Origin of the sequence: Nocardia otitidiscaviarum, assembly GCF_007362295.1 — a bacterium.
Taxonomy (GTDB): Bacteria; Actinomycetota; Actinomycetes; order Mycobacteriales; family Mycobacteriaceae; genus Nocardia; species Nocardia otitidiscaviarum.
The window spans coordinates 5,952,558-6,067,900 of record NZ_CP041695.1 but is presented as its reverse complement, the minus strand read 5'-3'; the positions used below and the strand labels follow the sequence as shown (position 1 = coordinate 6,067,900).

The window sequence follows — 115,343 nt, the reverse complement described above, 5'->3', positions numbered from 1 at the left end:
ATCCCCGGTCACCCGGGTGCGCCTGGAGGGCCACGGCCGCGAGGAGAGCGTGCTGCCGGGCGCGGACATCACGCGCACCGTCGGCTGGTTCACCACCGTCTACCCGGTCGCGCTCGACCTGTCGGGCGTCGACACCGCCGCCGCGCTCGAGGGCGGCTCGGTCACCGCCGCCGCGCTGCGGGCGGTGAAGGAACAGCTGATCGCCGTGCCCGACAAGGGCATCGGCTTCGGCCTGCTGCGTTACCTCGACCCCGAATCCGCCGCGGAGCTGGACGGGCGGCTGGCGCAGATCGGCTTCAACTACCTGGGCCGCGTCTCCGCCAGCGAGGTGCCCGAGGGCATGGCCGACGCCGCGTGGCTGCCCACCGACGCGCTGGGCGAGCTGAGCGTCGACCAGGATCCGACCATGCCCGCGGGCATGGTGGTGGACCTCAACGCCATCGTCACCGATGGCGAGGACGGCCCGCGCATGTCGGTGTCGGTGCAGTACGCCGCCGAGATTCTGGACGAGGCGGCCGTGCGGGAACTGGCCGAGGACTGGGTGCGCGCGCTCACCGCCGTCGCCCGCCACGTGCAGGACCCCGCCGCCGGTGGTCTGACGCCCTCGGATGTGCCGCTGGTGCGGGTCTCCCAGGTCGAACTCGACGGCTGGCGCTCGGCGTATCCGGGGCTCTCGGATGTGCTGCCGCTGTCGCCGCTGGGCGCGGGCCTGCTCTTCCACACCCAGCTCACCCAGGGCGCGGCCGACGACTACGTCACCCAGTTCGCCCTGGAACTGGCCGGTCAGGTCGATCTCGAACGGCTGCACCGGGCGTCGCAGGCCATCCTGGACCGCCACGCCGGACTGCGCGCGGCCTTCGTGACCGCCGCCGACGGCATCCCGGTGCAGGTCGTGGTGGACTCCCTCGAGGTGCCGTGGCGGTTGCTGGACGTGGCCGACGAGGACATTCCGGCGCTGCTCGAGGACGACCAGCGCACCCGTTTCGATCCGGCCGTCGCGCCGCTCATGCGCTTCACGGTGTACCGCACCGGCACCGGCCGCATCCACTTCGTGCTGACCACGCACCATCTGCTCTTCGACGGCTGGTCGCTGCCGCTGCTCATGAAGGATCTGCTGGTCCTCTATGCGACGCACGGTGATTCGTCGCCGCTGCCGCCGGTGCGGCCCTACCGCGACTACCTGGCGTGGCTGGCGCGGCAGGATCGCGCGGCGACCCTGGACAAGTGGCGCGACACCCTGGCCGGTGCGCGGCCCACCGCCGTCTCCGCCGTGCTGGAACGCCCGGAACAGGCGGAGATCGGTTACGGCGAAATCGAATTCGAGTTCTCCGAGGCCGAGACCCAGGCGGTGACCGCCTTCGCCGCCGATGCCGAGGTGACCGTCAATACGGTCGTGCAGGCCGCCTGGGCGCTGCTGCTGGCCACGCTCACCGATCGCGAGGACGTGGTCTTCGGCGCGGTCGTCTCCGGTCGTCCGCCGCAGCTGGACGGCGTGGACGACATGATCGGCCTGTTCGTCAACACCATTCCGGTGCGGGTGCGCTTCGACGCCGAGCAGTCCGTGCGGGACCTGCTGACCGCGGTGCAGTCCGAGCAGGCGGGCCTGCTCGAACACCACTATCTGGGACTGGCCGAGATCCAGAGCGCGGCCGGTACCGGTGCGGCGTTCGATTCGCTGGTGGCCTACGAGTCCTATCCGGTGGACGCCGAGGGCCTGCAGGCCGCCGGTGGCTCCATCGACGGCCTCGAGGTCGCGGGCGTGAAGTCGGTGACCTTCACCCACTACCCGGTGACCGTGGTGGTGGAATCCGGTGCGTGCCTGCGCTTCAAGATCTGGCACCGCCGCGACACCGTCGGCGATCCGGCGGCCCGGGCGCTGGCCGACCTGCTGCGCATGCTCATCGGCCGCTTCGTCGGCGCACCGCAGGACGCGCTCGCGGCGCGGGCGGACTGGTGGCGCGCGGGCGCGGTGCCCGGCCAGCTGGAACTGCCCGCCGACCGGCCGCGTCCGGCGACGCCCACGCGCCGCGGCGGGGAGCTGCGCTTCGACATCTCCGCCGACGTCGCCGCCGCACTGGCGGAGCTGGCGCGGCAGACGGATTCGACCCTGTTCACGGTCGTGCACGCCGCCTTCGCGGTGCTGCTGGCGCGGCTGTCCGGCGGCACCCGGGAGATCGCGGTCGGCGCGGTGTCCCCGGAACTCGGTGCGGTGCACCCGGGTTCGGCCGCGGTCGTGCTGCGTACCGAGATCGACCCGGGCCTCGCCTTCGCCGACCTGCTCGAGGCGGTGACCCGCGCCGACGCCGAGGTGTTCGGCCGCGCGGGCGGCGGCTCCGAGCGGCTGGCCGATGTGCTCGACGTGATCCGTTCCGCCGCCGGGCATCCGCCGTTCCAGGTGCTGCTCACCGCCGGGCAGACCGGGCGCGGCGAGCGCACCGCGCTGGTCGACCTCCAGCTGGATGTCACCGAGCGGACCGACACCCAGGGCATGGCGCTGACCTACACCTATGCCGTCGATCTGTTCGACCCGGCGACCGTACTGGACTTCGCCGACCGGCTCGGCCGCATTCTCGCGGCCGTGGCCGCCGACGCCCGCGCCGTGCTCGGCGATATCGCCGTCTACGCGCCGGGGGAGCGCGAACTCGTCCTGCACGAATGGAATACGCCCGGCGTGCCGGTGCCGGACGTGACCCTGGTGGACCTCATCACCGCGCAGGCCGCCGGTCGCCCCGACGCCCCAGCCGTCCGCTCCGGCGACACCACGCTGACCTTCGACGAGCTGTTGCGCCGCGCCAATGTGGTGGCACGGGCGCTCATCGCCTACGGCGCCGGGCCGGAAACGCTGGTGGCGGTCGCCGTTCCGCGCACCGAGGAGCTGCCCGTCGCGCTGCTGGCGGTGCTCATCTCCGGTGCGGGCTACCTGCCCGTAGACACCGCCTACCCGGCGCAGCGGCTGGAATTCATGCTGGCCGACTCCCAGCCCGCCTGCGTGTTGACCACGACCGGTGAGCGGGAGTCGGTGCCCGCCGGGGACTTCCCGGTGGTGCTGCTCGACGAGGTGGCGAGCTTCTCCGACGCGCCCGTCAGCGACGCCGAACGGCGCGCCCCGCTGCGCGCCGATCACCTGGCGTACGTGATCTACACCTCCGGATCCACCGGCGTGCCCAAGGGTGTGGGCGTGGCGCACCGCAATGTGGTGGAGCTGTTCGCGAACACCCAGGCGCACTTCGAATTCGACGAGAACGACGTGTGGACGCTATTCCACTCCTTCGCCTTCGACTTCTCGGTGTGGGAGCTGTGGTGCGCGCTGGCCAACGGCGGCGCGGTGGTGGTGGTCGACCACCTGACCTCGCGATCGCCGGAACAGTTCCGCGAGTTGCTGATTCGCGAGCGGGTGACGGTGCTGAACCAGACGCCGTCGGCGTTCTACCAGCTGGCCGAGGCCGACCGCGCCGCCGCGGCGCAGATCGGCGACTACGCGCTGCGCTATGTCGTATTCGGCGGTGAGGCACTGGATCTGCGGCAGCTGCGACGCTGGTACGACCGGCACGCGCCGGACGCGCCGACGCTGGTGAACATGTACGGCATCACCGAGACCACGGTGCACGTGTCGTTCCTGGCCCTGGACGAGGAATTGGCGCAGCAGCCGAGCAGCATCATCGGCCGGGCCCTGCCCGGCCTGGGCGCGCGCGTACTCGACCAGCGCCTGCACCCGGCTCCGGTCGGCGTCGCGGGCGAGATCTACGTGGACGGCGCGCAGCTCTCCCGCGGCTACCTGGGGCGTCCGGGCCTGACCGCGGCACGGTTCGTGGCCAACCCCTACGGCCCGCCCGGCTCGCGCATGTACCGCGCCGGTGACGTCGGCCGCTGGGCCGGATTCGGCGGCGAGGCCAACCTCGAGTACGCGGGCCGCAGCGACCAGCAGGTGCAGCTGCGCGGTTTCCGCATCGAACTCGGCGAGATCGAATCGGCGCTGCTGCGGGTTCCGGGCATCAGCCAGACCGTGGTGCTGGTGCGCGACGACAACGGCGTCGACCAGCTCGTCGGCTATGTGGTGCCCGAAGGCGATACCGCGCTCGACCCGGCCGAGATCAAGGCCGCGCTGGGCGAATTCCTCACCGCCTACATGGTTCCCGACGCCATCATGGCCCTGGACGTACTGCCGCTCACCCCGAACGGCAAGCTGGACCGCAAGGCGCTGCCCGCACCGGAATTCGGCGGCTCCGTCGAGTACCGGGCCCCGCGCACCGAGGTGGAACGCGTGGTGGCGGCCGAATTCGCCGCCCTGCTGGGCGCTACCGAGGTCGGCGTGGACGACGACTTCTTCGCCCTCGGCGGCAATTCGCTGCTGGCCACCCGCGCGGTGGCGCGCATCAACGAGGCGTTGGGCGCGAATCTCGCCGTGCGGGAGCTGTTCGAGGCGTCCAGCGTCGCCGCGCTGGCCGCCCGGGTGGTGACCGGCACCGCCGAGAACCGCCCGCCGCTGGTGCGCGCCGAGCGTCCCGCGCGGGTGCCGCTGTCGCTGGCGCAGCAGCGCATGTGGGTGATCAACCAGCTCGATCCGGACTCGCCCGCCTACAACATCCCACTGGCGCTGCGGCTTTCGGGCACGCTCGACATCGAGGCACTGCGCCTGGCGGTGCTGGACGTGCTGGAGCGGCACGAATCGCTGCGCACCCGCTATCCCGTGGACGCCGACGGCATCGCCTACCAGGACATCGTGTCCGTCGCGGAGGCGCTGCCGGGCGGACTGGCCGTGGAGCCGCTGGGCAATGCGCTGCACCGCATGAGCGAGGTGCTGTCCGCCGGATTCGACGTCACCGCACAGGTTCCCATCCGGGCGCTGCTGTGCACCGACGGCGACACCGGAACCGAGCACTACTTCGTGGTCGTGGTGCACCACATCACCGCGGACGGCGCGTCGCTGCCGCCGTTGGCCCGAGATCTCGTGACCGCGTATGTGTCGCGCTGCCAGGGCAATCCGCCCGCGTGGTCGCCACTTCCGGTGCAGTACGCCGACTTCGCGCTCTGGCAGCACCAGGTCATCGGCACCGACGACGACGAGAACTCGGTCGCCGCGGGGCAGTTGGCTTTCTGGCGGGATCGGCTCGACGGCGCGGTCGGTACCCTCGACCTGCCGCTGGACCGGCCGCGACCCGCGGTGCGCACGCTGCAGGGCGGCGCCACCACCTTCACGGTGCCCGCCGAGGTGCACGAGGGGTTGCAGCGGATCGCCCGCGAGCACAATGCCTCGCTGTTCATGGTGGTGCACGCCGCACTGGCGGTGCTGCTGTCGCGGCTGTCCGGCAGCGGCGACGTCACCATCGGCACGCCCATCGCGGGTCGCGGTGAGCGGGTGCTCGACGATGTGGTCGGCATGTTCGTCAACACGCTGGCGTTGCGCACCCCTGTGGACTCGGCGGCCAGCTTCGACGATCTGGTCGACAAGGCGCGGGAGACCGACCTCGCCGCCTACGGCAATGCCGACATCCCCTTCGAGCGCGTGGTCGAGGTGGTCGCGCCCGACCGGGCCAACGCCCAGGACCCGCTGTTCCAGGTGGTGCTGTCGTTCCAGAACACCGACCGCCCCGACCTCGAACTGCCGGGCCTGTCCATCAGCGCCCTCGACACCGGCGCGGTGTCGGCCAAGTTCGATCTCCAGGTCACCATCGACCCACGCCAGTGGGAGGACGGTGCGGTCGGCGAACTGGCCGGTGCGCTCACCTACGCCTCGGACATCTTCGACGAGGCCACCATCCACACCTTCGGTGAGCGCCTGCAGCGCGTGCTGGCGGCCGTGGCCGCCGATCCGCGCCAACGCGTGGGAGCCATCGAATTCGGTGGCGTACAGCAGCGTTCGCACAGCGCGGCTGCCGGGCTCTCCGACGCCGCGCCCGCGGTCACCCGCGGCACCCAGCTGCCGTTGCTGCTGACCGCCGCCGTGGAGGACGACCCGGACGGTCCGGCCCTGGTCTGGGGCGAGGACGCCCTGTCCTACGCCGAACTCGACGCCCGCTCCTCGCGGCTGGCGCGGGTGCTCATCGGCCGCGGCTGCGGTCCGGGCACCGGTGTCGCGCTGCGCCTGGACCGCGGTGTCGACGCCGTGGTCGCCACCTGGGCGGTCCTCAAGTCCGGTGCGGCCGTGGTCCCGGTCGCCGCCGCCGACGCCGAGCTGCCCACCGACCTGGTGGTCAAGGTCGGCCTCACCGCGAGCGCCGAGAACTCCGGCAACGGCGTGGACTGGCTGGTCCTGGCCGACCCCACCCTGGTCGCGGAGATCGCGGCGGCCTCACCCCGCCCGGTCACCTACGCCAACCGCACCCGTGCCCTGCAGGGCGGCGACCTCGCCTTCGTGCACGCCGACCGGGGACTGAGCTACGACGAGCTCGCGGAACTGGTGAACCGGATCAGCGGCCACACCGAGCTGACCTTCGAGTCGCGAACCTTCCGATTCGGCCGCCCCGATGCGCTGGCCGCCGTGGTCGAGGTGCTCGCCGCCGGCGCCAGCGGTGCGTCCGTGGTCGTCACCGCGGTGCCGCCGCACGGCGCGCTGGCCGAGGTGCTGGCCGACGAATGGGTATCGCATCTGTTCACCGATGGCGCGGGGCTCGCCGAACTCGGTGGTGAACCGCTGGAGGACCTGGGCGCCGTCGTCGTCGACGACGGGGCGGACCTGGACGCGGCGCGGCGCATTCCCTGGCTGCCCGCGGTCGTGCCGCTGGACTGAGTGCATTCCGTCCGTCATTCCGGCATGCTGTGGAGCCGGAATCCCCATACTCCGGCGGCCGTCCACCGCCGGGGTAACGGTCGATGCGCAGAGATTCGATGAAGCAGGATGTGCGCCCGCGCGGCGCGCAGACGTTGACGGCAAGAATGAGGCGGAGTTGATGGGTCGGGAAGACGGAAAGCAGCGCACGCTGACGGGGGAAGGGCCGCGGGCATGACCCGGCCGGTTCGTCAGCGGCCCACCCGCACCCGTCGACCCCGGGTCACCACGCTGCCGCAGCTCATGGCGTCGGCGGTGGAGGCCAATCCGAGCGGGGAGGCCATCGTCTACGCCGATGCCGCGGCCACACTGGGGACGCTCCGCTACGCCGAGCTGGACGCGCGGTCCACCCGGCTGGCGCGGCTGCTGATCGAGCGGGGGATCGGACCCGAGGATCTGGTGGCGGTCGGGATTCCGCGGTCGCTGGACTCCGTCGTCGCGGTGTGGGCGGTCGCCAAGACCGGCGCCGGATACGTTCCGGTCGACCCCAACTATCCGGCCGACCGGGTGACCCACATGGTCACCGACTCGCGGGCGGTGCTGGGACTGACCGTCGCCGCGGTGCGCGACGATCTGGCCGACGACGTCGAATGGCTGACCATCGACACCGCCGGATTCGAGCGGCAGGTGGCGTCGTATTCGGAGGAGGCCATCACCTCGGCGGACCGGGTGCGGCAGCTGCGCGCCGAACATCCGGCCTACGTCATCTACACCTCCGGTTCCACCGGCAAGCCCAAGGGCGTGGTGGTCACGCAGGCCGGTCTGTCCGGCTTCTGCGATGAGCAGCGTGAGCGCTACCGCACCGGAACCGAATCGCGCGCACTGCATTTCGCCTCCCCGTCCTTCGACGCCTCGGTGCTGGAGCTGCTGCTCGCCCTCGGCGGGGCGGGGACGCTGGTGGTCGCCTCGCCCGAGGTGCTCGGCGGTGACGAACTGGCCGCGCTGCTGCGGCGGGAACGGGTGACGCACGCGTTCATCACCCCGGCCGCGCTGGCATCGGTGGATCCGACCGGGCTCGACGAGCTGCGCGTGGTGGTCGCCGGTGGCGAAGCCTGCCCGCCGGATCTGGTGCGGCGCTGGGTACTTCCCATCGCCGGCGGCGGCACCCGGGAGTTCTACAACGGGTACGGGCCCACCGAGACCACCATCATGACCAATATCAGCGCGCCGCTGGTGCCGGGGGAACTGGTCACCATCGGCGGTCCGGTGCGCGGCATCACCGAATACGTGCTCGACGAGCGGCTGGTGCCGGTGGTCGACGGCGTGGTGGGGGAGCTGTACATCACCGGTGCGCAGGTGGCGCGCGGCTACCACGAGCGGCCGAGCCTGACGGCGGCGCGTTTCGTGGCCAATCCGCTCGATCCGGGCGGATCCCGCCTCTACCGCACCGGCGACCTGGTGCGGCGCACTCCCTCCGGCGATGTGGAGTACCTGGGGCGCAACGACTTCCAGGTGAAGGTGCGCGGCTTCCGCATCGAACTGGGCGAGATCGACGCGGTGCTGGGCTCGCACGACAGCGTGGACTTCGCCGTCACCGTCGGTCACCAGCTCGATTCCGGGGCGACCATTCTCGCCGCCTACGTCCATGCCGCCCCGGGCGCGTCGGTGGATGTGGACGAGCTGACCGCCTACGCCGAGCAGAGCCTGCCCGCGCATATGGTGCCCACCACCATCATGGTGCTGGATACGATTCCGCTGACCCCGGTCGGCAAACTGGACCGCCGCGCCCTGCCCGCACCGCAGTTGCGCACCAAGGAATTCCGCGCCCCGGCCGGTCGCCTGGAGGAACTGGTCGCGGGCGTCTTCGCCGACCTGCTCGACCCGGGCGACCCCATCGGCGCGGACGACGACTTCTTCGAACTCGGCGGCAATTCGCTCATCGCCACCCGCGTCGCCGCCCGGCTGGGCGCGGAGATCTCCGCGCGCGTCCCGGCCCGCATGATCTTCACCGCGTCGACGGTCGCCGGACTGGCCGCCCAGTTGGAGCCGCTCGTCGGCGCGGGCGGACGGCCCGCGCTCACGCCGCAGCCGCGCCCCGACCGCATTCCGCTGTCGCTGGCGCAGCAGCGCATGTGGTTCCTCAACCAGTTCGACACCGCCTCGGCTGCCAACAACATCCCGTTCGCCATCCGGCTCACCGGTGCGCTCGATATCGCGGCGCTGCGCGCGGCCATCGGTGACCTGGTGCGGCGGCACGAGACGCTGCGGACGGTGTACCCGGCCGTGGACGGCACCGGCTATCAGGTGGTGCTGCCCGCGGAGCAGGCGATTCCGGAGCTGGAGCCGCAGGTGGTGGAGCCGGAGCGGGTCGCGGAATGGCTCACCGGGCTGGCGCTGCGCGGCTTCGACGTGGCCGCCGAGGTGCCGCTGCGCATCGAACTCGCCGAAATCGGGCGCGACGATTATGTGATCGCGGTGGTGGTGCACCACATCGCCGCCGACGGCGCGTCGGTGGGACCGTTCATGCGAGATCTGCTGGCGGCCTTCTTCGCTCGTCGCGGTGGCGAGGCTCCCACCTGGGAGCCGCTGGCGGTGCAGTATGCCGACTACACCCTGTGGCAGCGGGCGCTGCTGGGCGACGAACACGAGCCCGGCTCGCTGGCCGCCAACCAGATCGCCTACTGGCGCGAGACCCTGGCGGGCATCCCGGACCGTCTCGACCTGCCGGCCGACCGGCCGCGGCCGTCCATCGCGTCCGGGCGGGGCGCGGTGTACACCTTCGAGATCGACGCCGCGCTGCACGCACGCCTCACCGAACTCGCCCACGACAGCGGCGCATCGCCGTTCATGGTCGTGCACGGCGCGCTCGCGGCGCTGCTGGCGCGGCTCTCGGGCACCGACGACATCGTGATCGGCACGCCGGTCGCGGGCCGCGGCGAGCGTGAACTCGACGATCTCATCGGCATGTTCGTCAATACGCTGGTGCTGCGCACCCGGGTGGACGCGGGCGCGTCGTTCGCGGACCTGCTGGAGAACGCGAAAGAAACGGATCTGGCGGCGTTCTCGCATGCCGAGTTGCCGTTCGAGCGGCTGGTGGAGATCCTGGACCCGGTGCGGTCGCAGGCACACCACCCGCTGTTCCAGGTGGCGCTGTTCTTCCACAATATCGAGACCCCGCGCATGGAGCTGCCCGGCCTCACCGCCGAGGCCGTCGAATTCGACGGTGCGGTAGCGAAATTCGACCTCCAGCTGTCGGTGATCCCGCGCGAGCGCGACGGTGCGGCCGACGGTATGACGGCCGTGTTCACCTACGCCACCGACCTGTTCGACGAGGTCACGGTGGCGGAGTTCGCGCAACGGCTGGTGCGCGTGCTCACCGCCGTCACCGACGATCCGAGCACCGCCCTCGGTGAGATCGACCTGCTCGACGCCGCCGAGCGGGAACGAATCCTGCACCACTGGAACGACACCGCGCATCCCATCGCCCCCGAACTGCTGCTGGACGAGTATCGCCGCGCGGTGCGGCGGCATCCGGACGCCGTCGCGGTGGTGTACGAGGGCGCGGAACTCACCTACCGCGAATTCGACGAGCGGGTCAACCGGCTCGCCCGGCTGCTCATCGCCGAGGGCGTGGGGGCGGAATCGCTTGTGGGCCTTGCCATTCGGCGGTCGCTGGATCTCGTGGTGGGCATGTACGCCATCATCACCGCCGGTGGCGCGTACGTGCCGCTGGATCCGGACCATCCGGCCGAGCGCATCGCCCACATTCTCGACACCGCGCAGCCGGTGGCGGTGCTGACGACCAGCGCCGATGAGGTGCCGGTGCCCGAGGGCACGCCGGTCATCCGGCTCGACACCGCGCCGCTGGACGAATTCGCCGCCGCGCCCGTGACTTCCGGTGAGCTGCTGCGGCCGGTACGGCCCGAGCATCCGGCGTACGTCATCTTCACCTCCGGCTCGACCGGTCGGCCCAAGGGCGTCGCGGTCTCGCATGCCGCCATCCACAACCAGACCACCTGGATGCTGGCCGCCTACCCGCTGACGCCGGACGACGTCTACTTCCAGAAGACCGCCACCACCTTCGACGTGTCGCTGTGGGGCTACTTCATGCCGCTGCGCACCGGCTCGAAGTTGGTGGTCGGCACCCACGACGGCCACCGGGATCCGCTGTACGTGGCGGAAACCATTGCCCGCGAGGGCGTCACGATCACCGACTTCGTGCCGTCCATGCTCACCGTCTTCGCCGCGCACACCGCGCCCGGCAGCATTCCGAGCCTGCAGGACGTCTTCGTCATCGGTGAGGCGCTGCCGCCGGAGACGGTCGCTTCCTTCGCGGCCGTCTCGGGGGCGCGGGTGCACAACCTGTACGGCCCCACCGAGGCCGCGGTCTCCATCACCTACTGGCAGGCGCGCGGGGACGAGCGGTCCTCGGTGCCGATCGGTCTGCCGCAGTGGAACAGTCGGGTGTACGTGCTCGATTCGCGGTTGCGGCCGGTTCCGGCCGGTGTCGCGGGTGAGCTGTATCTGGCCGGTGATCAGCTGGCGCGCGGCTATGTGCGACGACCGGACCTGACCTCGGATCGGTTCGTGGCCAACCCGTTCGGTCGTGGCGAGCGCATGTACCGCACCGGTGACCTGGTGGTGTGGCGCGAATCCGACGGGGTGCGGCCGGAGCGCCTGGATTACATCGGGCGCACCGATTTCCAGGTGAAGTTCCGTGGTCAGCGCATCGAGCTCGGCGAGATCGAGACGGCACTGCTGGCCCAGCCCGCGGTGAGCGCGGCGGTGGCGCTGGTGGTGCCGTCCGAGCTGGGCGACCAATTGGTGGCCTATGCCGTGCCCACGCCCGGCCACACCATCGAGCAGACCGAACTGCTGGCGGCGCTGGCGGATTCGCTACCGCAGTACATGATTCCGGCGACCGTCGTGACGCTGGCGGAATTCCCGCTGAACGCGAGCGGCAAGCTGGACCGCAAGGCGCTGCCCGAACCGACCTTCGCCGGACGGGAGTTCCGTGCTCCCGCGACGCCGGTGGAGGAGATCGTCGCCGGCGTGTTCGCCGAGGTGCTCGGGGTCGAGCGGGTCGGCGCGGACGACGACTTCTTCGCCCTGGGCGGCAATTCGCTGGTCGCCACCCAGGTGGTGGCGCGGCTGGGAGCCGCCATCGGTGCGCGCGTGCCGGTGCGCACCCTGTTCGAGACGCCCACCGTGACCGCGCTGGCGGCGGCGGTGGAATCGCAGACGCGCCAGGGCCGCACCCACGAGTTGGGCGGTATCGAGCGTCCGGAGCGCTTGCCGTTGTCGCTGGCGCAGCAGCGCATGTGGTTCCTCAACCGGTTCTCCGATCTCGGTGACGGCACCGTGTCGGCGGGGTCGGCGGCCTACAATCTGCCGTTCGCGCTGCGCCTGTCGGGCAGTCTCGATACCGAGGCGCTGGCGTACGCGCTCGACGACGTGGTGACCCGGCACGAGGTGCTGCGCACGGTCTATCCCGAAACCGCCGACGGCCCGGTGCAAGTGGTGCTGCCCGCCGGATCGCCGGAGGCGGCCGTGCGGCTCGCGCCGGTGCGCGTCACCTCGGAGGAAGCCTTCGCGGCGGTCGCCGAACTCGCCGCCACCCCCTTCGACGTCACCCGCGAGGTGCCGATCCGGGTGCGGCTGTTGGAGATCAGCGATCTCGCACCCGGCTCGCGGCGCGAATACGTGCTGGCCGTGGTCGCCCACCACATCGCCGCCGACGCCTCCTCCATGGGGCCGCTGGTGCGCGACATCATGACCGCCTACGCCGCCCGCACCGGCGGCTACGAACCCGGCTGGCAGCCGCTGGCCGTGCAGTACGCCGACTACGCGCTGTGGCAGCGTGCCGTACTGGGCGACGAACACGACCCGGAATCCATTGCCGCCCAGCAGATCGACTACTGGCGCACGGCGCTGGCCGACCTGCCCGACCTGCTGGAGCTGCCCACCGACCGGCCGCGGCCCGCGGTGGCGTCGCTGGCGGGTGCGCGCGTCGACGTCACCATCGACGCCGACACCCACGCCGGGCTGGTGCGGCTGGCCCGCGAGCACAACGCCACCATGTTCATGGTGGTGCACACCGCGTTCGCGGTGCTGCTGGCCCGGCTGTCCGGCTCCGGCGACATCGCCATCGGCACCCCGGTCGCCGGACGCGGCGAACGCGAACTCGACGACCTCATCGGCATGTTCGTGAACACCGTCGTCTTCCGCACCCGCCTGGACGGCGGCGACACCTTCGCCGACGTGCTGGCCCGGCAGCGCGATATCGACCTGCAGGCGTTCTCGCACGCCGATATCCCGTTCGAGCGCCTGGTGGAGGTGCTCAGTCCGCCGCGCACCACCGCGCACCACCCGCTGTTCCAGGTCGGCCTGTCCTTCCAGAACATGGCCCGCGCCGCGCTCGAACTGCCCGGCCTCACCATCGCCGGAGTCGACGCCGACCTCGACGTCTCCCAGTTCGACCTGCACCTCATCGTCTCCGACGGCTACGACGAACACGGCGCACCCGCGGGTATCGGTGGCTTCATCACCTACGCCACCGACCTGTTCGACGAACGCACCGTGATCGGCTTCGTGGAGCGACTGAACCGCCTGCTCGCGGCCGTGGTCGCCGACAGCGCCGCACGGGTCGGCGATATCGACCTGCTCGCCCCCACCGAACGCACCGAACTGCTCCAGGCCCGCAACGACACGGCGCACCGCGTCGAGGCCACCACCCTGGCCGCGCTGCTCGACCGCAGCATCAACACCGTGCCCGGAGCCATCGCGCTCATCGGCCCCGACGGTGACACGGTGAGCTACGCCGAGCTGAGCAAACGCGTGAATCGCCTGGCGCGGCACCTGATCTCCCTGGGTGTCGGTCCCGAGGCGCGGGTGGCGCTGGCGCTGCGGCGCTCGGTGGACCTGGTGGTGGCCATGTACGCGGTCTCGGTCGCGGGCGGCGCGTACGTGCCGGTCGACCCCGACCAGGCCGCCGACCGTACGAACTACGTCCTCGACACCGCGACCCCCGTCTGCGTCCTGACCAACGCCGCCGCCGACTTCCACACCGACCGCGCCCCCCTGGTGCGGATGGACGAACTCGACCTCGGCACAGTCGATTTCATGGCGCTCACCGACGCCGACCGCATCGCCCCCCTACGCCCCGAACACACCGCCTACGTCATCTTCACCTCCGGCTCCACCGGCCGCCCCAAGGGCGTCGCGGTGCCGCACGCCGCCATCGTCAACCAGTTGCAGTGGAAGACGGCGGAATTCGGCCTCGGCGCGGCCGACGCGGTCCTGTTGAAGACCGCTGCGACGTTCGATTTGTCGGTGTGGGAGTTCTGGTCGGCGGCTGTCTCGGGTGGTCGCCTGGTCATCGCCTCGCCCGACGGCCACCGCGATCCGGCCTATCTGAACGACCTGATGTCTCGTGAGCAGGTCACCACCTTGCATGTGGTGCCGTCGATGTTGGACGCGCTGCTCACCGAGTCGGGTGGCAGCTTGGCGGGTTCGTTGCGTCGTGTGCTGGCCATCGGTGAGGCGCTGCCCGCTATCACGGCGCAGCGTTTCCGTGCGGCGAATGCGCAGGCGCGGCTGTTCAATCTCTACGGTCCGACCGAGGCCGCGGTGTCGATCACCACGCACCTGGTGACCGACGCTGATTCCGGTTCGGTGTCGATCGGTGCCCCGGAGTGGAACAGCCAGGTCTATGTCCTGGATTCGCGTTTGCACCCGGTGCCCGATGGTGTCGCGGGTGAGCTGTATCTCGCGGGTGCGCAGTTGGCGCGTGGCTATTTCGCTCGCCCGGATCTGACGGCGGATCGCTTCGTGGCCAACCCGTTCGCGGTTGATGGTTCGCGGATGTATCGCACCGGAGACTTGGTGGCCTGGAACGAATCCGGTGAGCTGGAGTACCGCGGCCGTACCGATTTCCAGGTGAAGATCCGCGGTTTCCGTATCGAACTCGGCGAGATCGAGTCGGCTTTGCTGGCGTTGCCGGAGGTCGCTCAGACCGCGGTGCTGGCGAAGTCGGATGCCCGCACGGGTGATCGCTTGGTCGCCTACGTGGTCCCCGCTGTCGACCGCCGGGACGCGGCCGAGGTGTCGTCCTCCGGCGGGGATCTTGCTGTCGCGCTTGGGCAGTCTGCGCCAGGGGCGCAGGGTGGGCAAGCGCAGCCGCGCACCCCGGAGGCGGACCCGTTCTCGATGGCTGGTCCGGGCGTCTCCGAGCCCGCCCAGCTGGATACCGCCGGGTTGAAGCAGGCGTTGTCGGCGGCGCTGCCGTCCTATATGGTCCCGTCGGCGTTCGTGGTCTTGGACGAGCTCCCGTTGAATGTCAACGGCAAACTCGACCGCAAGGCGTTGCCGGAGCCGGAGTTCGAGTCCACGGCCTTCCGTGCCCCGGCGACCCCGATCGAGGAGATCGTGGCGAACGTGTTCGCCGAGGTCCTGGGTGCCGAGCGGGTCGGTGCGGACGATGATTTCTTCGCGCTGGGCGGTAATTCGTTGTTGGCGACGCAGGTCGCCGCTCGTATCGGTGCGGCCCTGGACGCGCGTGTTCCGGTGCGTGTGTTGTTCGAGGCGTCGTCGGTCGCGGGTTTGGCGGCGAAGGTGGAACAGCATGCCGGTGCGGGCGATCGTCGGGCGTTGACCGCGCAGGAGCGTCCGGAGCGGGTGCCGTTGTCGTTGGCGCAGCAGCGGATGTGGTTCTTGAACCAGTTCGATACGGCGTCGGCGGCCTACAACATCCCGGTCGCGGTCCGTTTGACCGGCGACCTGGATGTGGAGGCGCTACAGCAGGCCGTGGCGGATGTGATCGCGCGTCACGAAACCCTGCGCACCATCTACCCCCAGGCAAACGGCACCGCCCACCAACTGATCCTCCCCCCGTCCCAAGCCATTCCCGACCTGACCCCCACCCCCGTCACCCCCGCCACCCTGCGCGACAGCATCACCACCATCGCCACCACCGGCTTCGACGTAACCACCGAAGTCCCCCTCCGCGCAGCCCTTTTCCACATTCACACAGGCGACTCGGGCATCCACACGGGTGACTCGGGCGTCCACCCGGGCGACTCGGGCGACCACGCGGGTGGCCCGGGCTCCGACACCGGCGACCCGCGCATCCACGCGGGCGAGCCCGTCGTCCACACCGGCGACTCTGGCACCCCCGCAACCGATCCCGAGTACGTCCTGGTCTTCGTCGCCCACCACATCAGCGCCGACGGCTGGTCCATGGGCCCCCTGACCCGCGACGTCATGCTGGCCTACGCCGCCCGCTCCCACGGCGAAGCCCCCTCCTGGACCCCGCTCCCGGTGCAGTACGCCGACTACACCCTGTGGCAGCGCGAGGTGCTCGGCGCGGAAGACGACCCACAGAGCCTCATCGCCGCCCAGACCGACTACTGGCGTACCGAACTGGCCGATCTGCCGGACGAGATCAACCTCCCGTCCGATCGCCCGCGCCCGCCGGTGGCCTCCTTCCGCGGCGGCACGGTGAGTTTCCCGATCAGCGCCGAGATCCAGGCGGGCCTGCGGGAGATCGCGCGTGAGCGCAACGCCACCATGTTCATGGTGGTGCACACCGCGCTGGCGGTGTTCCTGTCCCGCCTGTCGGGCACCTCCGATATCGCCATCGGCACTCCGGTGGCCGGTCGCGGCGAGGCCGAACTCGACGATGTGATCGGCATGTTCGTCAACACCCTGGTGCTGCGCACCCGGGTGGCCGGTGAGCTGACCTTCGACGATCTGCTCGCCGAGGTCAAGGACACCGATCTGCGCGCGTTCGCGCACGCCGACCTGCCGTTCGAACGTCTCGTCGAGGTGCTCAACCCGGAGCGCAATACCGCCCGCAACCCGCTGTTCCAGGTGATGCTGGCCTTCCAGAACCTGCACGACAGCAGCTTCGACCTGCCCGGCCTGCGCATCACCCCCCTCGAATCCGATGCGCAGACATCGCAGTTCGATCTGGCGCTGGCCCTGCGGGAGACCGGTGACGCCGGTATCTACGCCGTATTCACCTACGCGCGTGACCTTTTCGACGAGGCCACGGTGGAGGTGTTCGCGCAACGCTTCACCGCGCTGCTCGCGGAGCTCACCACCCGCCGCGACACCCCCGTCGGCGATCTGCCGCTGCTGGATCCGGTCGAGTACGAACTGCTCACCCACGTGCACGGCGACGACGTCATGGCCACCGGCCTGCTGCCCGACCTGCTCACCGCGGGACTGCGGCACGGCCGTGACCGCATCGCCGTGCGCTGGCGCGGCAACTCCATCTCCTACGGCGATCTCGACGAGTACTCGTCACGGCTGGCGCGCCTGCTCATCGACCGCGGCGTGGGGCCGGAAAAGCTGGTGGCCGTGGCCTTCCCGCGTTCGCTCGGCATGGTGATGGCGGTGCTGGCCATCAGCAAGGCCGGTGGCGCGCACGTGCCCATCGACCCGACCTACCCGGCGGACCGGGTGCGGCACATGATCACCGATTCCGGTGCCATGCTCGGCCTGACCTCCAAGGCGTACGCCGATATCCTGCCCACCGAGGTGGATTGGCTGGTCATGGACGATCCGGCCACCGATCAGCTGGTGTCGCTGCGGTCCAACGCGCCGGTGACCGACGCGGATCGCCGTGCGCCGCTGCGGATGCGGCATCCGGCGTACATGATCTACACCTCCGGTTCCACCGGCAGGCCCAAGGGCGTCGTGGTGACGCACGCGGGTGTGGGCGGTCTCGCCGACTACGCCACCTCGCGGTACGACCTGCATCCGGATCACCGGATGCTGCACATCTGCTCGCCCAGCTTCGATCCGTCGGTGCTGGAGTGGGTGTGCGCCTTCTACACGGGCGCGACACTGGTGATCGTGCCCTCGGAGATCATGGGCGGCCCGGAACTGGCCGAACTCATGCGGGCCGAGCAGGTCACCCACGCCATCATCACCCCGGCCGTGCTCGGCACCATGGACCCCGACGGGCTCGAACAGCTCGAAATGCTGTCCGTCGGCGGCGATGTCACCACGCCGGAGCTGCTGGCCAAGTGGCAGCCGGGCCGGGTGTACCACAATGCGTACGGTCCCACCGAGACCACCATCATCTCGTCCTACGCGCAGTTGACGCCGGGTCGGCACATCACCATCGGCACGCCGGTGCACGGCATGTCGGCGCTGGTGCTCGACGCCCGCCTGCATCCGGTGCCGCCGGGCGTCGCGGGTGAGCTGTACCTGGCGGGCGGTGCGCTGGCCCGCGGCTATCACAACCGTCCCGGGCTGTCCGCCGAGCGGTTCGTCGCGAACCCTTGGGGCGCACCGGGTTCGCGCATGTACCGCACCGGCGACGTGGTGCGCTGGTACGCCGAACCGCAGGATCGCAGTGGCAACCGCGCGCTGCCGTCCATCCAGTGGGAGCTGGATTACGTGGGGCGCAGCGACTTCCAGGTCAAGATCCGCGGCTTCCGCATCGAGCTCGGAGAGATCGACGCGGTGCTCGCCAGCCACCCGGACGTCGACTTCGCGGTCACCCTGGGCCGTGCGAACAGCGCGGGCGTCACCATGCTGGTGTCCTATGTGCGCGGGAAGTCCGACCGGGCCGTCGATCCCGACGCGCTCACCGATTTCGCCGCGCACAGCCTGCCCCCGCACATGGTGCCCGCGGCCGTCGTGGTGCTCGACGAGGTGCCGTTGACGCCGGTCGGCAAGCTGGACCGCGCCGCGCTGCCGGAACCCGTGCTGGCGCAACGGGAGTACCGCGCCCCGGGCACACCGCTGGAGGAGGCGGTGGCGGCCGCCTTCGCCGAGGTGCTCGGGGTGGAGCGGGTCGGTGCGGATGACGACTTCTTCGCGCTCGGCGGCAATTCGCTGCTGGCCACCCGCGTCGTCATCGACCTGCACGAGCGCACCGGGGCGCGGATCGCGGTGGCGGCCTTCTTCGGCGACGCCACCGTCTCCGGGCTGGCCCGGCAACTGGGCATCCTGCTGGAGTCCGAGCAGGACGTCGAGGCAGCCGTGGCGGCCGCCCTCGCGGTGGTGCTGCCGCTGCGCGCCGAAGGGCAGCGACCACCGCTGTTCGTGCTGCATCCGCTGGGCGGGTTGTCGTGGTGCTATTCCGGATTCACCCGCCACCTGCCCGTGGAGCAGCCGATCCTGGGCATCCAGACCCCGGCGCTCACCGAGCCGGACTACGTGCCGGAATCACTGGCCGATATCGCGGATCGCTATACGGCCGAGATCCGGCGGGCGCAGCCCGAGGGGCCGTACCGACTGCTGGGCTGGTCGCTGGGCGGCACGCTCGCCCACGCCGTGGCCACGCGCCTGCAGAGTGCGGGCGAACGGGTGGACCTGCTGGCCATCCTGGACGGATATCCGCGCGTGGACGACACCGATTTCAGGTCGGCCGTCCGGGAGACGTTCACCAGCCTCGGCGTCGCCGTCGACGACCTGCCGGACACCGGCAATCTGACCGAGCTCGGCGACGCGGCGCTGGCCGCGCTGCACGCCTCCATCGCCGGGGAGCTGGCGGCCATGACGCCGGAGCGGCTGCGGCACATCTACCAGGTCGCCATGCGCAGTGTGGAATTGGCCGACGTGGAGCCCACCGAGATGTTCCGCGGCAATCTCCAGTTCTTCACCGCCACCGTCGACCGCACCGAAACCATGCGGCAGTGGTCGGCGGCGGACTGGCAGCCCTACGTCTCCGGCCGGATCGTCGACCACGCGATCGACGTGCCGCACGAACAGATGACCGGTGACGCGGCGCTCACGGTCATCGGTCCGCGCATCGCCGAACTGCTCGACTCGGCGGAGGAACTGCGGGCGTCGCAGCGCGAGCCCGACGACCACGAGGCGGCGGCGCCCGACCGCGCGCCCCACGAGGCGAGCAGCGCCGTGATCGGCTCACCGTTCGGTCCGGCGGTTCCCGTGGACGCGACGGTCGTGTCGGGAGCGGGAAGCGACCTGGACGCCGAGGTGTCGTCCGGACCGGTGGAGGTGTCACCGCTGCCGCCGGGTGTGGTGGATGTGCTCGCCGCCGAACCGTCCGGGCTCGTCATTCGCGTCATCACGCTCGATATCGCCGCCGACTGCCCGCCCTGGCGGGTGCGGCAGTCCGTGGCCGCGCTGTTCGAACGGCATCCGGGGCTGCGGGCCCGGCTGCGCCGGGACGCGGACGGCCTGAGCTTCGAGTACCCGGACGCCGATCCGGAGGACGCGGTGGTGTGGCGGTTCGACTGGGCGGGGGAGACCTCCGGCGACCTCGTCGACAGCGTCATCCGCGCCGCCGCCGCGGAACTCGATCCCGACAAGGGGCGCAATGTCCGCTTCGTGCTGCTCGACGCCAAGGAGGTGGACCCCGTCGCCGAGACCGTCGACGAGGCGGCCGCCACGCTGGTGGTGATCGCCAACGGGCTGGTCGTGGACGACACCTCGTGGCGCACCATCATCGAGGAGCTCACCGCGTCCTGGTCCGGCGGGCACGCCACGCCACCCGCCGCCGTCGCCCATCCGGCGGGCCTCGCCCGGGAGTTGGCGCGCCGCGCCGACCACCCGGATATCGTGGCCGAACTGCCGTGGTGGCTCGACGCCCTGGATGCCGGGCCGATCACCGATGCCGACCCCGCCGGGGGACGCGGCCGGATCACGGTGACCATCACCGCGGAGGGTGCGGGCGCGGTCGACACCGTGGCCCGGCGCTACCAGGCCACCATCGACGAGGTGCTGCTCACCGCGCTGGCCGTCACCCTGCCCGCCCTCGACGGCATGGCCGAGCTGCTCGGCTCGGTGGTCCGGCTGCCCGCCGACGGCCGCCTGTTCGGCGACCCCGACGCCCAGCGCGCCATCGGCGCCTTCACCACCAGCTACCCGCTGCCGCTGCGGCTGAACGCGGTGGACTTCGACGAGATCCGCCAGGGCGGCCCGGTCGCCGGAAGTGTGATTCAACACGTCCGTGACATGTGCCGGACGGTGCCGTCGCAGGGGGTGGGTTTCGGTCTGCTTCGTCACCTCGGCACGGCCGCACCGGAACTCGCGGGCGCGGCGGGCCGGATCGGATTCCGCTACCGGGATCTGCGACCGGCCCGCGTACACCCCGAAACCGCCGCGCCGGACCTGCACCTGGACATCACCGTCGACACCACCCAGGACGGGTTCATCGCACGATTCGACTACGCCGGAGCCGTGTTGTCCTTGGATCAGGTGAAGGGTTTGGTGGAAGGTTGGGTACAGGCACTGGGCGGGCTAGCCGAGCACGGCCGGGCATCGAATACGTAACATTGACCCCTGTTGTGGCGACTGCATAGGCCGTATGGTCTGTCGAAGTGCTCTGGCCACGGTGTGGAGGCCGTCGGGAGATCCCTGACGGTCGGGGTGGTCGCCAGGACTCGAATTGAAGCGAAGGTGTGAAACATTGATTCGTCGATCTGTCCGGAACGGGGTTGCCGTCGGCCGTCGCCGCGGCGCGCGTGCTGCCGCGCTCATCGCGGCCACCGCCGTACTCACCGGTCTGACCGCCGGCATCGGCACGCAGAGCGCTGTCGCTGACCCGATCATCGACAACAAGAAGCTGCTCGCCGATCCCGTGGCCCCCGACGGGTCCAGGATCACCAAGGCCGAGATGAAGGACGAGCGGAACATCCGCCTCTACGTCTACTCGGCCGCCATGGACGCCACCTATCCGGTCGATGTGCAGCGGCCCGCCGACACCTCGGAACCGCGCCCGACCCTCTACCTGCTCAATGGCGCGGGTGGCGGCCAGGACGACGCCTCCTGGCAGAAGAAGACCGATATCGTCAACGGCTTCCTCGGCGACAAGAACGTCAACGTGGTCCAGCCCATCGGTGGCAAGTGGTCGTACTACACCGACTGGCAGCAGCCCGACCCGAACCTGGGCGTCAACAAGTGGACCACCTTCTTCACCGAGGAGCTGCCGCCGCTCATCGACGCCGCCCTCGGCACCAATGGCATCAACGCCATCGCGGGCATCTCCACCTCCGGCACCACCGTGCTGCAGCTACCCGAGAAGGCTCCGGGTCTGTACAAGGCCGCCGCCGCCTACTCCGGCTGCGCCCAGTTCGCCGATCCGGTCGGCCGTGAGTTCATGCGTCTGACCGTCGAGGTCTGGGGCGGCGGCGAGATGGAGAACATGTACGGCCCGGCCGATTCGCCCGCCTGGGTCGAGAACGATCCGGTCGTCAATGCCGACAAGCTGCGCGGCGTGGAGCTGTACATCTCCACCGGCAACGGCCTGCCCGGCCAGTACGACACGCTGAACGGTGAGTACGCGCTGCCCGGTGCGTACGGTCTGGCCAACCAGCTCATCATCGGCGGCGCGATCGAGGCGGGCACCCAGTACTGCACCGCCAACCTGAAGAACAAGCTGGATTCGCTGGGTATCCCGGCGACCTACAACTTCCGCAACTCCGGCACCCACTCGTGGGGCTACTGGAACGACGAGTTCAAGAACTCGTGGCCGGTGCTGGCCCGCGGCCTGGGGCTGTAGGCGGTAGCCGATCCGAGGTTCGACGCCCCGTCCGCACTGTTGGTGCGGCGGGGCGTTTTCGTGGTGCGCCGAATGGTTTCACCTGGAAACAGGGAGATTGGTCTCTTTTTCGGGGGCTCGCTGAACGATAAGTTCGGTAACCCATAAACTTTGTTTTGTGAGCACTACCGTATTGGCCGACCCGCCGCGTTCCGCATGGCAGCGGGCGCGGTCCGCGGCGGTACTGCTCGGTCCCGCCTTCGTCGCCGCCATCGCCTATGTGGACCCCGGCAATGTCGCGTCGAATATCAGCGCGGGCGCGCAATTCGGCTATCTGCTGGTCTGGGTCATCGTCATGGCGAATGTCATGGCCGCGCTGGTGCAATTCCTCAGCGCCAAACTCGGGTTGGTGACCGGCATGTCGCTGCCCGAGGCGGTGCGCGCCAAGGCCGGCCGCCCGATCCGCCTGTCGTACTGGGCACAGGCCGAAACCGTCGCCATGGCCACCGATCTCGCCGAGGTGGTGGGCGGCGCCATCGCGCTGAACCTGCTCTTCGGCCTGCCGCTGCTACTGGGCGGTGTGATCACCGGACTGGTGTCGCTGGCCCTGCTGGCCGTGCAGAACCGGCGCGGGCAGCGGCCCTTCGAACGGGTCGTCACCGGCATGCTGGCCGTCATCGCGGTGGGATTCCTGGCCAGCGTGGTGATCGCGCCGCCGTCGGCGTCGGGCACCCTGGGCGGCCTGGTCCCGCGATTCGACGGCACCGAGAGCGTGCTGCTGGCCGCCGCCATGATCGGCGCGACCGTCATGCCGCACGCGGTGTATCTGCACTCCGGACTGGCCCGCGACCGGCACGGCAGCCCCGAACCCGGTCCGCTGCGCGCCCGACTGCTGAAGATCACCAAGGTCGATGTGGGCCTGGCCATGGTGCTGGCGGGCACGGTGAACATGGCCATGCTGCTCATGGCCGCCCAGACCCTGCGCGGGCGCGACGGCATCGACACCATCGAGGCCGCCCACGGGGCGGTGCGCGACGTGCTCGGCCCGGGCGCGGCGCTGCTGCTGGCCATCGGGCTGCTCGCCTCCGGCCTGGCCTCCACCTCGGTGGGCGCGTACGCGGGCGCGATGATCATGGATGGCCTGCTGCATCGCACGGTGCCGCTGCTGGTGCGCCGCGTGGTGACCCTCGTTCCGGCGCTCGCCATCCTGGCCGTCGGCTTCGACCCCACCCGGGCACTCATCGTCTCGCAGGTGGTGCTGTCCTTCGGCATCCCCTTCGCCCTGATCCCCCTGGTGCGCTTCACCAGCGACCGCGCGCTCATGGGCGACGACGTCAACCATCGGGTCACCACCGGGCTGGCCTGGCTGGTCGCGGGCATCATCTCGGCGCTGAACGTGGCGCTGATCTATCTCACGGTCACCGGAGGGTGACCGTGTCCCACGCGGTTTCGTAACCGCTCGTGCGGCGCAGGGGGCCGCACGCAGGGCCGCGCCCCCGTTCCGGGTATCCGGAGCGGGGGCGCGCGGCACCGCTCAGGCGGCGATCGAGCCCGCGTAGTGGTCGGCGATGTCGTCGCTGGTCGTCACCCACACGGCCGGGTGATTGGTGATGTAGTCGAGCGCCTCGACGAGATAGCGGTGCCGGAATGCCTGCCCGATCACGAATGGGTGCAGGGCCAGGGGGAGTACCCGGCCGCTGTCGTCCGCCTCGGCATCGGCGACGAGTTGGTCGAGCTGATCCTTCATCATCTGCACGAATTCCGGGCCGGTGTGCCCCTTGGCGGTGAAGATGCCGAGATCGTTGAGCTCCACCGTGTACGGAACGCTCAGCATGCCGGGCACATTCAGGCGATACGGCTGATCGTCATTGGTCCAGTCCAACACGTACCGGCCACCCAGCTCCGCGAAAAGCTCTGGTGTATTGAAGGTTTCGCCGAGGGCCGGGCCCATCCAGCCGCGCGGGCGCGCTCCGGTGCTCTTCTCGATGGTGGTGAGGATATCGCTCAGTACGGTGCGCTCCTCCTCGATCGTGAGGCCCGTGTGCAGGTGGCTGTTGCTGCTGCCGTGCGCCAGCCATGCCCAGTCGCGCTCCACGCCGGCCGTGATGATCTGCGGGTACCGCTGCGCCACATCGGAATTCAGTAGCACGCTGGCCCGCACGCCGAATCGGTCCAGGGCCTGGATCACGCGCCAGACACCCACGCGCGCACCGTAGTCGCGCCAGCCGTAGTTGAGCGGATCCGGGGTCAGCCCGGCGGTGCTCTCGTTGATGGAGGTGCTCGGCAGATCCACGTAGAAGTGCTCGATATTGAGCCCGACGTAGAAGGCGACGCGCTTGCCGTCCGGCCAGTGGATCGGTTCCCGTTCGGTGATGGGGCTGTAGTCGAAGAGTGTGATGTCCTTGCTCATGCGCATATGCTCGAACCTTGACATAGGTGTGAAGGTCAAACGTCATCCGGTGTGAGGTGTGCCATATGAGAATCGGCGAACTGGCGCGACGGACCGAAACTTCGCCGCGGCTGCTGCGCTACTACGAGGAGCAGGGGTTGATTCGAGTCGACCGCTCCGCCAACGGCTATCGCGATTACGACGAACGGCTCGTCGATCAGGTGGTCCACATCCGCGGTCTGTTGGACGCCGGTCTCCCGACCCGCATCATCAAACAGATCCTGCCCTGCCTCGACAACCCCGCCGACATCCACTTCGCCGATGCCACACCGGAAATCATCGCCACCCTGGAAGACCAGCGTGACCGCATGAGTCAGCGTATCGACCTGCTGACCCGCAACCGCGACGCCATGACGCGATACCTGGAATCGCTGCGCGGTTGTGCGCGAGCGGTATGAGGAAAGCCCGCAGGGTGCGGGCGGCCTTCGTGCCGCGCGGGATGCCGACGCGCCGGTGTACCGCGCCGCGCGAACGGACGTGGCGCATGGACGATGCGGCGTCCCGGCGTCCCGGCGTCCCGGTGACTCAGTCGGCGAAGACCGGTTTGCGCTTCTGGAGCATGGCGGCCGCACCCTCGGCGAAGTCCGGCGCCTCCAAAAGCTCGGACTGGCCGACCTTTTCGGCCGCGAGCACACCGTCCAGGGCGGCCAAGGCGGCCTGATGGAGGGCGCGCTTGGTGAGTTCGGTGGCGCGACGAGGGCCGTTGGCCAGCTTGGCGACCGCGGCCTCCACCCGGGCGTCGAGTTCGTCGGCGGGCAGGACATCGGTGACGAGGCCGTGCTGTTTGGCCTTGGCGGCGGGCAGCCGCTCGCCCAGCAGCGCCATCTCGGCGGCCAGCGGACGACCGGCCGCCGCCGCGACCATGGCCGCCGCACCGCCGTCGGGCATCAGGCCGATATTGATGAAGGCCAGCAGCAGATAGGAGTCCTCGGCGAGGTAGGTCAGATCGGCGGCGAGCGCGAACGCCGCCCCGATCCCGGCGGCGGCACCCCGCACCCGGGCGATCACCGGCAGCGGAGAATCCACGATCGCCTTGATCATGGCGTTGGCGGCGTCCATGGTCATCTCCGCGGTGACGCCGCGCGCCGTCGCCGCGGGTGCGGCGGCGAGATCGGCCCCGGTGCAGAAGTCGCCGCCCTCGCCGGTCAGAACGATGACCCGCAACGCGGTATTCTGCGATGCCGCCCGCACCGTCTCCCCGAGCCCGACCATGGTGTCGTAATCGATGGCGTTCTTCCGCCTGGGGTTGGTGATCGTGATACGCAGTACCCGTCCGTCCGGAACGGCAGTGAAGCCCGGGGTGGTCGCGATATCGGTCATGGGTGCTCCTGGGTACGCGAACGGCGACGGTGCCGATGTGGTTCGCATTGCCATTGTGGTTCGCATTGCGAATTGTGGTTAACTTAGGTGTACTTGTTCGGCACTGTCAACAGTCGGTGCCACCGAGAAGGAGAAGGTGAATGGTCGCCGATCGCAGCGAGCCGAGACTCGCTTCCGCGCGACCGGACGGCGATGCGACGCCCCGGCGTCGACCCAAGAACCGCAAGGGTCAGATCGTGCGAGTTGCCGCCCGGGCGTTCGCCGAACGCGGCTATCACCCGGTCGGAGTGGATGAGATCGCCGCGGAGGTCGGCATTTCCGGCCCCGCGCTGTACCGGCACTTCAAGAACAAGTACGCCCTGCTGGTCGCCGCCGCCGAAATGGGCGCGCAGCAGCTGCTCGACGCCGCCAAGGCCGCCGACGATCCCGAGCTGGAACCGGAACCGCGACTCACCAAGCTGATTCGCGGCGTTGCCGAGTACACCATCGACGTGCGCCGCGAAGGCGGCCTGTACCGCTGGGAGCGCCGCTATCTGGAGCGCGCGGACCGCGATCGCATCCGGGTCATGTACGTGGATCTGCACGAAACCGTGGCGGTGCCGATCCGCGAGCTACGCCCGGACGCCGACCCCGCCGACATCACGCTGCTCACCGCGGCCGTCCTCAGCGCCATCGGCAGCATCACCCACCATCGCACCACGCTGTCCACCACCCGGTTGGTCGGCCTGCTCGATGACATCTGCCGGTCCATCCTGTGCACCGAGCTGCCGCCCGCCCCGCCGCCCGTCACCGGCGACCCCGTCCCGCGCGGCCTGCCGGTCATCTCCAAGCGCGAACAGTTGCTCACCGAGGCCATCCGCATCTTCGGTCGGCAGGGCTACCACGAGGCGAGCATCGAGGAGATCGGCGCGGCCGCGGGCATCAACGCCTCCAGCGTGTACCGCTACTTCGCCAGCAAATCGGATCTGCTGGCCGCGGCGTTCCATCGCACCGGCGAACGGGTGGCCATCGCCAATGCGGAGGCGCTGGCGGAGGCCACCAGCCGCGCCGACGCCGCCGTGCGCATCGCCGAGCGCTTCGCGCGGATGACCTTCACCATGCCGGAGATCCTGCCGGTCTACTTCGCGGAATTCTCCAATCTGCCCGCCTCCGAACAGCATCGGCTGCGCTCCATCCAGCGTCAGAACGTGCTGGAGTGGGCCAACCTGCTCGACGGCGATCCCGTGGAGGCGCGCTTCCGGGTGCACGCGGCCATCGCCCAGGTGATCGATGTGGGGCGGCGCATCAAGTTCGACGCCCGCCCCGAGAACATCGCGCGGGTGAGCACGCTCATGCGCGCCGTGCTGCTCGGCGCCGACGCGACCGCCCCCGTGCGGAACTGACGACTACGCCCTCACACTCGGTGCCGGAGCCGGAAGATCATGCGCGCCAAGCGCAGATGCTGCGGATGCCGTTCGAAGGTGGACTGCTCGACCGGATCGCGCCGGTGCTTCTCCGTGATGGTGAGCGGACGGGCGAAATCCCGCAGCCGCTGTTCGTCGCGAGTTCGGCCCGGACCGTCGGTCCCGTAGACCGGAGCCGAGTTCACCGTCACCACTTCGGTTTTCAGCCGTTCGGCGAATTCGGGCACGCTGCGCACATCCCGGGTGAAGACGGCGACCGAGCGGGAGCGGCTACCGAGCCGCTCCACCGCCTCGTCCATGCCGCGCACCTTGTTCACCACCAGCACCGGCCCGACCGCGTCCCCGCTGAGCGCCAGGCTCACCTCCGGTACCTCGGTGAGCACGATCGGTTCGATGTAGGGCGTGCGAATGGAGTCCAGTCCGCCGACCACCGCCTGACCGCCGCGGCTGAGCGCGTCGCGCACGTGGCGGCGCACCACGTCGGTCTGCGACTCCAGCGTCATCGGCCCGTAGGAGGCGCGCCGGTCGGCCCCGGGGCGCAACTGACGCGCTTGCGCCGCAACAAGATCCAGGAACGGCTCGTACACCGACTCGGCCACGTACGCGCACTGCACCCCGGCCGGATTCTGTCCGGCATTGGCCATGGCGCCGAAGACGGCGGCCGCGGCGGCCTCGGGCAGCCGGGCGTCCACCTGCACCACCATGGCGCCCCGGCCGCCCTGTTCGACGAGCAGGGGTGTGGAGTGCTGGGCGCACAGTGCGGTCACCTCGCGGGCCCCGGCGGGGGAGCCGGTGTAGGAGATGGTGGCCAGCCGCGCCCGGCACAGCGCCGCGGCCGTCGTGCTGTCACCCGTGACCACCTGCAGTACCGGTTGATTCGGGGCGAGGCGGCTCCAGCTGTCGGCCAGCCAGGCGCCGATGCCGGGGGTGAGTTCACTGGGCTTGAGCACCACCGAGTTACCGGCGGCCATGGCGCAGGCGATGCCGTTCATGGCGGTCAGCACGGGGTTGTGCCAGGGGCTGAGCACACCGACCACGCCCAGTGGTCGATAGCCGACCGATGCCTGCCGCGTGTGCCGGAATCGTCCGGTGGTTCGTCGTCCGAGTACCTTCTCGGCGCTGCGGGCGGCCCAGTGCAGATGCTCCACCGCGGCGGTCACCTCGATGGCCGCGTCCAGCCGCGGTTTGCCGGTTTCGGCGCTGACGAGGTCGACCAGCTCGCGGGTGCCGCGTGCCACGGCACGCTTCCAATCCAGCAGCCAACGTTTGCGCCCGTCGAATCCGATTGCCGCCCACCACTGTTCGGCGGCGTGCGCGGCCCGGACGGTGCGGGTGACCTCGCCGGAGCCCATGATGGCGTAATCGCCAACGACCTCGCCGGTGCGCGGGTCGTAGGACGTCAGCACCTTCGGTCGGCCAGTTCCTCCCGGGTGCGCTGCCGTGCGTGGCTGCGCGGACTCGGCCATGATCACCTCTCGCAGGCCGGAAAAACGTCTCCCCATGGCTCAGACTATGGTCCGTTCGGCGTACCCGACAAGATTCGGAATGTCGCACGGACCGGGTGGTCTGTGTCATGACCAGCGGCTATCCGGGAACCGTCGAGTTTGTGACCAAGGACACAGGGCGGCCATAGATGCTTCACCGAAGCAACGAACGAGCATCTGCCGCGCCGGTAACATCACGCGGGGCGGAGGGGATCATCCCCACCGGAGGCGAAATCGTCCCCGCCGTAGCCGATAGTGGAGAGTTGATGCCGAGCTTGGACAAACCGGAGTCGAACACCGCCAGTGCGGGCGGCGACCCGGCGGTGTACGTCGAAGACGTCCGCAAATCCTTCGGCGAGGTACACGCCCTGCGCGGCGTGAGCTTCACCGCGACGCGCGGCAGCGTGCTCGGCATCCTCGGTCCCAACGGTGCGGGCAAGACCACCACGGTCAAGATCCTGTCCACCCTGCTGCGCCCCGACTCCGGCACCGCCCGCGTGGCCGGACACGATGTGCGCTCCGATCCGGCGGGGGTGCGCCGCTCCATCATGATGACCGGGCAGTACGCCGCCCTGGACGAAAACCTTTCCGGTCGTGAGAATCTCGAGCTGTTCGGCCGCCTCATGGGCCTGTCCCGCAAGGCCGCCCGGCAGCGCGCCGACGCCCTGCTCGAGGAGTTCGATCTCACCGGCGCCGGGCGTCGTGCCGTGCGCGGCTACTCCGGCGGCATGCGCCGCCGCGTCGATATCGCCTGCGGTCTGGTGGTCCGGCCCGAGGTGGTGTTCCTCGACGAGCCGACCACCGGACTCGACCCGCGCAGCCGCCAGGGCGTGTGGGATCTGGTGTCCGCGCTCAAGACCCAGGGCATCACCGTGCTGCTCACCACGCAGTACCTCGAAGAGGCCGACATCCTCAGCGACAACATCATCGTGATCGACAAGGGCACGGTCATCGCCGAGGGCACCGCCGACGAACTCAAGCAGAAGACCGGCGGCAGCTACTGCGAGATCGTTCCGCTCGACCCGGCTCAGCTGGCGAAGGTCGCCGAGGCGCTCGGCGACCTGGTCCCGGCCGCCGTGCGCGCGGAACTGGATACCGCCGAACGGCTGTCCATCCCGGCCCCCGACGGCGCCGCCACCCTCGCCGAGGCCCTGCGCCGCCTGGACGGCGCGTCCGTGCAACTCGCCGACATCGGCCTGCGGCGGCCCTCGCTCGACGACGTGTTCCTGGCCCTCACCGGGCATTCGGGCAGGCAGGCATGAGCACCGCACTGGCCGTCGAACCGAACTCCGACCTGTTCGCGGGGCTACCGGCGGCGAAGCCGTCCAGCCTCGCGCAGTGGTGGGCGCTCACCGCGCGCATCGTGCGGGTGATGGTCACCAAGGGCGAACTGGTGGTCGCCGTGATCACGCCGCTGGTGTTCACGGTCGGCTTCTACCTGCCGCTGCGGGCCATCATGAACCTGCTCAATATCGACTACGCGCAGTACGTCATGCCGATCATCGTGCTGCAGACCATGGGCTTCACCATGATGTCGAACGCGCAGATGGCCGCCTTCGAGGCGATGACCGGCCTGACCACCCGCATGCAGACCATGCCCATCGGGTCGCTGGTGCCGCTGCTGGCCCGCATCAGCGCCGGACTGGTGCGGTCGGTGACCTCGTTGACCGCGGCCCTGATCTGGGGGCATCTGATCGGGTTCCGATTCGTCGCCGGATGGGGTCAGGCCATCCTGTTCTGTGTCTTCTCACTGCTGGTCGGCACCGTGCTGGCCATCGGCGCGGACGGATTGGGCTCGCTCACCAAGAGCCCGGAATCGCTGAGTCAGGCGCTCACCCTGCCGACGCTCATCTTCGGCATGCTGTCGTGCGGGTTCGTGCCCGAGTCCCGATTCCCGGAGTGGATCCAGCCCTTCGTGCGCAATCAGCCCATCTCCCAGTTCTCCTTCGCGCTGCGGGACATGGCCGCGGGCGGGGTCACCTGGGAGGTGCTGTGGGTGCCGCTGGTGTGGCTGGGTGGTCTGTCCGTGGTATTCATCCCACTGGCGATCTGGGCGAGTGTGAGGCGGTCATGAGTACGGTCGAGAACAGCGCCGCGGCGGCCGTGGCCGACCGGGTGCCGAGCAATGTCCCGCTGCCGGTGGTGCCGCCGCGCTCCGAACGGGCCTTCACCACCTTCGTCGAGCAGAGCCTGATCCAGTGCAAGCGCATGCTCATGGGCTGGGCGCGCAATCCCGCGGTCACCGTGCAGGTGCTGCTGTACCCCGCACTGACCCTGCTCATGTTCGACGTGGTGCTGGGCGGCTCCATCAAGCAGGCGACCGGTATGCCCGCCATCTACGGTCAGGTGCCGATGGTCATGCTGGTCGCGGCCATGACCGGCGCGGTGGTGAGCGCACTCGGCTTCAAGGTGGAGAAGGTCACCGGACTGCTGAGCCGGTTCTGGACCATGCCCATCCACCGCGCCGCCGGACTGACCGGCCGCCTGCTGGCCGAGGTGGTCCGCGTCCTGGTCACCACCCTGTTCGTGCTGGTCGTCGGCGTTGCCCTGGGCTTCCGATTCTGGAACGGCCCGCTCGCCACGATCGCCATGATCGCGATTCCGGTGTTGTTCGCGGTGGGCTTCGCGGTGCTGGTGACCTCGCTGGCGACGATCAGCGAGGGCGTCGTGCTGGTCCAGATGGTCGGCATCGTGAGCAACCTGCTCATGTTCTTCAATACCGGATTCGTGCCGATCGGGGCGTATCCGACCTGGCTGCAACCGATCGTCGAGAACCAGCCCATGAGCTGCGCCATCGACGCCATGCGCGGCCTGGCCTGGGACGGTCCGGTGGCGGTGCCGCTGCTGAAGACCCTCGCCTGGACCATCGGCATGGTCGTGCTGTTCGTCTACCCGGCGATCCGCGGCTATCAGCGCGCCGCCGAGACGGCCTGACCGCCGGGTAGTCGCTACCGCTACGGCGCGTTCTCGACCTTCCGCACGGCGTCGGCGAAGAACTGCTCCGCCTTCGCCTCGTCGAGGGTGTCGCCGAGGGACGTCACCCGCACCGCCACGGTGGTGCCGGGCAGGGACGCCCAGCCCGCGTAGGACACAGTGGTCGTCGGCGGGACATCGCGCACCGACGCGGTGCTCGTCGAATACGAGGCGATGGCGTCGATACCGGCGAGGGCGGCGGGCGGGGTGCGGCTTTCCGTGCGCACCCGGGAGTCCACCCGCTCGCCCTCGAACTCGCTGCTCACGGTCAGCTCCGCGCACCGGGCCTCGGTCTGCGCGAACTCGTGCGTGTCGATGCCGCGACCCGAGACGAACTCGATGAAGATGGCCGTCTCGGCGACCACGGCGGTGACCGCCGCCTCGTCCAGAGCCTGCTTGCTCGCGGCCTCCAGATCCAGCTGCGGTGCGCGGCATTCCTGTGGGTCGATGGTGGAGTTCGCCTGCACCCCCGCGAAATCGGTCAGCTGCTCGCGCAGTCGTTCCACGGGCAGGTTCACCGGCTTGGCGTCGGCGGGTAGGTCCGAACCGCTCAGGAGCAGCTGATCGCGGGGCGTGCTGGGGGCGGCGTCGGACGCTCCCGGGGAGTCGCCGCCGCAGCCGGTCGCCAGCACACCCACGCACACCACCGATGCGGTTGTCAGAGTCCGAAGGTTCACGCGCACAGCATGCCGTGAATCACCGCCTCGGACGGGCAGGTTCGTCGATCTCCGCCTGGTCGCGGCGAGTCACGCGCCCGGTATGACCGGCTCGCGAGGATGCGCCCGCTGGGGTGTGGCATGGGTCACGCTATGGTGAGCCCATGGCTTACCTGGTTACCGGAGCGACCGGGTTCATCGGCAGATTCCTCGTACCGGAGCTGCTGAAACGCGGCGAACAGGTCTTCGTGCTGGTACGGCCGGGCGAGGATTCGGTCCTGCGCTTCAACCGCTGCCTACGCGGCTGGGCGGCCGGGGACCGGGTGCGGCCGGTGCGCGGCGACCTCAGCGCACCCGGAATGGGCATCGACCCGCGTTGGATTGCGGCGCAGCGCGGTTCGATCTCGCACGTCTTCCATCTGGCGGGCGGGTACGACGCGGTCGGCGCCGGTGGCGGCACCCGGCGGGTGGTGGACCTGGCCGGAGAGCTGTCGGCCGGTGCGCTGCACCATATTTCGAATGTGGCGGTGGCGGGGGACTGGGAGGGTCGCTTCTCCGAGGACATGTTCGAGGTCGGGCAGGTGCTCGCCACACCCTGGCAGCGGTCGCTGCTCGAGGCCGAGCGGGCGGTGCGGGACAGCTGCCCGGTGCCGTGGCGGATCTACCGGCCCTCCATCGTGATCGGCGATTCCCGCACCGGCGAGATCGACCGGATCGAGGGGCCGTACTACTTCTTCCGGCTGTTGCGCATGGCGGCGCAGCTGCCGCGCCTGCTGCCGGTGGTGGCGCCGAAGCTGGGCGAAACCAATATGGTGCCGGTCGATTTCGTGGCGCGGGCGCTGGACCATATCGCGCACGGCGACGCCGAGTCCGGGACCACCTTCCATCTGGTCGATCCGCGCCGCCAGAGCGTGGCCGACGCGCTGAACCTCTTCGCCGACGAGGCCGGAGCGCCGCATCTGGTCGAGGTCATGCCGAAGCAGACCCTCGATATGACGCTGCGGATGCCCGGCGTGGGCCGCATCCTGCGCCAGGTCGGGGTGCCCACCGAAATCATCGAGCACAGCGAGTTCACCTGCTGGTTCGACTGCCGCCGCGCCGCCGAAGCACTCGCCGGAACGGATATCAAGGTGCCGCCGCTGGCGGGGTACGCGCCGATCATCTGGAAGTACTGGATCGAGAACTGGGTATGAACCCGATGGCGACGGATGCTCGCACCGAGAGGACCGAGGTTGCGTGCGGCGAGTCGGCCGACGCCGACCGCCGCTACCGCGCCGCTTGGGCCGACCGGCTGATCCGGGCGGACGGTGGCGGCGAAGCGCCCGGTGTGATGGACCGGTCGATCTCCGGCCGCAAGGTCTGATAACGGTCGTCGGCGTAGGCGAGCGGCCTCGCTCCGGACGTTCGATGGCGCTACGGGTGACCGGCCTCGCTCCGGACGTTCGGTGGCGCTACAGGTGACCGGGGAGTTCCTCCGCGGCCGCGACGATCTCATCGGCGTCGGACGCGCGTCCGAAGTCGTAGCCCACCCAGCGGTTGCGGTTGGTCCAGCCGACCAGGTCGTAGCGCCAGCGGAAAGGCCAGGTGGTGGCCACGGTCATGAACAGCGCCGCACCCAGTGCGGTGTAGTCGTCGTGAGCGGAGAGCAGGGCGCGCTGCTGGCGCGGCGGCCGGGTGAAGAACGCGTCGAACATGGACTTGGACTGCGCCGTGGTGAGGCGGCCGAGGCCGTACACACCACGCATCCGCATCCAGTACACCAGCCGCGCCTGCCACGGCCACATGGCCCGGATCGGATCGTCCCCGCGCTGGAGGGCATCCAGTGCGGTATCCACCAGCGACAGCGAATCCGCCACGCAGTAGCCGGTGATGGGGTGCATCATCCCGCCCCGGGAGCCGAAGGGGATCACCTGCCCCGGACCGGCTTTCGGCGGTGCGTAGTCCAGCGGGTAGTGCGCGGCCTCGCTCTTCTCGTCACCGCGTAGTCGAATGCCGTGCGCCGCCAGTCGATTCAGGGTGCGCCGCCGCAACTCGTGCTGCGGCATTCCGCCGCGCAGGCCGAGGCTGGTCTCCTCGAAGATCACCGTGCCGTCGCCGAGCGGCACCGCGTACAGGAACGAGGGCGGCGCGTCCGGGCCCGCCCCGTTCTCGTCGCGCCAGTCCAGCATCAGGCCCTCGCCGGGGGTGACCATGGGCGCGGCGCGGTCCTCGTCCACGAAAATGCCGTGGGCGCTGGCGGTTCGGCGCTGCCTCGGCGATGCCTGGCCGCGGGTGTCGAACACGGCTCCGGCCACGACCTCGGTGCCGTCCGCCAGCTCCACCCGGTGCGCCTCGACCGTCCGGGCGCGCTGTGCCAGCACGGTGGCGTCGTCCAGCGGCAGCGCATCCCACAGCCCGCGCTTGGACAGCACGCAGTAGGGGCGCTCGATCCGGCGTTCGGCGGTGGTCCACACCACGGGCCGGTCGATCCGGCTCGCGATGGCGCCGTGCGGCAGCCACTCCGGCAGCTCGTCCACCCAGCACGAGTAGGTGGGCACCCACAGCCGTTCGGGGCGCGGGTCCATCGCGACGACCCGCAGTCCCGCCCGCATCGCCCGATGCGCCAGCGCGCGCCCTGTCGGCCCGAGCCCCACCACGCACACATCGGCTTCCTTGCCGATCTTCAGGCCACTCATACCCGCATTCAAACAGCCGTGCCGGGCGGACGCCAGACCACCCGTGGTTCCCGCACCGGTTCCCCGGAATCGGACGCGGTCGTGCGCGGCGGGTCAGGGCTGGCCGCTCACCACGGCCGTCACCGCGTCCAGGAAGGGCTGTCCGCCCATGGCGTAGCCACCGGCGATCGCACCGACCAGCAGGCCGATCGGGCCGGTCAGAATGCTGAAGAAGCCCATGCCGAGCACGGTTCCGATGAGGCCGCCCAGCACGCCGCCGACCACGACGCCCACCACGTTGTCGTTGATCTCGTTGGTGAGCCGGGCCATGGAGTTGATGGGCTGCATCTCGCCGATCTCGCTCGCGGTCACCGTGGGTTCGAGCGCGAGTTCGCGGCCGTCGTCGGAAATGCGGTGCGCCACTTCGACGGTGGTGCCGGAGATCTCGTAGGCCAGCGGCACCGTGGCAACCACCTCCCCGGCGTCGGAGGTGAGCGTGACGGCGGTGGCGTCGACATCGACCGCGAAGGTGCCGCCGGAGACGGCGGTGGTCAGCGACCGGGAGAAGTCGGAGAGTACGGCGTGATAGCGGACCCCCTGGTCATCGCCGCTGGCGGAGAGCTCACGCGGGGTGGACTCCGGTGCCGCGCCGACACCACCCGCGGTGATCCCCAGGGCGGCGACGGTCAGGAACGCGACGGTGGCGAAGCGGCCGAACTTCATTCAGGAAATTCCTTCTGGCAAACCCTCGACCCGCGCAGGCCGAATGTACGAACGTTTACAGCGTTCGAACCTTGGTGCCCGCAAAGGAGATTGGCGAGAGCACCGGCCTCATCGTTATCAGAATGAAATCTGGACATTTGCCCGAAGTTGTGTTGTAAAAACGTGCACATTCACAATTCGACGGTGCCCCGGTCGGTGGTGTAGGACATGTCGTGATTGTCGTTATCGATCGACAACTTCGAGCGGGGTGGGCCTGAGGTTCGAAGCAGCGCAGGGAAGGGCAGGAAAATGGCGCCTCGAAAGGCCCGGGCCGGAATCGCTCTCGCGGGCGTAGTCATCGTGGGCGCGCTGGCCACGGCCGGTGCGCTGGCCGCCGTGCTCTCGCAGGTCGCCGAGCGTCGCGCCGCGGCGGTGGAGAACCGCGGTGCCACAACGACATCGGTGACCACCACCGAGGCCGCCGTCATCGACGGCGTGGCACAGCCCGGGATCGCGGCCGCCGCCCCCTCCGCCCCCACGACCTCCGCCCTCGTGCACAGGACCGTCAGCCAAGGCAGTCCGGAACTGCAACTGACCGTCGGCGATTGCGTGGCCGTCGCCGCCTCGGGCTCCGGCCTGGAGAAAACCTCCTGCGGCAGTGGCACTTCCGCCTACACCGTCACCCATCTGGCCACCGACGGCGCCCCCTGTCCGAGTGATGTCGACCGATCGCACCAACGTGCCCTCCCCGACGGTGAGCACGACGCCCTCTGCCTCGACATCGCCTGGGTCCCCGGCACCTGCATGGACCTCTCCGGCGACATGGCCACCCCCGTCGACTGCACCTCCGCCGCCCCCGGCCGCGTCCGGGTCGTCGAGATCAAGCGCAACACCACCGATGTCAACGCCTGCTCCGCGGGCGACCAAGGCTTCGTCTACGACGAGCGTCGCTACGTGGTCTGCGTAGCCTCCTGACCTTCTCCCGCTGCGCGATTCGCGGCGCTGCCGTCATCGGCGATCGAATATCCATCGCCTTTTTGCCGGACTGATCTCCTGTGAATTCCTCGCAACTCGAACCTCATAGCGGCACTTCCGGATTCGGACTCGTGCGGGTAACGCGAGCTCTACCCTGGAGGGATATCCGCACGGCGTCCGGCGCTTCAGGGATGGTGGTTCGAGTGCCGAAGAACAAGTCGCACAAAGGAATTTCCAAGCGCGTCAAGGTGACCGGTTCGGGGAAGTTGCGACGAGCGCAGGCGAACAAGAATCACCTCTTGGAGAAGAAGCCTTCCACGCGGACGCGGCGGTTGAATATGGAAGAGGACTTCGCCAAGGCGGATCGCAAGCGGGTCAAGCGGATGCTGGGGATCTGAGGGGCGGGGATCCGAGGAGTCCGCCGCGACTACTTGGGCGTCACCCAGGTGGTGATGTCGGCGTGGACGACCTCCAGGCCCGTCTTGTCGTAGATGGAGACGGGGATGATCAGGTCCCGGCCCTCGGTGATGGCGTCGAAGTCGGGGAGCTCGGGCAGTTTCGCGACCGCGCGCAGGCCCGAGTTGGCCTTGGCGAGGTACTGCACGTTCATGGCCTTGGGGATCCACCGGTGGCTGGTCGGGACGGTGGCCTCGCTGAGCATGCCCATGGCGACCTCCGCCAGATTGCAGGCCGCGATGGCGTGGAAGGTGCCGAGGTGGTTGTGGATGCCGAACCACTTGGGCGCGGTCACCTCGCACAGTCCCGGCTCCAGGCGTACGACGCTGGGCAGCACCGTGCCGAAGTACGGCACCCGCGCGACCATGCCGAGCGAGAAGAGGGCGTGGCCCAGCCGATTGTCGGGCAGCTTCTTCCAGCCGCGCAGCGTGGAGGTCTCATTGCTCATGGCTCGGATCTTACTTGAAAGTAAGTTAGGTGCAGAAGTGCGTCTCGAACTCTAAGGAAACTGGTTGGTCGCCTTATTGGTCTAGGGTGTCGCCGCTGCCGAGCTACGTCGCGCAGTTGGTGCCGGTGCCAACTCACCGGCTCGTCGGGGGAATGGAGCTCGAGAAAACATGCGTATCAAGACCGCTGTCGCGTCGCTGGGGATCGCGCTGGCGGGTGCGGCCGCCATGGTCACGGTGGGGGCCGCGTCGGCCGCCGCCGTCAACCCGGTCATCGAACCGGCCCAGGGTGTCTACTTCGGCTTGGAGTTCGATCCGGCTGAGACCGCCGCGCTGGGCAACAGCGCGATCCCGGGACTGCTGACCCAGTTCCTGCCGGTCGAGCGGACCGGCTTCGTCCTCGACGACGACTCGGTGCTGCCCGTCGTGGACGGCCTCCTCTATGCCACGCCCGGTGCGGTGGTGAACGAGGCGGCCGCGCGGCAGGGGCAGGTCGGCATCGCGCTGGTGGACCCGGTCGTCGCCGGGGGGTACCAGTTCCTGATCGTGCAGGATCTGCCCTGATGCGGGTAGCGGTGTGACCAGGGCCATCGGCCGCTGATCGGGGAGGGGGGCGATTTGAGATCGCCCCTCGCCTCGAGGCATACTGTTCGGGTTGCCCGCACCGGGCTGCGTCTGTTCTGTGGAAAGACGCTGGTGGTAGCGGGTGAGCAAGACCCAATTTTGTACCCGGCCGAGTGCGGCGCGGGTGCGTCCGGAACGAGGTTCCGAGGCTCATAAGGATTTCATCCGGGGCCGAGGAATGAGCGGCTGAGCGACACGCCCGACCGCGTGGGCCGGAAGAACCATGACAGATGAACAGCGGTGACGGAGCGGGGTGCGCCCCGGTCGAGTTGGTAGCTGATGCGTCTTCGTGTGTTCGGGCTGTGCAAATGAGGGTGGTTCGGGAGCGAAAGCTCCGGTGCCACAACGTAAGCGGAGAAAAGGACACTCAGCGTGGCGGGACAGAAGATCCGCATCAGGCTCAAGGCCTACGACCATGAGGCGATCGACGCGTCTGCGCGCAAGATCGTCGAGACGGTGACCCGCACCGGCGCCCGTGTCGTCGGCCCGGTGCCGTTGCCGACCGAAAAGAACGTGTACTGCGTCATCCGTTCGCCGCACAAGTACAAGGACTCGCGCGAACACTTCGAGATGCGCACGCACAAGCGGCTGATCGACATCCTCGACCCGACGCCGAAGACGGTTGACGCTCTCATGCGCATCGACCTCCCGGCCAGCGTCGACGTCAACATTCAGTGACGGGGACTGCAGATATGACTGACAACAAGAGCCGCCCGGCAGCGGGCATCCTGGGCACCAAGCTCGGCATGACCCAGGTCTTCGACGAGAAGAACCGCGTCGTTCCGGTGACCGTCATCAAGGCTGGTCCCAACGTCGTGACCCAGATTCGTACCCAGGAGCGCGACGGCTACTCCGCCGTCCAGGTCGCCTTCGGCGCCATCGACCCGCGCAAGGTGAACAAGCCGGTCTCCGGCCAGTTCGCCAAGGCCGGCGTCACCCCGCGCCGCCACATCGTGGAGATCCGCGTCGCCGACGCCTCCACCTTCGAGGTCGGCCAGGAGATCAACGCCGACGTGTTCGAAGAGGGCAGCTACGTCGACGTGACCGGCACCTCCAAGGGCAAGGGTTACGCGGGCACCATGAAGCGCCACGGCTTCCGCGGCCAGGGTGCCTCGCACGGTGCGCAGGCCGTGCACCGTCGTCCGGGTTCGATCGGTGGTTGCTCCACCCCCGGCCGTGTCTTCAAGGGCATGCGCATGGCGGGTCGCATGGGTAACGACCGCGTCACCACGCAGAACCTCTCGGTCCACAAGGTGGACGCCGAGAACGGCCTGCTGCTGATCAAGGGCGCGATCCCGGGCCGCAAGGGCGGCGTCGTGATCGTCAAGAGTGCAGTGAAGGGTGGTGCCCGGGCGTGAGCGCTGTGAGCACTGAGAAGAAAGCCAACCTGTCGCTGCCGGTCAAGGCACCGGGCGGCAAGACCGACGGCACCGTCGAACTCCCCGCGGAGATCTTCGACGTGACCGCCAATATCGCGCTGATGCACCAGGTCGTCGTGGCTCAGCAGGCCGCGGCCCGCCAGGGCACGCACGCCACCAAGACCCGGGGCCAGGTCTCCGGCGGTGGCAAGAAGCCGTACCGCCAGAAGGGCACCGGCCGCGCCCGCCAGGGTTCGACCCGCGCGCCGCAGTTCGCCGGCGGTGGCACCGTCCACGGCCCGCAGCCGCGCGACTACAGCCAGCGCCTGCCCAAGAAGATGAAGGCCGCCGCGCTGCGTGGCGCCCTCTCGGACCGGGCCCGCAACGAGCGCATCCACGTGATCACCGAGCTGGTGGCGGGTCAGACCCCGTCCACCAAGACCGCGAAGTCCTTCCTCGCCGAGCTGTCGGAGCGGAAGAACATCCTGGTCGTGGTCGGCCGTGAAGATGTCACCGCGTGGAAGAGCGTGGCGAACCTGCAGGGTGTGCACCCGATCGCTCCCGACCAGCTGAACACCTACGACGTCCTCAAGAGCGACGACGTGGTCTTCTCGGTCGAGGCGCTCAACGCCTTCGTGCACGGCCCCGCCGAAGCTGCACAGGAGGAGAGCAAGTGACCACCATCGCCGATCCCCGCGACATCCTGCTCGCGCCGGTGATCTCCGAGAAGTCCTACGGGCTGATCGAAGAAGGCACCTACACCTTCCTGGTGCACCCGGACTCGAACAAGACGCAGATCAAGATCGCCGTTGAGAAGGTCTTCGGTGTGAAGGTGACCAGCGTCAACACCGCCAACCGTCAGGGCAAGCGCAAGCGGACCCGCTTCGGTTACGGCAAGCGCAAGAGCACCAAGCGCGCGCTCGTGACCATCTCGGCCGACAGCAAGCCCATCGAGATCTTCGGAGGCCCGGTCGCGTAAGCGGCTGGAGCTCCAGAAAGCAGAGAAGAACTCATGGCAATCCGTAAGTACAAGCCGACGACCCCGGGTCGCCGCGGTGCTTCGGTCTCGGACTTCGCCGAGATCACCCGCTCGACCCCCGAGAAGTCGCTGCTGCGTCCGCTCACCAAGTCCGGTGGTCGTAACGCCCACGGCCGGATCACCACCCGGCACCGCGGTGGCGGCCACAAGCGTGCCTACCGTCTGATCGACTTCCGTCGACTGGACAAGGACGGCATCCCGGCCAAGGTCGCGCACATCGAGTACGACCCCAACCGGACCGCGAACATCGCCCTGCTGCACTACGCGGACGGCGAGAAGCGCTACATCCTCGCGCCCAAGAACGTCACCCAGGGCACGAAGATCGAGTCCGGCACCGGCGCCGACATCAAGCCCGGCAACAACCTGCCGCTGCGCTCGATCCCGACCGGTACCACCATCCACGCGGTGGAACTGCGTCCGGGTGGCGGCGCCAAGCTGGCCCGTGCCGCCGGCATGAGCATCCAGCTGCTGGGTAAGGAAGGCTCCTACGCCGTCCTGCGTATGCCCTCCGGCGAGATCCGTCGCGTCGATGTGCGCTGCCGCGCCACCATCGGCGAGGTCGGCAATGCCGAGCAGTCCAACATCAACTGGGGTAAGGCCGGCCGTATGCGCTGGAAGGGCATCCGCCCGACCGTGCGTGGTGTGGTCATGAACCCGGTCGACCACCCGCATGGTGGTGGTGAAGGCAAGACCTCCGGTGGTCGCCACCCGGTCTCGCCGTGGGGCCAGCCCGAGGGCCGTACCCGCAAGCCCAACCGTCCGAGCGACAAGCTCATCGTCCGCCGCCGCGGCAAGAAGCGTTAAGGAGGAGGTTAAAGATGCCACGCAGCCTCAAGAAGGGCCCGTTCGTCGACGAACACCTCCTCAAGAAGGTGGACGTCCAGAACGAGAAGGGCTCGAAGCAGGTCATCAAGACCTGGTCGCGTCGTTCCACCATCATCCCCGATTTCATCGGCCACACGTTCTCGGTCCACGACGGCCGCAAGCACGTGCCGGTGTTCGTGTCGGAGAACATGGTTGGACACAAGCTCGGTGAATTCGCGCCGACCCGCACGTTCAAGAGCCACGTCAAGGAAGATCGGAAGAGCAAGCGGCGATGAGCACTGAAACTCAGAACCCGACCGCGCGCGCGACCGCCAAGCATGTCCGCGTGACCCCGATGAAGGCGCGCCGCGTCGTGGACATGGTCCGCGGCCAGCGGGTCGAGGACGCGCTGAACATCCTGCGGTTCGCTCCGCAGGCCGCCAGCGAGCCGGTCGCCAAGGTCGTGGCCTCCGCCGCGGCCAACGCCGAGAACAACCTCGGCCTGAACCCGGCGACCCTGGTCATCTCGACGGCCTACGTCGACGAGGGCGTGACCATGAAGCGCTTCCAGCCGCGTGCCCAGGGCCGCGCGTTCCGGATCCGCAAGCGCACCAGCCACATCACCATCGAGGTCGAGAGCGTGCCCACTGCCGGCGCTGCAGCTCGTAGCCGCCGGAAGGGAGGGGCAAAGTAAATGGGACAGAAGATCAATCCCCACGGCTTCCGCCTCGGTATCACCACCGACTGGAAGTCGCGTTGGTACGCGGACAAGCAGTACGCGGACTACGTGAAGGAAGACGTCGCGATCCGCAAGCTCCTCGCCACCGGCATGGAGCGGGCCGGCATCTCGAAGGTCGAGATCGAGCGCACCCGTGACCGCGTGCGGGTGGACATCCACACCGCGCGTCCGGGCATCGTGATCGGCCGTCGTGGCGCCGAGGCCGACCGCATCCGCGCCGCGCTGGAGAAGCTCACCGGCAAGCAGGTGCAGCTGAACATCCTCGAGGTCAAGAACCCCGAGTCGGATGCGCAGCTCGTCGCCCAGGGTGTGGCCGAGCAGCTGTCGAACCGTGTGGCGTTCCGTCGCGCGATGCGCAAGGCCATCCAGTCGGCCATGCGTTCGCCGAACGTCAAGGGCATCCGTGTGCAGTGCTCCGGCCGTCTCGGCGGCGCGGAAATGTCGCGCTCGGAGTTCTACCGCGAGGGTCGCGTGCCGCTGCACACCCTGCGTGCGGACATCGACTACGGCCTGTACGAGGCGAAGACCACCTTCGGCCGCATCGGCGTGAAGGTCTGGATCTACAAGGGCGACATCGTCGGCGGCAAGCGTGAGGTCACCGCGACCGCCGCGCCGTCCGGTGAGCGTCGCGAGCGTCGTGAGCGGCCGAGCCGTCCGCGTCGCTCCGGTGCCCAGGGCACCACGGCGACCAGCACCGAGGCCGGGCGTCAGGGTACCGCTACCGCGGTGGCCGACGCTCCGGCAGAGTCCAAGGAGGGCTGACCTATGTTGATGCCTCGCAAGGTCAAGCACCGTAAGCAGCATCACCCCAAGCGCTCTGGCATGGCCAAGGGCGGCACCTCGGTGGCGTTCGGCGAGTACGGCATCCAGGCTCTGGAGCCTGCCTACGTCACCAACCGGCAGATCGAGTCGGCGCGTATCGCGATGACCCGCCACATCCGTCGTGGCGGCAAGATCTGGATCAACATCTACCCGGACCGGCCGCTCACCAAGAAGCCCGCCGAAACCCGCATGGGTTCCGGTAAGGGTTCGCCCGAGTGGTGGGTCGCGAACGTGAAGCCCGGTCGGGTCATGTTCGAAATGTCTTACCCGAACGAGGAGACCGCTCGTGAGGCCCTGCGCCGCGCGATGCACAAGCTCCCGATGAAGTGCCGGATCGTGACCAGGGAGGAGCAGTTCTGATGGCTACCGGAACTCCGGCTGCAGAGCTGCGCGAGCTCACCGAAGACGAGCTCGTCGCCAAGCTGCGCGAATCCAAGGAAGAGCTGTTCAACCTGCGCTTCCAGATGGCGACCGGCCAGTTGCAGAACAACCGGCGCCTGCGTGTGGTCAAGCATGAGATCGCGCGCATCTACACGGTCATGCGGGAGCGCGAGCTCGGCCTGGCCACCGGTCCTGAAGGCAAGGGAGACGCCGCATGAGCGACGTAAAGGGCCCGGCCAAGACGCCGGCCAAGCAGGAGGAGCGTGGCTCGCGCAAGGTGCGCATCGGCTACGTCGTCTCCGACAAGATGAGCAAGACCATCGTGGTCGAGCTGGAGGATCGCGTGAAGCACAAGCTTTACGGCAAGATCATCCGCACCACCTCGAAGGTCAAGGCCCACGACGAGAACGAGATCGCCGGTATCGGCGACCGCGTGCAGCTGATGGAGACCCGTCCGCTGTCGGCCACCAAGCGGTGGCGTCTGGTCGAGGTCCTGGAGAAGGCCAAGTAAGCCTGCTCCGCGACTGAGCCGTCGAGCTTCGAAGGCCCGCTTCCCGTTTCGGGGGAAGCGGGCCTTCGGGCATTCCGGCACAGGGTCGTTCGTGTCGCGCAGATCTCTCACACACCGGCCGTGGTATTGGCGCGAGCGGCGCTGGACCGCTATCTTCTTTGGTGCTATGAGTGCGGTGACTACGGCTTCGGGTGCTTGGCGGGCGAGTGATGGAGAGGCGGTGTCGTTCCGCGACGCCTCGGTGGCGTGGGCATTGGCCGCGCACGAGGTGTTGGTCGAAACCGCCTCGGAATACGGACATTTCGTCACGGTGAACGAATTGGCCGAGCGAGTGCAGGAGATGTCCGGTGTGCACACCAGCGCGCCGACCCGCACCTGGATGGACGCCATCCTGCGCAAGGTGACCCGCCGCTGCCACGCCGCGGGTGAACCGCCGTTGGCGGCGTTGTGCGTGCGCCAGAACCACAAGGTCGGCGACCATTACAAGTACATCCTCGAGGTGGCCGGGCTGCCCATCCCCACCGACCTCGAACTGCACGCCGCCTACGCGCGCTGGCAGTGCTATGCCGCGCACGGCGAGGTGCCCGCCGACGGCGGCATCCCGCCGCTCACCCCGAAGGTGGCCGCCAGCCGCAACGCCTCCGTCCACAAGGCCGAGCCCAAGCCCGCCGAGGAAGCCCGCGTCGCGGTCTGCGATTCCTGCTTCACCCAGCTCCCGGCCAGCGGCGTCTGCTTCTACTGCTGACAGTTCCGCGCGCTACCTTGCCCGCACCGCGATTCCCGGGTAGTCGACGATGAGCCCGGCCGCGTCGTACTCCAGCGTGGCTCGGAAGTCGAATTCCGGTGACTCGTAATCGAATCGGTGCCCCGGCCCCTCGCCCGGCAAGCGGCGGTAGCGCTGCTCCAGCCGGGTGACCGTCGGCACCGCCACGTGCACGTAAGCGGCCGGAGCGGCGGTGTCCACGCCCTCGGCCAGCGGCAGCCGGTGCACGGGAAAGGTATTGGTGCAGGCCGACGCCTCCAGATCGATGTCGACGCACCCGTCCAGCGCGGGTGCCGGTTCGCCGTCGACGGTCCAGCGCCCCGCCCCGTCCGCCGCCAATCGAACGGTGCGCCAACCCTTCTCGTCACGCACGGATACCCGCGCGGCGCGGGTGCGCCAGTGCCCGTCGAGTTCGATCGAATAGTCCACCGACCAGCCTCGCCCCATCTCGACGGCGGTGGTGTGACCATCGATCAGGACACCGGAATCAGTGATGCGCGGGAAGACGACCTCGAATCCCTCGCGCGCGCCGCGATGCCGCCAGGCAGCCATCCGAGGCGGGTGCTCGAATCTCATCCCACCACTGTGCCACCGCGACGGTGCGGTGATCCCCGCTCGCCCGAACGAGGCGCCCGGTCCCCTTGTACACGGTGCGAGCCCGCCGCCGTGCCACAGGAGCTTCCTCCTCGCCCGCGGTGTGACCGGTGCCGAATGCGTGCTGGAGGGCGGGGTTCAGGTGGCCTGGCGCGCGCACGCCCCGGTCCCGGCGCAGGTGAGTCGATGCGGCATCCGGTTCGGCACGACTGTCGTTCCGGTGCGCGAACCGGGGGTGGCCGCCGGTGATCCGTCCGCCCGGAGCTGCCTCTGCCGGCGGTGGTTCGGTACTGCGTTGCCGTTCGGCGGCGGTGTCTTTTCGCCGTTCTCGCCGCCGGGCACTCAGGCCGGGTCGACGGTGAAGGTGGCCTGTCCGGGGTGGTGCAGCAGAGGTGCGGTGGAGACGGTCGCCTCGACGCGACCGGGGCCGGTCGGCAGGAGAACGCCTGTGGCCGGGCCGGTTTCGCCGAAGGGGCCACCCACGACCACGGTCGCCGTGGAGCCGGACGCGCCCGTGTCGAGGTTGCGCCAGGTGACGGTGGCGGTGACTGAGCAGCCGGACTGGTGGGAGCCCGGAGTCGCGCTCCAGAAGGTGCCGCGCAGGTAGACGGCGGCCTCTCCGGGGGCGCTGTAGTCGCTGGGGCCGGGGATGGCGGTGCCGCTGACCTCGCCCGCGCAGGTCCAGCCGGTCGCGAGGGTGTAGGTGGGGGAGAAGGTGGTGGCCGCCGAGGCGGTGCCGGTGGTGGCGACCAGGGCGGCGGTGACGGCGATGCCGAGTACAGCGGTGCGACCGAGAGTGGCGATCATAGGAGCCTGCCTTTCACGCTGACGAGTGTGGTCGTGCCGTCGTCGACAAGTGCTCCGCACATCGCTTCGGGTGCTTCGAGCGTGCCGACGATGGGGGCGGCGGTGTACGAGCCCGCTCCGCGAGAGTTCGCAGGGTATGTCGAACCCCGCGGTATGGGTGTTACCGCAGCTCAGCCGACGGTGAAGCTGACCATGCTCGGCAGGTGCGGCAGCGACACGGTGGAGATCCACGCCTCGACGCGCCCCGGACCGGTGGGCAGCACCGCGCCCGTGATCGGTCCGGGCCGCCCGCCGGGACTCCCGGTGACATCGGCCCCGGCGGTGCCCGAGGTGCCGCTGTCGAGATTGCGCCAGGCGATGGTGGTGGTGGCCACGCAGGCGGGCTGGGGCACCGGTGTCATGAAGGTGCCGCGCAGATAGATGGCGGCCACCCCACGGCCCGGCAGCGCCACCGCGCTGATCTCACCCGCGCAGGTACCGGCGGACGCGAGCGTCATGACGGCGGGAAAAGGTACTGCCGCAGCGGCTTTCGCGGTGGAACCGAGCAGGGCCGCTCCGAGGGCGAGTCCGAGCGCGGCCGTGGCGGCGACGATCCTGAACATGGCTACCTTTCGCTGACGGTGGTCGAGCGGAGAAACGGGAGTTTCGGTGATAGCGAGAGAACCGCAGCTTACGTTGGACGGGCCGACGCGCTCGGGGCGGGGCGGAAACGCGAAGGCCCGCCTCCGGACCGGGAGGCGGGCCGACGGCGTACGGGCCCGTAGCCGATCAGCCGAGTTCGCTGAGATCGCCCAGATCGGCGGAGAGCCACTTCTCGGGGCGCATGAACACGGCCACCTGGTCGCCGTGCGACTCGGCGAACTTCAGATACGGATCCACCTTGTCGGGCGGCAGATAGCGCGCGGCCATCTCCCGGTGCATCGCGTCGGTCATCGGCTCCACCCGGGTGATCGGCCCCTCCGCCGTGACGTAGCGCACGGTCGGCTCGAGCACCTGCGCCATCAGGCTGAATCGTCCGGCATCGCGTAGCCGCCGGAGTTTCACGGATTCGACCCCGGTGAGGATCCCGAGCTCACCGCCTGGTTCGTACTGGTACCAGATCGGCACATTGAGTGGGGCGCGGTCCGGGGCGACGGCCACGGCGAGCGCACCGATGTGGGGTTGGGCGAGGAATTCCTGTCGTTCTTGCAACGTCAGCGCCATGCGTCCACGGTACGTGCGCGGCGGCGTCTCGACCACCTCTTGCGTTATACGTATACGTCTACTTATAGTGACTGCGGAAGCAGCGCGGAGTTCGCGGCTTCGTCCGGATCGAGAGAACGAAATACGAAGCGGCACTGCGAAATCGAGGGGTCGGTGCCGTGTCGTACACCTATGCCCATATGCGCAATAACTGATGCATATTGCGGCCCCGAAAGGACCAACCAGGCATGTTCGCCATTCTCGGGCGCTTCGTCGTCCACAAACCGTGGGTTGTCATCGGCATCTGGCTGATCGCCATCGTCGGCGTGGTGGCCTCCGCGCCGAAGCTCACCGCCACCACCGACCAGGCCGAATTCCTGCCCGCCCATTACGAGTCCGTCGAAGCGATGGCGTTGCAGGAGAAAGCGTTCGGCGACAGTCAGCTCCCCGCGGCCATCATCGTCGTCGAACGCGCCGACGAACAGCCGCTCACCGCAACCGATGCGGCCGCCGTCACCGCCTTGGCCGCCGATCTCGCCGCCCGGAACATCGAGCACATCACCGGCGTGCAGGCCACCCCGCCGTCGGAGAACCGTCTGGTGCAGATGATCGGCGTGCAGATGGTCAAGGTCACCGCCGCCGACGACACCCGTCAGACCGATGCGGTCGAGGACCTGCGGGTAGCCTTGCGGGAGGCCATCTCCGGAACGGACCTGAAGGCCGGTGTCACCGGTTCCGCGGCCGCCATGCTGGATCAGATCGAATCCAGTGAGAAGGGTCTGGCCATTGTCGGCATCGCCACGATTCTGCTGATCATCGTGCTGCTGCTGCTCATCTTCCGGAGCCCGGTGCTGGCCCTGCTGCCGATCCTCATCATCTATGCCATCTCGCTGCTGGTGCACGGAGCGGTCGCCTGGTCGGCGGAGGCCTTCGAATTCTCCATCGACAGTTCGGTGCAGGCGCTGCTGCTGGTGGTGCTGTTCGGAGTGGGCACCGACTACTTCCTGTTCCTGATCTTCCGCTATCGGGAACGACTGCGGGCCGGTGACGATCCGCAGACGGCCATGGTCAATGCCGTCGCCCGAGTGGGTGAGGCCATCGCCTCCGCCGCCTTCGCGGTGATCATCGCCTTTGCGGCCCTGGTGCTTTCGGCGCTCGGCATGTTCCGCTCGCTCGGTGTCTCACTGGCCATCGCGGTGGCGATCATGTTGGTGGCCGGCCTGACCCTGATCCCGGCGATCGTCTCGCTGCTGGGTACCAAGGTCTTCTGGCCGTCCAAGAGCTGGCAGCGGGAACCCAGGGGCGCGGTGTCGGCGGGTCTCGGCCGCTCGCTGGGCAAGCGTCCCGCCGTGTACGCCGTGCTGTCCGGGCTGGTGCTGGTGGCACTGGGTGGTTTCGCCGTCGGCTTCAACCCGACCTTCGATCTGACCTCCGGATCCACCTCGGACACCTCCGAATCCGCGGTCTGGGGCCAGGAACTGCGCAAAGGCATGCCCGCGGGCGCGACTCAGCCGTCCCTGGTGTATCTGCGCACCCACGGCCAGGATCAGCTGACCGAGGCCCAGCTGGCCCAATTCGGCACTGCGCTGGCGACAGTGGAAGGCGTGGGCCAGGTTTCGCCGCCACAGCGCTCCGCGGACAGCACCGTCGCCGAGTATCAGGTGACACTCACCGACGCTCCGGAGTCCGATGCCGCCATCGACACCGTGCGCGGCCCACTGCGCGATACCGCGCATGCGGCCGCACCCGCGGGCACCGCGGCCCTGGTTGGCGGGATGACCTCGGTGTTCGTGGACTTCCAGGACGCCATGGTGCGCGACTACACGATCGTGTTCCCGGTGGCCGCGCTGCTCATCATGCTCGTACTGGCGCTGCTGCTGCGCAGCCTGGTGGCGCCGTGGTATCTGATGGCGTCGGTCTTCCTCGGATTCGCCGCCACCCTGGGCGCGGCGGTGCTGGTCTTCCAGCACGCGCAGGGCGACTCGGGCCTGATCTTCACGCTGCCGATCATCATGTACCTGTTCGTCGTCGCGCTCGGCACCGACTACAACATCCTCATGGTGGCGCGGCTGCGCGAGGAGGCGCGGGAGGGTCTGGAGCCGAGGCAGGCGGCCGCCTCCGCGGTCAGGCACAGCGGCCCGACCATCGCCGCGGCCGGTCTCATTCTCGCCGGCACCTTCGCCTCGATGATGCTGGCGGGCAATTCCGTACTGGCTCAGATGGGTTTCGCCATCTCGGTGGGTATCGCCATCGCGGCCTTCGTGATGTCGATGTTCTTCACCCCGGCGCTCACCGCGCTCATCGGTCACCGGGCCTGGTGGCCGGGCCACGGGGACGAGAGGAAGGATCGTCGCAACGATCCGGATCGGTCGATCGGCTATGACGACCGGGAGCGTGATACCGCGTCCCGGTAGCGACAACGACGGCCCGCCCCCGGGAACGAGGGCGGGCCGCTCACGTGTGCTGTCCGGGGGTGGGCCGGGCCGGCGAGGGAACAGAGGAATGTGCCGGCCCGGCCCCCGGGACGGTTCGGGGAGCGAGGCCCTGCCGAACCGGATCTGGGGATGCTACGAGCCGAGGAAGCCCAGCGGTGACGCGCCGCAGGTGGCGCTGCCGGTGAGGGTGGGTTGCAGGACGTTCACCTTGAGTTCCCAGGCCGAGCCCTGGAGCACGGCCAGGGTGTGGGTGCCCGCGAAGGTCGGCGTCCACTGGATGGTGGCCTTACCGTTGACCGGTTTGACCGGACTGCCCTTGATGACGCGGCCGCTGTCGTGGAACCAGACCTCGAACCAGTGGTCGACGGTCGCGGTGATCTCGTAGGTGCACGCCTCGTAGATATTTCGGGCGTTGACCGACAGGCCGGTGGGGACGGCGGTCGCGTAGGGCGCCGTCAGCGCCGCCGAACAGGCCATCGCGGCCAGGGCGGTGACGCCGACACCGGCCCGCCGCGCGATGCGCTTGTTCACGGACATCGTCATGGATAACTCCTCGGGTGCCTACCGCATCGGATGCGGACCAGCGAACCTTAGCGAGCGTCCAGTTGGCCGTGTGGCACTTTCGGAAAAATACTGAAACAAGTTCCAGTCACATAGCTCAGTGCAGGGTGACGTGCCAGACGACCGCCGCCGCCAGCGCCCCCGCACCGTTCACCGCCCAGTGGAAGGCGATCGGCGCGAGCAGGCTCCCGCTGCGCCGCCGCAACCAGGTGAAGATCGCGCCCGCGACGGCCGTGGCGAGTACGGCGAGCGCGATGCCGAGCACCTGCCCGAGCGGCCCGCCGCCGAGGAAACTCGACAGGCCCTTGTTCCCGCTGGTCAGTCCCAGCGACGAGGCGATATGCCAGAGTCCGAAAAGCAGTGAGCCCGCCATGAATACGCCCCGGGCCGCGAAGATCCGGTCCAGCGTTCCATGTAGTACGCCCCGGAAGGCCAGCTCCTCGGGAATCGCGGTCTGCAACGGGATGACGACCATGGAGGCGATGAGCGCGCCCGAAATGGTGGCGTACCGATCGGCCAGGAAGAACGGCCGGGTGATCGGCAGTGCCGCGCCGATGGCGACCGCGGCCAGCACCACCCCGACCGCGCCGAGCGCCCACAGCGAACCGGTGCGCCAGTGTCGCGGGGAGAGTCCGAGGTCGCTCCAGCTCAGCCCGCGACGGCGCACCATGGCCAGCAGTATCACCGCGGCAATGGGCACCGTGACGATATTGGCCCAGGCGGTGGTGAAGTGCGCGATGAGATTCGTGCCGGTCAGCACGACGATGACAACAGCGACGTCGATATACGCGTGCAGCCTCCGGGGCTGCGGGACCGTCGGAGCCGGGCTGACGGCGACCGCGCCGTTATCATTTCGAGACATCGCGGCCAGTCTACGTTCATATCCTGAGAACGCACCCGGATGCGGCGAACTGCGCGCTAATTCTCAGGCCCCGCCCAGCCGTGCGGATCGTCCCACGCCTGAAGCGTCCGTTTCGTCGTGAACCGGCGCGGCTCCCGCGTCACCGGATCGGTGAATTCGAGTGCGGAGGAGAGCAGTTGGAGCGGCCGGGTGAAATCGTCGACCGGTTTGTCGGTGAGTTCGGGATAGAAGTCGTCGCCGAGAATCGGCACTCCGAGTCCGTTCATGTGCAGTCGTAGCTGATGGGTGCGCCCGGTGCGCGGCAGCAGTCGGTAGCGGCCCCGCCCGTCGCGGTGTTCGAGCAGCTCCACCCGGGTTTCGGCATTGGGCTCGCCGTCCACCTCGTACGCCTGCAGCACCTGTCGCTCCTTGACGATGCGGCTGCGCACCACGCGCGGTAGCTTCAGCGTCGGGTCGAAGCGCGCGATCGCTTCGTACTCCTTGTGGACGAGGCGCCGGTGGAACAGGGTCTGGTAGGCCCCGCGCCGGGCCGGATCGACGATGAACAGCACGAGCCCGGCGGTGACGCGGTCGAGCCGGTGGGCCGGAACGAGATCGGGTAGGTCGAGCTCCCGGCGCAGCCGCACCAGGGCGGTTTCGAGGATGTGCTGGCCGCGTGGAATGGTTGCCAGGAAGTGCGGTTTGTCGACAACCAGGATTGATTCGTCACGGTGCACGATGCCGATGTCGAACGGCACGGGCGTTTCGTCGGGCAGATCCCGGTGGAACCAGATCGCCCCGCCGGGAACGTAGGGCGCGTCGGGGGCGAGGGGGCCCTCGAGATCCACGATCCCGCCCTCGCGCAGCAGTTCGTCGATGCGGTGCGCGGGTACGCGTGGCAGCCGCTCCACCAGATGGTCGCGGACGGTGGCCCAGTGGCCGTCTTCCGGTAGTCGCAACCGGGCCGGGTCGAGCCCGTGCCGCTTGGGTAGCGGCGGTTGCTGCCTGCGTCTCACCGGCTCGACCCTATCGGTGCGGGTCGAGCGGTGATCTCGCAGGTGGGGGCCGGTGTGGACGGCGTCACGCGGAGTTCGCGCGGCCGGAGCCGTCAGAAACCGCGCAACCGGTCGGGCCGAACCCGTACGACGACCGAGTACGAGGAGTAGAACTGCTCATCGGTCATGCCGATGTCCACCAGGCCGCCGGTGTACTTGCGGGTGTACTGGACGATCTCGGGCGGTGTCGCGCCCTCGGGGTCGATCCGCGCGTCGCCGGTGAGGATGACGACGTCACCGCCGGTCTCGGTGCTGTTGAGATGCAGCGAAACTCGCGGATTGCGAGCGATATTGCGCAGCTTGGCCTGATCGGGCTGGCTGAAGATGAGGAACTCGGTGCCGTCCCACAGGAACCACACCGGATTGGGCTGTGGCGTGCCGGACGACCCGACGGTGGTCAGCCAGGCCACGGTGTCCTTCCGGAACCGCTCGGTGACGTGCTTACCGAACTCGGTGCCCGGATCTACGACGGGCTCATGCGAGGAAAGGGCGTCGGTAGTGGTCATTCCACCCTCAACGCCCGTCCATGGAAAGGGATTCCGGCAATCGGCGGTCTGGGCAAGCTCGGACGCGAAAGATAAGGTAAGCCTATGCAAATATTGGGGCGGGACGGCGAGACGGCGGGCTGACGCCGAACAGGAGAGCAGGAGAACCGGTGGACACACTTCTGGTGGTCGGTGCGGGGCCGAAAGCCATGGCGGTGGCGGCGAAATCGCACGTGCTGCGGCGGCTCGGCCTGCCCGCGCCGCGGGTGATCGTGGTGGAAGCCCATGCGGTGGGCCGAAACTGGCTGCCCAGCGGCGGGTGGACCGACGGTCAACACCGCCTGGGCACCAGCCCGGAGAAGGATGTCGGCTTCCCCTACCACTCCACCTGGGCACGCGGACACAATCAGGCGCTCAACGAGGGTATGACCGCCTTCAGCTGGACCGCGTTCCTGATCGAGCACGGCACCTACGCCGAGTGGATCGACCGCGGCCGCCCCAGTCCACAGCACCACGTCTGGGCCAAATACCTCCAGTGGGTGGGCCGCAAGACCGATATGGAACTGGTGCTCGGCACCGTGCGCACCATTGCCGCCGCCGATGACGGCTGGTTGGTGACGGTGGCCGACGCCGCGGGCGAGACCTGCGAAATCGATTGCGACGCGGTCATGATCACCGGTCCCGGACGCAGCGACCGGGCGCTGGCCGACCATCCGAAGGTGTTGAGCATCGCCGAGTTCTGGGATCTGGCCGGCAAGCGCCGCCTGCCGCCCTCCTCGCGGGTGGCGGTGATCGGCGGCGGCGAGACGGCAGGGTCCGCGCTCGACGAGTTGGTGCGGCACGAGATGCTGTCCATCTCGGTGATCACCCCGAAGGCCACCATCTACACCCGGGGCGAGGGCTATTTCGAGAATTCGCTCTTCAGCGACCCCGTCCGATGGAGTTCGCTGGGTATGGCCGAGCGGCGCGATGTGATCCGCCGGACCGATCGCGGCGTCTTCTCGGTGCGGGTGCAGGAAACCCTGTTGGGGGACAATCGCGTTCATCATCTCCAGGGCCGCGTGGTGCGCACCGTCGATCAGGGTGACGGCGTCGCGGTGACGCTGCGCAACGAACTGCGGCCCGACCAGGTGCACGCCTACGACCTGGTGGTGGACGCCACCGGCGGCGATCCGCTGTGGTACCTGGAGCTGCTCGACACCGCCGCGACGGATCTGCTCGAACTGGCGGTGGGCGGACCGATCACGCAGGAGCGTGTGGAGGCGGCTATCGGCTACGACCTGGCGGTCGCCGATCTCGACAACAAGCTCTATCTGCCGAATATGGCGGCGCTGGCGCAGGGCCCCGGATTCCCGAATCTCAGCTGCCTGGGCGAACTTTCGGATCGGGTGCTGCGCGCGGACCAGGGCCGTCGCCGGACCCCGGTCCGCGCCGGGGCCGCGGTCGCCGGATGAGCGAAACGCCTCGTCCGCCACCGTGGGGTGGTGGACGAGGCGCGGGCGGATTCAGCGCAGGGTCGGCACGTCCCCGTCGGCCCGCGGCAGGGTGTACAGCGAGATACGGCGATCGGGGCGAATATCGAAGTCGCCCAGGTGCATCCAGCCGTTCTTCGTCAGCGCCCTGCGCATGGGCACGTTCCGGTGGTCGGGGTCGCACATCATCCGGCGGCACTCGGGTTCGGCGGCGAAGACCCTGGTCGCGAGCTCCCGCATCCAGGCCGACATCACCCCGCGTCCGATGAGTTTCGTCTCGGCGGTGGCGATGTGGAAGCCCATGTCGCGCGGGTCGGCGGCGTACAGGGTGCCGATCTCGTCCTTGGCGGGCCGGTACAGCTCGACGTAGGCGACCTCTTGGCGGCCCAGTTCGGGCAGGTCGGCCGCGGTGAAGTCGTAGCCGAGAATGCACGGCCGCGAGAAGGTTCCGGCCAACTGGGCGGCGCAGTCGTCGCGGCGCTGGGCCGAGGGCCAGTCCTGCTCCCAGGTCTCGACCAGGTGCGGCCGGTGCATCCATTCGGTGATGAGTTCCGGGTCGGCCCCGTCGGCATCGACGATCCGCAGGTCGAAGGGATGGTCGAAGTCGGGAACGACGGGTGCGGGCGCGGTGCGGACGTTCTCGGGAATGTCGGTCAGCTCGCGCTTGAGCACGTACGTCCGGTTCATAGGGGTGGAGCTCCGTTCGGTCGTTACCTCGATCACTCGGTTTGTAAGGATAGCCTATGCTAATTCGCATGTCGGAAACCGCCAGCCCCGCCCCGGACCGCCACCCGCTGTCGGTGGGCCAGCGGCGCATGTGGTTCCTCCAGACCCGCGATCCCGAGGACACCACGCTGAACATCTGTGTGGCCTACCGCCTGTCGGGTGCGCTGGACGTCGCACGGCTGCGCGCCGCCGTCGACACGGTCGCCGCCCGCCACGACGTGCTGCGCACCACCTACGGGGTGGACGCCGAAGGGGAACCGTATCAGGTTCGCTCCGAGGGGATTTCGATTCCGTGGCAGACGCACGACGTGAGCGGACTGCCCCCGGCGGACCGGACCCGCCGGGTGGCGGTGCTGGCGCGCCGCGAATTCGCGCGCTGCTTCGACCTGGCCGCGGAGCCCCCGCTGCGCCCGACCCTGGTGCGCACGGCCGCCACGGAACACGTGCTACTCCTGGCGGTGCACCGCATCTGCTGGGACGACGACTCCTGGGCGGTGTTCTTCGCCGAGGTCGACGCCGCCTACAACGGCCACGAGATGGCGGCCCTGCCAGCGCGATTCATCGATATCGAGGTCACCCCCGCCGCCGAAGTCAACGCCGCCGCCCCAGCCGACGCCGCCGCCCCAGCCGACATCAACGCCGCCGAAATCGATGCGGCGGTTGATCGCTCCGCCACCGGCACCGCCGACACCGCCGCCTTCGACACCGCCGCCGTCGTCAACGTCGCCGCTCCCGCTGCCGCTGGTCTTGCCCGCGTTACCGATTTTGCCCCTCCCGCTGCTGCTGGTGCCGCCCGCGCTGCTGCTGGTGCCGCTCCCGCTGCTGCTGGTGCCGCCCGCGCTGCTGCTGGTGCCGCTCCCGCTGCTGCTGGTGCCGCTCCCGGTGCAGACGACACCGCCCGCGCTGCCCATGACACCGCCCGTGCTGCCGATAGCGCCGCCCGCGCAGCCGACGACACCGACGATGCGGCCGCTGTCGCCTACTGGCGGTCCGTGCTGCGTCCGCTGCCCGATCCGCTGCTGCTGCCCGGCTCCGCCGTGATGAACCCGTCCAAGCGGGCCGACCGCGCCACCATCGCGCTACCCCGTGACCTGCTCGACCGGGTCGACGCCTACGCGCGTGACCACGCCGCCACGCCGTTCGCGGTGCTGCTGGCCGCGTATGCCGCGTTGGTCGAGCGTTACACTGCCGCAGGCGATTTCCTCGTCTCCATCCCGGTCATCAACCGCCGCTCGGCCGCCGCCCGCCGGCTGATCGGCTACTTCGGCAATACGCTGCTGCTGCGCCTGACCCCGCATTCGGCCGCCACCTTCGGCGAGCTCGTCGCCGCCACCGAGCGACATTGCCGGGAGGCCCTCGCGCACGGTCGGGTCGGCATCGATCGCATTGTGCGCGAGGCCAATCCGGAGCGGGTGGCCGGACGCGACGGCATGGACCAGCTGGTGCGGCTCGGCTTCAGCACCCGGGAGAGCACCCACGGGTTCACGCTCGACGGCGTCACCTCCACCCGCCTCGACGAACTCGGTGCGCCTACGGCGCAGGTGCCGTTGGCGCTGGCGGTGGTCACCGACGGTGCGGGGGATGCGCTGGTGGAGGCCGAATATCAGGTGGACGTGCTGAACCGCCCGCTGGTGGAGTCCATGCTCGAGCACTATGTGCGGCTGCTGGACAGCGCGCTGGCCGCACCGCACCGCCGCATCGGCGATCTGGACATGCTCGGCCCGCGCGACCGCGACGCCGTCCTCGCCGCCTCGCGCGGTGCGGTCGCGGATATCGCGCCCACCACCATGGTGGCCCTGTTCGAGCGCAGTGTCGCCGCCGCGCCGCACACCCTGGCGCTGGTCTCCGATACCGCCGAACTCACCTACGCCGCACTCGACCGCCGGGTGAACAGGTTGGCGCACTGGCTGATTCGCCGGGGTGTCGGCGCCGAGGACCTGGTCGGCCTGCGCCTGGGGGCCTCGATCGAATTCCTGGTGGCCGTCTACGCCGTATTGAAGGCCGGTGCCGCCTACCTGCCCATCGATCCGGCCGACCCCGCCGACCGCGTCGACTACCTGATCGAGGATGCGGGCCCGTGCCTGGTACTGGGCCGGGCGGAGCTGGAACTCGCGGAGGAGTTGGCCGCCGCGCTGCCGGAGTCCGCGCCCACCGATGCCGACCGGGTGCGGCCGCTGCGTCCGGCCAATCTGGCCTATGTCATCTACACCTCGGGGTCGACCGGCAGGCCCAAGGGTGTTCCGGTCGCGCACGCGGCCATCGCCGAGCATGTGCTGAGTTTCATCGCCGACTGGGGGATGACCTCCGATGACCGATTGCTGCAATCGTCGTCGGTCGGCTTCGATGCCTCGCTGCTCGATATCTTCGTCACGCTGGCCCTCGGCGCGCGGTTGGTGGTGCCGAAACCCGGTGCGTTCCAAGACATGCGCTATGTCGCGGAGCTGATCGCCGAGCGGGGCGTCACGGTGCTGCACATGGTGCCGTCCATGTTGAGCACCTTCCTGCAACTGCCCGAGATCAGTGCATGGCGGGCGCTGCGCCGGGTGCCGGTCGGCGGTGAGCCGCTGCCCGGCGAGGTGGCCGACCGGTTCGCCGGTGTCTTCGACGCCGAATTGCGCAATCACTACGGGCCGACCGAGGCGGTCGTCTGCGCCACCCATATGCCGGTGGACGGACCGATGGGCCCCGGCATCGTGCCCATCGGCATTCCCAATCGGAATGTGCACGCCTACGTGCTGGACGTGGCACTGCACCTGGTGCCCGCCGGTGTGGTGGGTGAGCTGTATCTGGGCGGTGCGCAGCTGGCGCGCGGCTATCTCGGCCGTCCAGGGTTGACCGCCGCGAGTTTCGTGGCCGACCCGTTCACGCGCGGAGCCCGGCTGTATCGCAGCGGGGATCTGGTGCGCCGCAACGAGTTCGGCGAGCTGGAGTTCGTCGGCCGGGCCGATGAGCAGGTGAAGGTGCGCGGCTACCGCATCGAACTCGGCGAGGTGGAGGCCGCGCTGTCCGCGCACGCCGCGGTGGCCCGCTGTGTCGTGCTGGTCGTCGACGATCCGGCCACCGGCCCGATGCTCGCCGCGTACCTGGTGCCCGCACCAGACCGGACCGTCGATATCGAGCGGGTCCGCGCGCATGCCGCCGCGGTGCTCCCGGACTACATGGTCCCGCGCGCCTTCGCGGTGGTCGACGAGATCCCCCGGACGGCCAGCGGCAAACTCGACAAGCGCGCCCTGCCCGCGCCGCACGGTGTCGTGCGTCGCCGTCGGCACCGCGAGCCCGCCACCGACGCCGAACGTCGCATGTGCGCGCTGTTCGCCCGCCTGTTCGCGCGCGATCGGGTCGGCGCCGACGACTCCTTCTTCGACCTGGGCGGCCACTCCCTGCTCGTCACCCGCCTGGCCGCCCGGATCCACGCCGAATTCGGGGTGGAGCTGGCGGTGCGCACCATCGTGGATACGCCCACGGTCGCCGAACTGGCGGCGGCGGTGGCGGCCCGGACCACATCGGCCGCCCCGCCGGAGCCGCCGCACCGGGCCGCCACGGCCACTCCGGCGTGACGCCGCGCTGGCGACAGACCGTCCACGTGGTGCGGAATCGCGGCTTACGACCGCTCGTCCCGATGGCCGCCGTCCGTGCGTGATCGGTCAGTGCGTGACCAGTCGCCAGTCCTCGGGCAGGTTGGAGGCGGTGACCCGGTCGCCCTCCACGGTGAGGTCGATCACCGTGCCGCCCAGCCGCAGATCGGTGAGCTCGACGCTGCCCCAGCGGGCGGGCAGGTGCGGGAGCACGGTGAGGGTGCGCCGCGGGACATCGGGCTCCAGCCCCAGGAACGAGCGCACCAGCAGCAGCGGCGCCGCGCTCGCCCACGCCTGGGGTGAGCAGGAGGTGGGGTAGGGGACGGGTGCGGCGAACCGCGAACGCGGGAAACCGCAATACAGTTCGGGCAGTCGCCCACCGAAGGCCCCGGCCGCGGCGAGCAGGCCCTCCGCCAGTTCGGTGGCCAGCTCGATGGCACCGGGCAGATGCCGGTAGCGCAGCAGACCGGCGACGGCGATGGCGGTGTCGTGCGGCCAGACCGAGCCGTTGTGATAGCTCATCGGGTTGTACGCGCCCATATCGGAGGCCAGGGTGCGCAGCCCGAAGCCGGTGCTCATCTCCGGGCTCGCCAGGCGCTCGATCACCTGCGCGGCGCGCTCGTCGGAGACGATGCCCGACCACAGGCAGTGGCCGATATTGCTGGTGAGCGCGTCCAGGCGGCGTTTGTCACGGTCCAGGGCGACCGCGAACCAGCCTCTTTCGGGCAGCCAGAAGGCTTCGGCGAATTTGGTGCGCAGTTCGGCGGCCCGGTCGCGCAGATGTCCGGCGGTGGTCGCGTCGCCGAACTCGTCGGCCAGTTCGGCCCGTGCCAGCAGCGCGGCATAGGCGTAACCCTGGACCTCGCACAGTGCGATCGGCGGTTCCGGCACATGTCCGGTCGCGTCGTTGATGCCGTCGAAACTGTCCTTCCAGCCCTGGTTGAACAGGCCCCGGTCGGTGGCGCGGCGGTACTCCACGAAACCGTCCCCGTCGCGATCGCCGTAGTCGGTGATCCAGGTGAGCGCGGCGTCGGCGGCGGGCAGCAGCGCCCGCACCGATTCGGTATCCGCGCCCCAGCGCCGCGCCTGTGCCAGCAGCATGACGAACAGCGGCGTCGCGTCCACGGTTCCGTAGTACGTCTCGCCGCCCAGCACCGCGCCGCTGGCCGGGCCGCGCCGCATCTCGTGCATGATGCGCCCGGGTTCCTCCTCGGTCAGCGGATTCACCCGCTTCCCCTGCATCTCCGCGAGCTGCTGCATGGTGCCCAGCGCTAAATTCACGTCCAGGGGCAGCGCCATCCATGCGGTGAGCAGGCTGTCGCGGCCGAACAGGGTCATGAACCAGGGCGCACCGGCCGCCACGAACGGCCGGCCGCCGCGCATATCGTCGTGGATCTGCAACGCCCCCAGATCGCTTTCGGTGCGTTCCAGCACCCAGGCCAGTTGCGGATCGGCGGCGGTGATGGTGGTGGCGGTATCCCGCCAGGCCGCGATCTTGCGGCTGGGCTCGCTGAATTCGTAATGCTCCCCGGGATGCGGCGAGGAATGGATGGGCTGGCTGCCGATGGTCGGCTGGGCCAGGATCTCGGTCCGCCACGTGCTGCCGGCGGGCACCACCACCCGCCAGGACAGCGAACCGGGCAGTACCACCGGGGTTTCCGACGAGGTCACCACCACGCCGCGCGCGCGGTCCGAGCGGTCGTTGAGCAACAGTTCGACATCGGCCACCAGTACCTCGGCCCGGCTGTGGCCGGTGCGGCCCTCCTTGACCGCGAACAGGTCCACGAAGTCGGCGTCCACATGCAGTTGCAGATCGACGGCGGTGGTTTCGCGTCCCAGGTTCTCCACGGTGATGGTCTCGTGCAGCGCCTCGGCCAGCAGTCGCTCCCGCACGATGAGCACCGTGCTGTCGGCCGCGCCGGCCCGAGGCGGCCGGCGCAGTATGAACCGGGCGGTGAACGCCTCCGGGCTCAGCACCGACAGCGGTTCGGCCCGCTGCCCGTCCACGCGCAGCTCCCAGCGTGACAGCACCCGGGCGTCCCGATAGAACAGCCCGTGCGGGGTGTCCGGCTCGACATCGCCGAGCCGGTCCGAGAGGCAGAAGGTGCTGCCCTCCACCAGGGTGACGGTGCCACCGCCGCCACCCAGGGTCGACGGCTCGCCGGCATTGAGCGCGGCGGGCGTCTCTCCGATCATGCAGAACCTCCCGTCGGGGCGTCCCTCCCGCTCTCCGGCGCGCTACCGGTCTCGGGGTTCGACGCGGAACCTGTTGCCTTGTCGACTCTCTTCACGCCGCGGCCACGCTTGGCGGCGGACCGCGCCACGGCGCGCCGTGTCCGCTTGCGCTCGCCCCCGGACGATCCCGGGTGTGCGGCCGTCCCCGCCGTCCGCTCCACGGCCTCCCCGGAATCGGGGATCGCCGCTATCGAGCCGAGGGCGGGCAACCCGCTCTCGATCACCGTATCCGGGAATGTCGGCGGCCGGGTGTCGTCGAGCGATCCCGAACCGATGCGCGGGGCGCGGGTGCCGCCGATGGTGCCAGACCCTGTGCTCGAGATCTTGTTCGGAACATCGCTCGAGACAACATCATTCGGGTGGCGGAGGCTTGCGACCGGATCGGCGGTGATGGCGGGTCCGCCCGGAGTTCGCGCAGGTCCGTACGGATTGAAACTGCTTCCGAGCGGAGTTTCAATGCTCCCGAGTGGACCGGTGGCTAGTCCATTCGGAGTGCCTGCCGGATCCGAATCGACCGCTGGAACGGGCGCGCTCGCCGGATCGGGTGTCCGGCGGGCCGGATTCGCGCCTGCCCCGGACCGCTGCCCGCGTTTCCGTGGCGGTGTGCCTGCCCGTCGTGCCGGTGTCGTTCGTGCCGGTGCGGTGGTCGGAACATGTCCCGGCCCACCGGCAGCCGGGGTACCGGCGGGGGAGGGGGCGCGGCTGGGGGTGGGTCCGGCGGTGCGGGCCGGTGCGGGAGTCGCCCGTCCGGGGCCGGCGCCCGCGGTGCGGGTCGGCGGGGTGGTGGGCAGTTGGTGCACCGTGATCCGGCCGGTCCGCCGCGTCGGACGGGTCGCGACGACCTTGCGGTACACCTCCTCGTACCCGCGTCCGAGGGTGTCGGTCCCGAAGTGCTCGAGCACGTGGTCGCGGCACGCCTGCGGGTCGTAGTCGCGCACCTCCTTGATGGCGGCGGGCAGCTCGTCCGGATCGTCGCAGATGCGTCCGGTGACGCCGTCCACGATCACCTCGCTCACCGCGCCGCCGCGCAGCGCCACCACCGGTGTCCCGCACACCATGGCCTCGATCATGACCATGCCGAACGGCTCCTCCCACTGCACCGGGAACAGCAGGCAGCGCGCCCCGGCGAGCAGTTTCTTCTTGGCGGCGGCGTCGGCCATGCCGAAGACGGTGTCCCGCTCGGTGAGCAGCGGGGCCACCTGGTCGTCGAAGTACCGGATCTCCGGCGGCTCCGCGCATTTCCCGGCCAGCACCAGCCGCATATCGCAGGCGTGCGCGGCGGCCAGTGCCAGGTGCGGGGCCTTCTCCGGGGTGTACCGGCCCAGGAACAGCGCGTAGTCCTCCTTCTCGGGCTGGAAGGGGAAGTCCGCGACGCGCAGCGCGTTGTGCACGCGCCCGACCCAGTTCAGGCCCGGAGCCAGTGCGCGCTGCCGGTCGCTGATGGCCACCAGCGCGGCGTCCTCGCCGAGTTCGCTGTAGTACATGTGCGGATCGCCGTCGACGGGTCCGTGCACGGTGACCACCATGGGTAGGCCGAGGGCGCGGTACACGGGTAGGTTGAGCGGCCCGGCGAAGGTGTGATCGTGCACCAGGTCCAGCCCGCGCGTCGCCGTGAGGCGTTCGAGTGCCCGCCGAACCTTCAAGGCGTGCAGCACCTCCGGGAACGGATCGCCGAGCCGGGCGGCCTGGATCTCGTCCCACAGCGGTATGAATTCCGCGGCTCGGGTGCCGTGCACACCGGCGCCGAGCAGGGTGACCTCGTGTCCGCGCTCGACCAGTGCGTCGACCAGGTCGGCGACCACCGCCTCCACACCGCCGTACGCCTTGGGCGGCACGTCGAAGTACGGGGGGACGACCATCGCGATGCGGAGGCTCTTGCGCTCGGGCGGTACGAGGGTGTTGGAGGACGCCGGACTCGGCGCCGCGGATGCTGCGGTCATGACCCACCTTCCAGGGACCGATCGGACGGCATCGCAGCTACCCGATGCCGAACAGTGTGGCCGTGCAGGTCGGTGGGCGACCGAACAGTCCCCGATCCCAGGGTTTTTCGGCTCGTCTGCTGTCTCCGGTGCAGCAGAAGAGTGCGAGCCGAGCTATGGGTAGCGCTTCCGCGGGGATGGACATATGCGGCGATCGTCGCGCCGACCGGTGCCATCGCTCATGGCAGCCCGGCGATACGGCGCGCACGATTTCAGCACCGATGGTGAGATCGTCACCGTCATCGCGCGGTGAGACCATAATCTGTGGCACCCCGAAGCGCCTCATTGCGTTCGGCGGCCAGTGACTGAGTTACACGATATAGCCGGAGATCACAGTGAATCGTCGGATCAGTAAATATTGCCGGAGAATTCGTGCGCGGTTTCCCGCCGCGCCGGTCCGCTGACCGGGGGCGAAGCGGTATCAGGCGGCGATTTCGGGGAATATGGTCGCATTGACGCCAAGATTCGAACCGGTCGCTTCGTGTTCGGCGACGATTTCGCCGGTTGCGAATGTCAACCATCCGTCCGCGGTCCAGCGACCCGACATTCCGGCGTGGCACAGGCGCGCACCCGGAATGAACGGATCGGCCACGAACAGTGCGGTGCCGCCGTCGATCTCGGCCGCCAGCGCGGCGCCGCCCAGATACACCCGGCCGTATCGGCCCGGTGCCACCGGCCGCAGCTGCGCGTCCAGCACCAGCACGCGCGCACCCGGAATCGGCCGCACCCGGCCGCTGCCGTCCAGCGGTCCGCGCGCCACCACGCCCGCGTATCCGGGTGTGGTGTAGGCGAATCCGGCCACCGAGCCCGGCGCGAGTGCACGCAGCAGAGCGGGAAGGATGGCGGGACAGTGGTTTCCGGTGACGTCCCAGCGGCGCACGGTGGGCAGTGCGACGGCGGCCGTATCGGCGAACCGCGCGAGCACGGCGGCCTCGGCCACCACGTGGGTGGCTCCGGTGTCGGCGATCAGGTCGGCCAGCGCGGCCGGATCGCGCCGCTGCGCCTCGGTGGCCACCACCAGCGTCGCACCGTCGGCAATGGCCGCGAGCAGTTCCACGGCGGTGTCCGCGCAGGCCCAGGCGGTGGCCAGCAGCCGGATATTGGACGTTCCCTGGGCCGGATCCACATGTCCGGCCCGGCAGTCGGTGGTCACGGCGCGGCGGTCGTCGACGGCGGCGGCCAGCGCGTCGGCGCGCAGTCCGACGGTCGAGCCGTACGCACCGGTCGGCATGGAAAGGGTCAGCGCCGCACCGGAGTTCGCGGCCGCGGCGATATCGGCCAGCAGCCGGACCGCACCGTCGACAGATGCCTCGCAGCGCTCGGCGGCGGTCGCGTGTGCCATCCGCTCGAACAGCTCCCCGTAGGTCAGGGTCGCCGCCCCGCAGCGCAGTGCCGGGCGAATGGCGGGCACCCGCCGACCGCGCTCGATCAGGGCGCTGACGCCCGGGTAGCCCGCAAGCTCGACCCCATTCGCCCACTCGTCGACGAGTCGCTGCCGCTCCACAGCGGCCAGGAGTTCCGGCACAACGCTCTCCATCGCTCGTATCGCCAACGTCAACTATGGCAACCCTAACCTAACAGCATCGCGTCCCGATACCCCGGGCATCACATCTGTGCGCCGATCCACTCCGCCCCCCGCTCGCGTCCCGTCGCCCCGACCGCGAACCACCCACCCGACCGCCCCTCGGTCCTATGCTGTGACTTGACACTCGGAATGACCCTGAGGAGGGACCATGAGCGCTGCGGTCGATTTCGGCGCGGCGTTCGGCCGCGGCCCATACACTCCAGGCGACCTGCACAATGGCCCTGATGAGGGCAAGGGCTACGAGCTGTGGAACGGATGGCTGATCGAGAAGATGTCGCCGTCACTGCGCCACAATCGAATGAGTCGCGGCCTGCGGCGGCTGCTGACCGATGCTGCCCGGCAAGCAGGTGTGCCCGTCTTGGTCGACGGCGGCGAATATGAGTTCGTTTTTCCCGCGAGTGTTCGGAAACCGGACGTTTTCGTTCTCGACGCCGCAGCCGAGGAGGCGGCCGTCGCGGACGACGACCTGTATCTCGACCCGGGCGATCTACTGCTCGTCGCGGAGGTCGTCTCGCCACGCAGCGGCAGCGAGAGTCATGATCGCAAGGTCAAGCGCGACGAATATGCTGCCGCCGGGATCGAGAGCTATTGGATCGTGGATTTCCGTCCGGTTCCGCAGATAGAGGTGTTGATCTTGGAGCGGGGCCGGTATCGGCGAGACAGCCTGGTGGCCGGAGACGAATTGCTCGCTGTGGACCGGCCGTTCTCCATCTCCACGACTCCGGCCCGCGTCTTCGACCTGGGTCGCCACGACATGTGATCACCGCCGTGCGGTAGCCGCTGCGGCTGTCGGTCGGGCCTGAGACCATCTGTTCATGACAGCGACTGGGGATGATGCTCGCGCGGTTGCGCTTTCGCTGCCGGAGGTCCGGGAGGGATTCGAATGGCAGATGCCGACCTTCCGGGTGGCGGGGAAATTGTTCCTCACCCTGCCGGAGGGGGAGACCTCGATGGCGGTGCGATGCCCGATCCTGGACCGGGACGAATTGGTGGCGGCCGAACCCGGGAAGTTCTGGATCGCGGGGCACGAGGCGAACAATGCCTGGGTGCGAGTGCGGCTGGCCGCCCTCGACGATCTGGCGGAGCTCGAGGCCATCGTGACCGACTCGTGGGCCCAGGCCGCGCCGCGCGCACTGGTGGAGCAGCACCCGGACGGGGTCGGCGGGTGACGCCGCCCGGGTGCTCGCGGCTCAGAAGGTGACGCGCTGGTCCTGGGGCAGGAACAGCTTGTCGCTCTCCTGCACGCCGTAGCTGGTGTAGAACTGCTCCAGATTCCGCACCACCTGGTTGGCGCGGAACTCGTTGGGTGCGTGCGTGTCATTGGCCAGCAGGTTCTCGGTGTACTGGCGGGTGGACTTGTCGCGCCAGTTGCGGGCCCAGGATTCGAACAGCGGCGTGTAGTCGGGCGTCTCGATGCCACGCCGCCGCTCGGCGATGGCCAGGGCGGCGATGGACATCTGCAGGCCGCGCACATCGGCCACGTTCTCGCCCAGGGTGAGCTCGCCGTTCACGGTCTGCTCGGGGTCGAGGCCCGCCGGGACCAGCACGTCGTACTGCTCGACGAGCTTCTGGGTGCGCGCCTCGAAGGCGGTGCGGTCCTCCGGCGTCCACCAGTCCTTCAGATTGCCGTCGGCGTCGTATTTTGAGCCCTGATCGTCGAAGCCGTGCCCGATCTCGTGGCCGATGACCGCGCCGCCGGCCCCGTAGTTCACCGCGGGCGCCGCGTCCTTGTCGAAGAACGGCGGCTGCAGGAAGGCGGCGGGGAAGACGATCTCGTTGGTGACGGGGGAGTAGAAGGCGTTCACGGTTTGCGGCGGGCTGCTCCACTCGCTCTTGTCGACCGGCTTGCCGAGGTAGCCGAACATGCGCTCGACCTCGAAGGCATTGACGGCGCGCAGGGATTCGATCAGCTTGCCCCGGGTGATCTTCAGGTCGGAGTAGTCCTCCCACTTGTCCGGGTAGCCGATCTTGGCCCCCATCTTCTCCAGTTTCTCGATGGCGGCATCGCGGGTGGCCGGGGACATCCAGGTGGAGGCGCGGAAGTTGTCGCGGTAGGCGGCCTTGAGATCGTCCACCATCTCCAGGGCACGATCCTTGGCTTCGGGCGGGAAGTGCTGTGCCACATACAGTTTGCCGAGGGGCTCGCCCAGATTGCTGTTCACCGTGGCAACGGCCGACTTCCAGCGCTCCGGCCGCTCCTCGAGCCCGTTCATCACGGTGCCGAAGAATTCGAAATTGGCGTCGGAGATGGTCTTGGGCAGGAAGCGCGCGAACTCGCGCACCAGGTAGATCTTGAGATAGTCGCGCCACAGCCCCAGATCAGTGTCGTGCCAAAGATTTCCGGCATGGGTGAGATACGACGGCTGGTGCACGATAATGGTGTCGAAGAGATTCTTCGGCCGGTCGGTCTGCCCGGCGAGCCAGGGATCCCAGTCGAATTGCGGAGCGAGCGCGGTCATCTCGTCCCACGACATCTTGTTGTAGGTGGCGTCGGTATCGCGATTGCGCACGTTGTCCCAGAAGCCCGCGGCGATCCGGGTCTCCAGATCCACGACGCGCGTGGCCATTCCGGCCGGATCGTCGAAGCCCGCGCCCTTGGCGATGGACTCCAGGAACGTCTTGTAGGCGGCGAGCTTGTCGGCGTACTCGGGCTTGCGGTAGTACTGCTCGCTCAACCCGAGACCGGATTGGCCGACCGCGGCCACATGCGCGCTGGAATTCTTCCGGTCGATGGTGACGCCCAGCCCGATGATGCCGCCGATCGGCAGCCCGGCCATCACCTTGGCCAGTTCGGTTTTGCCGTCGGCGGCGTCGATGCGCGCGAACAGGTCGGCCAGCGGCGTCATACCGAGGCGTTCGATCTCGTCGATATCCATGCGGGCGTCGTAGAGATCGCGGATCTGCTGCGCCTCGGTGCCGTCCTGCGGTTCGGTGATGCCCTCGATGATGCCGCGCAACTGCTCCTCGACCCGGTCGCCGACCTCGTCGAAGGTGCCGAAGGAGACCTTGTCCGGCGGCAGTTCGTATTCGCGCAGCCAGGTGCCGTTCACATTGCGGTACAGGTCGTCCTGCGGCCGCACCGCCTGATCCGCACCGGAGAGGTCCGGACCCTTCAGCGGCGTGGTGGTCGATGTGGTCGTCGGCGCGTCGTCGCTGCTGCACGAGGCCAGCCAGGCGGCGGTGGGCACTAATCCGAGCGCCACGAGGAAGGCGCGGCGATCGATACGGACCGGACCGGACGATGTCACGGGTACCCCTCTCTGAGCGTGCGGTGATGCCGCACCGTGGCTGTGCTTCGGCACGAGGCTACCGGCGCGGCGGCGGCATGGGCGGGTGGACGTTCGCGGCTGGGATCAGAGCGTGACCCGCTGGTCGGGCGCGAGCCATTCCCGGTCGCCCTCGACCACCGCGAAGGTGCTGTAGAACTGCGGCAGGTTGCGCACCGTCTGGTTGCAGCGGAATTCACCGGGGGCGTGCGGGTCCTCGGCCAGCAGTGCTTCCGCGTACTCCGGCGTCACCTGGATGCGCCAGATCCGGCCCCAGGACTGGAAGACCGGGGCGAGGTCGAGCTGCGTCGCGTCCTGCTGCTGCGCCGCGTCCCCACCCTGCTCGGCGATGGCGTAGGCGGCCAGCGCGATGCCGAGTCCGCGAAGATCGGCCAGGTTCTCCCCGACGGTCAGCGCGCCGTTGACGTGTGCGGTCGGCGGCAGCCCGGTCGGCACCAGGGCGTCGTACTGCGCGATGAGCTGCTGGGTCTTGGCGTCGAAGGCGGCGCGGTCCGCGGGCGTCCACCAGTCGTGCAGATTGCCGTCGCCGTCGTAGCGCGAGCCCTGATCGTCGAAGCCGTGCCCGATCTCGTGGCCGATGACCGCGCCGATACCGCCGTAGTTCACCGCGGCCTCGGCATCGGAGTCGAAGAACGGGGCCTGCAGGATGGCCGCCGGGAAGACGATCTCGTTGCGCGTCGGCTCGTAGTAGGCGTTCACGGTCTGCGGCGGCATGCCCCACTCCGAGCGGTCGACCGGCTCGCCCAGTTTGCCGAACATGCGCCGGGCTTCGAAAGTGTGCACCGCCAGCAGGGATTCGAGGAGTTGGCCGCGGGTCACCACGACGCCGGAGTAGTCCTCCCAGGTGTCCGGATAGCCGATCTTGGTGTCGATCTTGTCGAGTTTGGCGACGGCGGCGTCCCGTGTCGGCGGCGACATCCAGCTCGAGGTGCGGAAGTTCTCCCGGTAGGCCGAACGGAGGTTGCCGACGAGATCCTGCACCAGGCGCTTGGATTCGGCCGGGAAGAACTCCTCGACGTACAGCTTCCCCAGCGGCATGCCCAGATACGTGTTCAGGACGGTGATGGCCGAACGCCAGCGCTCCGGCCGCTCCCGCTGGCCGTTCACCAGCGTGCTGTAGAAGTCGAAATTCGCGTCCGCGATGGCCTTCGGCAGGTACTCGGCCCAGGTTCGGACCAGGCTCAGCCGCAGATAGTCCCGCCAGGTCGCGATATCGACCTGGGCCCACAGTCCGGCCGCCGCCGTCACGAACGAGGGCTGGCGCACCACCACCGTGTCGAAGAGTTCGGCGGGCCGCTCGGTCTGCCCGGAAAGCCAGGAGCCCCAGTCGAATTCCGGTCCGAGGGCGATGAGCTCGGCTCGGCGCATCCGGTTGTAGGTGGCCTCCGGATCGCGGGTGCGCACATTGTCCCAGAAACCCGCGGCGATCCGCTGTTCCAGCTCGAACACGCGCCCCGCCATGGCTTTCGGGTCCGCGAAGCCCGCTCCGGCGGCGATGCGCTCCAGGTAGGTGCGGTAGCCCGCGAGGATGTCGGCGAATTCCGGTTTCCGATAGTCCTGTTCGGGCAGCCCGAGCCCGGATTGGCTGATGGACGCGATATTCCGGGCCGCGTCCCGGTCGTCGGGGCCGACCGAGAGCCCGATCAGCCCGTCGATGGGCAGCTGGCCCATCACCAGCGCCAGATCGGGTTTGGAGCGCGCGGCGTCGATGCGGCGCAGCGGATCGGCGAGCGGGGCCATGCCCAGCGCGTCGATCTCGTCCGGGTCCAGGTAGGCGTCGTAGAGGTCGCGGATCTGCTGCTGCGGGGAGCCGTCCGCGGGATTGTGGATCCCGGTCACTATCTCCTTCAGGTGCCGCTGCGTGCGGTCCTCGACTTCGGCGAAGGTGCCGTAGGCGGGTTTGTCGGCGGGTAGTCGGTAGTTCTCCAGCCACTTGCCGTTGACGTAGCGGTAGAGATCGTCCTGTGGCCGCACCCCCGGATCCGATCCGGACATATCCGGTCCCGTCGCGGTGCCGGGCCTGTCGGTGGTGCAGGCTGGCAGCAGTGCCAGCGCGGGCGCCAGCCCCAGCGCTTTCAACAGGGTGCGGCGGTCGAGAGCGAACGGCTGCTCCGGCGAACTCACGGGACTCCTCGGTCGGAAGTGCAGATGGATTGCTCGGGTGTTGCTCGGCGTCGAGGCTAGCCGCATGTCCGGGGTGTCGCCCGCAGCCCCGCCCGGGTCGCACGGGTGCGTCCGCCCCCTGATTTGGGCGCTACCTGGGCGTTGGCTACACTTGAGCGGTTGCCTGCGGGAGCTATGCCCGCACTCCGGCCGCGAACCCACAGTGGTTGATCAACTTCGATCAACGATATCCACTGGCAGGCGCTGCCCCGCGTACCTCGCGGAGCGGGCCGAACGGCTCAGCTGTGAGGGCAACTGACCATGCCCGTCGGGTCGGCAATCCGGCGTGCATAACGTCCAGGTCTAGGAGGAGCTGAAGTGATTCAGCAGGAGTCGCGGCTGCGCGTCGCCGACAACACGGGTGCCAAGGAAATCCTGTGCATCCGCGTGCTCGGCGGATCGTCGCGTCGCTATGCCGGTATCGGTGACGTGATCGTCGCCACCGTCAAGGACGCCATCCCCGGCGGCAACGTCAAAAAGGGTGAGGTCGTCAAGGCGGTCATCGTGCGCACCGTCAAGGAGCGTCGTCGCGCCGATGGCTCGTACATCAAGTTCGATGAGAACGCCGCTGTGCTGATCAAGGCGGACAACGATCCGCGCGGCACCCGCATCTTCGGCCCCGTCGGTCGTGAGCTGCGCGAGAAGCGTTTCATGAAGATCGTTTCGCTGGCCCCGGAGGTGCTCTGACCATGAAGGTGCACAAGGGCGACACCGTGCTCGTCGTCTCGGGTAAGGACAAGGGCGCCAAGGGCAAGGTCATCCAGGCCTTCCCGGCGACCGGCAAGGTCCTGGTCGAGGGCGTGAACCGGATCAAGAAGCACGTCGCGAACTCCGCCAACCAGCGCGGTGCCAGCTCGGGCGGCATCGTCACGCAGGAAGCGCCGATCCAGGCCTCCAACGTGATGGTGATCGACTCCGACGGCAACCCGACGCGCGTCGGCTACCGTACCGATGAGAACGGCAAGCGCGTTCGCATCTCCCGTCGCAACGGGAAGGACATCTGATGACCTCCACCGAGAAGACCCAGCCCCGGCTCAAGGCGCGCTACCGCGCCGAGATCAAGGACGCGCTGAACTCCGAGTTCAACTACGACAACGTCATGCAGATCCCCGGCGTGGTCAAGGTTGTCGTGAACATGGGTGTCGGCGACGCCGCCCGGGACGCGAAGCTGATCAACGGTGCGATCCACGACCTGACCCTGATCACGGGTCAGAAGCCGGAGATCCGCAAGGCCACCAAGTCCATCGCGCAGTTCAAGCTGCGTGAGGGCATGCCGATCGGCGCGAAGGTCACCCTGCGCGGCGACCGCATGTGGGAGTTCCTGGATCGCCTGATCTCGATCGCGCTGCCGCGTATCCGCGACTTCCGCGGCCTGTCGCCGAAGCAGTTCGACGGTAACGGCAACTACACCTTCGGTCTCTCGGAGCAGTCCATGTTCCACGAGATCGACGTGGACAAGATCGACCGTCCGCGTGGTATGGACATCACCGTGGTGACCACCGCGACCAACAACGAAGAAGGCCGCGCGCTGCTGAAGCACCTCGGCTTCCCGTTCAAGGAGAACTGAGCACATGGCTAAGAAGGCTCTGATCAACAAGGCCAACGCCAAGCCGAAGTTCGCGGTGCGGGCCTACACCCGCTGCCAGCGCTGCGGCCGGCCGCACGCCGTCTACCGCAAGTTCGGCCTGTGCCGCGTGTGCCTGCGCGAAATGGCGCACCGCGGCGAGCTGCCGGGCGTGCACAAGAGCTCCTGGTGAGCTGACACACCGACACCGAAGGCCCCCGGCGAGACCCCTCTCGCCGGGGGCCTTCGGCGTTCGCCGCCCACAGCCTCACCGTCCTCCACCACGACATGACTTCGACACCGTGGCGAACGGAAAAGTGCGAGAGCGCTCCGCATCGAACAGAATCAGGTCCGTGGTGCACAACGATGAGTGGCGGTCGCCGGGTCCTGGGCGGCCACAAGGGCCTGGGGCGCGGCCGATGCCGCAACCGGGCCCGTTCGAGTATCCGCCGCTCGAGAACATGCCCTATCAGCCGTTCGAGTTTCCGGCACTGGACGACCATCGCAATCCGTTCCAGGCGCGGTACACCGAGGTCGGCTCGATGCCGCCGCCCCCGCCTCGACGCAACTCCGCCGGGCCGCTGCTCGGCGTGATCGGTGTCGTGCTGGTGCTGGCCGCCGTGGTCGCCGCCGGACTGTTCGCCCCGTCGTCGAGCGACGACACCCGCGACACCCCCTCGACCCGCCTGGCGCTCTCCGTGCCGCGGACGACCTCGCCGCCGCCGGGCACCATCACAATGCCGCCTCGAACGCCCGCCACCACCGTCGCGGTACTGCCCGGCTACCAGGGCGTGGAAGTGGCATCCCGGGGAGTGGCCTACGACGTGCCTGCCGAGTGGACGGTGGACAAGCCGGGCATCATCCGCGGATTCGAGGGCGACAGCGGCCGCATGTCCGGCACCGGAACCACCATCGACGGCAAGGACTACTGCGAGTCCTCCACGCGCACCGTCACTTTCGTCCACCGCTCGAGCCAGTCCGATCCGGCGGCGGCCGCCGCCGAGGTGGCGCGGCGGGTGGCGGAACTCGGTTTCGATGGTCCGGAATGGGGCCGCCGGACTTCCCCGGCCACCCCGGTCACCACCCTGAGCGGCATCACCGGGCAGCTGTCGGAGACCTCCGGAACCTGGACGCCGAAGAGCGCCGAATGCACCAGCACCCGATTCTCGGTGTACACCTTCGCCTTTCCCGGGCCCGAGCATCCGATGCTGGTGCTCACCATCGCCGCCGACCGCGAGGTCGACGGCGAGGTGACACCGGAGCTGGCGCGCGAGATCTTCTCCAGCGTCCGCCTGATCGAGTAGCCCGCCCTACCCCATTTCGGGGGTGCAGCGGATGTGACGCAGGTAACTACCGTGGTCGCACCCGGCGTGATGAGGCGCCGGGGTTTGCGAGAGAGTGAGACCCACGGTGACGACCATGAAAGACAATCCGCCACCGAACGAGCCGACGGGTGCGGTGCGCACGCCGGTTCGGCGCACCAGCCTGCGACGGGTGGCGGCGGCCAGTTCGATCGGCACCACGATCGAGTTCTACGACTTCTTCATCTACGGCACCGCCGCCGCGCTGGTGTTCCCGACGGTGTTCTTCCCGGCGGCCGATCCGTCGACGGCCACCCTGGCGTCGTTCGCGACCTTCGCGGTCGCCTTCTTCGCCCGGCCGGTGGGCGCGATCCTGTTCGGCCACTTCGGCGATCGCATCGGCCGCAAGCGCACCCTGGTGTGGACGCTGCTCATCATGGGCTTCGCCACCGTCGCCATCGGTCTGCTGCCGGGGTACGACTCCGGGGCCTTCGGGTTGTTCCCCGACGGCATCGGCATCTGGGCGCCGGTGCTGCTGGTGGCCATGCGCTTTCTCCAGGGTTTCGCGGTCGGCGGTGAATGGGCCGGGGCGACCCTGCTCACCGCGGAGTACGCGCCGCCGGGCAAGCGCGGCCTGTACGCCATGTTCCCGCAGCTCGGTCCCGCCTTCGCGTTCTTCCTGTCCAGCGCCACCTTCCTGATCGCGAGCCGCACCCTCGGCACCACCAGCGACGCCTTCCTGGACTACGGCTGGCGGATTCCGTTCCTGCTGTCGTTCGCACTGGTCGGCGTGGGGCTGTGGGTCCGGCTGGCGGTCGCGGAGACACCGGTGTTCCGGGATCGGGTGCGCGAGCACGCACCGGCCGCGCGCAATCTGCCCTTCCTGGACGCCGTGCGGTACCAGCCCAAGGAGATCCTGATCGCGGCGGGCGCGCTGACCAGCCTGTTCTCGCTCTTCTACACGGGCACGGCCTTTCTCACCAGCTACGGTGTCGGCACTTTGAAGCTGTCCCGCGACTACATCCTCACCATGGGGATGCTCGCCGCGATCGTCTTCGGCCTGGCCACCGCGGCCTCCGCGCTGTGGTCGGATCGAGTGGGCCGCCGCCGCGTCATCATGGTCTCCTGTGCCGCCGCGGTGCCGTGGGCCCTGGCACTCTTCCCGATTCTGGATATCGGTGGTCCGGCCGCCTTCGCCGTCGGTTTGTTCGGCACCCTCGCGATCTTCGGTATCGCCTATGGTCCGGCGGGTGCGCTGCTGCCGGAGATGTTCCAGGCCCGCTACCGCTACACCGGTGCGGGCATGGGCTACAACCTGGCGGGCATTCTGGGCGGCGCGCTGCCGCCGCTGATCGCCACCAAACTGCTCGCCGGTCCCGGCTCGTTCTGGGTGGGCGTGCTGCTGGCGGCGTTGTCCGTGGTCAGCGTGGTGTGCACCCGGCTGATCGTGGAGACCAAGGACCGCAGCATCGACGCCTGAGTCGCGCGTTGGCGTAGTACGGGCGTGCGTTCGGCCCGTGCGGCGGCCCCGGTGCCTACACCGTTCGAGACCCATGAGGGGGCGCTCGACCGCAGGCGTCGGGGCCGTTGCGTACCGAACTCGCCCGGGGCACGCCGTGTCTCAGCCGGTCGTCACCGCCACGACCGGCGCGAAAGCCCCGGTGAACGCCGCGTCCAGCACCGTATCGGCGCCGTCGCGGTGCACCTGTGCCGAGGCGCCGGAGCCGAGCAGGCGTGCCGGGCCGTCGAGCCGGATGTCCCGCAACGTCACCGGGCCGGTCGGTCGGCCCAATACGATCGCGTACACCTGAGATCCCTTGCGCGTGAACATGACCGGCATCCCGTCGGCGGTCCGCGCCGAGGAGACCTGCCACGGCCGGGAGCCGTCCATCGCCTCGCCGTTCACCCGCAGCCAGGCTCCGATGGCGTCCAGTCGGCGTTGCTGTTCGGGCACGATCTCCCCGGTGCCGGTGGGGCCGACGTTCAGCAGCAGCGCCCCGTTGTTGGCGGCGGCCTGCACCAGGCTGGTCAGCAGTTCCTCCGGCGGCGCGTAGTCCGCGTCGGTCTCCTGCCGGTTGTATCCGAACGATCCGCCGATACCGCGGTCCTGCTGCCAGAACTTCTCCTGCACGGTGTCGAACCCGGTGTACTCCGGGGTGCGGAAGTCGCTGTGCGGCACGTCGGGCGGAGTGGTGACCCGCTCGGCCGCGCCCGGCTCGGCCAGCACCCGCCGCATGACCTGGTCGAAGATCCACCGCACGGGGCCGAGCGAGATGACCTCGCGTAGGAACGACGCCGTCTCCCACCGGTCGTTGACCACCCCGTCCGGCACGGTGTTGTAGTAGTCGGCGAACAGCGCGTTGAGCCGCTGCTGCCCGGTCGGCCACCCGATGTCGTTCCACAGCAGATCGGGTTCGTACCGTTCGATGAGTTCCCGCACCTGCGCCTCCGCGTACTCGGGATAGCCCTGCGCGTAGGGCCCGAACGCATAGTCGCCGAGGGTCTCGACCACCGCCGGATGGAATGTCCAGTCCACGCCGCCCGAGTAGTAGAGCCCGAACCGCATCCCCTGTGCCCGCACCGCCCGCGCGAGTTCTCCCACCAGATCGCGCGTCGAATGGAATTCCGGTGCATGCGGATTCCGTACCGCGGTCGGCCACAGCGAATACCCGTCGGCATATTTGGCCGTCAACACCACATAGGACGCACCGCTCTCCCGAAAGGTCCGCGCCCAGGCGTCGGGATCCCACGCATCCAGCCCACGCTCGAACTCCAGCGCCAGATCCGCATACTCGGCATCGCCGTACCGCTCCCGATGAAACGCGGCCGCAGGCGAGCCCGGATCCTTGATCTGATTCGCATAGTCCTCCGCATACGGACTCCGCGTCAGCGCATGCCCGTAATCCTCCCGCAGCGTCTCCGCGAACGTCCGCCCCACCGGCGCGAACCCCGGCACCGAATACGGCCCCCAATGCAACATGACCCCGAACTTCGCATCCCGAAACCACCCCGGCAACGGATGCGACCGCACCGACCCCAACGAAGCCTCATACGGCCCCGAAGTCGTCATCCGAGCCTTGGCATCATCCCGCCGCCCCCACCACCACGACCCCACCCCGAGCACCGCCGCCACCACGACCGCGCACACGGTGAGCCCGGCGGCCCCGAGCATCGCGTAGCGACCGATGCGACGCGGCAACGACCTGGCCCGCGAACCCTCCCTGTTCATGTCGGGAACGTTAGGTGCGCCATGGGCAAATGTCGTCAACCTGCCGAGGGATGGTCCGTAGTCCCCTGGTATCGCCGCATTGTGCGAGGATCAGCCCCGCTTGTCGATTATCGGCCTTGCTGCGGCCTTCCACCCGGATCTATCGAGGGAAGGATGTACCGCGCCGCTTTACGCTGCCCCTGCAGGACGAGTTTGCCGGCACGTGACATCCGCCGAAGTAGATTGCCCGCTTGCGACGGGGTGATCATGCACAGTTCGGCGGCCTGGGCTCGAGTAATGGCTCCGAAGGATTCGACGTACTGGAGGACCATTCCTTCCTGTTGAATCGAGTCGGCGCCGCGGACCCGGATGTAGGCCGGCGGATTGTCCAGAGCGCGATAGACAGCGGCCGAGAGGTGATACATACGTCCGCGGCCGCCGCCCCGCAGTTCCACCAACCCGTCCTCGATCATGCGAGTCAATCCGGCACGGGTCTCACCGGGTGTGCGGTGGAGTTGTTCCGCGATTTCCGATGCGGACAGGTTGGTCTGGAGCCGCAATTCGTGGAGGACTTGCAGGTCGAATAGGCGCATCGGCCGACCGTCTCGGCTCTCCCGATCTGCGATGAATCGTGCCAGCGCGATATCCGCGCTGCCGAGCGGGACGATGGCTCGCACCGACCTGTCGGTGGATTGGCTGTAATCCGGTGTGTCGCGGCCGAGCCGGAGCAGCGCCGAATACATGAGACTGATGCCGCGGCCACTGCGCTCGACGATCCCCGCTCGGCGGAAGGCGTCCGCGAGGATTGGGCTGCGGGGCTGCGATACCGACAGCAGGTTGTCCAGCCGGACGCCGGGCGGAAACGCGCCTGGGCTGCTCACTTCGAACGCATCGTCCGAAATGGTCACCCTGGTCGCCCCCAATGCGGTGTAGTCGCGGTGGACCAGGGCGTTGGCGATGGCCTCTCGGACGACCGTGTGCGGTACGCGCGGCAGTGCGACCCGCAGTAACCCGAGCTGTACCTCCTCCTCGCGATTCCATGTCTGGACGCGCGCATACAAGTCTTCGGCGGCGCGGAGCAGCGGGGCCCGTGTGAAGTGGTTCGTCTCCAGTGAGAGACCGTCGAAGAGTTGGAACGCTGCCTCGTGGTTGGGGATATGGAGTGCGATGGCGCTCTCGCGTCCGAAGAGCAGCACGGCGCCGAGCGTCGGTCGCTCTGTTCCATCGTCTCCACATCGCAGCACACCCAGGGCGCGACATATCTCTGTGTCGGAAAGCTCAGTCAACACGGTATCCGCGCCAGAGGTCCGCGCGAGCATCCGGAAGCGGTCGAATTCCGCTGGATCCAGCTCGTCCATGGTCGCGCCACGTGCCGGGATGGCTGCGAAATCTACCGCACCCCTGTCGATTTCATGAGCGAGCATGTCGTAGGCGGGGAAGGGCAGGCACTGTGGAGTTCCGTCGATACGCAGCGCTCTGCGCACGTACACACCGTTCGAGGTGCCGACCACCCGGGGAGATTTCGGGATGTCGATGACAATGACCTCATACCCGTCCAACTCGACTGTTTCGGTATAGGTCTGGAGCAGTGGAACCGTGCGGCTGGCAATGAGTGCGTCGATTCTGCTCGGGTCGGTGACGGTGCCGTGTCGGGGCGCCGCACCGCTGATGCTCCCGTCGTCCTCTACTCCGATCAGCAGGAACCCGCCGTCGCCGTTGGCCATGCAGACGCACGTCTCGACCAGGTCGGTGTCATTGAACTTACCCGCGGCACCACGTTTGAACTCGGTCGTCAGAGTCTCGCCACGGGCGATGAGGTCGCGCAGACGGTCAGGCTCCATAAGCGCATCATATGCATATTTTTGCACTGCAATGGTGCAGGTGGTCGAATTGTCTCTTATTTATGAACCATATGGCACCCTTGGTGTCGCTTGGCATCGGATCGTCGGTGGTCTCGGAGTCCGGTGACTGATCCGGTTCGTGCGAGTTCGCGGGTGGCTGTGGGGTTCCGTAGGGTGGATCCGGTTTGTGGGCTGGGTGAGAGGTCTGTCATGCGAGCACCGGGGTTGGTCGCCGGTACGGTTTTCGCAGGTTATCGGATCGAGCGGCTGCTCGGCCGGGGCGGGATGGGTGAGGTGTACGCGGCCGCCCATCCGCGTCTGCCGCGCACCGTCGCGCTGAAACTGCTGAATCGCGAGGTGTACGCCGACGAGGAGGTGCGGCGGCGGTTCGATCGCGAGGCCGAACTGGCAGCGGCGCTGGACCATCCGAATATTGTCTCGGTGCTGGACCGTGGGGCCGACGGCGGTCTGCTGTGGATCTCGATGCAGTACGTCGACGGGTCTGATGCGGCCGCCTTCGCGGGCAGGCCGTTGGATCCGCTGCGGGCCGTGCGGATTGTCGAACAGTGTGCCGAGGCACTGGACTACGCCCACGAACGCGGTGTGCTGCACAGGGATGTGAAACCGGCCAATATCCTGTTGACGGCCGGGCGTGACGGTGATCGGGTACTGCTGAGCGACTTCGGAATTGCCCGGCTTCGAGATGACGAACTGCAGTTGACGAGGACCGGCGAGTTCCGGGCGACCCTGGCCTACGCCGCGCCGGAGCAGCTTTCCGGTCAGCCGGTGGACCATCGGGTCGACCAGTACTCACTCGGTGCCACGCTGTTCACCCTGCTCGTGGGTGAAACGCCTTTCACAGTGGCCAGTCCCGGCGAGATGGTGGCCGCGCACCTGACCCGTCCCGTTCCGCGGGCGAGCCGCCTGGTGGCGGAACTCCCACCGGCGGTCGATGCGGTAATCGCCAAGGCGATGGCGAAGAACCCGAGCGAAAGATACGACAGCTGTATCGAATTCGCACAGGCCGCACGTCTCGCACTCACCGGGTCGGCATCGATACCCTCCGTGGCCCCGCGCCCGACCGGGCCTATGGAGCCATACCGGTTGCCGCACAATCCGATCCCCCCGCGTCCGGGGCAGGTGTCGTCCGGCTGGCGGACCATCTCCATATTGCTGATAGTGCTGGCCCTGGTCGCGGTAGCCGGTGTCGGCGCGGCGGGAATCTATTGGAAGTTCCTGCGTCCCGCCGGCACGAAACCCGTGCCGTGGGGTGAACACAACAGTATTGCCAGGCACTTCCCGCAGTTGATTCCCTCGAGCCCGGCGGGAACGGGATGGCGGGATGCGCAGTGCTGGGCCGCGGGCACGGTGGTGGCGCAGGCCGGTGATCCGGTACCGGTCCGGCAGATCGTCTGTAAGGATCCGGATGGAGTCACGTCGTGGTACACGGAGTACGTCGGCCGGGCTGATGCCGCAACCTACCTGGACGCACACGCGGTGAGGGTCGGCGATCGGGAGTCCTCCGAGCGCGTCGGCCTCCTGGCGCTGTACCGACCCACGAATCCGGCGGCCCCGTTCTCCTTGGCCACCTGTGGGGGGACAAGGCCAGGTGTCAACAACATAGTGGTCGAGGTCCACTGGCCGGAGCGCAGCTTCGAAGAGGTGCGGGACCAATGGTGGCAGCTTGCGCCGTTCTGACGGCGAATCCTACGTACCCGGAGGGGTGCTGAGCGTGCTGTCAGGGACGTCGGATCGATCACCCGGATTTGGCGAGACCGGCGGCGTTGCCTACACTAGACCGGTTGCTCGGGCACACCTGTGTCCGCATGCGTCCGCGTGCGGCGTGCTCCGGGCCGCTGTGAATCATCCGGTCGACATGCTGTCGGCCGGACCGAGCCGAATTGTCGTAGGCCCACGACCGCCCGTGTGACGGTGCTGAATGGGAACCGCGGCGAGAAAGGTAGCGGTCAACCTATGACCATGACTGATCCGATCGCAGACTTCCTCACCCGTCTGCGCAACGCCAACTCGGCGTACCACGATCAGGTGAAGGCCCCGCATTCGAAGCTCAAGGCGAACATCGCCGAGATCCTCAAGCGTGAGGGCTACATCGCCGACTACCGCTCCGAGGATGCGGAGGTCGGTAAGACCCTGATCGTCGACCTGAAGTACGGCCCGAGCCGTGAGCGCTCCCTGCAGGGTGTGCGTCGTGTCTCGAAGCCCGGTCTCCGTGTGTACGCGAAGTCCACCAACCTGCCCAAGGTGCTCGGCGGCCTCGGCGTGGCGATCATCTCCACGTCGTCCGGTCTGCTCACTGACCGTCAGGCCAAGCAGCAGGGCGTGGGCGGCGAAGTCCTCGCCTACGTCTGGTAAGGGAGGTAGGAACAATGTCGCGTATCGGTAAGAAGCCGATCACAGTTCCCGCCGGTGTCGAGGTGACCATCGACGGCCAGCGCGTCACGGTGAAGGGTTCCAAGGGGACCCTGTCGCATGTGGTCGCCGAGCCGATCGTGGTGACCAAGGCCGAGAGCGGTGAGCTCGAGGTGGCCCGCCCGAACGACGAGCGCGAGAACCGCTCGCTGCACGGTCTGACCCGCACCCTGATCAACAACATGATCGTCGGTGTGACCCAGGGCTACGAGAAGAAGATGGAGATCTTCGGCGTCGGTTACCGCGTGCAGGCCAAGGGTTCGAACCTGGAGTTCGCCCTGGGCTACTCGCACCCGGTTCCGGTCGAGGCCCCGGAGGGCATCACCTTCGCGGTCGAGTCGCCCACCAAGTTCTCCGTGTCCGGCATCGACAAGCAGAAGGTCGGCCAGATCGCCGCGGTGATCCACGGTCTGCGCAAGCCCGATCCGTACAAGGGCAAGGGCATCCGCTACGCCGGTGAGGTCGTGCGCCGCAAGGTCGGAAAGACGGGTAAGTAAGCCATGGCACAAACTGACAACCAGAAGGCCCGGCGCAAGCCGGCCGGCACGGATGTTTCGACCGCGCGGCGTCTGTCGAAGACCCGCCGTCACTTCCGTCTGCGCAAGAAGATCGCCGGAACCACCGAGCGTCCGCGTCTCGTGGTGAACCGCTCCTCGCGGCACCTGCACGCCCAGCTGGTGGACGACTCGGCCGGCAAGACCATTGCCGCCGCGTCCACCATCGAGGCCGATGTGCGCGCGTTCGAGGGCGACAAGTCCGCCAAGAGCGCCAAGGTCGGCGAGCTGCTCGCCGCCCGCGCCAAGGCCGCCGGTGTCGAGGCGGTCGTGTTCGACCGTGGTGGTCACGACTACCACGGCCGTATCGCGGCCCTCGCCGATGCCGCTCGCGAAGGTGGGCTGAAGTTCTGATGATCAACACTGCGAACGGAAGGACTGTCTGATGCCGGGACGTCAGCGGCGTGACGGCGGCAACGGACCCGCCGGACAGAACAGCAATGACCGCGACAACCGGGGTCGCCGCGGCGACCGCCGGAACGAGCAGGCGGCCGAGAAGACCAACCAGCTCGAGCGCGTCGTCGCCATCAACCGTGTCTCCAAGGTCGTGAAGGGTGGTCGTCGCTTCAGCTTCACCGCCCTCGTGATCGTGGGTGACGGCAACGGTCTGGTCGGCGTCGGCTACGGCAAGGCCAAGGAAGTTCCCGCGGCCATCCAGAAGGGTGTCGAGGAGGCTCGCAAGGGCTTCTTCCGCGTTCCCATGATCGGCTCCACCATCACCCACCCGGTTCAGGGTGAGGCGGCCGCCGGTGTGGTCATGCTGCGTCCGGCTTCGCCCGGTACCGGTGTGATCGCCGGTGGTGCGGCGCGTGCCGTGCTGGAATGCGCCGGCATCCACGACATTCTGGCCAAGTCGCTGGGTAGCGACAACGCCATCAACGTTGTGCACGCGACCGTTGCCGCGCTGAAGATGCTCCAGCGTCCGGAAGAGGTGGCCGCCCGCCGCGGTCTGCCGATCGAGGATGTCGCTCCTGCGGGCATGCTGCGTGCGCGTGCCGGACAGGGAGTCTGACATGGCTGAGCTCAAGGTGACCCAGATCAAGTCGAGCATCGGCGCCAAGGCGAATCAGCGCGAGTCGCTTCGCACCCTCGGGCTGCGCGGTATCCGCAAGTCCGTGGTTCGCGAGGACAACCCGCAGAACCGTGGCCTGATCAATGCCGTGCGCCACCTCGTTCAGGTTGAGGAGGTTTAAGGCATGACCATCAAGTTGCACCACCTGCGTCCTGCCCCGGGAGCCAAGACCGAGAAGACCCGTGTGGGTCGCGGTGAGGCGTCCAAGGGTAAGACCGCGGGCCGCGGTACCAAGGGTACGAAGGCTCGCAAGAACGTTCCCGTCCGCTTCGAGGGCGGGCAGATGCCGATCCACATGCGTCTGCCCAAGCTGAAGGGCTTCACCAACCCGTTCCGCACCGAGTACCAGGTCGTGAACGTCGGTGATATCGCCGCGAAGTTCCCCCAGGGCGGCGAGATCGGCAAGGCCGAGCTGGTCGCCGCGGGCCTCGTTCGCAAGAACGAGCTCGTGAAGGTGCTCGGCGAGGGCGAAATCGGTGTGGCCGTTCAGGTTTCCGCCGACAAGTTCTCCGGCTCCGCCAAGGAGAAGATCACCGCGGCCGGTGGCACTGCCACCGAGCTGGCCTGACGGTAGGCTGAAAACACAGCGGCACCGGACGAGTGGAGAGCTCGTCCGGTGCCACTGTTAAAGTTCAAGTGTTGTCTGCCAACACCGTCATGGGGATCGGCGTTTCCCGCAATCGCTGAAGCCATGGCCTGACCCATGTCGTTAGCCAGGAGGATCTGTGCTTTCCGCCTTCGTGTCGGCTTTCCGGACCCCGGACTTACGGCGGAAGATTCTCTTCACGCTGGGCCTCGTCGCGCTCTACCGCGTCGGTGCCGCGCTGCCCTCACCGGGCGTCGACTACCAGAACATCCAGAAGTGTGTGGATCTGGTCTCCGGTGGTGATTCCGCCGGTATCTACCAGCTCATCAACCTTTTCTCCGGCGGCGCGCTGCTGCAGCTGTCCGTGTTCGCGATCGGCATCATGCCCTACATCACCGCGAGCATCATCATCCAGCTGCTGACCGTCGTCATTCCGCGGTTCGAGGAACTGCGTAAAGAAGGCCAAGCGGGTCAGACGAAAATGACCCAGTACACCCGGTACCTGTCGATCGCGCTGGCGGTCCTGCAGGCGACGGGTCTGGTGGCGCTCGCAGCGCGCGGACAGCTGCTGCGCGGGTGCCCCGACGACATCCTGGCCGATACCTCCATCTTCGGCATGATCATCATCGTGCTGGTCATGACCGCCGGTGCGGCGCTGGTCATGTGGTTCGGTGAGCAGATCACCGAAAAGGGCGTCGGCAACGGTATGTCGCTGCTCATCTTCGCCGGTATCGCGGCGCGCATTCCGTCCGAGGGCAAGATGATCTGGGACAGCGGGTCCCACATGAAGTTCGCCCTGGTCGTGCTGGCCGCCTTCGCGGTCATCGTCGCCGTCATCTTCGTGGAGCAGGGTCAGCGCCGGATTCCGGTGCAGTACGCCAAGCGCGTGGTGGGCCGCAAGATGTACGGCGGTTCGTCGACCTACCTGCCGCTCAAGGTCAACCAGGCCGGTGTCATCCCGGTGATCTTCGCGTCCTCGCTGCTGTACCTGCCGAACCTGGTGGCGCAGCTGACGCAGGACACCTCCGGCGATCCCGCCTGGTGGCAGGAGCAGATCCAGAAGTATCTGGTCAATCCGAGCAACCCGGTGTACGTGACGATCTACTTCGCGTTGATCGTGTTCTTCACCTACTTCTACGTCGCGATCACCTTCAATCCGGAGGAGCGCGCGGACGAGATGAAGAAATTCGGCGGCTTCATCCCGGGTTACCGCCCGGGCAAGCCGACCGCGGATTATCTGAACTTCGTGCTCAGCCGCATCACCCTGCCGGGCTCCATCTACCTCGGCGCGGTGGCGGTGCTGCCGAATGTCTTCCTCAATATGGGCAATAACACCGGTGTGCAGAACTTGCCGTTCGGCGGTACTGCGGTGCTGATCATCGTGTCCGTCGGCCTCGATACGGTCAAGCAGATCGAGAGCCAGCTGATGAATCGAAATTACGAAGGGTTCCTCAAGTGAGAGTTGTTCTGCTCGGACCGCCGGGGGCTGGCAAGGGTACGCAGGCCGTTCTGCTGTCGGAAAAGCTGGGTGTGCCGCACATCTCCACCGGGGATCTCTTCCGCGCCAACATCAGCCAGCAGACCGCGCTGGGCCGCGAGGCGCAGAAGTACATGGACGCCGGGAACCTGGTTCCCAGCGACGTCACCAATCGCATGGTCGAGGCCCGCATCGCCGAGCCGGACGCGGTGAACGGCTTCGTGCTGGACGGCTACCCACGCACCGTCGATCAGGCGGAGGCGCTGGAGAAGATGCTGACCCAGGCCGACAAGAAGCTGGACGCGGTGCTCTGCTTCGTGGTCGCCGAGGACGTGGTGGTGGAGCGCATGCTCGCCCGCGGTCGCGCCGACGACAACGAGGAGACCATCCGCAACCGCATGCGCGTCTACCGCGAGGAGACCGAACCGCTGCTCGAGCATTACGACGGGCTGGTGGTGACGGTCGAGGGCGTCGGCGAGATCGATGAAGTGAACGCGCGGGCGCTCGAAGCGCTGGGTCGCTGAATGGTCTTCGGGCGCAAGCACAAGAAGGTGGTGCCGTTCCGCACCGCCGGTGAACTGGACGCCATGGCGGCGGCCGGCGCTGTCGTCGGCCGCGCCCTGGTGGCGGTGCGCAACGCCGCCAAGCCCGGGGTCTCCACCCTGGAGCTTGACGAGGTGGCCGAGCAGGTGATCCGCGAGGCCGGGGCGATCCCGTCGTTCAAGGGCTACCATGGCTTCCCCGGCTCCATCTGTTCATCGGTCAACGACCGGGTGGTGCACGGCATCCCGTCGACCGAGGATGTGCTGGCCGAGGGCGATCTGGTGTCCATCGACTGCGGCGCGATCCTCGACGGCTGGCACGGCGATTCGGCGTGGACCTTCGGTGTCGGCAGCCTCATCGAGGCCGACCGCCTGCTGAGCGAGGCCACCAAGATGTCCATGGAGGCCGGGATCGCCGCCATGGTGGCCGGCAACCGCCTCACCGACGTCTCGCACGCCATCGAACTCGGCACCCGCGCCGCTGAGGCCGAGCACGGCCGCGCCTACGGCATCGTCGACGGCTACGGCGGCCACGCCATCGGCCGCGAAATGCATATGGACCCCTTCCTCCCCAACGAGGGCAAGCCCGGCAAGGGCCCCACCCTCGTGGTCGGTTCGGTCCTGGCCATCGAGCCCATGCTCACCCTCGGCACCACGGAAACCAAGACCCTGGAAGACGACTGGACCGTGGTCACCACCGACGGCTCCCGCGCCGCCCATTGGGAGCACACGGTCGCCGTCACCGAGGACGGCCCCCGCATCCTGACTCTGCGCCCGGAGTAGACGGCATGCCCGAAGGCACCCGCATCGGCCACGGCTGAGCGGGTGCCTTCGCCTATACGAGGAGGGATATATGGCACTGCGATTCGGCATTCAGCTCGCCCCGACAGCGGAGCGGCTGACCGAGATTCGGCGCCTGGCACGTATCGCCGACGAGTCCGGACTGGACCTGCTCGGCATCCAGGATCACCCGTACTCCGGCGCCCTGGCCGACACGTTCGCGCTCATCGCGACCGTCCTGGCCGACACCCGACGGCTGCGGGTGTTTCCGGATGTGGCGAGTCTGCCGCTGCGCGGCCCGGCCATGCTCGGCAAGCAGGCGGCCACACTGGATCTGTTGAGCGGTGGACGATTCGAACTGGCTCTCGGCGCGGGGGCGTTCTGGCCCGCCATCGCCGCCATGGGCGGGCCCTCGCGCACGAATCCCGAAGCGCTGCTCGCACTGGAGGAGGCCACCGCCGTCATTCGCGCGATGTGGCGGCCGGGGGAGAAGGCTCGGGTCGAGGGAGAGCACTACGCGGTGTCGGGCGTGCAGACCGGTCCGGCACCGGCGCACCCGGTCGGAATCTGGTTCGGCAGTGTGGGCCCGAAGGCGAATGCCCTCACCGGCCGCATCGCCGACGGCTGGGCCGCACCCATCCCGCATTATCTGCCGTACGAGAAGTGGCCCGCCGCGCAGCGAACCATTTCCGCGGCGGCCGCCGACGCCGGACGCGATCCGGCGGCGATCACCCGCATGGCACAGTTGGTCGGCACCATTACCGACGCCCCCGGCCCGGTGACGCTGCGCGGCGAGGAGCCCATCCGCACCGATGCCGCCGGCTGGTCCCGCATCCTCGCGGACCTGGCCCGTGAGTCCGGATTCGACACCTTCGTCTACTGGCCCGAATCCGAGGACGAGACGCAGCTGCGCCGCTGGATCTCCGAGGTGGTGCCCGCCACCCGGGACCTGTGTGCCTGAAACCCCGGGGCCTAGAACCGGATATGCCGGATGCCAACTCCGGCCCGCCGCAGCCGGGCGCGGAGTCGGCTGTCGGTATTCGGCGTAAGCCGGAGTCCGCAGGATTCGGCTATTCGATCGGCCACCTGCGTGACCCCGATGTCGTCGGTGTGAATGTGCTCGGCGAACTCGGTGTCTTGGAGCGCGTCCAGGCAGCGGTCCACATTGGCGGCGGCGAAGGTGTCGCCGCGCAGTCCGAGTCGGATCAGGGAACGCTCCCGCAGGCGCTCGAGGACAGTTTCGCGACTGGCCAACAGGGCGAAGTGCTTGACGTGATGGCCGGTTTCGCGCAGTCGGCCGACCGTCTCGGCGAAGTAGGCCGGGTTCACTACGGTCATCGGGGCAATGACGGTTCCGTCGTGCTCGTTCAGCACCAGATCCAACACCTCGAACACCCCCTGCCGCCAGGCGGGCAGGTCCTGGAAGTCGCCGCGCAACGCGCGCGGCATGGTCCGGTGCAGCCCGAATCCCACCATTTCCGGATCGCACACCACACTGCCGGGCAGGCGGCGATGGAGTTCGTATGCGGTCTGGGTCTTGCCGCCCCCGAAGGGGCCGTTGATCCACACGAGCATGACCGCCACAGTACCGAGGGACGGGTGGCCGCGCGGTCACGCCGAATCCGCGATCAGCCTTCCAACAGCAGCGTGACCGGGCCGTCGTTGACCAGTTCCACCTGCATATGCGCGCCGAACCGCCCGGTCGCGACCGTCGCGCCGAGTTCACGCAGGGTGGTGGCGAAGGCGTCGACCAAGGGTTCGGCCACCGATCCCGGGGCAGCGGCCGACCAGGAGGGCCGACGCCCCTTGGCGGTGTCGGCATAGAGGGTGAACTGACTGATGACGAGAATGGGCGCGTCGAGATCGGCGGCGGAGCGTTCACCATCGAGGATGCGCAGCCGAAACAGCTTGTCGGCCAGAGCTTTCGCGGTGGCCCCGGTATCGCTGTGGGTGACGCCGACGAGCGCGACCAGGCCGTGCGGCGCGCCGTGCCCGGCCGGATCGATCCGACCCACCACCTCACCGTCGACGGATACCGCCGCCGAACTCACCCGCTGCACCAGTACTCGCACGGAACCCGATCTTTCCATCCCATGCGCGTCGATCGTTCACGCGGCCTCGACCACGAAGCTGGCGACCGTGGTTGCGCTGCCGCCGATATTGACGGTGGCGTAGCGGCGGGCTCCGGGGAGTTGGCAGTCGCCCGCTTGGTCGGTGACCTGCCGGTAGGCGTCGAGGAGCATGCGGACGCCGGTCGCGCCGACGGGGTGGCCGATGCCGATGAGGCCGCCGCCGGGGTTGATCGGGGTGGTGCCGTCGCGGGCGATCGCGCCGGATTCGATGGCCTTCCAGCTCTCGCCGGGCGGGGTGAGGCCGAGGTGGTCGATGGCGAGGTATTCGGACATGGAGAAGCAGTCGTGTACCTCGATGCCGTCCACCTCGGTGATATCGGTGAGGTGGGCGCGGTCGAGGGCGTCGCGCACGGTCTGCCGCAGGTGCGGGAACACGTAGGGGTCGTCGACGGCGGCACGGAGTTTGGCGTCCAGGGGCAGACCGACGGTGCGATGCCCCCAGCCGGTGATCGTCGCGTACGGCACACCGCCACGCCGTTGCAGGAACCGATCCGAGACCAGCACCACGCCCGCCGCCCCATCGGTCATCTGGCTGCAATCCTGGCGGCGCAGCATCCCGGCCACCGGTGGGTTGGCGGTGTCGTCGGCGGTGAAACTCTCGGCCGTGAACGACCAATCGCGGGTTTGCGCCAGCGGATTGGCGCGGGCATTGCCGATATTGAGTTCGCTGATCGCGCGCAGGTGGACGGCGTCGAGCCCGTACCGGCGGTCGTATTCGTCGGCGATGGCGGCGAACATGGTCGGCCACACGAGGTCGGTGTCCGGTGCCTCGTGTCCGGCCCAGGCGGCGGCCCCCAGATGGCGGGCGGCCTGCGCGCCGGGCACCGTCTTCTCCAGCTCCGCGCCGAGCACGAGCGCACAGTCGTAGCGTCCGGATTCCAGGTCGGCCATGGCGGCCAACACGGCCATACTGCCGGAGGCGCAGGCGGCCTCGTGTCGGCTGGCGGGTACGCCCCACAGTTCGGGCAGTACGGTGGCGGGCATGCCGCCGAGCTGACCCTGCCCGGTGAACAGCTGGCCGAAGGCATTGCCTACGTGTACGACGCCGATATCGGACGCGTCGATTCGCGCGGCTTCCACTGTGCGCGAGATGTTCTCACCGATCAGTGCGTCGAACTCGCGGCCGGCCCGGTGCCAGTTGACGGCGAAATCGGTCTGGCTACCGCCGAGGATGTGAACAGCATTGGTGGACATGTGAACTCCTAATCCTGGGCGGCGAGAGTGTCGCGCAGTTCCCGCCGCAGAATCTTGCCGACCGGGTTGCGCGGCAGCGCCTCGACGAGCTCGAGCCGTTCGGGCAGTTTGAACGAGGCCACCTCCAGTGCCCGCAGGTGTGCGACCAGATCGGCGAGGGTGACGGTGGCCCCGGCCGCGGGCACCACGAAGGCGCAGCACTTCTCACCGAGCACCGGATCCGGATATCCGACGATCGCCACCTCCGCCACCCCGGGATGATCGGTGAGCAGCCCTTCGATCTCCGCGGGCGCGATATTCATCCCGCCGCGAATGATGATCTCCTTCGCCCGATCCACGAATCGCAGATACCGCCCGTCCTCGCCGCGGAGCTCGAAAATGTCACCACTGCACAGGAATCCGTCCGCGTCGAACGGTTCCGCGGCGGCGGTGCCCGGCAAATATCCGCCGAAGACGGCCGGGCCGCGCAACCGCAGCTCACCCCGGCCGCCGGGTTCGGTCACCGTCTTGCCGGTGGTGAGATCGACCAGCTTGACCGCAGTGCTCTCGGCCAGCCGCGTGGACCACCGCACCCCGGGCGCCCCGTAGTGCGGCAGATGCTGCGCCCGCATGGTCGGATCCGGAATGTCGGCGGGCGCGCCGAGCAGGCATACGCCCTCGTTGGACCCGAAATAGTTGAGCACTTCGATTCCGAACTCCTCCTGCCAGCGGCGCACCACACCCGGTGGCAGCGGCGCCCCGCCCGAGCCCACCCGCCGCAGCGAGCCGAGGTCGGTGCTCGACCGCAGCGCGTCGTTCTGCACGAGCATGGTGAGCAGCGCGGGCGGCATGCTGGTGTGGGTGACGCGGTGCTGGGCGATCTGCCCGAAGAACACCGGCAGGTCCAGCGGTTGGTGCTGCACCAGGTGTCCGCCCACCAGCAGCCACGGCAGGAACGAGCCCGCGAACCCGGCCATGTTCACCATGGGAAAGGGGTTGAGCACCACCGCGTCCGGGGTGAGCTGGAGACCATCCTGCACTCCGCGCGCCATGGCCAGCCAGTCCCCGTGACAGCGCGGCACCCCTTTCGGCGCGGCCTCGGTGCCGCTGGTCCAGCAGATGGTGACCCTGTCGTTGACCGTCGCCGCCAGCCCGGACTCGTACTCGCGCACCCGCTCTCGCGCCGCGGTGTCCGTCTCGTCCAGGACGACAGCGCCATTCGCCGTATCGGGTCCGAAGGCGAAGACGGTCCGCACCACCTCGCCCGCCTCGAGTGCGAGCTTCCGGTCGGCCAGCCGCCCCACCGTGATGACGGCGGTCGCGCCGGTGGCGGCCACGATGCCGGAGAGTTCGTGCCGCCGATAGGAGACGGGCATGGGGGTGGCCACCGCGCCGAGCCGCCACAGCGCGAAGTACACGGCCGTGAGCGCCACCGAGTTCGGCAGCAGGACGGCGACGGTATCGCCCTGCCGAACCCCGTGCGCGAACAGCACGCTCGCCAGATCGAGGGTGTAGTCGTCGAATTCGCGCCAGGAGAGGGTGCGCGGCGCGGCGCCGGTGAGGTCGGCGAGATTGGCCGGATCGCTGACGGCCGCCGCATCGGGTGTCGCGTCGACTCGTCGCCGCAGCGCCTGCGGCAGCGTCTCCGGTTCCCACCACCCTCGGTCGAGGTAGTGGCGGACGGTCTCGTCGGGGTGGCAGGTGGGGATGGGGCGGGCTGACTCGGACATCGTTGTTCCTGAGGGGGAGTGGTGACTAGTGGAGACGTCGCAGCACCATGGCCGCACCCAAGCCGAGGGCGGCGGGAATGGTGACGAGTGCGAATTCGCCGTCGATGCGGGCGAGTTCGTCGAGGGCCTGGGCGATGAGGATTCCTCCGGTCGCACCGAGCGGATGGCCGACCGCGACCGCGCCGCCGTTCGGATTCACCCGCTTCGGATCGAGCCCGAGTTCGCGGGTGAGTACCAGCGGGGTGACGGCGAATGATTCGTTGACCTCCGCCACATCGAGGTCGGCGGCGTCGATGCCGGCGCGGCGCAGTGCTTTCCGAGCGGCGGTGACCGGTGCGGTGAGCAGCGGGGAGCGTACGGCGGTCTGCGCGGTGCCGACGATCTGGGCGAGGGGTCGGCGGCCGAGAGTGTCGGTGGCGGCGAGATTGCCGATGACGACCGCCGATGCGCCATCCGCCAATTGCGGTGCGGTCGCCAGGGTGTGCAGTCCCGCCGCCGGGCGGGGTGCGTCCGGCAGTCGGCGCGCGACCCGATCCCAGCCCGCATCCTCTCCGAACAGCGCCGGCAGCGCCCCGAATTCGGCTGTGCCGGCGTCGGGCCGCGCGCCCTCGTCGGCGTAGAGCAGGACGGTGCCGCCCTTGCGGGCCGGGATCACGGAGCGGGATACCGTGGCGGCGGCGGCTCGACGATGGGACGTCACCGCGTAGGCATCCAGTTCTTCCCGTTGGATCCCGTATCCGGCGGCGGTCAGATCCGCCGAGACCCCGATGGTCACGAACCCGGTGCGTTCACCGAGGTCCGCGTCGGTGGCGATGGCGGGCCGGTCCGAGAGCATCGGCACTCGCGACATCGACTCGACCCCGCCCGCCACGATCACATCGGCGTATCCGGCCGCCACCCGCGCCGCCGCGCTCTCGACGGCGTCCAGCCCGGAACAGCACAGCCGCGACACCACCCCGCCCGGCACGGAATCCGGCCACCCGGCCCACAGTTGGGCGGCGCGGGCGATATCGCCCGCCTGCTCGCCCGTCGCGGTATTGACCCCGACGACGACATCGTCGACCACTTCCGGTGGGCAGCAGCGATTCTCCAGCGCCGTCAGCAGCTGACCGAACATCTCATACGGCGGCAGTTCGGCGAGGGTGCCCCCGGTTCGGCGCACCCGCCCACGCGGCAGCCGCACCGCGTCGTAAATGTAGGCGTCAGCCACGACCCACCGCCTGCATAGCGACCGCCCCGGCCTCAGCGTGGAGCGGCTGCAACGCGGCTCCCGCGCCCGGCCACGGGGTGGAGACCCGCGTGCGCTGGTTCGGCGATGGGCTCAAGCCTCGAGTGCTCCTGCCCGGCGGTAGGCTCGCCGCTCGGGTGCGCCTGTCCGGCGGTGGGTTTGGGATCGAGGCTCCGGCACTCCTGCGCGGCGGTCGGCTCGAGGCCCGCGTGCGCTTGTACGGCTGTGGGTACGCGGCTCGGGTGCGCGTGTGTGGCGGTGAGTCCGAGGCTCGCGGGCTCTTGCCCGGTCGTGGCCCCGTGGACGGCGTCCCTGTGTGGGCCGGTATCGGGCCGGTGTCACACATCCTTGACCTCCGTGAGTAATTCGAGGGTGCGCAGACCCGCCGGGTCGTCGGCGGTGGTGACCGGGACGACGACCACTTCTTCGGCTCCCGCGTGCCGGTAGGCGGCAATGCGGTCGGCCAGCGTGTCCGGGTCGCCGAACGCACCGACCGCGTCGGCGAGGCGGTCGGGTACTGCGGCCGCCAAGTCGCGGGGATGCGCACCGGAGTGGGCCAGCCGCACCGTGTCACCGAATCCGGCGGCGGTGAACATGGCGTCGTAGCCGGGTGCCCGCAGGTAGGCCACCAGGCCGCGACGCACGGTCTCGTAGATCTCCGGCGTGGGCTGCGCCGCTGCCGTCACCCAGACCGACAGTGCTGGACACGGCCGTCCGGCGCGGGCCGCGTGGGTGCGGACGGCCCGCGCGCAGCGCGAGACCTGCTCGGGCGTCACCAGATTGAGCACCACGCGGTCCGCCGTCCGTGCCGCGACGGCCAGTGCCCGATCCCCGAAAGCGGCGACGGTCAGTTCGCATCGGGGTGCGGGCAGGCGCAGCCGATAGCCGTGCGTGCGTTCGGTCTGCCCGTCGAAGTCCACCTTCGCGCCGTCCACGAACCCACGCACGATGCGCGCCGCGTCCTCCAGATGCTGTGCGGTACTCCGTCTTTCCCGCCCGTGCCAGTCCCGGACCACCACGGTGCTGGAGGTTCCGAGCGCGACCCCGACCTGTCGCCCCGTCAGCGCGGCCACGCTGGCCGCGCCCATGGCGATGGTCGCCGGAGTGCGCACATCCACCGCCAGCGGCCCGATGCACAGCGGAATCCGGCCGGGCCCCGTGCCGATGGCCGTGGCCAGTGCGAAGGCGTCGAAGGTGGCCATCTCGCCCACCCACAGCCGCCGGTAGCCGAGCTTGTCGGCGGTCTCGGCCACCCGCAGCGCGTCCATGGCGTCGCGATCCTGCCAATACGGCAGGCTCACACTGAGTCTGGTGCTCATGCGACCGGTCGCGCCGCCGCGCGCATGCGTTCCCCACTCACCCAGGTGGCGTGGAAGCCCAGCGGTACCCGCACCGGCAGCCCGAGTCGGCAGACCGGACCGGCCGCGAGGTCGGCGGCGTCGAAGACCCACACCTCGCCGAGTCCGGTGTGCGCGTTGTGCGCGAACATGGTGAGCCAGGCATCGTCCTCTCCGTCCCCGTCGCCGTCGCCGTCGGCGCGCGGCACCACGGTCAGCTCACTGCCGAAGATCCCGTCGCCGAAGGGCTGGGTCTGCTTGGCCCCCGTCAGCACGTCGTACTTGATCACCGCGTCGAACAGCATGGTCCGGTCCACCGACAGCCGCATCTGGTACGACCAGCGTCCGCGCCGCCCGGTCGCTCCCTGGTCGATGGCCGGGAATTCGGTGTTGACGTCGTCGAGCGGCTCTTCGATCGTCGCCCCGGTCCGCAGGTTGAACCGATACCGGTACAGCGTGGCCTCGGGCCGCAGATACGCGAGCAGTTGCGCGAGCGGATGCGTCCGGTCCGACACCGGGCTGGGGCGCGCCACCCGGCAGGCCACCATGACGATCTCGTCGCCGTCCTCCCAGGCATTGACGGTGTGGTAGATGTATCCCGGCTTCGCCTCGAACCACCGCACTTGCGCGCCGTCCCCGCGTCGCGGCAATACCGCGAAGCGAGAAGGCAATTCGCGATCGAAGAAGAGCTTGAACCGTCCCGCCGCCGCGGCTCGCGGATCGTTGTACAGCGGCAGATCCATGAGAATCGACCAGTTCTCGGTGATCGCCATATCGTGCGGCAGTCGCGGCCCCGGCAATTCGATTCCGGTGTAGTGGGTGACCAGCCCCGACGGATCGGCGACGCCGTATCGCAGGTAGGGCGCATTGATCCCGTAGTCGAAGAACACGAATTCCTCCGTGCGCTCATCGACCTTCGCGTGCGCCGACACCTCGCCCGGCAGCGTGCCCCCGAACTCGTCCGCGCCGCGTGTCTCCAACGTGATCGGGTCCACCGCATAGGGTTTGCCCGCCCGATACCACAGCGCCAGCAGATTCCCGTGGTGGAACACCACATCCGTATTCGCCGCGTTCCGCTCCCGCCGATCTCCGACCGGATTGCCCTCCCACGGCTCGATCACGCCGCGCCACAGGGCGGTTCCCGCCGCCCGCTCGGCCTCGAACTCCCGGGTCCGCACATACCGATTGCGATAGGTGGCCTTCCCGCCGTCGAAATGCACCGCGTGCAGCATCCCGTCCCCGTCGAACCAGTGGTAGCGCCCCAGCGGGGCGAACTGCGGGTTCGGCCCGTTGCGCACATACACGCCGTCGAGGTCGGCGGGCAGTTCCCCGGCCAGTACCGGCAATTCGGTCGCGGTGATCTCCTCGGCCGTCGGCGCGTACGGACCTTCGAGATAGGGATTCGCCAGGGCCTCGGCGGCCGGTGCGATGAGTTCTTCCCTGAGCGTCATGGGAGTGCCTCCGAATGCGGCCGGGCGACCCGTCCGCGTATCACTACAGTTAATGAAGTGATACGCGTCTCAATCCTTCCTGTCAACCCCTGGCAAGGGCTCGAAACGTACGGCAGTACGCCCCAGTCGCGCGTCGCACCCGCGGCAGCGCAGCGCGGGCAGCAGCGTCTCCCCGCAGTCCAGATGCCGTATCCGGATCCCTGATTCGGGCCCCTCCGGATACGCCAGATCCGCCCAGGCCAGCAGGAACGCGAACACCCCGAACAGTCCCCGCCCCCGCGGCGTCAGCCGGTACTCCCGCCCGCCCGCATCCTCGGGCCGCCACAGCATGCCCGCCTCGCACAACCGGTTCAGCCGCTCGGTCAATGTGGTCGGCGACATTCGCAGCACCTCCCGGAACTCCCCGAATCGCCGCACCCCCGCCAGTGCCAACCCGGTCACCGCGGCACTCCAGCGGTCCCCGATGGCCTGCATGATCTCGTCGAACCGCACGTCCGCCCGCGCTCCGGCGGCCCCCCGGGAAGACCGCCGCCGCCCGGAGGTCAACTGCCACAGCACATCCTCGGCCAGCTCGACCGCCGTGTCATGGGTGGTGACCCCGCGCCCGCACGCATGGCACATGAGCATGGGCGGTCCCCGATGCCCACACGCCCCGTGCACGAACTCCGGCAGCCGCGCCCCCTCCGCGGTCCACTCCCGCTGCCACGCCCACACGCACACCAGAATCTCCCAGGTCGCGAGCCCGAGCTCGGTCAGTCGATACTCGTGCCGATCCACCGTCCCCGCCCGCGGCACCCGCGCGAGCACCCCCGCCTCGACCAGCGCGGCGAGCCGCGCGGTCAGCACGGCGGGCGGCGCCCCCGTGTAGTCGAGCCACTGATTGAACCGGCACGCCCGCTGTGTGAAGGCATGGCGCAGGATCGTCAGCGTCAGCCGATCACCGAGTAGATCGAAGGTCGCAGCCACCGGATTGCTCACGGTGTAACGGTAGCAGTTGCGATTCATTAACTGTACTAACGTGCGAGCCCGTGTGACGGCGGCTCGGCAAGCGGTGGGAAGGGTGTGACCGGCGGTGCGGCTTCGCTCGATGTGGCTCTCAATGTCCTTGTGCGCCAGGGGATATCGACGGAACTAAGCTGGATTGACACCGAGCTGATCTGGCTGGACGACGGAGGCGACCGATGGCACCTGAGAACACCTTCAACTCCGACTGGGACAGCCTGACCTCCGGAGCGGAACATTCGGCGGGCTGGCTGAAGTTCGATCCGACGGCGGTCGAAGACGCGGTGGAGCTCTGTTCGGATATGGTGCGGCAGTTCCGCTACTTCCGCAGGATGGCCGAGAACGGCAAGCTCGACAACCTGCCGAAGATCGGCACGTTGACCTCCGGTGACCTGCTGGCGCAGAAGCTCAGCGATCAGGGGACGGAACTGCTCACCGCGTTCGACAATCACATCGCCCTGCTCACCGATATGGCCGATGCGTTCGTGGCCGCGGGCAAGGCGTACATCGCGACCGAGACGGACAACGAGTCGGCGTTCGCCAACCTGAATCTGGACGACGCGAAGATTACACCGGGTGTCGCGGACCTCAACCTGGAACCGACGGCGCGGCAACCGGAGTTGCGCTCCTCCATCCATATCCGGTCCCGCTACGACCCCGCCGAGCGCCCCGGCGAACTGAACGACTACGACGGTGCGAAGCGATCCGTGGATCTGTCCCACCGCCACAAGGACTCCATGCAGTGGCATGAGCTCTACGATCTGGGGCAGGCGATGGACATCGCGCCATTCGGCGCGGCGGCCGGTGTCTGGTACGACATGTCCGGCTGGCTCGATGAGCGACTGGGGAACTTCCGCAACGAGATTCAGCGGTTGGACAGCAAGTGGTCCGGCGTCGGCGCGGAACAGGCCAGGCAGGCGGTCCAAGCCTATGTGACCGACACCAAGCAGCTCACCGCCGCCATGAAGGTGGTCGGCCTCAATCTCGACTACACCGCGGACTGGATGGCGTGGACATCGCAGACCATGCCGGATCAGCGCGAGGTCGACGACAAGATGTGTGAGGACACCCTCGGCAAGTATCGAGGCTTCTACCAGCGCGACTATGTGGGGCCCGCCGATGAGACCGCCTCGGTGCTGGCCATCATCAAGTCGCCGACCGTGACTTCGCCGACCGTCCCGGAGCGGCCGAGCGACCCGACCGAGCGGAACCCGGGACGGGATCCGGAACGAGAGCGCTCCGCTGACCGCGATCAGCCCGGATCTCCGACGAGCCCGTCCGGGGCGGGCGCGCCGGCTACTCCGCCGCGCCCGACCCCCGCGCTGACGTCGAAGGACGAGCCCACGTCACCGGCTGCGCAGACCCTATCGACGAAGCCAACCACACCGGCCGCGTCGACGAGGCCGACCACACCAACCACACCGACCACGCCCGGCGGGCAGACCGGCCTCGACCACGCGAGCAGCCCCGGTGGCACCGGCGATACCGCCCAGCTCGTCGGCATGCTGTCCTCGTTGGTATCCGCCGCTTCCCCCGCGCTGACCCAGCCGACCTCGCAGTCGCCGACGATCGCGCAGCAGGTCGAGGCCGCCCTCGCCCGAGCGGACAACGCTCGGATCGGCGAACTGCTCGGTGTGCCGGAGGAGCGGGTCACCCAGGCGTTCGCGGAGCTTGGGCAGTCCCCGGAGAAGCTGTCTCAGCTGGGGCAGCTGCTCGGTCTGGCACCGGCCGCCGAACAGCAGCCGGTGACTCCGCCCGCGGCGTCGCCGGACCACCCGGCCGCAGCGGCGGCCGTGCCCACACCGGCGGCCGGACAGGTCACAACCGCACCGTCTTTCACGAATCTGTTCGGCCGTGCCGGTCTCGACGGGGGTGGTCTGGAACCAGCGGTGGGCATGGTCGAGGAGGCCGGAGTCGTGGCGGCAGCCGATCGGGCGTTCGCCCCGGTCGAGCCGGTGGAATCATTTCGTGACGGGAGCGGAAGGCCGGAGGCGACGGTGGAGCGCGAGGTATGAGATGGGAGTTCACCGATGTCGAGTTCAAGGCGCTGTGCGACCGCCACCTCGACGGGTTCATGCCCCCGCCACTGGTATTCACCAGCCGCACGCTGGGCGCCGACGAATTCGATCGCGAACTCATGGAAGCGGGCGCGCGACTGGCGGAACGGGTCGGCCCCGGTTTCGCCTCGGTATTCGAAACGGTCGTCAGGCCGGAGGTGCGGGTCTACTCCAGCACCTGGAGTGACGGCGATATCGGCAACCCGCGCAAACGTATTCGCGTACATGGTGCGCGTCGGGGTCGGCGGGCGGTGTTGATCACCCAGCTGCCCGGTGAAACCGTCTACCACAGTGGCGGTTACACGCTGACCGAATGTGGGCCCGAGGCGCTTGCCGCCCGGATGGTCGCCGAACTTCCCCCTGCCGATGCGGCGCGCGGGCCCAGCGTGCCGATAGTCATCGACGGCATGCGCGAGCGGGCGGACGTCGGAGCGCGGTCGTCCATCCTCGACCCGTTCGACGACACGATGGAACCCAGCAGCGCGGCGTGGTGGGCCGAACCGGCCGCATGGAGCGGCGCCATCCAGGTGCTCCAGGCGCGGTCGCAGTACGGTCCCCGGGGAATCGCCGAGAGCACCATGCTCTGGCGCGACATTCCGGACGATGGCCGCTATCTGATCGACTTCGCCGCATCCCAGCCGCGGGCGGTGGGCGCGAACGCCGGAAAGCTGGCCGAGCGCATCGAGCAGCACGTCGACCGGATCCTCCGCCACATGGTGGATCACGGCGAAGAGGTGCAGTGACGCCGCGAAACCCGTTCCACACGACGCTGATTCGCCGAGACGACACTCGTCGTTCAAGTTGTCGACGCTATCGGTTTGCTCGCGCCTGCGACCGTGCAACGGGTACCCGCCGAGCAGGTACCAGCACGGCCCGCGCGAGCACCAGGAGCGAATGCGATGACACAGCCACTCGAGGTGTACACAGAGCAGCTGCGTAATGCCGCGACCGCTACCGGCACGGTGCAGACCAAGCTCGACTCGGTGCTGACCACGCTGAAGGCGGCGATCAACGGTCGCGGTGAACCGTGGGGCGACGACGAGATCGGCACCAATTTCGCCGACGACGCGAACGGACAGGACGGCTACCGGACGACGCGGGACGACTACCTGTCCAGCCTCGCGAATATGGCGACCACCTTCGAATCCTTCTCCGCGGGGCAGACCAAGGCCGCCGATTACTTGGAGGCGCAGGACAAAGCCAACGGCGACCAGTACCGGTAGCCACGAAAGGCCTGCTCTCCCATGGTGAATGACAACGCCCGCGCCGAGATGCATTCGCTGCTCGACGAGGTGCAGCGGCAGTTCGCGGATATCGCCCGGCTGCAACGGGAGCGAGCGCGGCTCACCGCCAGCGCCAGCGCGCGGAAGGGGCGGGTGACCGTCACCGTGAACGCCGACGGTGCGATCGTGAAGACGAAGTTCAGCGCGGATATCGACGACCTGGACTATGGCGAGATCGCCGACGCGGTCACCGAAGCGGCGCAGCAGGCTTTCACCGAGGTGTCACGACGCGGTCAGGAGCTTATGGGCCCCCTGCGCGATCGCCGGGCGCGGTTGCCGAAGCTCTCGGATCTGATCGAGGGCCTGCCCGACGTCAGCGAGCAGATTCCCGTGGCGCCACCGGTTTCCATGGCCGATCCGGATGTCCGGCAGCGCCGCGTCGAGGTGGATCCGCTGTCCGCCGACGAATCCCGCGGTAACGATCGTCCGAGTACCCCCGGGGCCACCGAGACCAGCTGGTGATCTCGGAGTAATCGCAGATGGGTGATATTCCCGGCTACCTCAAGTGGCTGGAATGGGTTGCGGGGTCGGACTGGCCGCACGGCGACGAGGACGCCATGTGGGCACTGGCCGACGATTGGCGTGCCGCCGCGACCGCCCTCGAACAGATCATCCCCGACATCGAGGACGCCAAGACCAAGACGTTCATCGCCTACCCGTCGGGTGAGGGCGTCGACGAGATGCGGGCGTACTTCGACAGCCTGCTCTCCGGCGACACCTCCGTCGAGAAGCTCGTCGAGGCGTTCAACGGCTTGGCGCTCGGCATCGACGACGTCGGCACCGAGATCGACTACGCCAAGATCCTGATGATCAGCTCGCTGGCTCTGCTGGCGATCGAACTCGCCGCCGCCTGGGCATTCCCACCGGCCTACCCGGCCGTCTCCGCCGCCGCGATCACGGTGACACGCATGGGTATTCGGGCCATCGTGGCCAGGATCGTCGCCGCGGTCGCGCGGCGGGTCGCGAACCTGCCCGGCCTGCTCCGGTTCCTGGCGCGGCACGTGGCCATCGATACGGCCATCGGCGTGGGCCAGGAAGTCGGGATCCAGGCCTGGCAGCTGTCCCAGGACAACCGTCGCGAAATGAACTGGGACCAGGTCATCATCAGCACCGTGAGCTCGGCGGCCGGTGGTGCGGTGGCCGGGCCGCTGGGCGATCTGGTCGGCCGCGGACTCAATGACCGGCTCGGTGACGTTCTGACCGATCGGCTGAAGTTCGGCGACAAGCTGTCCGACTTCACGACCGGTGCGCTGACCGGCGTCACCGCCGGACTGGCGGGCGGATACGCGGGGTACTTCGGCGGCATCGGCGGCCAGTTCATCGTCGACTGGAAGAACGAGGGCTGGGATTCCGCCGTCGACGGCCTGAAGAACACGCAGCTCGACTGGAACGCCATGCACACCGGGGCCTTGTCCGGGGCGATCAACGGCGGGCTCTCCGGCGGCAACAAAGCTCTGGCCACCCAGCACTTTCACAATCGGTTTCCCGACATCTACAACGGCACACCGGATTTCGGCAATATGCCGCGGGTCGGCGTCTCACCCGAGGGGACGCTGCCGGGCGGACTCGTCGGCGACGGCTCCGCGCCACCACCGGGTAGCGCGGGCGATGGTTCCGGAAACGGTGCTGGCAACACCGCCGGCGACGGGACGGGCAGCACCACCGACGGCGGCGGGCGCGGTGCGGACGATGGTTCCGCCAACGGCCGCGCCGGAGACGCCGATACGGGTGGCACCCGCGGCGCGGGTGCCAACGGTGACGGCTCCGATACGACAGGGCGGACGGGTGAGCCGCACGGTGCCGGTGACGCTGCGGCGGACGGGCGTGGTGCTGGTGACGCCGCGGCGGATGGGCGTGGTGCTGGTGACGCCGCGGCGGATGGGCGTGGTGCTGGTGACGCCGCGGCGGATGGGCGTGGTGCTGGTGACGCCGCGACGGACGGACGCGGTGCTGGTGACAGTGCGGTGGACGGGCGCGCCGATGGGGCGGGCGATACGCGAGCGTCGGATGCCCCGGATACCCCGACCGCCACGGGAACCGATGCGCACAGTGGGAACGACGGCGCCGGGCAGGGCAGCGGAAATCGCTCGGGCACCGGCGATTCGACGCACGGTGCGGGCGTGCCCGGTGATGCGAACGGTTCGCTGCAACCGGCGGCCGACGGCGGCCCCCGGTCCGAGGACAACGCCGGCGGCGGGGCCGGGAAGAGCGAGGGGACGAATAGCGATGCGGTGAACGACCGCGCGGATGCGTCCACGGCGGCCGACTCCAGGGCCGCCGACGGCACCGGGTCGGCGGATGGCACAGGGTCTGCGGATGGCACAGGGTCGGCGGATGGCACCGGGTCTGCGGATGGTGCTGGTTCGGCGGATGGAGCCGGTGCGCCCGCACAGGCGGCACCGCGCGCGCCAGGCTCAGGTGCCGACCTCGGGAGCGCTGCCGAAACAGGCTCCGGCACAGTGGCTTCCGGTGCCAAGCCGGTGATACCCACCGATGGTTCCGTAGACGGTTCCACCCCTGTCGCGCTGCCGCCCCAGGGCGCGGTGTCGGCACCGTCCGGAGCGCCGACCACCGCCGCACCGCAGTCACCCGGCCCCGCCGACGCCCGCGGCGCCTCGCCCGCCTCCGCCCGCCCGGCGTCCGCCGCCGACGCGCGCCCGCAGTGGATGCAGTCCGACGCGGCACGCGGCGACCAAACCCGCACCCCCGCCACCGACCCCACCGGTTCGCCAGCCACCGCGGCAGCCCCCGGCACACCGAACGGTGCCCAGCCGCCCGGCGGAGAACCCACCGCCGCCCCACATCCCGAGCCCAGAGCCGCTGGCGCACAACATGCTTCCAGCGCGATGCCCGACCCCGCCACCGGTATCCAAGCGGCTACAACAGGCTCCGAGGCCACTCCGACCCGCACCGACCCACACACCGCCGACCCCGGCACCCCGGTCACCGCCACACTCCGGACCCAATCGGAAGCACCGCCGGACACAGACACCGCCCACGCCGAACCGTCCTCCCTACGCGACGAAGGCGCACCCACACGCGAGGAATCCGCGCCTGCACGCGATGAAGCAATTCCTGCACGCGAGGAATCCGCACCGGATCGTGGCGAATCGGCCCGTGTGCGTGACGAAGACGCTCCGGCGCGTGAGGACTCCGCTCAGGGACGCGGCGAACCGGCCCGCGTGCGCGAGGAAGACGCTCCGGCGCGCGAGGACTCCGCTCAGGGACGCGGCGAACCGGCCCGCGTGCGCGAGGAAGACGCTCCGGCGCGCGAGGACTCCGCGCCGGTGCGTGATGAAGCGGCTCCTGCACGCGATGAGGCGGCTCCGGTGCGTGACGAGGCGGCCCCTGCACGTGACGAGTCCGCGCCGGTGCGTGATGAAGCGATTCCTGTGCGTGATGATGTGGCTCCCGTGCGCGAGGACTCCGCTCAGGAGCGCGGCGAAACGGCTCCCGTGCGCGAGGACGGTTCTCCCTTGCGTGAGGGTTCCGTTCCCGAGCGTGACCAACCGGTTCCAACGAGACGCGAGTCTGCGCCTGTGCGTGACGAGGCGGTTCCTACGCGTGACGAGCCCACGCTTGCACGTGACGAAGCGGCCCCTGCGAGTGACGAATCCGGTCCGGCTAGCAGCGAACCGGGCCGTGGGCGTGATGAATCCGCCGTGTCGGCACGGCGCGACGATGCGGAGGACACCGATCGGGGCGGGCGGGCCGAGGATGAGTCCTCGGCAGGTAGCGGGGGTGCGCGGCGGCCGGATGCGGACGGGTCGGCCGATCCGGATGGCGACGCGAGCGCCGACACAGCGGCCACCGCCCCGGCGAATCGCGCCGCGCCGGACGGGGATCGGAGTGCGGGCGGCAATGATGCCGTGCGGGCGCTGGCGGGCATCCGGGAGGACACCGGTAGTACGGCGATCCGCGTTCCGGATCCGGAGTCGTGGCGCGACGGCATGCCGGTCGCGGCGATCATGGTCGCGGCGGACGGGGCGGCCCGGCAGTTCAACGATCACGGTTCCCTGCGCCAGCGCCTGCGGGACGAGGCGGCGGCGCGGCGGCGGCAGGGCGAGAGCGACACCATGCACGCCCTCGTGATCGACACCTACGGCGACGGCGACGACGCCGTGACGCGGGTATACCGGCTGTCCTGCGAGGACGGCGAGATCGTGATCCGGGATGCCGCGACGGGCGAGGTGATCGAGAATCCGCCGGCGGGCGTCGGCGACCGCACCGGCACGTACGCGATCATGTTCGACGCCGAGGGCAATCCGACGCACAAGCTGGGGCCGATCGAACGGGAGGCATTGTCCCGGCAGACCTTCGACGCGCTGGTGCACGATGCCGTCGAGTCCGGTGAAGTGCGTGTCGAACCGCTCGGGGACGGCGAGCGGGCACACCGGGTGGAACTGGTCACCTTCGAAGACGGCACCCGCCTGGTCCGGAAGGTGTTCGACGATCCGAGGCAGGCCGACGCCGAGGTCCTGGCGTCCATGCTGGGCACCGCGATCGACGCGAACGTGCCACGGGTGCACGGGGACGGTGATTCCCCCACCACCGTCTACATGCAGGTGATGCCGGGTGACGTGGCGGCGACGATGTTCGAAGGGGCGGACGCGGCGCGGCTGCTCGGAGCCACCGACTCCCCCCAGGGCCGGATGCTGGGCCTACTGGATGCGCTGACCGGTATGCCGGACCGGGATTCCCACTGGGTGATCGGTCCCGACGGGGTCGGTGGGATCGGCCACCACAACGCCTTCGGTCCGGGCCCCGAGGCCGGTGATCCCATCAGCCCGTTCGCCGACTATCTGCTGCGAGTCGGCGACGACGGCGAGATCGTCTGGCGCGACAACGAGTTCACCAAGTCCGAGGTGCGGTCGCTCCGGGCGCGCCTGGCGGCGTTGGAACCGGACTTCACCGCTCGCGATCGTGGCGAATGGTTCGACTCGGCCATGGACCGCCTGCGGGAGATCGAGCGGCACGCGCGGCCGGACCGTGACCGGTGGGGCCGCTTCGTCCGCTTCTTCACCGACCGCTTCTCCGCCGACGCGCCCGACGCGGACGACACCTCCACCCGCCCGCGATCGGAGCCGCCCGAAGCGCAGCGAGGCCGGACACCCGCCCCCGACGAGGAACGGCCGCCGTCACCGACAGCCGACGATGACGATGCCCCGTCGCGGACCACCGACGAGACACCCGACCAGTCGCCGGCCCCTGACGAAGACCCGAACCAGTCGCCGGCCCCTGACGAAGACCCGAACCGGTCGCCAGCCCCTGACGAAAACTCGAACCAGTCGCCGACCTCTGACGAAGACCCGAACCGGTCGCCGACCTCTGACGAGGATGCGGACCGATCGCTCACCACCGACGTGGACCCGGACCGGTCGCCTCCCGCTGACGAGGAGAGCCGGTCGCCGACCGTCGGTGAGGAGCCGAACCGATCGTCCGTTGCCGACGAGGAGCCGGACCGATCACCCACTGCCGAGGAGGAGCAGCCTCGGTCGCCGTCCGCCGACCATGGTGCGCCCGTGCGCACCTCGAGTGCCGATGTCGGCGTTCCGCCGCGGTCCGGTGCCGACGCGCCGCGGCCGCCACGCGCACAGGACGGTGAGCAGTCCACGCGCACGGCGTCGGACATGTTCACCCCGGCGTGGCAGGCGGCCGACGGCGACGCCCCACTCGCGGTGGCCGACGGTGGATCGAACCGGCCGCCGTCGGATCCGCCCGCACCGCCGACGACCCCGGACGATCCGGGCGATGAAGGCGCACACCAGAACTCGCGCTCCGGCGACGAGGCCGGTGACCCGCATGTCCTGGAACCCGACGCGGTCCTGCCACCGCAGGGCGATGCCGACACCACCCGGACCATCGACGTCGACGGTGAGCAGGTACCCCTGCGTCTCGTCCCCGACGGTGCCGACCGCTGGCGCGTCGCGCCCCCGGACGGCGGCGAAACACCCGCCCGCCGAGCCGATTCCGACACTCCGGAGCGCAAGTCGGCGCTGCGCCGCATGTGGGAGCGCTTCCGCGACATCACTCATGTGCGCGGCCACCGCGGCGTGTACCCCAAGTACCCCTCCGGCTCCGGCGAGGACCACCGCGGCCAGACGGCGCTGCGGGACGCGGTCGTCGACGCCCCGGACCTGCTCGGCCCGCCACCTCCCGCACCGCCGCCGCCTCCCACCGGCCCGGTGTTCCAGGAGCCGCCCAGCGCGGGCGGGGACGGATTCCCCAATATCGCGCGGATTCTCAAGGAGTCCGTCACCTTCTGGCAGCAGCGGGAGCAGATACCCCTCCTGAATCGGCTCTCCGGTCGTATCGCGGCGCAAGCCGGCGAGCATATGCCGCTGCACACGCCCGACGGCGCGGAGTACCGGCCCTGGATCAGCGATACCGATCCGGAACGCACCCGCCAGGGGATCGGCGTCACTCATGAAGCCGGGATCATCTCCCCGGAGCAGGCCCGCGCCGATTTCGAAGCGCTGCTGGACGTCACCTCCGATCCCGAGGTCCGCCGCCGCATCCTCACCGACCTGACGCGCCTGGAGTTGCGCCCGGCGGACGAGAACCGCGCCGCGCTGCGGGATCTGCTGGATTCCAGCACGGATCCGGAGCTGCGTCAGCGGATCATCGACGACCTCTACGACCATGGTCTGATCTCCGCCGAGGAGTCGGTCCGGCTCGAAGAGCAGCCGATTCCGGAGGTGCCGAACGATCCGCTGCCGGTCGCGGAACCCGCGAACCCGCCACAGGACGAGTCGCTCGCGGATATGGCGCGGCGCCTCGGGTTCGACCTGCCCGACAACGATCCGGCGACCGTTCGGCGGGTGCTCGACGAGCAGCAGTACCGGACGTTGCGCGCCGCCGCCGCCATCGAGGGACTCGGCGACGCCGCGCGGCGTTTCAACGAGGAGAACAGCCGCCCCTATCGCTGGCACGACGCGGACGGCACGCCGGGAACGGATGCCGAGGGCCGCCCCGGTGGCAGTGTGCCGGTCGGTGCCGTGCCGCGCAGCTTCTTCGACGACAATCCGATGGGGTTGTTCCTGCGCGAGATCATGGTCGCGATGGGCTCTGATCCCGGGTTGCTGGACAGCGCGGAAGTCGGCAACGGGGCCGATCCGCTGCCGGAGTGGAACCGGGTCGGCGAGAATCCGGAGCTCGGCCGCGACGACGGTATCCCGATCTATTTCGAGCACGCGCTGCGCCGCAGTCAGTTGACGGACGAATTGTCCACGTGGGCAGCCATGTTCGGTATCGATCTCGCCGACCTCGGCCCCGATCGGCTGGACGGCACCCTGGATCGGCTGCGGAGCGAGAACATCGCGCGAGCGGAGGGCTTGGCCGACTTCGCTACCGCGGCGGCCGATCTGCTGGCGCAGGCCGATCAGCGGCAGGTCGGCGAGCCGTACGGCGACCAGATCGCCCGGATTCCGATCGACGACGGGCCGGACTTGCTGGTGGTCATCGACGGTGCTCGCGGCCGGGACGAGGTGCTGGCCGACACGCTGGCCACGCGGCCGGATCTGGCGGCCGCGCTCGACACCGGCGATATCCGGGTGGACTACCGGCAGGTGCGTGTCGACGAGTCCGGGCAGCCGCACCTCGACCCGGTCGATACTCCCGAGGTCCACCACTTCCGCGGCCCGGTGGACGACCGGGAATTGGTCGTGACCCTGGTGCGGGACAACACCGGACAGCAGTGGCGGCCGGTTCCCCAGACCGTCGACCCGGTATCCGACACGCTCGATGCGGCGCCCGAGGGCGGTTCGACGGCCGACGGCGCATCGGATCGCACCGCGCCGCGGTCGCCCGAAGAGGCACTGCGCGAGATGGGCGAGCTGGCACGGCGACTCGGTGTCGGCCTCGACGACCTCGGCATCGGCCCCGACGGCGTGCATCCGGAGCGGTTGGCGCGGACGATCGCCTCGCAGCAGCTGCTGAATGCGATGCGGGCGGGCCAGATCGAGGCGCTCGCCGACTACATTCGCACCGCCAACGACATCCAGACCTTCTACGGTCTCGCCGAGGTGCGGGCCCCGCTGGCGCAGCGCCTGGGACTGTCGGAGGCGGAACTGACACCCCGGGCGATCGCGGAGGGCCTCACCGACCCGTCGCCGCGCCGGGCGCTACGTATCCAGCGGTTCGAGGATCTCGTCGCTTACGCGCGGCGGCTGCGCGGACTCGACGCGACGGCGCTCGATGCCGCACGGGACCGGCTGGCGCGGCAGCTCGGCATCGAGCCGTCGGAGCTGTATCCGACCAAGTACACGAATAACGATGCGGGACGGCTCATCCGGGTTCCGGATACCGCGGGCATCGATCCGGCGAAACTGCGCAAGGTCGTCGCCGGACTGGTACGCGACGGGAGTGCCTGGGTCGCGCGGGACGCGCTGGCCGAATTCGCCGCCGCGCTCACCGACGTCGACCCGTATTCCGAGGTGCCCCGGGGCGATCGTGCGGCCGACCCGCGTTCCGCCGACACCGAACCGCCGGTGCACGATATCGACGCCCTGCCGGGGCTGCGCGACATCCTCGCCGGTGCCGTCCCGTCGGGCGATCCGCTCGATTTCGGCCGTGCCCTCGCCGACGCCGTGGCCGATGCCCAGGCTCGGCTGCCCGAGGGCGGCGAATTGCCCAGCGGTGATCCCGATACCCGGCCGCAGCCGGGCGGCGACTGGGCGCGCCTGGTGGGCGTGGACCTGGTCGGCGCCGACGACGCGACCTTCCGCCGGGTGTACGAGGCGTACCGGGACGGTCGGATCGACAAGCACGAGGGCCTCAGTGCCGCCGATCTCGCGGCGGCTCTGGACGGCATGCGCGGCGAGGTGCGCGACCGGGCCGAGCAGATCAGGACGCTCGCCGAGCTGGCCGAACAGTTCCACCGGCTGGCCGAGCGTGGGCAGCTACCCGGCCGTCCCGACGATCCGGGTGAGGAACCGGGTACCGCCGCACCCCCGCCGCCCCCGGCGGGCAGCGGACCGCAGGCCGATGGCGGCTCCCGGCTACCACCCGCGGACCCGCCCGGACCGCCCACACCCGCCCGTGACCCCGACGACGGTTCACGCCCACCGGCCGACCCCGGTACGCGGCCCGACGAATCGACGAACCGGTTGGTGGACGAACTCGCCGAGTCGCGTCAGCGCACCGACGATGCCGCGGATTCGGGGGATACGGCTCCGGAGCCGGGGACCGGGGGCGGCTCGCAACGGCCACCCGGCCCACCGCCGACGAACGGCACCGCGGACGGTGCGGGCGATCCTCCCGGCGGAGAGGGCGATTCGGGTGCCGGAGCACGCCGCGCCGGTCCGGACGCCGAAGATCCGCTCGATGCCATCCGGCGCTTCCTCGATCAGCCCGACGTGCGGGCCGGTGGCGTCGACCCGGTCACGCTGTCCGAAGGCGAACGCGAATACATCCGCCGCCTGGCCGAAGCGCTCGGCCTGCGGGATGCCTTCGACGGCAACAGCGACCCGTTCGGAACCCTGTGGGAGCTGGCCGAAAGGGCAAGGGCCCGTGGTTTGCTCGACGAATCCATCGCCGCCGCCGCGCCCATGCGCTATCCCGACGACTTCGGACCGCTGGACGTCGATCAGCTGTACGGCGACGAGGACTACTGGCGGGAGGCCGACCAGGGAACGCGGCAGCGGATGCTGGCGGAACTGCGCTCACTCGGACTGGGCTATCTCTCGTACCCGGCTCCCGATGCGGGCCCGGCCCGCTTGACAGCCGCGGATGGTTCTCCGCGACCGGAGAACCCTGCCGCACAACCCGATCGGACGCCACGACTGCATTCCGACTCCGGACTTCGGGACCGGCTCGCCCAGCGCCTGGGACTGTCGGACGCCGAACTGCGATCCGCCGACTCGGCGCGCACACTCGCCGATCTGCGCTACCGCAACCTGCTGACCGCCGGTGTGATCGAGGCGCTGGCCGACAGCGTCGCCCGCCACGAGACCGCCACCGACGCGGTGCACCGCCGCCAGATCGAGACCACCCGGGATCGGTGGGCCGACCTGCTCGGGCTCGATCCCGCGGCGCTGCACCCGGACCGCGTCACCCGCACCCTGGCCGACCTGCGCGAGGCCACGCTGCGGCAGGCCGAAGACCTTGCCGCCCTGGCCGATGCGCTGCGGACCGAACCGGACTCGACTCCCCCCGACGGCCCCCGCAGGATGGTGCTCGAGGTGGACGGCGATCGGGTGCCCGTCGGGCTGGCACCCGGCGACGACGGCCGGATGCGCGTCGTGCCTCCGGCCGGCGACCCATCGGAATCCGGTCAACTCGCCCCACGCCCCGATACCGTCGATGTCCGCCACCGCGAACTGCTGGCCAAGGCGGCGGAGGGCACGCTCACGCTGCGCGAGCGGTGGGAGCTGGCCAAGACCGAATGGCGGATCGCCAAACGTGACGGCCTGCTTCGGCAGCGGCTGCGCGAAGGCTTCTCGCCGGCTTCGCTCAGCTACGACGGCGCATATCCCAAGTACCCGTCGGGCTCGGGCGAGGACGGTCGCGGCCAGACGGCCATCTCGGATCTGGCCGGTATCACCGACCCGGCCGCGTCGGGGAGCTTCAACCCCGCCCGCATCTGGAAAGAGGTCGCCACGCTCTGGAAGAAACGTGAGGGCGCGCCGTTCTTCCTGGACCGCTTGACCGCTCGGACTCGCGACGAGTCGGAAGACGTCGTACCCGCCATGGTCGCCGACGACGAGGAGTACCGGTACTGGATCGACGAGGCCGATCCGGAGTTGCTGGCGGAGATGGAGGCGGAGCTGAAGCTCGCCGGGCTCATGGATCCGGACGACACCTTCTTCCCCGCGCCGGATACGCGGGAACTCCAAGCGGGTGAAGGAGATCCGCGTCGCAGCGATGAATCGCCTTCTAACACAACCGATTCCGATCCGACGCTCAGGTCTCCGGACTCGGAGCTGCGCGCGGCCGCCCGGCGCCTCGACATCGAGCTGACGGATTCGAATCCGGCAGCGGTGCAACGGAACCTCACCGAACAGCAGTACCGAAACGCCCGCCGCGCAGCCGCTGTCGAAGCCTTGGCCGAGGCGGCGCGGCGGTGGAACGCCGAGGACGCTCGCCTGCCGTTCAGCCGCGAGGTCAGCTTCGACAGCAATGACCCGCTCGGTCTGTACCTGCGGGAGCTGGTGCGGGCGGGCGGTACGGAACCGACGCTGCTGGACTGGGAGGGCGTCAACAACGGCGGCGAGCCGGGCCGCCACTGGGCCGATCCGCACGAGGGCGTCCGCCCGGACCGCGAGGACGGTCTGCGCGAGCACTACGAGAACGCATTGCGCCGCTATCAGATCAATGACGAGCGGTCCGTCTGGGCGCAGCTGCTGGGCGTGGACCTGAACGCCCTGGGTGTACGGGATCTGGTCGATCTGAGCCCGGAGGAGGCGGCCCGCGCGCTGCTGGCCCTGCCCGCCGACCAGCGGGCCCGGCTGCTGGCCGGATCGAACCTCGAGCAGCTGTCCGGCATCGACCCGGAATCGGCCGCGGATACCCTCACCGACGCCCTGCGTCGGGTGGACCCGGCGGAGCGCGGGGAGCTGCTGGCGGCCGTCGACCCGGCGGATATGCGGCGGATCCAGCACGATCTGGCGAATGCCCGGCTGGCGGAGGAACTCGCCCGGCTGCGCGGCGACACCGCCGACCGTGCCGCGGCGCTGGCGGATTTCGCGCGCGCGGCCGCACCGTACCTGCGCTCGGATGCCGATCCCGATCAACGTGCCCATCTGATCGACGAATGGACCCGGGCACGGCAGGGGCGGCAGGTGCACGACGGCGTGGTGCGGGTGGCGGATCCGGACGGCGGCCCGGATCGACTGGTCGTCTTCGACGGTGCCGGGGACCGATCGCGCCTGCTCGCGGACGCACTCGCCGCCGACCCGGCACTCGCGGCGGCGGTGAACCGCGGCGATATCGTCCCCGACTACCGAAACGCATGGGTGGACGCAACCGGCCGTCTCCACCTCGACGCCGCCGACACCCCGCAGGTCCGCCACTATCAGGGAGCGGTCGACGGCCGTGACGTGCGTGTCACGCTGCTGCGCGACGGCGCGGGAGATTGGCGTCCGGTGCTGGATTCCGAGGCACCGCAGTCGAACCCGCATCAGCCGCGTTCGGTCGATGAGCTACGTGACGCCATCCGTGGCCTGGCCGGCGAACTCGGCATCGACCCCGGCGACCTGACCCCGGAGACGATCGCGGACCACCGGCTGCGCAATGCGCTGCGCGCCGCACAGATCGAAGGGCTGGCCGACTACGCCCGCAGCGCCAGCGATATCGAGACCTTCTTCGACATCACCCGGCGCCGTGAGCAATTGGCCAACCGCCTCGGCATACCGCACGACGACCTGACCCCGCAGCGGATCGCCGACGTGCTCGGCGATCCCGACCAGCGGTCGGCCTTGCAGCGCCAGCGCGTCAAGGATCTCGTCGACTACGCCAAACAGCTGGGTAAGAGCCTGGACGTCGACGCGGTGCGGGCGGCCCGCGACCTGCTCGCCCGTCGTCTCGGTGTGGTACCCGAAGACCTGCTTCCCGGAAAGCACCTGCGCGGCGACGACCCTTACTTCCGCGACGGAGGCGAGACGCGGAATCCGAACGCGCTCATCTGGGTACCGCACGGGGATACGAAGGGCATCGACGTCGGCGCCCTCACCGACGCGATGCGCCTGGCACAGCGGGCCGGACGCGATACCGAGGTGCGGGCCGCCATCGCGGAGTTCACCCGAACGCTGCTCGATCTCGACCCCTACACCGATGTGCGGAACAACCCCGCGCTGGATCCCCGGGCCGCCGACGGGGACCTGCGCATCCACGATCCCGGCGCCCCCGCCCATCTGCGCGACATCGTCGGCGCTCCGCACGCGTTCACCGACGGTCTGCGCGACGCCGCCGACCGGCCGCGCGATCCGGAATCCGCGGTGCCGCGCGCGAATCGCGACTGGGCGCGAATCATCGGCGTCGACATCACCGACGCCGATCCGGCCCGGCTCGCCGAGGTCTACGAGGAATACCGCGACGGCAAGATCGAGAAGCACGAGGGCCTGAGCGCACGGGAGCTGGCCGAACTCCAGGCCACGCTGCGGGCGGAGATCCGCGATCGCGCCGCCGGGCTGGCCGACCTCGCCGCCCTCGTCGACCGGCATCAGCGTGCGCTCGACGAGGCCGCGGCCGTGGCCGCGGCGGGCAGGGCCGAGAACGCCCGCCAGGAACTGGCGCAGGCCCGCCGCGCACTCGCCGAACAGGTCGCACGCCACCCTGTGGCGGAAACCGACCTGCGCCCGGAGCATCTCGACGAAATCCTGGAGGGCCTGCGCTCCCGGACGCTGCCGGTATCGGAGCACGCCGCCCATCTGGCCAGGGTGGACGCGCTCGGCGACGCGGCACGGCGGGTGCACGCCGCCGAGGCCGACCTTGCCCGTGCGGAGACCGATGCCGCCCGGCTGGAGGCGGCGCTCGCCCGCCCCGACCATCCGGACGTGCGGCGCTACGCCGATGTGCGCAACGAACTCGACGCCGCCACAGCGGCTTTCGACGCCGCGCGAATGCGGCTCGATGAGGAGATGGCGCGGCATCCGGTCGACGCCTCGGAGCTGCGCCCCGACCGCCTCGACGACACACTCGACGCGCTGCGCGCCCGCACGCTCCCGATTTCCGAGCACGCGGCACACCTCGCCCGTATCGATGATCTGGAGTCGGCCGCGCGCGCTGTGCACACCGCGCGGTCCGATATCGACCGCCTGAGCGCCGCACTCGACCGGGCCCGGCCCAATGCCGACTGGCAGCGCATCCGCCTGGACCGCGAACTCGCCGCCGCGACCAGGGAGCGTGACGAGGCCCGCGCCGACCGCGATGCAGCCCTGGACGGACTGCCCATCGACGTCTCGGATCTCACCCCGGGCCGGGTGGACGAGACCCTGGACCATCACCGCACCCGCACCACGCGCGTCGACGAGATGGCGCAGCGACAGGAGAGACTCGACCGACTCGACGGCGCCACTCGCCGCCTACACCTGGCCGAAGCGCACCTCGCCCGCCTCGAGTCGGCCGCCACGCGCGCGAACGAACTGCTCGGACCACCCACGGACGACGGCCGGTCGCCGCGTCGCGACGATCCTCCCGCCGACGAATCGCCGCTGTCGGCACCACCGAGGCAACCCGACACCCCCTCGTCGGACGGTGCCGCCCAGCGGGTTCCGGACGCCGACGGCGCGGACGCGCCTCCAGCCGACGGCTCCCGGCGGTCCGTCGCTCCGGGGCAGCCCGGCAGTCCGTCGTCCGACGGTGCCGCGCAGCGGGTTCGGGACGCCGACGGCGCGGACGCGCCTCTGGCCGACGGTTTCCGGCGGCCCGTCGCACCGGGGCAACCCGGCAGTCCGTCGTCCGACGGTGCCGCGCAGCGGGTTCCGGGCGCTGACGACGCGAACCTGCCCCCGGCGGACCGATCACCCGAGCCGCCCCCGGCCGACGAGTCCGCTCGCCCGGTACGGCTCGAGGAACCGCCCGCCGACCCCGGCGCGCGCATCGATGCCGCACTCCAGCGGGAAACGGCCGCGTTGGACGACGCGGCCAGGCAGCGCCGAGCGGTCATGGACATCCTCGCCGCCGACAGCGCCGCCGCCGTCCGGACCCGTGATACGGCCCGGGACGCCCTGGACGCGGCCAAGGCCGGGCTGCCGGTCACCGACGCCGACCTGACCCCGGATCGCCTGGCGGACACCGTCGCAGAACTGCGCGGCACCACCATGCGGGTGGACGAGATGCCCCGCCGCCTGGCGCGGATCGACGCACTGGAGGCCGCCGCCGAGCGATACCACGCCGCCGCCGAGCGGGTGGACATCCTGGACCGGGCCATGGCCACCGCCATGGAGCGCGACACCCTGCTCACCGCGGGCGCGGAGCTGATCACCGACCGGGTGGGCGTCATCGACGGCGACCCACCCCACATCCTGGTGGTCGGCTGGGGCGACACCGATGCGGCACGGGTGTGGGACGAAGCGCGGCAACGGTATCCGGAGCTGAGCGAGCGGGTGAACCGGGGCGCGGTCGTGCGGGAACTGCGTATCGATTTCGACGACCAGGGCCGAATCACGATGACGCGCGGCGAACTTCGGCATCCCGCCGACGACATCGTGCCGCCACCGGAACCCGCTGCCGCGCAGCCGCACCCGCCAACACCCGGGGACCGCTTCCAGGCCATCGCCCGCGAGGCTGATGAGCGTCTCCACGAACTGTCGCGGCAGACACTGAACCGGCTCGACGATATCCAACGCCGGACCGACGCAGCGTTCGACGACATCCTCCGACGGATCGGCAACGGTCCGGACGATGACGGCTCCGACGGGACGCCGACCGCGCCCGGTACGCCGGACGGTCCACCGCACGGCCCGGTATCGGACGCGAATCAGGCGGAGCCCGAGGGCTACGCGCCCACGCGGACCACCGACGGCATCCCTTCCGACGGTGATCTCACCGACGGCACCCCTACCGACGGCACCCCTACCGACGGCAGCCCCACCGACAGCAGCCCTACCGACGGCACCACTACGGACGGCACCCCCGCCGACCGCACCGCCAAGGACGGCACCCCCAACTCCAGCGAGGTGGACACCCCGGCGTGGGGCGACTCCTCCACATCGCGCGACGCGGTCGCCCCTGAGCCCTCGCCGCCCATCCTGCGTTCGCTCGACGATCCCGCCGATTCGGTGCGAAGCCTGTTGGCGCAGACCGATATCGGCAAGCGGATACTCGCTGACCTCGACGCGGGTCCGTTGCGGCAGCGCTTCGACCACGCGCACACCGACGGCCGGTCGGGCGAGACGCGGCGGGGGGATCTGTCCGTCGTCACCTACACCAGCGGCGTCGACCATGTGCGCCAGGCACTCTGGCTCGCGCACGAATCGCTGCACGCCGAGTACCTCACCGGGGGGCGCAGCGCGGTCGAGCGGATCCGGGCCATGGGCCGGGACGAATTCGTGCGGGCCATGGTCGTCGAGGAGGTCGAGGCCAGTATCCGCATGGTCGAATTGGCGCAGCAGCTGCGGGAACTGGGGTACGAGATCACGGGCAGCGACACCGTCGCCCGGATCGAGCAGACCTACCGCGACGTCTACGAGCGTGCGGTCCGCGAGGCGTCGCTCGCTCCGTTCGCGCGCCGTGACCCGGATACGGCCGTGACCGCCGAGGCCGTCGACGATTTCGCGCGACGACTGGCCGCCGACGCGATCCGGCCGGAGATCGCCGACCTCGCCTCCGACGACGGCACGACCTACACCGACCTCTACGGCAGGGCCTGGGACGACGTCAACGCCGCGTCGCGCACCCGTCCCGGCGTGCCGCACCTGCCGACGACCGCCGACATCGCCGACGGGATGCGCCGTTCCGCGCTCGACGGCCGGGCCGCCGGGCTGCGTGCGGCGGAACTCGCCACCGAGCTGCGGGAGGTGGCCGAGCGGGCGGCGACGACCGCCGAGCGCGTGCTGGCCGCCGATCCGGATATCCCACCCGTGCCGGACCCGACAGCGGATCGACCGGATCTTCGGCGGCAGGCCGAACAGCTGCGCCGACACCTCGAGGGCGCGCTCACCGACCCCGTAACTCCCGCCGACCGGCTCGCCGACCTGCGCCGCCTGGACCACGATCTGCGCACCCTGGCCGATCTCGCCGACCAGCGGGAACTGGCGTTGCGCGATGAGCGGCGGCACCTCGACGACCTCGCGGCCGTCGCGGCCCGCGATGTCCTCACCGCCGAGATTCCGGAGCGCGGGCGGCTGCTCGGTGACCACGTCGCCCTCATCCCCGGCGACCCGGGCGATCACGCGATCGCCGCGCCGGACCGTCTCGTCATCGCCGCACCACTCGGCGAACACCA

General features: G+C 69.3%; 81 protein-coding genes and 3 pseudogenes (2 of these 84 cut by a window edge). 53 read left to right on the top strand and 31 right to left on the bottom strand.

Going from position 1 to position 115,343, the window contains the following annotated elements; translation table 11 throughout:
• The 4 genes and pseudogenes from FOH10_RS27165 to FOH10_RS27150 form a co-directional block, all read left to right on the top strand.
• Positions 1–6,727: the 3' portion of a non-ribosomal peptide synthetase gene (locus FOH10_RS27165; protein ID WP_143982835.1), read on the top strand. Its footprint begins 2,678 nt before the window's first position; the window shows 6,727 of its 9,405 coding nt (coding positions 2,679–9,405); the start codon falls outside the window, past its left edge; it ends in the stop codon at positions 6,725–6,727.
• A gap of 282 nt (positions 6,728–7,009) precedes the next feature.
• Positions 7,010–20,962: pseudogene (locus tag FOH10_RS27160) on the top strand (amino acid adenylation domain-containing protein); the annotation flags it as partial.
• A 205-nt stretch (positions 20,963–21,167) separates the two neighbouring features.
• Positions 21,168–22,190: an alpha/beta hydrolase gene (locus FOH10_RS27155; RefSeq protein WP_029923589.1), complete on the top strand. Its 1,023-nt coding sequence runs from the start codon at positions 21,168–21,170 to the stop codon at positions 22,188–22,190.
• Positions 22,191–22,347: 157 nt separating this feature from the next.
• Positions 22,348–23,601 (top strand): Nramp family divalent metal transporter, encoded by a 1,254-nt coding sequence (locus tag FOH10_RS27150; protein WP_425326104.1) that lies wholly within the window; start codon positions 22,348–22,350, stop codon positions 23,599–23,601.
• Positions 23,602–23,703: 102 nt separating this feature from the next.
• Here the strand turns inward: FOH10_RS27150 and FOH10_RS27145 are convergent, their stop codons facing one another.
• Positions 23,704–24,579, bottom strand: a complete 876-nt coding sequence (locus FOH10_RS27145) for a polysaccharide deacetylase family protein (RefSeq protein WP_143982833.1) — start codon at positions 24,577–24,579, stop codon at positions 23,704–23,706.
• 65 nt (positions 24,580–24,644) lie between these two features.
• On the opposite strand from FOH10_RS27145, the gene FOH10_RS27140 reads away from it, so the two are divergent.
• Complete coding sequence (locus tag FOH10_RS27140) at positions 24,645–25,016, top strand: MerR family transcriptional regulator (RefSeq protein WP_143982832.1); 372 nt, start codon at positions 24,645–24,647, stop codon at positions 25,014–25,016.
• A 127-nt stretch (positions 25,017–25,143) separates the two neighbouring features.
• On the opposite strand, the gene FOH10_RS27135 is transcribed toward FOH10_RS27140, so the two are convergent.
• Complete coding sequence (locus FOH10_RS27135; RefSeq protein ID WP_143982831.1) at positions 25,144–25,938, bottom strand: enoyl-CoA hydratase-related protein; 795 nt, start codon at positions 25,936–25,938, stop codon at positions 25,144–25,146.
• A gap of 140 nt (positions 25,939–26,078) precedes the next feature.
• Here FOH10_RS27135 and FOH10_RS27130 point away from each other — a divergent pair, with 140 nt between their 5' ends.
• Complete coding sequence (locus FOH10_RS27130; protein WP_143982830.1) at positions 26,079–27,320, top strand: TetR/AcrR family transcriptional regulator; 1,242 nt, start codon at positions 26,079–26,081, stop codon at positions 27,318–27,320.
• A gap of 11 nt (positions 27,321–27,331) precedes the next feature.
• Here FOH10_RS27130 and FOH10_RS27125 read toward each other — a convergent pair whose 3' ends face one another.
• Positions 27,332–28,843: an aldehyde dehydrogenase family protein gene (locus FOH10_RS27125; RefSeq protein ID WP_244961392.1), complete on the bottom strand. Its 1,512-nt coding sequence runs from the start codon at positions 28,841–28,843 to the stop codon at positions 27,332–27,334.
• A gap of 248 nt (positions 28,844–29,091) precedes the next feature.
• Here FOH10_RS27125 and FOH10_RS27120 point away from each other — a divergent pair, with 248 nt between their 5' ends.
• Genes FOH10_RS27120 through FOH10_RS27110 form a run of 3 tightly spaced genes read left to right on the top strand, consistent with a single transcriptional unit; the run spans position 29,092 to position 31,759 of the window.
• The gene (locus tag FOH10_RS27120) at positions 29,092–30,087 is read left to right on the top strand and encodes an ATP-binding cassette domain-containing protein (protein ID WP_143982829.1); all 996 of its coding nucleotides are present in this window, start codon (positions 29,092–29,094) and stop codon (positions 30,085–30,087) included.
• Positions 30,084–30,899 carry an ABC transporter permease gene (locus FOH10_RS27115; RefSeq protein ID WP_143982828.1) on the top strand — a complete coding sequence of 272 codons (816 nt, stop codon included), beginning with the start codon at positions 30,084–30,086 and terminating at the stop codon, positions 30,897–30,899. The genes FOH10_RS27120 and FOH10_RS27115 overlap by 4 nt, the downstream gene beginning before the upstream one ends.
• The gene (locus FOH10_RS27110; RefSeq protein WP_143982827.1) at positions 30,896–31,759 is read left to right on the top strand and encodes an ABC transporter permease; all 864 of its coding nucleotides are present in this window, start codon (positions 30,896–30,898) and stop codon (positions 31,757–31,759) included. The genes FOH10_RS27115 and FOH10_RS27110 overlap by 4 nt, the downstream gene beginning before the upstream one ends.
• Positions 31,760–31,779: 20 nt before the next feature.
• Here FOH10_RS27110 and FOH10_RS27105 read toward each other — a convergent pair whose 3' ends face one another.
• Positions 31,780–32,475 carry a hypothetical protein gene (locus FOH10_RS27105; protein WP_143982826.1) on the bottom strand — a complete coding sequence of 232 codons (696 nt, stop codon included), beginning with the start codon at positions 32,473–32,475 and terminating at the stop codon, positions 31,780–31,782.
• 143 nt (positions 32,476–32,618) lie between these two features.
• On the opposite strand from FOH10_RS27105, the gene FOH10_RS27100 reads away from it, so the two are divergent.
• On the top strand, positions 32,619–33,647 hold the full coding sequence (locus tag FOH10_RS27100) for an SDR family oxidoreductase (RefSeq protein WP_143982825.1): 1,029 nt from the start codon (positions 32,619–32,621) through the stop codon (positions 33,645–33,647).
• 5 nt (positions 33,648–33,652) lie between these two features.
• Positions 33,653–33,817 (top strand): hypothetical protein, encoded by a 165-nt coding sequence (locus tag FOH10_RS35020; protein WP_186000602.1) that lies wholly within the window; start codon positions 33,653–33,655, stop codon positions 33,815–33,817.
• 88 nt (positions 33,818–33,905) lie between these two features.
• On the opposite strand, the gene FOH10_RS27095 is transcribed toward FOH10_RS35020, so the two are convergent.
• Both FOH10_RS27095 and FOH10_RS27090 read right to left on the bottom strand, forming a co-directional pair.
• Positions 33,906–35,129 (bottom strand): lycopene cyclase family protein, encoded by a 1,224-nt coding sequence (locus FOH10_RS27095; protein ID WP_143982824.1) that lies wholly within the window; start codon positions 35,127–35,129, stop codon positions 33,906–33,908.
• A 93-nt stretch (positions 35,130–35,222) separates the two neighbouring features.
• Positions 35,223–35,831 (bottom strand): DUF8020 domain-containing protein, encoded by a 609-nt coding sequence (locus FOH10_RS27090; RefSeq protein WP_143982823.1) that lies wholly within the window; start codon positions 35,829–35,831, stop codon positions 35,223–35,225.
• 288 nt (positions 35,832–36,119) lie between these two features.
• Between FOH10_RS27090 and FOH10_RS35015 the strand changes: the two genes are divergently transcribed.
• Both FOH10_RS35015 and rpmI read left to right on the top strand, forming a co-directional pair.
• Complete coding sequence (locus FOH10_RS35015; protein ID WP_186000601.1) at positions 36,120–36,785, top strand: hypothetical protein; 666 nt, start codon at positions 36,120–36,122, stop codon at positions 36,783–36,785.
• Positions 36,786–36,988: 203 nt separating this feature from the next.
• Positions 36,989–37,183, top strand: coding sequence for a 50S ribosomal protein L35 (gene rpmI / locus FOH10_RS27080; RefSeq protein ID WP_235204337.1), 195 nt, complete (start codon positions 36,989–36,991; stop codon positions 37,181–37,183).
• A 29-nt stretch (positions 37,184–37,212) separates the two neighbouring features.
• Here rpmI and FOH10_RS27075 read toward each other — a convergent pair whose 3' ends face one another.
• Positions 37,213–37,689, bottom strand: a complete 477-nt coding sequence (locus FOH10_RS27075; RefSeq protein ID WP_143982821.1) for a hotdog fold domain-containing protein — start codon at positions 37,687–37,689, stop codon at positions 37,213–37,215.
• 169 nt (positions 37,690–37,858) lie between these two features.
• Here FOH10_RS27075 and FOH10_RS27070 point away from each other — a divergent pair, with 169 nt between their 5' ends.
• From FOH10_RS27070 to FOH10_RS27010, 13 genes are all read left to right on the top strand, one after another.
• A complete protein-coding gene (locus FOH10_RS27070; protein WP_143982820.1) occupies positions 37,859–38,251 on the top strand; it encodes a hypothetical protein in 393 nt (130 codons plus the stop codon).
• A 432-nt stretch (positions 38,252–38,683) separates the two neighbouring features.
• Positions 38,684–38,989, top strand: a complete 306-nt coding sequence (gene rpsJ / locus FOH10_RS27065; protein ID WP_003938093.1) for a 30S ribosomal protein S10 — start codon at positions 38,684–38,686, stop codon at positions 38,987–38,989.
• Positions 38,990–39,003: 14 nt separating this feature from the next.
• Positions 39,004–39,669: a 50S ribosomal protein L3 gene (gene rplC, locus FOH10_RS27060; protein WP_143982819.1), complete on the top strand. Its 666-nt coding sequence runs from the start codon at positions 39,004–39,006 to the stop codon at positions 39,667–39,669.
• Entirely contained in the window at positions 39,666–40,346 is a 681-nt protein-coding gene (gene rplD / locus FOH10_RS27055; RefSeq protein ID WP_029923607.1) for a 50S ribosomal protein L4, read from the top strand. Before rplC ends, rplD begins: the two co-directional genes overlap by 4 nt.
• On the top strand, positions 40,343–40,648 hold the full coding sequence (gene rplW, locus FOH10_RS27050) for a 50S ribosomal protein L23 (protein WP_029923608.1): 306 nt from the start codon (positions 40,343–40,345) through the stop codon (positions 40,646–40,648). The genes rplD and rplW overlap by 4 nt, the downstream gene beginning before the upstream one ends.
• A 33-nt stretch (positions 40,649–40,681) precedes the next feature.
• A complete protein-coding gene (rplB, locus tag FOH10_RS27045; protein WP_029923609.1) occupies positions 40,682–41,512 on the top strand; it encodes a 50S ribosomal protein L2 in 831 nt (276 codons plus the stop codon).
• Positions 41,513–41,526: 14 nt separating this feature from the next.
• Entirely contained in the window at positions 41,527–41,808 is a 282-nt protein-coding gene (gene rpsS, locus FOH10_RS27040) for a 30S ribosomal protein S19 (RefSeq protein ID WP_029923610.1), read from the top strand.
• On the top strand, positions 41,805–42,206 hold the full coding sequence (gene rplV, locus FOH10_RS27035; RefSeq protein WP_029923611.1) for a 50S ribosomal protein L22: 402 nt from the start codon (positions 41,805–41,807) through the stop codon (positions 42,204–42,206). Before rpsS ends, rplV begins: the two co-directional genes overlap by 4 nt.
• A complete protein-coding gene (gene rpsC / locus FOH10_RS27030; RefSeq protein WP_143982818.1) occupies positions 42,207–43,013 on the top strand; it encodes a 30S ribosomal protein S3 in 807 nt (268 codons plus the stop codon).
• A 3-nt stretch (positions 43,014–43,016) separates the two neighbouring features.
• Entirely contained in the window at positions 43,017–43,433 is a 417-nt protein-coding gene (gene rplP, locus FOH10_RS27025) for a 50S ribosomal protein L16 (RefSeq protein WP_029923613.1), read from the top strand.
• On the top strand, positions 43,433–43,672 hold the full coding sequence (gene rpmC / locus FOH10_RS27020) for a 50S ribosomal protein L29 (protein WP_029923614.1): 240 nt from the start codon (positions 43,433–43,435) through the stop codon (positions 43,670–43,672). Before rplP ends, rpmC begins: the two co-directional genes overlap by 1 nt.
• The gene (gene rpsQ / locus FOH10_RS27015) at positions 43,669–43,965 is read left to right on the top strand and encodes a 30S ribosomal protein S17 (RefSeq protein ID WP_029923615.1); all 297 of its coding nucleotides are present in this window, start codon (positions 43,669–43,671) and stop codon (positions 43,963–43,965) included. Before rpmC ends, rpsQ begins: the two co-directional genes overlap by 4 nt.
• Before the next feature lie 220 nt (positions 43,966–44,185).
• On the top strand, positions 44,186–44,710 hold the full coding sequence (locus FOH10_RS27010) for a hypothetical protein (protein ID WP_143982817.1): 525 nt from the start codon (positions 44,186–44,188) through the stop codon (positions 44,708–44,710).
• A 12-nt stretch (positions 44,711–44,722) separates the two neighbouring features.
• Here the strand turns inward: FOH10_RS27010 and FOH10_RS27005 are convergent, their stop codons facing one another.
• The 4 genes from FOH10_RS27005 to FOH10_RS26990 all read right to left on the bottom strand — a co-directional run bounded on the left by FOH10_RS27005 (position 44,723) and on the right by FOH10_RS26990 (position 47,332).
• On the bottom strand, positions 44,723–45,304 hold the full coding sequence (locus FOH10_RS27005) for a putative glycolipid-binding domain-containing protein (protein WP_143982816.1): 582 nt from the start codon (positions 45,302–45,304) through the stop codon (positions 44,723–44,725).
• A gap of 360 nt (positions 45,305–45,664) precedes the next feature.
• On the bottom strand, positions 45,665–46,129 hold the full coding sequence (locus FOH10_RS27000; RefSeq protein WP_143982815.1) for a hypothetical protein: 465 nt from the start codon (positions 46,127–46,129) through the stop codon (positions 45,665–45,667).
• A 170-nt stretch (positions 46,130–46,299) separates the two neighbouring features.
• On the bottom strand, positions 46,300–46,731 hold the full coding sequence (locus tag FOH10_RS26995; RefSeq protein ID WP_143982814.1) for a hypothetical protein: 432 nt from the start codon (positions 46,729–46,731) through the stop codon (positions 46,300–46,302).
• 166 nt (positions 46,732–46,897) lie between these two features.
• Entirely contained in the window at positions 46,898–47,332 is a 435-nt protein-coding gene (locus FOH10_RS26990) for a pyridoxamine 5'-phosphate oxidase family protein (RefSeq protein WP_143982813.1), read from the bottom strand.
• Between the two features lie 227 nt (positions 47,333–47,559).
• Between FOH10_RS26990 and FOH10_RS26985 the strand changes: the two genes are divergently transcribed.
• Entirely contained in the window at positions 47,560–49,725 is a 2,166-nt protein-coding gene (locus tag FOH10_RS26985; RefSeq protein WP_143982812.1) for an MMPL family transporter, read from the top strand.
• A gap of 153 nt (positions 49,726–49,878) precedes the next feature.
• Here FOH10_RS26985 and FOH10_RS26980 read toward each other — a convergent pair whose 3' ends face one another.
• The 4 genes from FOH10_RS26980 to FOH10_RS26965 form a co-directional block, all read right to left on the bottom strand.
• Positions 49,879–50,289 (bottom strand): hypothetical protein, encoded by a 411-nt coding sequence (locus tag FOH10_RS26980; RefSeq protein ID WP_051036871.1) that lies wholly within the window; start codon positions 50,287–50,289, stop codon positions 49,879–49,881.
• 115 nt (positions 50,290–50,404) lie between these two features.
• Positions 50,405–51,169, bottom strand: a complete 765-nt coding sequence (locus tag FOH10_RS26975) for a CPBP family intramembrane glutamic endopeptidase (protein WP_143982811.1) — start codon at positions 51,167–51,169, stop codon at positions 50,405–50,407.
• 56 nt (positions 51,170–51,225) lie between these two features.
• Positions 51,226–52,164, bottom strand: a complete 939-nt coding sequence (locus FOH10_RS26970; RefSeq protein ID WP_143982810.1) for an RluA family pseudouridine synthase — start codon at positions 52,162–52,164, stop codon at positions 51,226–51,228.
• Positions 52,165–52,256: 92 nt separating this feature from the next.
• On the bottom strand, positions 52,257–52,709 hold the full coding sequence (locus FOH10_RS26965; protein ID WP_143982809.1) for a TIGR03667 family PPOX class F420-dependent oxidoreductase: 453 nt from the start codon (positions 52,707–52,709) through the stop codon (positions 52,257–52,259).
• Between the two features lie 149 nt (positions 52,710–52,858).
• On the opposite strand from FOH10_RS26965, the gene FOH10_RS26960 reads away from it, so the two are divergent.
• Positions 52,859–54,142 carry a SidA/IucD/PvdA family monooxygenase gene (locus FOH10_RS26960; RefSeq protein ID WP_186000600.1) on the top strand — a complete coding sequence of 428 codons (1,284 nt, stop codon included), beginning with the start codon at positions 52,859–52,861 and terminating at the stop codon, positions 54,140–54,142.
• Between the two features lie 51 nt (positions 54,143–54,193).
• On the opposite strand, the gene FOH10_RS26955 is transcribed toward FOH10_RS26960, so the two are convergent.
• Positions 54,194–54,847 (bottom strand): GNAT family N-acetyltransferase, encoded by a 654-nt coding sequence (locus FOH10_RS26955; RefSeq protein WP_143982808.1) that lies wholly within the window; start codon positions 54,845–54,847, stop codon positions 54,194–54,196.
• Between the two features lie 107 nt (positions 54,848–54,954).
• On the opposite strand from FOH10_RS26955, the pseudogene FOH10_RS26950 reads away from it, so the two are divergent.
• Positions 54,955–58,365, top strand: a pseudogene (locus FOH10_RS26950) (non-ribosomal peptide synthetase); the annotation flags it as partial.
• 165 nt (positions 58,366–58,530) lie between these two features.
• On the opposite strand, the gene FOH10_RS26945 reads toward FOH10_RS26950, so the two are convergent.
• From FOH10_RS26945 to FOH10_RS26935, 3 genes and pseudogenes are all read right to left on the bottom strand, one after another.
• Positions 58,531–60,657 carry an amylo-alpha-1,6-glucosidase gene (locus FOH10_RS26945; RefSeq protein ID WP_143982807.1) on the bottom strand — a complete coding sequence of 709 codons (2,127 nt, stop codon included), beginning with the start codon at positions 60,655–60,657 and terminating at the stop codon, positions 58,531–58,533.
• A gap of 842 nt (positions 60,658–61,499) precedes the next feature.
• A pseudogene (locus tag FOH10_RS35860) lies at positions 61,500–62,555 on the bottom strand (glycosyltransferase family 4 protein); the annotation flags it as partial.
• Between the two features lie 541 nt (positions 62,556–63,096).
• Complete coding sequence (locus FOH10_RS26935; RefSeq protein ID WP_186000599.1) at positions 63,097–64,200, bottom strand: AMP-binding protein; 1,104 nt, start codon at positions 64,198–64,200, stop codon at positions 63,097–63,099.
• A gap of 208 nt (positions 64,201–64,408) precedes the next feature.
• On the opposite strand from FOH10_RS26935, the gene FOH10_RS26930 reads away from it, so the two are divergent.
• Both FOH10_RS26930 and FOH10_RS26925 read left to right on the top strand, forming a co-directional pair.
• Positions 64,409–65,020 carry a Uma2 family endonuclease gene (locus FOH10_RS26930; protein ID WP_143982805.1) on the top strand — a complete coding sequence of 204 codons (612 nt, stop codon included), beginning with the start codon at positions 64,409–64,411 and terminating at the stop codon, positions 65,018–65,020.
• A 55-nt stretch (positions 65,021–65,075) separates the two neighbouring features.
• Complete coding sequence (locus tag FOH10_RS26925) at positions 65,076–65,429, top strand: MmcQ/YjbR family DNA-binding protein (protein ID WP_039809746.1); 354 nt, start codon at positions 65,076–65,078, stop codon at positions 65,427–65,429.
• A 21-nt stretch (positions 65,430–65,450) separates the two neighbouring features.
• On the opposite strand, the gene FOH10_RS26920 is transcribed toward FOH10_RS26925, so the two are convergent.
• Positions 65,451–67,508 carry a M13 family metallopeptidase gene (locus FOH10_RS26920; protein WP_244961390.1) on the bottom strand — a complete coding sequence of 686 codons (2,058 nt, stop codon included), beginning with the start codon at positions 67,506–67,508 and terminating at the stop codon, positions 65,451–65,453.
• Positions 67,509–67,613: 105 nt separating this feature from the next.
• On the bottom strand, positions 67,614–69,671 hold the full coding sequence (locus tag FOH10_RS26915; protein ID WP_244961389.1) for a M13 family metallopeptidase: 2,058 nt from the start codon (positions 69,669–69,671) through the stop codon (positions 67,614–67,616).
• A gap of 357 nt (positions 69,672–70,028) precedes the next feature.
• On the opposite strand from FOH10_RS26915, the gene rplN reads away from it, so the two are divergent.
• From rplN to FOH10_RS26885, 6 genes are all read left to right on the top strand, one after another.
• A complete protein-coding gene (gene rplN / locus FOH10_RS26910; protein ID WP_029923634.1) occupies positions 70,029–70,397 on the top strand; it encodes a 50S ribosomal protein L14 in 369 nt (122 codons plus the stop codon).
• Between the two features lie 2 nt (positions 70,398–70,399).
• A complete protein-coding gene (gene rplX, locus FOH10_RS26905; protein WP_029923635.1) occupies positions 70,400–70,714 on the top strand; it encodes a 50S ribosomal protein L24 in 315 nt (104 codons plus the stop codon).
• Positions 70,714–71,277, top strand: coding sequence for a 50S ribosomal protein L5 (gene rplE / locus FOH10_RS26900; RefSeq protein ID WP_029923636.1), 564 nt, complete (start codon positions 70,714–70,716; stop codon positions 71,275–71,277). The genes rplX and rplE overlap by 1 nt, the downstream gene beginning before the upstream one ends.
• A 4-nt stretch (positions 71,278–71,281) precedes the next feature.
• The gene (locus FOH10_RS26895; RefSeq protein WP_029923637.1) at positions 71,282–71,467 is read left to right on the top strand and encodes a type Z 30S ribosomal protein S14; all 186 of its coding nucleotides are present in this window, start codon (positions 71,282–71,284) and stop codon (positions 71,465–71,467) included.
• Positions 71,468–71,693: 226 nt separating this feature from the next.
• The gene (locus FOH10_RS26890) at positions 71,694–72,578 is read left to right on the top strand and encodes a DUF8017 domain-containing protein (protein ID WP_143982803.1); all 885 of its coding nucleotides are present in this window, start codon (positions 71,694–71,696) and stop codon (positions 72,576–72,578) included.
• A 115-nt stretch (positions 72,579–72,693) separates the two neighbouring features.
• Complete coding sequence (locus FOH10_RS26885) at positions 72,694–74,055, top strand: MFS transporter (RefSeq protein WP_143982802.1); 1,362 nt, start codon at positions 72,694–72,696, stop codon at positions 74,053–74,055.
• Between the two features lie 141 nt (positions 74,056–74,196).
• Here the strand turns inward: FOH10_RS26885 and FOH10_RS26880 are convergent, their stop codons facing one another.
• The gene (locus FOH10_RS26880) at positions 74,197–75,804 is read right to left on the bottom strand and encodes an alpha-L-fucosidase (protein WP_143982801.1); all 1,608 of its coding nucleotides are present in this window, start codon (positions 75,802–75,804) and stop codon (positions 74,197–74,199) included.
• Between the two features lie 107 nt (positions 75,805–75,911).
• Positions 75,912–77,624, bottom strand: coding sequence for a DNA glycosylase AlkZ-like family protein (locus FOH10_RS26875; protein WP_143982800.1), 1,713 nt, complete (start codon positions 77,622–77,624; stop codon positions 75,912–75,914).
• 210 nt (positions 77,625–77,834) lie between these two features.
• Here FOH10_RS26875 and FOH10_RS26870 point away from each other — a divergent pair, with 210 nt between their 5' ends.
• The 11 genes from FOH10_RS26870 to FOH10_RS26820 all read left to right on the top strand — a co-directional run bounded on the left by FOH10_RS26870 (position 77,835) and on the right by FOH10_RS26820 (position 86,026).
• Complete coding sequence (locus tag FOH10_RS26870; protein ID WP_143982799.1) at positions 77,835–79,322, top strand: serine/threonine-protein kinase; 1,488 nt, start codon at positions 77,835–77,837, stop codon at positions 79,320–79,322.
• Between the two features lie 276 nt (positions 79,323–79,598).
• The gene (gene rpsH, locus FOH10_RS26865; RefSeq protein ID WP_029923644.1) at positions 79,599–79,997 is read left to right on the top strand and encodes a 30S ribosomal protein S8; all 399 of its coding nucleotides are present in this window, start codon (positions 79,599–79,601) and stop codon (positions 79,995–79,997) included.
• A 14-nt stretch (positions 79,998–80,011) separates the two neighbouring features.
• The gene (gene rplF, locus FOH10_RS26860; RefSeq protein ID WP_143982798.1) at positions 80,012–80,551 is read left to right on the top strand and encodes a 50S ribosomal protein L6; all 540 of its coding nucleotides are present in this window, start codon (positions 80,012–80,014) and stop codon (positions 80,549–80,551) included.
• Positions 80,552–80,554: 3 nt separating this feature from the next.
• Positions 80,555–80,962, top strand: a complete 408-nt coding sequence (gene rplR, locus FOH10_RS26855; protein WP_029923646.1) for a 50S ribosomal protein L18 — start codon at positions 80,555–80,557, stop codon at positions 80,960–80,962.
• A gap of 31 nt (positions 80,963–80,993) precedes the next feature.
• Positions 80,994–81,620 carry a 30S ribosomal protein S5 gene (gene rpsE, locus FOH10_RS26850; RefSeq protein WP_029923647.1) on the top strand — a complete coding sequence of 209 codons (627 nt, stop codon included), beginning with the start codon at positions 80,994–80,996 and terminating at the stop codon, positions 81,618–81,620.
• A gap of 1 nt (position 81,621) precedes the next feature.
• Complete coding sequence (rpmD, locus tag FOH10_RS26845; protein ID WP_029923648.1) at positions 81,622–81,801, top strand: 50S ribosomal protein L30; 180 nt, start codon at positions 81,622–81,624, stop codon at positions 81,799–81,801.
• A 3-nt stretch (positions 81,802–81,804) separates the two neighbouring features.
• Positions 81,805–82,248, top strand: a complete 444-nt coding sequence (gene rplO, locus FOH10_RS26840; RefSeq protein WP_029923649.1) for a 50S ribosomal protein L15 — start codon at positions 81,805–81,807, stop codon at positions 82,246–82,248.
• A gap of 157 nt (positions 82,249–82,405) precedes the next feature.
• Positions 82,406–83,725 carry a preprotein translocase subunit SecY gene (gene secY / locus FOH10_RS26835; RefSeq protein ID WP_029923650.1) on the top strand — a complete coding sequence of 440 codons (1,320 nt, stop codon included), beginning with the start codon at positions 82,406–82,408 and terminating at the stop codon, positions 83,723–83,725.
• On the top strand, positions 83,722–84,267 hold the full coding sequence (locus FOH10_RS26830) for an adenylate kinase (protein WP_029923651.1): 546 nt from the start codon (positions 83,722–83,724) through the stop codon (positions 84,265–84,267). The genes secY and FOH10_RS26830 overlap by 4 nt, the downstream gene beginning before the upstream one ends.
• The gene (gene map, locus FOH10_RS26825) at positions 84,268–85,068 is read left to right on the top strand and encodes a type I methionyl aminopeptidase (protein ID WP_029923652.1); all 801 of its coding nucleotides are present in this window, start codon (positions 84,268–84,270) and stop codon (positions 85,066–85,068) included.
• Between the two features lie 70 nt (positions 85,069–85,138).
• Complete coding sequence (locus tag FOH10_RS26820) at positions 85,139–86,026, top strand: LLM class flavin-dependent oxidoreductase (protein ID WP_143982797.1); 888 nt, start codon at positions 85,139–85,141, stop codon at positions 86,024–86,026.
• An 11-nt stretch (positions 86,027–86,037) separates the two neighbouring features.
• Here FOH10_RS26820 and FOH10_RS26815 read toward each other — a convergent pair whose 3' ends face one another.
• The 8 genes from FOH10_RS26815 to FOH10_RS26780 form a co-directional block, all read right to left on the bottom strand.
• Entirely contained in the window at positions 86,038–86,640 is a 603-nt protein-coding gene (locus FOH10_RS26815; protein WP_143982796.1) for an AAA family ATPase, read from the bottom strand.
• Between the two features lie 53 nt (positions 86,641–86,693).
• Entirely contained in the window at positions 86,694–87,137 is a 444-nt protein-coding gene (gene dtd, locus FOH10_RS26810) for a D-aminoacyl-tRNA deacylase (protein WP_029923655.1), read from the bottom strand.
• A gap of 36 nt (positions 87,138–87,173) precedes the next feature.
• On the bottom strand, positions 87,174–88,391 hold the full coding sequence (locus FOH10_RS26805) for an acetyl-CoA acetyltransferase (protein ID WP_143982795.1): 1,218 nt from the start codon (positions 88,389–88,391) through the stop codon (positions 87,174–87,176).
• Positions 88,392–88,399: 8 nt separating this feature from the next.
• Positions 88,400–90,100, bottom strand: coding sequence for a class I adenylate-forming enzyme family protein (locus tag FOH10_RS26800; RefSeq protein WP_143982794.1), 1,701 nt, complete (start codon positions 90,098–90,100; stop codon positions 88,400–88,402).
• Positions 90,101–90,125: 25 nt separating this feature from the next.
• On the bottom strand, positions 90,126–91,310 hold the full coding sequence (locus FOH10_RS26795; RefSeq protein WP_143982793.1) for an acetyl-CoA C-acyltransferase: 1,185 nt from the start codon (positions 91,308–91,310) through the stop codon (positions 90,126–90,128).
• 356 nt (positions 91,311–91,666) lie between these two features.
• Entirely contained in the window at positions 91,667–92,647 is a 981-nt protein-coding gene (locus FOH10_RS26790; protein ID WP_143982792.1) for an LLM class F420-dependent oxidoreductase, read from the bottom strand.
• Positions 92,644–94,116, bottom strand: coding sequence for a carotenoid oxygenase family protein (locus FOH10_RS26785; protein ID WP_143982791.1), 1,473 nt, complete (start codon positions 94,114–94,116; stop codon positions 92,644–92,646). Before FOH10_RS26785 ends, FOH10_RS26790 begins: the two co-directional genes overlap by 4 nt.
• A 69-nt stretch (positions 94,117–94,185) precedes the next feature.
• On the bottom strand, positions 94,186–95,094 hold the full coding sequence (locus FOH10_RS26780; protein ID WP_244961388.1) for a winged helix-turn-helix transcriptional regulator: 909 nt from the start codon (positions 95,092–95,094) through the stop codon (positions 94,186–94,188).
• A 203-nt stretch (positions 95,095–95,297) separates the two neighbouring features.
• Here FOH10_RS26780 and FOH10_RS26775 point away from each other — a divergent pair, with 203 nt between their 5' ends.
• The 5 genes from FOH10_RS26775 to FOH10_RS26755 all read left to right on the top strand — a co-directional run.
• On the top strand, positions 95,298–97,133 hold the full coding sequence (locus FOH10_RS26775) for a hypothetical protein (RefSeq protein ID WP_143982789.1): 1,836 nt from the start codon (positions 95,298–95,300) through the stop codon (positions 97,131–97,133).
• Complete coding sequence (locus tag FOH10_RS26770) at positions 97,130–97,918, top strand: ESX secretion-associated protein EspG (RefSeq protein WP_143982788.1); 789 nt, start codon at positions 97,130–97,132, stop codon at positions 97,916–97,918. The genes FOH10_RS26775 and FOH10_RS26770 overlap by 4 nt, the downstream gene beginning before the upstream one ends.
• Before the next feature lie 156 nt (positions 97,919–98,074).
• Positions 98,075–98,398, top strand: a complete 324-nt coding sequence (locus tag FOH10_RS26765) for a hypothetical protein (RefSeq protein ID WP_039809788.1) — start codon at positions 98,075–98,077, stop codon at positions 98,396–98,398.
• Between the two features lie 21 nt (positions 98,399–98,419).
• Positions 98,420–98,920 carry a YbaB/EbfC family nucleoid-associated protein gene (locus FOH10_RS26760; RefSeq protein ID WP_039809790.1) on the top strand — a complete coding sequence of 167 codons (501 nt, stop codon included), beginning with the start codon at positions 98,420–98,422 and terminating at the stop codon, positions 98,918–98,920.
• Positions 98,921–98,937: 17 nt separating this feature from the next.
• Positions 98,938–115,343, top strand: the 5' portion of a protein-coding gene (locus tag FOH10_RS26755; RefSeq protein ID WP_143982787.1) for a WXG100-like domain-containing protein. It continues 7,960 nt past the right edge of the window; the window shows 16,406 of its 24,366 coding nt (coding positions 1–16,406); the start codon lies at positions 98,938–98,940; its stop codon lies off the right edge, out of view.

What these genes read in the sequence shown, in the direction of transcription:
- FOH10_RS27145 (WP_143982833.1), bottom strand. Translation starts at nt 24,579, where the DNA reads ATGAGCAAGGACATCACACTCTTCGACTACAGCCCCATCACCGAACGG.
- FOH10_RS27140 (WP_143982832.1), top strand. Translation starts at nt 24,645, where the DNA reads ATGAGAATCGGCGAACTGGCGCGACGGACCGAAACTTCGCCGCGGCTG.
- FOH10_RS27135 (WP_143982831.1), bottom strand. Translation starts at nt 25,938, where the DNA reads ATGACCGATATCGCGACCACCCCGGGCTTCACTGCCGTTCCGGACGGA.
- FOH10_RS27130 (WP_143982830.1), top strand. Translation starts at nt 26,079, where the DNA reads ATGGTCGCCGATCGCAGCGAGCCGAGACTCGCTTCCGCGCGACCGGAC.
- FOH10_RS27125 (WP_244961392.1), bottom strand. Translation starts at nt 28,843, where the DNA reads ATGGGGAGACGTTTTTCCGGCCTGCGAGAGGTGATCATGGCCGAGTCC.
- FOH10_RS27120 (WP_143982829.1), top strand. Translation starts at nt 29,092, where the DNA reads ATGCCGAGCTTGGACAAACCGGAGTCGAACACCGCCAGTGCGGGCGGC.
- FOH10_RS27115 (WP_143982828.1), top strand. Translation starts at nt 30,084, where the DNA reads ATGAGCACCGCACTGGCCGTCGAACCGAACTCCGACCTGTTCGCGGGG.
- FOH10_RS27110 (WP_143982827.1), top strand. Translation starts at nt 30,896, where the DNA reads ATGAGTACGGTCGAGAACAGCGCCGCGGCGGCCGTGGCCGACCGGGTG.
- FOH10_RS27100 (WP_143982825.1), top strand. Translation starts at nt 32,619, where the DNA reads ATGGCTTACCTGGTTACCGGAGCGACCGGGTTCATCGGCAGATTCCTC.
- FOH10_RS35020 (WP_186000602.1), top strand. Translation starts at nt 33,653, where the DNA reads ATGGCGACGGATGCTCGCACCGAGAGGACCGAGGTTGCGTGCGGCGAG.
- FOH10_RS27095 (WP_143982824.1), bottom strand. Translation starts at nt 35,129, where the DNA reads ATGAGTGGCCTGAAGATCGGCAAGGAAGCCGATGTGTGCGTGGTGGGG.
- FOH10_RS27090 (WP_143982823.1), bottom strand. Translation starts at nt 35,831, where the DNA reads ATGAAGTTCGGCCGCTTCGCCACCGTCGCGTTCCTGACCGTCGCCGCC.
- FOH10_RS35015 (WP_186000601.1), top strand. Translation starts at nt 36,120, where the DNA reads ATGGCGCCTCGAAAGGCCCGGGCCGGAATCGCTCTCGCGGGCGTAGTC.
- FOH10_RS27075 (WP_143982821.1), bottom strand. Translation starts at nt 37,689, where the DNA reads ATGAGCAATGAGACCTCCACGCTGCGCGGCTGGAAGAAGCTGCCCGAC.
- FOH10_RS27070 (WP_143982820.1), top strand. Translation starts at nt 37,859, where the DNA reads ATGCGTATCAAGACCGCTGTCGCGTCGCTGGGGATCGCGCTGGCGGGT.
- rplC (WP_143982819.1), top strand. Translation starts at nt 39,004, where the DNA reads ATGACTGACAACAAGAGCCGCCCGGCAGCGGGCATCCTGGGCACCAAG.
- rplB (WP_029923609.1), top strand. Translation starts at nt 40,682, where the DNA reads ATGGCAATCCGTAAGTACAAGCCGACGACCCCGGGTCGCCGCGGTGCT.
- rpsS (WP_029923610.1), top strand. Translation starts at nt 41,527, where the DNA reads ATGCCACGCAGCCTCAAGAAGGGCCCGTTCGTCGACGAACACCTCCTC.
- rplV (WP_029923611.1), top strand. Translation starts at nt 41,805, where the DNA reads ATGAGCACTGAAACTCAGAACCCGACCGCGCGCGCGACCGCCAAGCAT.
- rpsC (WP_143982818.1), top strand. Translation starts at nt 42,207, where the DNA reads ATGGGACAGAAGATCAATCCCCACGGCTTCCGCCTCGGTATCACCACC.
- rplP (WP_029923613.1), top strand. Translation starts at nt 43,017, where the DNA reads ATGTTGATGCCTCGCAAGGTCAAGCACCGTAAGCAGCATCACCCCAAG.
- rpmC (WP_029923614.1), top strand. Translation starts at nt 43,433, where the DNA reads ATGGCTACCGGAACTCCGGCTGCAGAGCTGCGCGAGCTCACCGAAGAC.
- rpsQ (WP_029923615.1), top strand. Translation starts at nt 43,669, where the DNA reads ATGAGCGACGTAAAGGGCCCGGCCAAGACGCCGGCCAAGCAGGAGGAG.
- FOH10_RS27005 (WP_143982816.1), bottom strand. Translation starts at nt 45,304, where the DNA reads ATGAGATTCGAGCACCCGCCTCGGATGGCTGCCTGGCGGCATCGCGGC.
- FOH10_RS27000 (WP_143982815.1), bottom strand. Translation starts at nt 46,129, where the DNA reads ATGATCGCCACTCTCGGTCGCACCGCTGTACTCGGCATCGCCGTCACC.
- FOH10_RS26995 (WP_143982814.1), bottom strand. Translation starts at nt 46,731, where the DNA reads ATGTTCAGGATCGTCGCCGCCACGGCCGCGCTCGGACTCGCCCTCGGA.
- FOH10_RS26990 (WP_143982813.1), bottom strand. Translation starts at nt 47,332, where the DNA reads ATGGCGCTGACGTTGCAAGAACGACAGGAATTCCTCGCCCAACCCCAC.
- FOH10_RS26985 (WP_143982812.1), top strand. Translation starts at nt 47,560, where the DNA reads ATGTTCGCCATTCTCGGGCGCTTCGTCGTCCACAAACCGTGGGTTGTC.
- FOH10_RS26980 (WP_051036871.1), bottom strand. Translation starts at nt 50,289, where the DNA reads ATGACGATGTCCGTGAACAAGCGCATCGCGCGGCGGGCCGGTGTCGGC.
- FOH10_RS26975 (WP_143982811.1), bottom strand. Translation starts at nt 51,169, where the DNA reads ATGTCTCGAAATGATAACGGCGCGGTCGCCGTCAGCCCGGCTCCGACG.
- FOH10_RS26965 (WP_143982809.1), bottom strand. Translation starts at nt 52,709, where the DNA reads ATGACCACTACCGACGCCCTTTCCTCGCATGAGCCCGTCGTAGATCCG.
- FOH10_RS26955 (WP_143982808.1), bottom strand. Translation starts at nt 54,847, where the DNA reads ATGAACCGGACGTACGTGCTCAAGCGCGAGCTGACCGACATTCCCGAG.
- FOH10_RS26945 (WP_143982807.1), bottom strand. Translation starts at nt 60,657, where the DNA reads ATGATCGGAGAGACGCCCGCCGCGCTCAATGCCGGCGAGCCGTCGACC.
- FOH10_RS26930 (WP_143982805.1), top strand. Translation starts at nt 64,409, where the DNA reads ATGAGCGCTGCGGTCGATTTCGGCGCGGCGTTCGGCCGCGGCCCATAC.
- FOH10_RS26925 (WP_039809746.1), top strand. Translation starts at nt 65,076, where the DNA reads ATGACAGCGACTGGGGATGATGCTCGCGCGGTTGCGCTTTCGCTGCCG.
- rplX (WP_029923635.1), top strand. Translation starts at nt 70,400, where the DNA reads ATGAAGGTGCACAAGGGCGACACCGTGCTCGTCGTCTCGGGTAAGGAC.
- rplE (WP_029923636.1), top strand. Translation starts at nt 70,714, where the DNA reads ATGACCTCCACCGAGAAGACCCAGCCCCGGCTCAAGGCGCGCTACCGC.
- FOH10_RS26895 (WP_029923637.1), top strand. Translation starts at nt 71,282, where the DNA reads ATGGCTAAGAAGGCTCTGATCAACAAGGCCAACGCCAAGCCGAAGTTC.
- FOH10_RS26890 (WP_143982803.1), top strand. Translation starts at nt 71,694, where the DNA reads ATGCCGCAACCGGGCCCGTTCGAGTATCCGCCGCTCGAGAACATGCCC.
- FOH10_RS26885 (WP_143982802.1), top strand. Translation starts at nt 72,694, where the DNA reads ATGAAAGACAATCCGCCACCGAACGAGCCGACGGGTGCGGTGCGCACG.
- FOH10_RS26880 (WP_143982801.1), bottom strand. Translation starts at nt 75,804, where the DNA reads ATGAACAGGGAGGGTTCGCGGGCCAGGTCGTTGCCGCGTCGCATCGGT.
- FOH10_RS26875 (WP_143982800.1), bottom strand. Translation starts at nt 77,624, where the DNA reads ATGGAGCCTGACCGTCTGCGCGACCTCATCGCCCGTGGCGAGACTCTG.
- FOH10_RS26870 (WP_143982799.1), top strand. Translation starts at nt 77,835, where the DNA reads ATGCGAGCACCGGGGTTGGTCGCCGGTACGGTTTTCGCAGGTTATCGG.
- rpsH (WP_029923644.1), top strand. Translation starts at nt 79,599, where the DNA reads ATGACCATGACTGATCCGATCGCAGACTTCCTCACCCGTCTGCGCAAC.
- rplF (WP_143982798.1), top strand. Translation starts at nt 80,012, where the DNA reads ATGTCGCGTATCGGTAAGAAGCCGATCACAGTTCCCGCCGGTGTCGAG.
- rplR (WP_029923646.1), top strand. Translation starts at nt 80,555, where the DNA reads ATGGCACAAACTGACAACCAGAAGGCCCGGCGCAAGCCGGCCGGCACG.
- rpsE (WP_029923647.1), top strand. Translation starts at nt 80,994, where the DNA reads ATGCCGGGACGTCAGCGGCGTGACGGCGGCAACGGACCCGCCGGACAG.
- rpmD (WP_029923648.1), top strand. Translation starts at nt 81,622, where the DNA reads ATGGCTGAGCTCAAGGTGACCCAGATCAAGTCGAGCATCGGCGCCAAG.
- rplO (WP_029923649.1), top strand. Translation starts at nt 81,805, where the DNA reads ATGACCATCAAGTTGCACCACCTGCGTCCTGCCCCGGGAGCCAAGACC.
- map (WP_029923652.1), top strand. Translation starts at nt 84,268, where the DNA reads ATGGTCTTCGGGCGCAAGCACAAGAAGGTGGTGCCGTTCCGCACCGCC.
- FOH10_RS26820 (WP_143982797.1), top strand. Translation starts at nt 85,139, where the DNA reads ATGGCACTGCGATTCGGCATTCAGCTCGCCCCGACAGCGGAGCGGCTG.
- FOH10_RS26815 (WP_143982796.1), bottom strand. Translation starts at nt 86,640, where the DNA reads ATGCTCGTGTGGATCAACGGCCCCTTCGGGGGCGGCAAGACCCAGACC.
- FOH10_RS26805 (WP_143982795.1), bottom strand. Translation starts at nt 88,391, where the DNA reads ATGTCCACCAATGCTGTTCACATCCTCGGCGGTAGCCAGACCGATTTC.
- FOH10_RS26800 (WP_143982794.1), bottom strand. Translation starts at nt 90,100, where the DNA reads ATGTCCGAGTCAGCCCGCCCCATCCCCACCTGCCACCCCGACGAGACC.
- FOH10_RS26790 (WP_143982792.1), bottom strand. Translation starts at nt 92,647, where the DNA reads ATGAGCACCAGACTCAGTGTGAGCCTGCCGTATTGGCAGGATCGCGAC.
- FOH10_RS26785 (WP_143982791.1), bottom strand. Translation starts at nt 94,116, where the DNA reads ATGACGCTCAGGGAAGAACTCATCGCACCGGCCGCCGAGGCCCTGGCG.
- FOH10_RS26775 (WP_143982789.1), top strand. Translation starts at nt 95,298, where the DNA reads ATGGCACCTGAGAACACCTTCAACTCCGACTGGGACAGCCTGACCTCC.
- FOH10_RS26770 (WP_143982788.1), top strand. Translation starts at nt 97,130, where the DNA reads ATGAGATGGGAGTTCACCGATGTCGAGTTCAAGGCGCTGTGCGACCGC.
- FOH10_RS26765 (WP_039809788.1), top strand. Translation starts at nt 98,075, where the DNA reads ATGACACAGCCACTCGAGGTGTACACAGAGCAGCTGCGTAATGCCGCG.
- FOH10_RS26760 (WP_039809790.1), top strand. Translation starts at nt 98,420, where the DNA reads ATGGTGAATGACAACGCCCGCGCCGAGATGCATTCGCTGCTCGACGAG.